The following is a 110729-nucleotide window of genomic DNA, read 5'->3' on the forward strand; positions in this document are numbered from 1 at the left end:
CTGGCCCGAACCTTACCGCCAGCCGAATCTCTCCGTCTGGTAGCCCAACATTCCCGCAGCACCTACACCGTGCAGGTGTAGCCGGTCGTACATGGCAGCGAAGCGCCAACGTAAACCATGTCCATCAAGTGCGACGCAAACGCCCCGACGGGCAGCATACAAGCATGGCGCGTAGCACAAACGCCCACCCATAAGCAGCGTCCATCCGCATCCTAAAAAGCAGGTATTCCGGTATTGTCGAAGCCACATAACGTAGATCGTACTTAATACGATGTATATTATGTAAACAAGCGGTAGCTACAGAATTTATAGCTGCCTGCGCATGAACCGTATGCGCTAGTGGCTTTTTTTACGGTCTATTAATAGTTCTTGACTTTCGGGAAAACGGCAAAAATACGTATATGCCCACTATCCCCACACCTTACGCCCGCGACCTGTTTGGCGAGATTCCCGTGACCACCCACGACATTCGAAAATGGCTGATCTGCGTGCCCCGCATGGACCCCGACAGCCCACGCGCCGAATGGTATGTCAAGGGCTACAACGTGCCCGACAAAATCCGCCATGCCAAGCTGCAAGGCACGTTCCACGACTTGCTCCCACCGGGTAATGAAGGTGCCGAGCGCTGGTTTTTCATGTAGACGCAAAAAAGCCCCGGCAGTCGGGGCTTTTTCTATGGGTCCAGGGCTTGCCAGGATCAGGCCCACGCCTTTTTTACGTAGGCCTTGACGCTGGGTAGCTGGCTCATGATAAACGCCGCCAGCAAGGCCCCGCCGATGACGATCAAGGCCTCCCGGCCAATGGCCTGCGGTCCAGGCACGAATTCTGGTATTTTCATTTGCGGCGTTCCAGCAGGCCTACCCGGTCTTCGAGGTCGGCAATGTCGGAGCGCATCCAGTCCAATTTGGTAGACAGCGTGGCCCATAGCGCCACCGCGTTGATGGCCGCACCGGCTACCGCGATCCAGATGGCATCCGTCATCACGGCTGGCTGGCCTTTTCCGGGGTCAGCACGGCCACCATGCCCGCCACGGCCACCGCCGCCTGCTGCACAAGTCCTAGCGTGCTGGTGTTGATGGGCACACCGGCCAGGGTGGCGATGGCGGCGATACCGGCCCAGGTGGACGGCTCACGGAGGCGGGAAAAAAATGCTTTCATGGGGATTTCCTTGGGTTAAAACTTGCTGCTGTCGATGCTTGTAGGCATGCCCAGCGTGTAGCGCACGAAGGTGGTTGCATCGCAGGCAAACGAGGCATCCCAGGTGCGCCCTTCACTGATGGCCAGAGCGCACGCCGAGGCGTTGGTGCGGGGGATGCCCACCGCCTGCCCTACGGTGGGCACGAAATTCACCGGGTTGATGTAGTCGGTCACCGATCCGAAGGTATTGCCTGCATTGAGTACGGCATTGCTGATAGGCTCCCAGGCGGCAGACGCGGCCCCGCTGACTGCGCTGGTTGCTTTGCTGCCCACATACCAGATGCCGCCCACCGCCGCGGCGATCAGCGTCAGCTTGATCAGCAGATCGGCAGATACCGGCGCGACCTTCATGCTCAGAATCCAAACAGGGTGGTGCCTGGCTCAAGCGTCACATTTGCGGCCGTAAAGTCGGCCGCGAAGGGAACGTTTACCGGCGCATAGTCGGTGTAGCCGTCGCCATAGCCGTATTTGCTGACCGGCGCAGCAGCAATACCGCCCCAGTTTTTAATAAGTTGGCCGATTAGGTTGCTGCCCTGGCTGATCAGTTGGCCGGTGACTGCGCCGCCGTTGGTTTGCGCAGCACCCGCGCCGCGGGGCACGGTGTAGGCGGGGTTTGCGCTGGCGCGCCGGGTCATGAACCAGTACGCGCCGATGCCCAGGGCCAGCAGCATGACTAGGTTTTGGTTACCAGGTGATGGGGATGCAGTCATTGTTTAAGCCTCGGTGTAGCCGCCTGCGCCTTGGTAGGCTGCAAGCAAAGTTTGGATTTTTCGTTCGGGCTGGTTGTAGCCCGCGCCTGGCAGGCTGGCCCAGGTCTTGGCGCACTTGGTTACGGCATCCACGATGCGGCCCGCCTGCACGTCGCCCAGGGCACCGCGCTGGCGCACCAGTTCCAGGGCTGCAGCGTCCTGGCTGTCGGGGCCGAAGTCGGGCAGGCTCAGCTTGGCGCGCAATTCATCCCAGGTACGGGCCAGGAACTGGTAGCGCCCGGCAGCGCTGGTTTTTTGCACGCGGCCCGTGCTGTCGGTGAAGGGGAAATACTGGCGCGGGTGGTCGGCGAAGCTGTCAAAAATGCGGTCAGCACGTGGATAGCCGAACATGGCCCGGTAGCCGTCTGGGCCGCCGGTGCCTTCGCTGAATGCGAGCATGTCCAAAAAGGCGCGGGTGTTGACTGCCTGCGCTTCGGGCGTGGCATCCACCGGGGTATAGGTGCTGGGGGTAAGGTTCACTATGGCTTCATCCAGAAAATCGGTGGTTTGGTTGGGTAGTTCGGCATCTTCATACTGCGCCTGGCCGGGCTGCACCATGCTTGCCGCCGCGTAGGCTGCGAACAGGGTTGCCGCGATCAGGATGAGGGTTTTCATGGTTACACCGGGTCTTCCAGCCACTCGAATGCCACAAGAATGTTGGCATTGGGGCTAGAGTTTTGAACGACTATCCCGAAGCCCGGCGGTATCACCAAGGGCTCTTTGAATTCATAAGGTTGCACCTGCGAGTTAGGCATGTACGAACTTGTCAAATATTTGGTAATTTGGGTGGCCGCACTCGCTTGCCCGCGCATCTGCCCCACCGGGTTAACAGGAGAGCCCAGAAACTTTGCCCCCGAAGTTGTGCCTAAATTTGATAGCGCCACAGCACTGCTACCGATATCTATTGGTGCCGCTGCGGACCCGGAAAATTTGATATTTTCCAGACTTAGATTTTTTCCCGATCCCGCAGGGTTCCATAGCTGCACAGCCGCCGTTTGCGCGGCTACCGGTCCCGCAACACCCGCGCCTAAAAATGCCGTACTTGCGATAGACCGCACTCGCCCCCCGTCGATCACGGATACTTCTCCGCTGATTCGGTCATCAATGAAGCCATCATCTGCGATCAGCACGCGGACCACGTTTACGGACCCGCTTAGGTCGTTGACCATATAGCTTTTTGAGGGCGAATCGCGCAGTCCCTGACCGGCCAAGATAGGCCCCAACGTTCCAAAATCTCCGACGATGGCGACTACGCCGCTACAGGCCAGAATCTTGATAAAGCTGCCCTCTACCAAGATACGCACCGATCCGTTAGCCGGTACGGTGTAGGTATAAATTTGTGCGGGTTTCATTTTTTGATAGCAGCCATTGCAACGAGACCGGCCATTACGACCGACCCGATTAAAATTTTGTCGGTCATTGCGCCGCGCCCTTTGGCATCGGCATAGGCGGCGCTGAGTACGCCAGTGGTTTGGTCCAGCGCTGCGTTTTCTCGTTTCAAGGCATCGCTACCGAAGGAGAACGCCGAGGCCAGCGCATCGCCCGCCAGGTTGTCGGACCGTGCCCCGGCTTTGTCGATAGCCGACAGTGCGCCGCTGTATGCGTCTGCCTGGCTGTTTGCCGAAGTTGTCAGCGCCGTTTTCCCGAAGGAGAAGGCCGAGGCCATGGCATCGCTACCGAAGCCCAGGGCCTCCGCCGTGGACAGGCGGGCCGCATCCACCGCATGGTTTGCAACGGATGCATCCAGCGTGTTGGTTACGGTGTTGGTGGTTTGTAAAACGGTGGAGTTTTCCGCAGACAAAGCGCCCTGCCCCAGCACGCGCCGCTGGTCGGTGGTGCTGGTGTTGGCCTGCTGCTGGCTTTGGCTGTCGCTCATTGCAAAATTTCCTTGAGCATTACGGCCCCGGTAACGGTCCACCCGGCGCGGCCACAGGCCCGCACCACGTGGGGTAATTTGGTGCACAGGGCCATGGTGCTGACCCCGTGCGCTTTGGCTATTTCCATCATGTCTTTATCGAACTCAGCCACCCGCAGCCGGTTACCCGTGGACACAAGGCCCACGATATCCAGCCGCTGGCCCACGGGCCGAGCGGCCAAGAGCGCGCGGTGCCCGTGGCGGTCGAATTCGTACAGGAACGACCCGGCCAGCACCTGGCCCAGGCTGGCCGCGCCGAATGGCGACATAGCCACCGAAGGCGCGAAAGCCGCCACCGCTTCGCGGGTCCATTGCACCGGTTTCATCGGGTCATCACGTAGACGGCCACCAGGGCAGCGGCCACCATCCAGGGTTTGATGCCCCCGGTGGATGCCGCTGCGCCTTGGTAGCTGGTGCCTGACCCGCCCAGGTTCACATTCCAGACCTGGCCGCTACCGAAGTCGTAGCCGTTGGTTTGGGACTGCTGGCCGGAGGCGGCAGAAGATGCGGATGCGCTGTAACCCACGGGCACGGCCTACCGCTTCCAGATGAAGACGGCAGCCGCGCCAAGGAGCATCAGCACAAGGCCAGGGGACACGACCACGGCACCATTGGACATAGTGCTAACGGGAGACCCCTCGACACCTACGCTGTACTGGCCGACCGTTTGGTACTGTCCCGGACGGTTACCCGCCCATCCGTCTTGGTTGGCTAGGCTTTGGTCGTTTCCCATGTAGCCCTGCAACACGCCCACGAAGCCGCGCAGCGTGTTGATCTGGTTGATCTGATCGGCTTGCGCTTGATTCATTTTTAGTAAGCCGCCAGGGGAATCAGTTCCTCGGTCTCGATGGTGATGGTTTCACCAGCCGAGAAGATGCCGTACAACTGGGCCGAGTTGACCGACGAACTGGGGCGGGTATCCCAGGTGCGGCCCGTAAGCTGGCCGTCTTGCACGGGGTCAAAGACCACCAAGCCCGCTTGCGGAAACTTGAAATTGTCCTTTTGAGCAGCCGCGTTTTGCAGCGCAGTGAGTTCGTGCTCGGTCACACCGGCCCGCACGGTTTTGATACCTGTGCAGTTGGCCGAGTAGATGTAGACGCGCCGGTAATTGGAGCCGCCGCCAGCGGGGTCCAGATGGGGCACAGGCAAGGCGAACGTGCCAGCCGCACCGATGACCACGGTAGCGCGGTGGCGACGGGCCAGCAGGCCGCGAATCATGGCCTCCGCAGGGTCGGCACTGGGGGGCGACACATCGGCGAAGCCCACCAGCGTAGGCGCGGTGGCACCGGCAATGGTCACTTCCATGCGCAGGCTGGCAACGCCTGATCCGGCCGACAGGTCGAACGCGCCCACCTGGCGTGCGTTGACCGTGACGGACTTGCGGTCCATCAGGTCGATTTTGAGCACTAGGGGATCACTGGTTCCGCCGTTGTAGGCGTTGGACAGGTCCAGCTTAGAGCCGTCAGACTCCCAGATGATTTTTCCGTTTGCCTTGATGCAGGCGTACGTGATCATGGAGCGGGTGAAGGCACCACCGCCCAGGGTCAGGGTGATTTTTTCCAGCACGGTGCCAAGGAACTTGCTCATGTCGCAGATGGCGACACCGGCAGCAGTCACATTCTGGAACGGGTCCAGGATCATTTGCTTGTTCATGGTGCCGCCTTAGTTCAGTGCGTCTTGCACGTAGGGCACTTGCTTGGCGACGATCACGCCCGCCACGCCCAGGGCGGCAGCTTTGGCAGGTGCGGGGCCGAAGCGGTATGCCGCGTAGCAGATGCCAAGCGCAATGCCCAGCTTGGTCAATTGGGAGGTGGACAGGTTCATAAGGCGGGTGTGTGTGTGTTTGAAAAAAGGGTTGATTGCTCAGAGCCCCGATTTCACTTTTTGCCGCGCCTTTCGGCAAAAACACGCCCTTAGGGAAGGTTCCTAAGGAACCGCCGCCGCCTTGACCTGAGGACCGGTTTTTTTTGGTCCTGAGGCCGTGTTTTTGCGAAAAGACAACACACCACGGGACACGCCGGGGGTGTCTTCCCGCTTTTCCACCCAATGCAGGTTGGGCAGGTTTTGCAGTTCATGGGGCTTTAGGCCGAAGCTGCGGGCCATCTTGGTTGCGTCCGCCGCGTCGGCCAGCCGCCCGGTGTGGATCACGTCGCAGTTGCCTATAAACGACTTGTCGCACTCCGCTGGGCGCTGGCCCGCCGCGATGATGCTGATCCGGCCCATGCCCCCCATGGTGCGATGCTCCCGCCCGACGTTGACGCAGCGCCGCCAGGCGGGCGGGGCGCGGTTGGCCTTGGTCACCTCCGGCAACTCATCCACGAACATCAGCACATCGCCCGGCACGTTCCAGGCCAGCAGACAGAACAACTCAAATTGGGCGTGCACGTCCTTTTCGTGGTTGACTAAGTAGCGGTTTTTGTAGCGCCCCCCGGTGCTGGCCCGGATCATGGCCCCCAGGTCGGTGAAGGGCGTTCCCAAATCATCTAGTTTGGGATCGTGCTTAAAGTCCCAAATCAGCAGCCGGGCCGGGGCCATCCGGGCAATTTGCTGTTTGATCCAGGCAGTTTTTCCGGTACCGGTGGCCCCGAATGCGGCCATCCGCTGGGCTTCACTGGGCAACGGCTTCACCGGCTGGCTGGGCTGGCTTTTCTTCCACGTCCACCGGTGCCCGCGCGGCTAGTTCGGCGCGCGCGCCGCGCATCACCGCCTGGCCGATTACCACGGTGCCCACCACCGCCGCAACTTCTGCGGCGTAGTCGCCCATCATGGAATTCAGGTCGATTCCGCGCTTGTCGGCCACCGCGCCCCACAGGCCACCCAAGTGCTGGCAGTTGGCATCGTGCAGGGTGGCCGCTGGGGTTTTGAGATCCAGCACCATGCAGAGCACGTCCCGCAGCATTTGCAGACCGCCGCTGATGATCTGCGCATTGGTGGGCACCTCAGGGGCCATTTCCTCCGCTGCGCCCTGCCCTGGCGCATCCTGGCCGGTGCCCAGGGTTTCCAAATTGTCAGCCTGCTGGGCCAGGGCTTCTATGCCCGTTGCTACTTCTTTAGCCATTACAAATCCCCCATCGCGAACACGGTGTTAAGTCTTTTTTTCGTCGGTTCCGCTTTGGCCGTGGGGTGCTCCACCGGCTCAGTCTTGGGGGGTGTATCCATGTCCAGGCGCTTCTCTATGGTTGCAAGCCATTCTTGCGCCCTTGATCCGTTCTCAGGTCCAAAGGAATTGTGATCACACCCGTCGCAGCTAAAAGCGATCTGCTTTGATGCAGTTCGATAGAAGCATACGGAGTGATCACACCCTTTGCCAGGACATGGCCCGTGTCCCACTTTGGTACGTGGTACGCGGGCCATTTTTTATAGGCCCACCAGTGCGTCTGGGTGGAAGTGCTCGACTTCGCTGTCGGAGTCCATCCGCACCGCGATTTCGCCCGTATCGCCGTCCTCACCGACCACGGCTCCCGCCTGGCCGTGGTGCTCTAAACCTTCATCCACCACCTTGACACACTGTGCTGGTGTAAATTTCATTTTCTTCATCCTCTTGATCCGGGGTGGCCGACCCCGTGGCGGTTTTGGCGGCCCACATAGCCGCCAATTTTTCATAAAGTAGGTCGTTTTCGTCCGGCTCGATTTCTTCGGCCGTACAGTTATTGATACCAGTCCAAGGGGCCGCTTCGCGTCCCTGAAAATCGGGCGCGGAGTCAAAAACACCGGGGCCAAAGGCCTCCAGGATGCGGGCCGCGCTGGCCCGCACACCCAGGCGCTCGGCTTCAAATTCGTTGGTATCGGCCAGCCCGGCGCGTTGCACCGTCCACTGGTGGAGGCGGGTTTGCAGGCCGTATTCATCCGCGCCTTCGCGGCCCACCACACCCACCACCCGACTGACAAGTTCGCCATATTTGCCGCCGTCTTCTTCGGTGTAGAGCGGTTTCAAGGTCAGGTCTTTTCGTGGCACGTCTGGGCCACCCTGCAGCAGCCAGAACATGGCCCACAGCGAACGCACCGCAGCCGCGCGGGGCAGTTCAAACAAGTCGTTTTGCACCTGGCGCTCTTCTTCCGCACCCAGTCGGCGCAGTTCACGCCACACGGTTACCGATGGTCCCCCGATCTGCTGAAACTGGCGCAGGCCGTGGGTTTTGGCCCAGGCCTGCACCCGTTCGCTGCTAACTTCGGCGTGCGTCCCGGTTTCGTTGTCGATGCCCATGCCTGCGCCGTCCTGGCGCAAGCCGTCCACGTTTTTAGATATGTATTTGGCGATGTATCCGGTGGCGCTTCCCTGTTCCAAGTCGATCAGCTTGGAGTCGTAGCGCTGCTCTACCGCCCCGCGTTCGTTGGGTGATTCCTTGAGGGCGTATTCCCCGACGATGCCTATAACACCCTGGCCGTGCTTGTTCATGCCAGCGGCGCAGCGGGCGGCATTGAACCAGCCGACGATTTCGGCCGGCATGTAGAGCAGGATGTGCCAGTGAACGCACCCGTCGTGGTGTGGCTCTGCCACGCGGAAGCCGTAGGGGAAATAGCCTTTGCGCCGCCACTTGGCCCGGATCTTCTGCCACAGGTCGGACATGTAGGCCTGCGCATCCTTGGGGGTTTCATCCGTCCATTTGCTGTTGACTGTCCCGGCCCCGCTGAATCGGTGAAACCGGCTTGGACACGTCATGGTTAGGAAAACTGCGGTGTGGCCCATGTACTTCGCCATTTCTTCAAAGCCGCGCAGCCGCATCATGAGTTCACCGCGGCGAATGGCCGGGTTGCTGATTGACCGGTCGGCCAGTTCCAGTAGGTTGATGGCCTGGCCGTCCTCGTTGACCACTTCCATGTTTTCCAGCACTTCCCGGCCTGCCTGGCGGCGCATGCGCTTCGCTCTTACGGCATGGTCCGAAACGTAGGCCTGTTTGTGCTTGCAGACGGCACCCGCCGTGCGTTCAATGCTCTCGTTTTGCAGCAGGGTCGCCCGGCGCAGGTTGCGCCGCCACCACATGGGATCAACCATGCGCCCTACCCTGCCCGGCAGTTCTACCTTTGGGTCGATGCAGGCAACGCCGCAGTGTGCGGCCACGGCGTTCAGTTCAAAGGCCAGGGCCTCGGGCTGGTGGGTGGCGCGCACCTCATGCTGTGGGGTAAAAACGAAGTCCCGCACCCGCTTCGCATAGCGGCCAGCAGCGGCGCAGATTTCCGCATCGGTGGCGCGGCCATCCAGGGGGGCGACGTTCAGCACAGGGTCAGACAAACCAGAGTTTCGGGCCGACCCGGTAGGCCATGGTGGCGAAGTGGCTGCGCGTCATTTCCGTGACGCGCTCGGGGGTGCAGTCGTGGGGCATGTCGAAAAACGCCTTTTCCCGTGTCACCACGTCCACCACGGCAAACTCGCCGCCGTCGGGTTCATCGAAATAGTTGGGGTCGCTTTCTGTCACCACCACCACCAAGCAATCCAGCAGCCTCCAGCCGTCGTGCCGGTGGTCCAGCTTGGATTTCTCCAGCAGGTAGCGGCTGTGGAAGTTGCCGCGCTTGCAGCCTGGGTGCGGGTCGCGCAGCACGCCGACGGTCTGGACGCTCACGGCCTGGGGTCCGGCGTAGGTCATAGATACCCCCACGGGAAAGACCACACCTTCAAGCTGTTTCGCTTGCTGCCGCCCATCTTTACGAGTGTGGCGCAGTTGTAGCGCAGCCGGAATTGATACCTGCGGCCATGGGTGTTTGTGATGTCGAACAACACAAAGCCATTCATCCCCAGCACGTAGAAAGCAGCGCGGCCAGCCAGTTCGGCCAACCGTGCGGATATTTGGGGGCGGGTCATGGTGTTGGCCCCGTTACATTAGGTTGCACAGGAGCACCCGAATGGACCATAACCCACCTCTCGCCAGTGGCGAACCAGTGCCACCAACTGGCCCGCCGAAACAAATAGCCGTCGCGCAGCCGCCAGTTATTCCCATTGATAAGCTGCTCGATGCTGCAAATCCCATATTGCATGCGGCAGTCGCTGCAATTGAGCGATCCACCCACCACACCGGTATCGTTACTGGCCTCTTGCTCGGAATCATCATTCTTAGCCTGACCGGCACCGCCGTTTACTCCCTGTATCTTGGGCATGTGGATACGGCAGAGAAAATTATCATTGCCCTTGTCAGCTTTCTTGGGGGGGCCGCTATGTTTAGCGGCACTCCGAAGAAGTAGCTCAGCCCCACCCGGAGCGGATACCACCACCAGGGCTAAGCCTACATACGCCAGAGAGAGCCCGACGCTCAGTGCTGTTGACTCCCTCACAGCACCACCCCCGCCGCCTTGCGCGCCGCTTCGGCGGAATCGGCACAGGCATCCAGCTGGCGGGCAAACTTTCGGGCTTCGCTGGGGTCCATCTTGTCGGGGTAGCCCAAGCCCAATCCGATATGGAGCGTCAAGGCCACGAACTGGCTTCGCGGGGTGTAGCTGGCTTCCAAGACGCGCCCGCCGATGGTTTTTGCTTTGGTGGTCATTCCGCCACCCCTACGCACAAGGCCGCGAACTGTTTCCCAGTCACGGATATGGCCGTTTCGACGTAACCAGTGATCTGCAAGGCGTTGAAACGGCGTGCCGCCTCAAGCTGGGTGGTCAACCGCACACCGTTTTTACCGATGCTGCCCGCGTACACGGGGACTGGCACCTTAGGCGCGTCTTTGACGATCACCCAGTTTTTTGGTTCGGCTTTGTAGCTCATATCGTCTGGTTCCTGCGCCGGTTCTTTGGTGCCTTAGGAAGAGTCCCTAAGGGCCAGCCGAATTGCATCCGGGGGGAACCGACGAAAGCGACCCGGTTCGGCTGACGGGGCGAATATACATCTCAAGTTGCGATTGCGTCAACACTTGAGATGCATCGCATCCCGCAATCGTTGAACGATCACAGGGTTTGATCTATATTCCGCCTTAGGGATACTCCCTAAGGAACCGACGAAATGAAAGCCTACCAATGGATTGACCGTGTAAAAGCGGCACACGGATGGCCGTCCGACTACCGGGCGGCAAAGGAACTCGGCATTGCGCAAAACACGATCTCTACCCTGCGCAAACGAGAGAGCACTTTGGACGAGGAATCATCCATAAAGGTAGCCCAGGCGCTGGGCGAACGCCCCGAAGCGGTCTACCTCGACCAGCTGGCAGAGCGAACAAAATCCCCTGCCCTACGTAGCGCTCTGGCCGCTGCTGCTACCCGACTTTGTATATTATGTTAAGTTGCGGAGCACTCAAGGGCATCCGAAATTAAAAAACCATACCGCTGGGTAACCCACCGGACCGCGCACCCAATCCAGGGGCGCATCGCGAACACGCCCATCTGCTACAAAAAAAGTAGCTGCAGGCGCATACGCAGTATTCGCCTGAGCCCTCTTCTCTTTAAATTTTAGATTTGTAGCCGGGCCGGGCCGGTTTGGCGGGTTTGCCCGAGCCGTTATCGCGCGGCGGCAGGCCGGTGTGCTGGGTCAGCAAGCGGCCCTTAGTGACTGGCGATGACTTGGTGGTCACCGTGGTGGAGTTCTTTTTTCGCGCACTCTCGTAGCCGCCATCGGTCATCGGCTGGTAGGTCGGGATCAGATGGTGTTTGCCATTGCCGATCAGGTCGGCCCGGCCCATGGTCTTTAGCGCTTCACGCAGCAGCGGCCAGTTGTTCGCATCGTGGTAGCGCAAGAAGGCCTTGTGCAGTCGGCGGCGCCGGTCACCACGGACGATGTCCACCGTTTCGCTATCGCGGGTGATCTTGCGCAGCGGGTTCTTGCCGCTGTGGTACATCGTGGTGGCGGTGGCCATCGGCGACGGGTAGAAGGTCTGCACTTGGTCGGCGCGGAAGCCATTTTTCTTCAACCAAAGCGCCAGGTTCATCATGTCTTCGTCGCTGGTACCGGGGTGCGCGGCGATGAAATATGGGATGAGATACTGCTTCTTGCCGGCTTCCAGGCTGAACTTTTCAAACAGCGTTTTGAACTTGTCGTAGCTGCCGATGCCGGGCTTCATCATCTTGGTCAGCGGGCCCTGCTCGGTGTGCTCCGGCGCGATCTTCAGGTAGCCGCCGACATGGTGCGTCACCAGCTCTTTCACGTATTCAGGGCTTTGCACCGCCAGGTCGTAGCGCAGGCCGGAGCCGATCAAAATCTTCTTGATGCCTTTGAGCGCGCGGGCGCGGCGGTAAATCTTGATCAGCGGATCGTGGTTGGTACCCAGGTTCGAGCAGATGCCTGGGTAGACGCAACTCGGCTTGCGGCAGGCGGCCTCGATCTCGGGACTCTTACAGCCGAGTCGGTACATATTCGCCGTCGGGCCGCCCAGGTCCGAGATGGTGCCGGTGAAGCCTTTGACCTTGTCGCGGATGTCTTCGACTTCCTTGATGATCGATTCTTCGGAGCGGCTCTGGATGATGCGGCCCTCGTGCTCGGTGATCGAGCAAAAGGTGCAGCCGCCAAAGCAGCCACGCATGATGTTCACGCTGAAGCGGATCATCTCCCAGGCGGGAATCTTGGTGGTGCCGTCATGGCTACCTTTCTCGTCGGCGTAGTCCGGGTGCGGGCTACGCGCATAGGGCAGGTCGAACACCGTGTCCATCTCGGCCGTCGTCAGCGGAATCGGCGGCGGGTTGATCCACACATCGCGGGCGGTCACGCCCTCGCCATGGGCCTGCACCAGCGCGCGGGCGTTGCCGGGGTTGGTTTCCAGATGCAGCACGCGGTTGGCGTGGGCGTATAGCACCGGATCGGATTTGACCTGCTCGTAAGACGGCAGGCGGATCACCGAGCGCTCGCGTGGCGGCACCTTGATCTTGGCGAGTTCACGGGCTTGCGAGCGGGCTAAGGCATCGCCCAAAGATGGACTCATCTTCACCACTGCTTCTGCCGGCACGCCCTGTGGATTGGCCTCGTCCTTGGAGCAGGTCGCGCCCTGCTCTGCCGCTTGCTCCGACGTAGTCTGGTAGGGGTTGATGTGCGACTCGACACGCCCCGGTGCATCGACCGAGGTGGAATTGATCTCGGTCCAGTCGCGGCCGGTCGGGTCATCGCTGCGGCGGATGAAGGCGGTGCCGCGCACATCGGTGATGCTCTGCACCGGCTCCTTGGCGGCGAGTCGGTGGGCCACTTCAACGATCGCCCGCTCGGCATTGCCATACAGCAGCAGATCGCACTTGGCATCCACCACCACGCTGCGGCGGACCTTGTCGGACCAGTAGTCATAGTGGGCGATGCGGCGCAGCGAGCCTTCAATGCCGCCGAGCACGATGGGCACGTCTTTATAGGCTTCGCGGCAGCGCTGGCTGTAAACGATGGCCGCGCGGTCGGGGCGCTTGCCGCCGATATCACCGGCGGTATAGGCATCGTCACTGCGAATCTTGCGGTCGGCGGTGTAGCGGTTGATCATCGAATCCATGTTGCCCGACGTAACGCCGAAGAACAGGTTTGGCTTGCCCAGCGCCTTGAACGGGTCGGCGCTTTGCCAGTCCGGCTGGGCGATGATGCCGACGCGAAAGCCCTGCATCTCCAGCATGCGACCGATCACTGACATGCCGAAGCTGGGGTGGTCCACATAGGCGTCGCCGGTGACGATGATCACGTCGCAGCTGTCCCAGCCCAGTTTGTCCATCTCGGCGCGGCTCATCGGCAGGAATTTGGATGTGCCAAAACGCGCCGCCCAGTACTTGCGGTAGCTGGTCAGCGGCTTGGCGGCGCGCGCGAAAAAGGAAACGTCAACCGGGGCGTTCATTAGGGAGCTTTGTTGGGAGTAACCCGCGATTTTAAGGGCTGGGGCGCTTTTGCGTACCTTGTCATGCTGAACGGCCCCAAAACATGCAAATGTGGCATATCTGTATAGACAATCGTGTATGTTGGGCCAGGTTGATGGCTTTCATACTTACAAGGGTCTACAAAATTGGCTGTGTTACAAACAAGGCTATGTTTGATGCTGCGACTGATTCCCAATATTTTGCCAAAGCGGTGTCACAGTTAGGTAGTGAACGGGGCATGCGGACCAACCGGGCCGTTGTGGGTGCGCAAGGCATCAAAATCCTGGACAAAGGTGCCAAAGTGACGCCGAGGCTGTACGAACGGCTGGTACAGCACCACCCGACCACGCCGCTCGAAGATGCCATCGACATCGATGCTGCGGTGAACGGCAAAAATCTGCGGGCCATGGGCGAAGAACTGTTGGAGAGCAATCTGTGTTCTCGCGCATGGCGGAAAAGCCCGCGGACCGCAAGCTGATGCTGGACAGCCTGGAGGCCGTGCCGCTACCGACCGCCATCGTCTTTCAACTCACCGTAGTGCGCGATGTACACCCCGAGCAATTTCGCTACTTTATAGCCACCGCCCTCACCGCCGTGTGGCTGGGCAACCGCCCGCTGGCGCTGCGCAGTGATCTGGTCATGCTGGCCGCAGCCGGACTGCTGCATGACCTGGGAATGATGCACATCGACCCGGTGCTGCTGGAGCCCAGCACCGAGATCAGCCCCGAGCAACGCCGCCAACTGTATTCACACCCCCTGGTGTCGGTGCTGCTTCTGGAACGCCATGCAGAGTACCGCAATGAGATGCTGCGCGCCGTACGCGAACACCACGAGGTGCTGGACGGCTCGGGCTACCCCGCCGGGCTGGCGGCCACGGCCATCGGGGCTTGGGGTCGGATTGTGTCGCTGGCGCAGGTGGTAGCCACCCTGGTGCGCCCCGGCCGTAGTCATGCGTTGCTGCGTTTGTCGGTGCTACTGCGAACCAACCGGCACCGCTACGACACCGTGCTGATCAACCGCATGCTGCCACTGTTGCAGCACTCTGGCGTTGCAACCACCCAGACGGAGCGCATCGACAACCCGGTCGCGGACCCGGTGCGCCACCTCAAGGCGATCTACCATGCGCTGCTGGGCTGGCCCGCCGCCCTGGCGCAGGACATGCGCTGGTCGGAGGCGCGGCGCGGTGGTCTGGTATTCATCGGCGAACGCTGCGCGCGCATCCACCGCACCATCATCGAATCGGGCATGGCACCTGACCAATTGCAAAGCCTAGATGCCGATGCCATCACCGGGCTGCTGGCCGATGAGCTGTCGCTGATTACCCGCGAATTGGCCTGGCAACTGCGCGCCGTGGAGCGCGAGGCCCGCAGGCGCTGGGCGGCTAACGCTGATGAAAAATTGCCACACAGCCTGGCCGCGTGGGCGGACGAGGTGGAAGCCGTCTGCGCCGACCTGGTCGACCGCAGCACAATAGCGGCGGTGCAGACAGAGAAAATATGAGTCAAATAGGCATCTAGCGCATATTAAACATAGGCTATATGCTATTTTTATAATAGCAATTAGCTACCCAGCCCCATGGCCCGGGTAATCACCTCTTTCATGATTTCGTTGGTGCCGCCGTAGATGCGCTGTACCCGGGCATCGGCGTAGGCGCGGGTGATGGGGTATTCCCACATGTAGCCGTAGCCGCCGAAAAGCTGCACGCATTCGTCCATCACTTTGCACTGCAGGTCGGTGGTCCAGTACTTGGCCATGCTGGCGGTGGCGGTGTCCAGCCGGTCTTGCAGCAGCAGCTCCGTACAGCGGTCGATGAACACCTGGGCCACCTGCACCTCGGTTTGCAGCTCGGCCAGGGTGAAGCGTGTGTTTTGGAAGCTGGACACCGGCTGGCCAAACACCTTGCGCTCTTTCACATAGGCCACGGTCCAGTCGATGGCCGCTTGGGCCGCCGCCACGGCCGTGATGGCGATTTGCAGGCGCTCCCAGGGGAGTTGCTCCATCAGGCAAATGAAGCCCTTGTTTTCATGCAGGCCGCCGCCCAACAACTGCTCCGGGCCCAGCTGTACGTTGTCAAAAAACAGCTCGGCCGTGTCCTGCGCCTTCATGCCCAGCTTTTTAAGGCGCTTGCCCACGGTAAAGCCAGGCATACCGCGCTCGACCAGGAACAGACTGGTGCCCTTGGCCCCGGCCGCGGGGTTGGTCTTGGCCACCACCACCACCAGGTCGGCATGCCAGCCGTTGGTGATGAAGGTCTTGCTGCCGTTGAGGCGGTAGCTGCCGTCAGGCTGTTGGATCGCGGTGGACTGGATGCCCTGCAGGTCCGAGCCGGCGGCCGGTTCGCTCATGGCAATTGCGCCCACCATGGCTCCACTGGCCATCTGCGGCAGGTACTTGGCTTTTTGGGCGGGCGTGGCGTAGTGCAATAGGTAGGGGGCCACGATTTCGCTGTGCAGGCTGTAGCCGATGCCGGTGATGCCGGCCTGGGCCAACTCCTCCATCTGCACCACCGAATACAGCTTGTCGGCCCCTGAGCCGCCAAACTCTTCGGGCATGGAGGTGCATAAAAACCCGTTGGCCCCGGCCTTGTGCCATATGGCCCGGTCCACATAGCCCTGCTCTTCCCAGGCGGCGTGGAAGGGGACGATTTCTTTGTCGATAAAACGGCGAAAGCTGTCGCGAAATGCAGCGTGGTCGGGGTTGAAAAGGGTGCGTTCAATCATGCGGAGGGGGTTGGATGTAAGACCGAATCAATGTACCGCAGCACCCCACAGGGCTGCCACCACGTTTCCCCCATCGCCCGCCTCCATCCTCCTTTTAGAGGATAAATACGGCCGCTTAATGGTGCTGTTCCCGTGCTGCCCGCACGCCCCGCGCCACTACCACCGCCGCCAGCAGCATGCCGTACACGCTCAGTATCTGCATCCGCAAGTTCTGCAAGGACTCCACCCGTACAACATCGGAAGCATTGTTGCCAAGCTGGGGCACGGAGGCCTGCGGCAGCAAGGCACTTACCTCCTGCGCCATGTGTAAAAACCCGGCAGCAGCCAGGCATGGCAACAACAGCGCCGCGGCCGCCCAGGTCCAACGCCAGCGGTGGTAACCCGGCCGTTTGCGCAAGGCCATGTGCAAACCCATACAGCCATGCAACCAGCCGGGTGCCAGCAGCGCCAGTTGGCGGCCCTCGGAGCCGGTGCGCAGCAGGGCTGTAACCACCCGCTGGTAATGCGGCACCAGGCCATACCACTCAAAAGCCATGCGGGTCGCCACCGCGTGGCCCACCAGCAGCATGGGAATGGCCAGGCCCGCGCCAATCCGCAGCAGCTCCACCGCAGGCAAACGCAGCGTGGGCCGCTGGTACAGTCCCAACAGGGCCAGCACCAGGTGCACCGCAAACGCGCTGTACAGCAACAAGGTTCCCAGCGCGCTGTGCCACACCACCAGCGCCACCCGCAGACCCTGCTCTGCTGCATCCAGCGACACCAGGCCCAAGGCATGGTTGAGCAGGTGCGAAGCTATATACACCCACAGCACTACACCCGAGCCCAGTCGCAGGGCACGTGAAGTCGGCATGGGCAGGGTAGGCGTGCGCATAAATAACGAATAGATAGAAGATGGTATCGGCAAGCAGCGCAATCTGCAGGGCGGGCCGTGGCGATAATCCAGGCATGAGCTCTTTGCCTTCTACGCCCCCCTCCTCTGCACCCGCATCTGCGCTGCACCAGCCCCAGTCGCCTACCGACTTGTTCATGTCCTTTACCTGGCTGGCTTTGCAGGGCTTTGGCGGCGTGCTGGGCGTGGTGCAACGCGAGTTGGTCGAGAAAAAACGCTGGCTGACCAACGAGGAATTCCTCGAAGACTGGGCCGTGGCGCAGATCATGCCCGGCCCCAACGTGCTCAACCTGGGGGTAATGATTGGTGACCGCTATTTCGGCCTGCGCGGGGCCCTGGCGGCATCGATCGGCTTGCTGGCCGTGCCGCTGCTGGTGGTGTTGGCACTGGCGCTGGTCTACGCGCAGTACGCCGGCCACCCGGCCGTGGCCGGTGCCTTGCGCGGCATGGGTGCAGTGGCGGCGGGCCTGATTTGCGCTACCGGCCTGCGCCTGCTGCGGGCCGTGCGCCGCCATGTGATGGGTATCGCGCTATGCACCGTGCTGGGGGTGCTGACCTTTGTGCCGATTGCCCTGTTGCACTGGCCGCTGATCTACGTGCTGCTGACCATCGGCGGCGCGGCCTGCGTGCAAACCTACCGCAAGCTGGCACCATGAACGCCTTGCACCAGATCACCATGCAGGCGCTGGACTGGCTGAGCCTGTGGTGGCACTTCAGTGCGCTATCGCTGCTGGCCGTGGGCGGCGCGATCACTGCGGCACCAGACATGCATCGCTTTCTGGTCGAGCAGCAGCATTGGCTGACTAACGAGCAGTTCAACGCGTCCATCGCTATTGCCCAGGCCGCGCCGGGGCCCAATATTCTGTTTGTCGCCCTGATGGGCTGGAATGTGGGGCTGAATGCCGGTGGCTACGCCGCCGCCCTGCTGGGCATGGCCTGCACCATGCTGGGCCTCTTGCTGCCCAGTACCACACTGATGTGGTTCTCGGCCCGCTGGGGCCACCGCAACCGCGAGCTGCGCGCCGTGCGGGCCTTCAAACAGGGCATGGCGCCGATCGTGATTGCGCTGATGCTGGCCACCGGCTGGCTGCTGTCCAGCGCCCAGCACGGACCAGACCGCGACTGGCCCCTGTGGCTGATGACCGCCCTCAGCGCCCTGATCGTGTGGCGCACCAAGATCCACATACTGTGGCTGCTAGGGATTGGGGCTGCTTTGGGGGCAATGGGCTGGGTGTGAAGGATGCTATGCTTTTTTGGTAAAAAAGCCTAGCACCATGTGCAGGTTGAATCTACGCTAGAAGGTGATTAGAGGCCTGAAAAAGGCCTCTAAATTACTTACTTTCTGCTTTGGTGTCTGTGAACCGGCCGTAGCTTTGCAGGCGGTCATAGCGGCGGTCCAACAGTTCCTTGACCTTCAGGTCGCTGACCTGGCGGTAAGCATCGCCCAGGGCGCGCTTCAGGAAAGCCGCCATTTGCTTGTGGTCGCGGTGCGCGCCACCCACGGGCTCGTTGACGATCTTGTCGATCACGCCCAGGGCTTTGAGGCGGTGGGCGGTGATGCCCAGGGCCTCGGCGGCGTCAGAGGCTTTGTCAGAAGTCTTCCACAGAATCGATGCACAGCCTTCGGGGCTGATCACCGAATAGATGGAATATTGCAGCATCACCACCTGGTCGGCCACCGAAATCGCCAGCGCGCCGCCGGAGCCGCCTTCGCCGATGATGGTGGTGATGATGGGCACTTCCAGCTGCGCCATCTCAAAAATGTTGCGGCCAATGGCCTCGGACTGGCCGCGCTCTTCTGCGTCGATGCCAGGGTAGGCACCGGGCGTATCCACAAAGGTAAACACCGGTAGCTTGAACTTTTCGGCGGTTTTCATCAGGCGCAGGGCTTTGCGGTAGCCCTCGGGTTTGGTCATGCCGAAATTGCGCAGGCCACGTTCCTTGGTGTCGCGGCCTTTTTGGTGGCCCAGCACCATGCAGGCGGTGCCGTTGAACCTAGCCAGGCCGCCGACGATGCTCAGGTCATCCGAGAAGTGGCGGTCGCCGTGCAGTTCGACGAAATCGGTAAAGATTTCTTTCACGTAGTCCAGCGTGTAGGGGCGCTCGGCGTGGCGGGCAATCTTGGTGATCTGCCAGGGCGTGAGCACGCTGTAGATATCCTTGGTGAGTTGCTGGCTTTTTTTGCTGAGCTGGTCGATTTCTTCCGAGATATCGACGGCCGACTCAGTCTGCACGTAGCGCAGCTCTTCGATTTTGGTTTCCAGGTCCGAGATGGGCTGCTCGAAGTCGAGGAAGGTTCTTTTAGCCAAAATTTTTACTCCTTATTGAAAGGATTTTTGCCCGCTTTCTGAGCGCCCGTTGGGCGGTCAGAAACACAGCAAAAATCCTATTTTTTTACATCCGGCGCAGGCACAGGTGCCAAAGAGCGCCAAATATACCAAGTTGCCACACTGCAAAACGGTGCCCAGGCGGCGGCCACTTCACGGGCCTCGCTGCGGCTCACCGGGTCGCCGGAAAAGTAGTTCTGGCTGATGCCATTGATCAGGCCCACATCGTCCAGCGGCAGCACGTTGGGCCGCATCATGTGGAAGATAAGAAACATCTCGGCCGTCCAGCGGCCAATGCCGCGGATGGCCACTAACTCAGCAATGATGGCCTCGTCGTCCATGGCATCCCAGGCTTGTACATGCAGCTTGCCCGCGTCGAAATGCAGGGCCAGATCAACCAGGTATTCGACCTTGCGGGCGCTCAGCCCGGCGGCGCGCATGTCATCTACCTTGAGCTTGAGCACGTTTTGCGGAGCCATCTGCTCCGGCAACCTGACGAACTTGCCCCACACGGTTTGCGCGGCCTTGACCGAGATCTGCTGGCCCACCACGCTGCGCGCCAGGGTGGTAAAAGCGTCGCCGCGGGTTTCCAGGCAAACATCGCCAAACTGCGGGATCAGGCGCTTCATCACACGGTCTTTTTTGATGAGGTGCTTGCGCGCTTCGGTCCAGTAGGCGGGGGTAAAAACCACCCCACTCTCCATGGGCGGATTCGCTACATTTTTAAGAGCTACCACCGCATATTCCACCTGGGCTGCAAGCCTAAAACCTTTAAATTTCTCATCATGCAGCTTCCCAGGTCGTGCCGCTGGCTGCGTCCTTGAGGGCGATGCCGTTGGCCAGCAGGTGCTGGCGGATGCGGTCGGCCTCGGCGAAGTTGCGGGCGGCCTTGGCCTCGGCGCGCTGGGCGATCAGCAGTTGGATGGCTGCATCGTCCAACACCGTACCGGCTTGCAAAAACGCCTTGGCACTGCCCTGCAGCAAGCCCAAGGTGCCGCCCAGGGCTTGCAACAGCCCGGCGAGTTCGGCCGATTGGGTGCGGTTGACCTCGCTGGCCAGGTCAAACAGCACGGCCAGGGCTTCAGGGGTGCCAAAGTCTTCATCCATCGCGGCTTGGAAGCGGGCGGCGAAAGTCTGGCTCCAGTCGATGGCGGCGGGCACCACCGGAACCACCAGGCTTAGCGCGGTGTACAGGCGTTTGAGGGCGGTACGGGCGTCAATCAGATGCGCATCGCTGTAGTTCAGCGGGCTGCGGTAATGGGTGCGCACCAGGAAGAAGCGCAGGGTTTCCGCGTCAAACTTCTGCAGCACGTCGCGGATAGTGAAAAAGTTACCCAGGCTCTTGGACATCTTTTCGTTGTCTACGCGCACAAAGCCGTTGTGCACCCAGAAGCGCGCCAGCCGCTTGCCGGACGCGCCTTCGCTCTGGGCGATTTCGTTATCGTGGTGCGGGAACTGCAAATCGGCACCGCCGCCGTGGATGTCGAAGCTTTCGCCCAGGGTCTGGCAGGACATGGCCGAGCATTCGATGTGCCAGCCGGGGCGGCCAGGGCCAAAGTCACTGGGCCAGATGGCGTCGGCGGGTTCGGTGGGTTTAGCGGCTTTCCACAGCACAAAGTCCAGCGGGTCGTCCTTGCCGTCCAGCACCGCCACGCGTTCACCGGCGTGCAGCTCGTCCAGTGATTTGCCCGACAACTGGCCGTAGCCGGGGAATTTGCGCACCGCAAAATTCACATCGCCTTGCGGCGTGCGGTAGGCCAGGCCTTTGTGCTCCAGCGTGCCAATCAGGTTCAGCATCTGCGCCACGTAATCGGTGGCACGCGGCTCCAGCGTGGGCGGCTGGATGCCGAGCAAGGCTATGTCCTGGTGCATGGCCAGGGTCATCTCGTCGGTCAGGGCGCGGATGGTGATGCCACGCTGCACGGCGCGGGCAATGATCTTGTCTTCTATGTCGGTGATGTTGCGCACATAGGTGACGCGCAGGCCGCTGACCTTGAGCCAGCGCTGCACCACGTCGAAGGCCATCATCATGCGGGCATGGCCGATGTGGCACAAATCGTAAATCGTCATGCCGCACACGTACATGCGCACATGGCCGGGCTCGATGGGGGAAAACTCTTCGGTGGTACGCGATAGCGTGTTGTAAATGCGCAAACTCATGGAATCTAATAATGCCGCAGAACGCAAAAGCGCTCAACGGGGATGGTCAGGGGGTGGTCAAGGGGTAGTGGGATCGGGTAGCGGCACAAGCAACAAGGGTGACAACAGGTGTGGAAACAGCGGCATCAGACCCCTCGGCTACAATCTTGGGCAGTATATCGCCCCGCGTTTGGGCATGGGATCCACCCTGTTTGCACCTTGTTGTAGAGGCTTTATGTCACATTCCTTGCCACGTTTGTCGGTTGTTTTGCGCCTTCTTGCGGCATCAGTGCTTGTCGCCTCGGCGGCGGCCCACGCCGATGACTATGGCGATGTCAGCCAGTTGCTGAAGACGGGCAAGTTGGCCGAAGCCCAGGCCAAAGCCGACCTGTATCTGGCCGTCAAGCCCAAAGACCCGCAAATGCGCTTCCTGAAATCGGCCGTGCAGTCGGCCGCAGGCCAGCCCCTGGAGGCTATCACCACGCTGACCGCGCTGACCCAGGAATTTCCCGAGTTGCCCGAGCCGTACAACAACCTGGCTGTGCTCTATGCCAGCCAGAACCAGTACGACAAGGCCCGCACCGCGCTGGAAATGGCCGTGCGCATCAACCCGACCTACGCCACCGCCTACGAAAACCTGGGCGACGTGTATGCCAAGCTGGCCAGCCAGTCGTACAGCAAATCGCTACAGCTCAATGCCACCAACCCCCAGGCCTCGCAAAAAGTGGCTTTGCTGAAGACGGTGCTGGCACCCGCCACGCCAGCGGCACCCACCAAGACCAAGTAAGCCTGCGCAGACCATCCACAGGGCAGCGCAACGGCTGCCCTTTTTGCCTTTTTAATTCCCTCTTTAGCGCTTTCTGCCATGACCTTCTCCCCCTCTAAACGCGCCTTGGTGCTCGCCTGCGCCCTGTGGGCATCTCACGGTGCTTTTGCCGCCGATGCACCGCAACTCAAGTTCACCACCTCGCTGGGCGATTTTGTGGTCGAGGTCTACCCCGACAAAGCGCCCAAGACAGTAGAAAACTTTTTGCAGTACGCCAAAGACAAGCACTACGAAGGGACAGTGTTCCACCGCGTGATGGACGGCTTCATGGTGCAAGGCGGCGGCTTCACCGCCGACATGAAAGAAAAGCCCACCCGGCCTCCCGTGCCTTTGGAAGCCAACAACGGCCTGAAAAACGACCGGGGTACCATCGCCATGGCGCGCACCAGCAACCCGAATTCGGCCACTGCGCAGTTTTTCATCAACGTGCAAAACAACGCCAGCCTGAACGCGCCCTCCCCTGACGGCTACGGCTACACCGTGTTTGGCAAAGTTGTCAGCGGCATGGACGTGGTGGACAAAATCCGCACCGTGCCAACCGGCAACAAAGGCCCGTTCCAAAACGTCCCGCTGACCCCGGTCAGCATCCAATCCGTCACCCTCGTTAAATAAAAAAGGAATCCTTGCCATGAGCAACCCTAAAGTCGAACTCCACATTGCCAATCGCGGCGTGATCACCCTGGAACTGGACGCTGAAAAGGCCCCCAAGTCGGTCGCCAACTTTCTGGCCTACGTGGCCAAGGGCCATTACGACAACACCGTGTTCCACCGCGTGATTCCTGGCTTCATGGTCCAGGGCGGCGGTTTCGAGCCCGGTATGAAGCAAAAAGACAGCGACAAGCCGATCGACAACGAAGCCAACAACGGCTTGAAGAACGACAACTACACCGTGGCCATGGCCCGCACGAATGATCCGCACTCGGCCACCGCCCAGTTCTTCATCAACGTGGCCAACAACGGCTTCCTGAACCACACCGCCATTTCGGCATCGGGCTGGGGCTATGCAGTGTTCGGCAAGGTCGTGTCAGGCACCGAAGTGGTCGATGGCATCAAAGCCGTCAAGACCGGCAACAAGGGTGGCCACGGTGACGTGCCCGTCGAAGACGTGGTCATCGAAAAAGCCGTAGCCATCTAAACGGACTTCACCGTGACCCCGACCGTGCCCCCGGTGGCGGAGCTCATCGCTCCCTCCCACTGGCGCACGGTCGCATGCATTTCAGACCTGCATTTGCAGGCCAGCGAGCCCGCCACCTTTGATGCCTGGCAGCGCAGCATGGCCAACATGACGGCCGATGCGGTGTTCATCTTGGGCGATCTGTTTGAGGTTTGGGTCGGCGACGATGCGCTGGATGCCGACCCCGGCGGCTTCGATGCCGCCTGCGTGCAGGTGCTGCGCGCCAGCGCCCGCCAGCGCCCGGTGTTCTTCATGCACGGCAACCGCGACTTTCTGGTGGGGCGCGCCTGCCTGGATGCCTGTGGTGTCACCCTGCTCGACGACCCCACCGTGCTGCAATTTGCCGGGCAGCGCTGGCTGCTGAGCCACGGCGACGCGCTGTGCCTGGACGATGTGGCATACCTGCAATTCCGCGCCATGGTGCGCAGCCCGCAGTGGCAGCAGGATTTTTTGGCCAAACCCTTGGCTGAGCGCCAGCACATCGCCCGAGCCATCCGCAGCCAGAGCGAAGACCGCAAACGCAGCGGTGTGGCCTATGCCGATGTCGACGCGGCCGCCGCCGTAGCCTGGCTCCATGCCGCCCAAGCCACGGTGCTGGTCCATGGCCACACGCACCGTCCGGCACGGCACGACCTGGGAAACGGTCTCCACCAGGGTTTGCAACGCTGGGTGCTCAGCGACTGGGATGCCGCCGCCCATCCGCCGCGTGGCGAACTGTTGTGTCTGTCGGCCACAGGTGTGCAGCGCGTGCCACTGAATGGACACGAATTTTAGGTATCTAATCGGTGCCTGGCATATATAGTGCCTTCACATTTTGCTATATTTTAGATAGCATATTTTCAGGTGGGCTCATGGCACCTGTCCAAAGGCTCACTCCGCGTAATGTAAAACTCCCATGCAACCGGGGTCTATTCGCCGCTGACTTTGCCGCGCATAGCCTTGGTGCTGGCGCGCTGGCTTTTGCCCTCTAGCCGGCGCTGCTTTGAGCCGTAGGTAGGCTTGGTGGCGCGGCGCACCAGCGGGGCCTGGGCGACGCTGTTGACCAGCGCCTCCAGCCGGTACAGGGCATCGGCCCGGTTCTGGTCCTGGCTGCGGTGCTGCTGGGCTTTGAGCACCACCACACCGAGCTGGGTGATGCGGCTGTCACGCAAGGCCAGCAGCCGTTCTTTCACATCTGTTGGCAGGCTGGACGCAGCGATGTCAAAGCGCAGATGCACCGCGCTGGACACCTTGTTAACGTTTTGCCCGCCCGCGCCCTGCGCCCGGATGGCGGTCATTTCGACCTCCTCCGGGTCAATGTGCAGCGGGCGAAAGTAGATCACTTGAGTTGCACGGCACCAGACACCGTCACCTGCACCGTGCTTTTACCGGCCTCTACCGGTGCGGCCATGTCGCTGGAGGCCATTTTGGCTTCCATGGCCATCATGCGCGGACGCGGTATGCCGCCCGAGTCAGAGGCATTTACCGAGACTTCGCGCAGGCTGTAGCTGTTAAAACCAAAGCCCTTTGCGACCTCCATGGCCTTGGCCTTGAACTGCTCGATCGCCATGGCCTGGGCCTGGCCTTCCACCTGGGCCCGCTGGCTGCGGCTCAGGCCAAAGCTGACATTGCCCATGGTCAGCGTGCCGATCTTGCCTGCGGTGCTGGCGATACGGGCGAAGTCACGGCCTTCCAGGACCAGCTCGGTGCTGCCCTGCCAGCCCATGATCTTGCTGTCTTTGCCATAGCGCGGAAACAGGCTGAAGTTACCCGTACGGACATCCAGCTGGCCAGGTTGTGCGGCTTTTTTGGCCTCGTTCAGCGCCGCGTCCAGCGCAAGCTTTAGCTGGGTTTGCACCACGCCAGCGTCGCTGCCATCGCGGCTGGTAGAGAGCACCACGGTCAGTAGGTCTTGCTGTACCTCGACCGTACCGCTGGCCGACAACTGCACCACGTTCTGCAGTACGTTTTGGGGCATTTGGCCAGCCCCTATTTCTTGAGAAAAAACACTTCCAGCGCATACAAGCAATGCACTAATAGCTATACATTTAGGAGCAAATTTCAAAACCATGGACATACGGTACTTTCAAAAATAATGGACACACCCTGTTAACGATTGCCGCAGGGATTGCGCGGACCCGGGTCCGTCACACGAACGGTATTTACCGTTAAAAATCATGGCGTAAAGCACACTGGACCGTATGCAAAATTTGTAACATACTGTCAATGAGAGGTGTTCTCATCGGTTTTTGGCAGTTACACACTGCAAAATCGCCCTGTTACATATTACCGGTACACAGACTATGAACCAGACTGCCAACCGCCCCGACAAGATTTTGGTGGTCGATGATGACTCCCGTATCCGTGATCTGCTGCGCCGCTATTTGATGCAAGAAGGCTTTGAAGTCATGCTGGCCGAAGACGGCAAAGCACTCAGCCGCATCATGCTGCGCGACACCGCGGACCTGATCGTGCTGGACCTGATGATGCCAGGCGAAGACGGCCTGAGCATTTGCCGCCGCCTGCGCGCCGCCAACGACCGCACCCCCATCATCATGCTCACCGCCAAGGGTGAAGACATCGACCGCATCGTCGGTCTGGAAGTGGGGGCCGACGATTACCTGGGCAAGCCCTTCAACCCGCGGGAGCTGCTGGCCCGCATCCATGCCGTGCTGCGCCGCCGCCCGGTCAAAGAGGCCCCCGGCGCGCCGTCTATCGACAACGAAATCATCACCTTCGGGCCGTTCTCGTTCGACCTGGGCTCCCGCACCCTGAACCGCAACGGCGAAGAACTGCCGCTGACCACCGGTGAATTCGCCATGCTCAAGGCCCTGGTGCGCCACCCGCGCCAGCCGCTGTCGCGTGAAAAACTGGCCCTGCTGGCCCGCGGCCGCGAGTTCGAGCCGTTTGACCGCAGCCTGGACGTACAGGTATCGCGCCTGCGCAAACTGGTCGAGGTGGATGCCGCCGCACCGCGCTTCATCCAGACCGTGTGGGGCGTGGGCTACGTGTTTGTACCGGACGGCGCAGGTTGATGCGCCTTGCGTAAATCTCCCACGCGCCGCCAGTCAGACTCACGGGTGAACGACGCGGCAGACCTCTCCGATGGCACCAGCCCGGCACCGCTGGAGATGCTGCCCAACAAATCGCACCTGTCCCGCCAGATGGTGGTGGTCAGCCTGTTTTGGCGGACCTTCTTTTTGCTGGCAGTGCTGCTCATGGGCAGCATGCTGGCCTGGCTGGCCACCTTACGGGCACTGGACTTTACCCCCCGCGCAGTGCAGATGGCCCAGCAGATAGCCTCGCAGGTGAACCTGAGCCGTGCGGCGCTGATGCATGTAGATGCCATCGCCCGCGTCTCGCTGATCAAAACCATGGCCGACACCGAGGGCGTGCGCATCGTGCCGCGCGAGCCCAAAGACCAGTTTCTGCCCTTCGACAACGATGCGCTGAGCGAACGCGTGGCCGAAGAGCTGAAAGCTATCCTCGGCCCGGCCACTGTGGTGGCGCGCAGCGTGAACGACATCAACGGCCTATGGGTGGGTTTTCAGATCAACGGCGATGCCAACTGGCTGCAGCTGGACCGCGAGCGCTTCAATCCCGGCAGCAACAAAACCTGGTTTATCTGGCTGCTGACCATCGGCGGCCTGTCGCTGGCCGGGGCGGCGCTGATCGCCCGGCTGATCAACCGCCCGCTCAAGCAGCTGTCGTTTGCCACCAGCCGGGTGCGCGAGGGTGATTTTGATGCTAGCCACCTGGACGAACGCGGCGTGACCGGCGAAATCCGCGAGGTCAATATCGGCTTCAACCGCATGGCCCAAAAGCTGGCCAAGATCGAACAGGACCGCGTCGTCATGCTGGCCGGTATTTCACATGATCTGCGCACACCGTTGGCCCGGCTGCGGCTGGAAACCGAGATGAGCGTGACCGACGACGATGCCCGTGACCACATGGTGGCGGACATCGAACAGCTTGATGCCATCATCGACAAGTTTCTGGACTACGCCCGCCCCGGCGGCCATGCCAAGCTCAGCCCGGTATCGCTCAACGAGGTGCTGCAATCCAGCCTGTACGCCGTGCTGGAGTATGAAGACATGCGCATCCAGCTCAATGTCGAAGAGTCGCTGATGGTGCTGGCCGACGAGGTAGAGCTGGGCCGCGTCATCTCCAACCTGCTGGAGAACGCCCGCCGCTACGGCAAGTCGCCCGACACCGGCATCGCCGTGGTGGACATTGCCGCCAAAGCCCGCGACGACTGGGTGCTGCTGAAAGTGCGCGACCACGGCCAAGGCGTGGACCCGGAGCAGCTCAGCAGCCTGCACAAACCCTTTTTTCGGGGCGACACCGCCCGCACTGAAGCTACGGGCGCGGGCCTGGGCTTGTCGATTGTGGACAAAGCCATCCAGCGCATGGGCGGTGAGTTCGAGCTGGCCAACACCTCTTCGGGTGGCTTGGCCGCGCACATCAAGCTGCAACGGGCGAAGTAGGTACACCCCCAGGCTACAGCGCAAGCGCTTTTCGCCACCCCCCTTGCAGGGGGCAACACCAGCAGCCTGGCGGAGCCAGCTCTGCGGTGTTTCTGGAAGGCTTGCTTTTTAGCATGTGCGGTGGACTGACGATGGTGAGTATTTATATAAAAAATGCCTGCAGCCTATATTTTTTATAGGCTTTTTGCTATATTTTAAATAGCAGAACAACTGCCCGCGCCTCGATGCTCTGGCCCAGGCCGACCGGGCCCAGCTTTTCTGCTGTCTTGGCTTTGATGTTGATCTGTTCCAACTCCAGCCCCAGGCTGCTGGCAATGCGCGCACGCATGGCGGGGATGTGCGGCATCATTTTGGGGGCCTGGGCGATGATGGTGCTGTCGATGTTGCCGACACGGTAGCCCTTAGCGGCCACCCGGCGCAGGGCTTCGACCAGCAGCAGCATGGAGTCTGCGCCCTTGAACTGCGGGTCGGTGTCGGAGAAATGTGTGCCGATGTCGCCTAGCGCGGCCGCGCCCAGCAGGGCATCGGTGATGGCGTGCAAGAGCGCATCGGCATCCGAATGGCCCAGCAGGCCCATGGTGTGGGGAATCTCCACACCACCCAAAATCAGCTTGCGGCCCGCCACCAGGGCGTGCACATCCCAGCCTTCTCCAATACGAAACGGCATCAATCGGTCCTTGTAGATAAACGGGTTTGCAAAATGGCCTCGGCCAAGGCGAAGTCTTCGGGGTAGGTTACTTTGAAATTTTGGGCGTTTCCGGGCACCAATTTAGGCTGCAAGCCCAGCGCTTCGATAGCGCTGGACTCGTCGGTCACCTCGGCCCCCGCCGATTTCAGGGCCTTGGACAGCATGCCGATGCGGAACATCTGCGGGGTTTGCGCCAGCCATTTGTCGGCCCGCGGCACGGTTACGGTCACACGGCCTTGTGCCTCGCTTTTCAGCGTGTCGGGCAACTGGTGGGCTAACAGGCCGCCAACGGCATCCCACTGGCAGGCATCAATCAGTGCGTTAATCTGCGCCGGTGTGATCAGGCAGCGCGCGGCATCGTGCACCAGCACCCAGTCATCCGACCGCGCACCCTGCTCAAACAGGTCGTGTAGACCGTTGGCCACCGACGCGGCCCGGCTCGTGCCCCCGCAGTCGGACACCACGCACGCGGCGCTTTGCTGCTCAAAAAAATCGTCTCCCACCGCCACCACCACCAGCACATCGGCAATGCGCGGCACGCTGGCAAACGCCGCCAGGGTGTGCATCACCATCGGTAGGCCCGCCACGATCTGGTACTGCTTAGGAACATCCGGGCTGCGGGTAGCGATGGCACGGCTGCCTACACCGGCGCAGGGAATCAGGGCGAAAAAACGGGATATCGGGGACTTGGGTTCAATAGACATTGCCTGCATTCTAAAATCAGACTAACCACACCCCCTGCCGCAGTGCCGGGGGTGTTTTTGCATTCCTGAAATCCCACATTGCAGCTTATGGACCTCCCCAAACTCACCCCCGGTAAACGCTTCACCCTGCCCCGCCCCCAAGGCTCGGCCGATGCGGTGTTGCTGGCGCAACTGGCGCTGCGGGACAAGGCCCGGGGCTCGTTGACGGCCATCGTCACGTCGGACGCCAGCGACGCACAGCGGCTGATGGACGAAATGGTGTTTTTCGCGCCCAGCCTGCGCTGCGCCCTGTTCCCCGACTGGGAAACACTGCCCTACGACACGTTTTCGCCGCACCAGGACCTGATCAGCGAGCGCCTTGCCACGCTATGGAGAATTTCCCAGCGCGACAAGACCACCGGGGCCGACGTGGTCATCGTGCCCGCCACCACCGCGCTGTACCGCCTGGCCCCGCCCAGCTTCATGGCGGGCTACACCTTCCAGTTCAAGACCAAGCAAAAGCTCAACGAGGCCAAGCTCAAGGCCCAGCTCACGCTGGCGGGCTACAGCCATGTGACCCAGGTGGTCAGCCCCGGCGAATATGCCGTGCGCGGCGGCCTGATCGACCTGTTCCCCATGGGCAGCGCCGTGCCGTACCGGGTGGATTTGTTCGACGACGAGATCGACAGCATCCGCACCTTCGACCCCGACACCCAGCGTAGCCTGTACCCCGTGCCCGAAGTGCGCCTGCTGCCCGGCCGCGAATTCCCCATGGACGACGAGGCCCGTGCCAAGTTCCGCAGCCGCTGGCGCGAGCTGCTGGAGGGCGACCCGACCAAGAGCCGTATCTACAAAGACATGGGCAACGGCGTGGCTACCGCCGGTATCGAGTACTACCTGCCGCTGTTCTTTGAAGAAACCGCCACGGTGTTCGACTACATCGGTGCCGATGCCACGGTGGTGCTGCACGGTGACCTGGAGCCGTCGCTGCAGCGCTTTTGGCAAGACACCAGGGAGCGCTACCGGCTGGTGCAGGGCGACCTGGACCGCCCCGCTCTGCCGCCTGAGTCGCTGTTCTTGGGGACCGAGCAGTTTTACGCCTTGACCAACCAGCATGCACAACTGGCTTTGCGTAACGTGGATGTGACCAGCGACACCGGCTTTGAAGCGCTGCCGCTGCTGTCCGTGGCGCGCGGTGCCGAAGACCCGTTGACCCAGCTGAAAATGCACATCCAGCGCACCCCCCACCGGGTGCTGCTGCTGGCCGAAAGCGATGGCCGCCGCGAAAGCCTGTTGGACCTGCTGCGCGCCAGCCAGGTCAGCCCGCCCGCGTTTGACTCGCTGGAGGACTTCCTGACCAGCACCGAGAAGGTTGGCATTGCCACGGCCGCGCTGAACAGCGGTTTCAGCTGGATGGCCGAGGGCATCGACTTTGTGACAGAGACCGAGCTGTTTGCCGCCGGGCCCACCACCCGCCGCCGCAAGAAGCAGGAGCAGGTCAGCGATGTGGAAGCGCTGATCAAGGATTTGAGCGAGTTGACGCTGGGCGACCCGGTAGTCCACTCGGCCCACGGCATTGGCCGCTACAAAGGCCTGGTGCACCTGGACCTGGGCCAGGGCAAAAATGCCGACGGTACACCGGTATTGCAGGAATTTTTATTTCTGGAGTACGCCGACAAGGCCACGCTGTACGTGCCGGTCAGCCAGCTACAGCACATTAGCCGCTACACCGGCGTGAGCGCCGACGAAGCGCCCTTACACCGCCTGGGCTCCGGTCAGTGGGAGAAAGCCAAGCGCCGCGCTGCCGAGCAGGTGCGCGACAGCGCCGCCGAGCTGCTCAACATCTATGCCCGCCGCGCCGCCCGCGAAGGCCATGCCTTCCGCTACTCGCCCAACGACTACGAGGTGTTTGCCAACGACTTCGGCTTTGACGAAACCCCCGACCAGGCCGCCGCCATCCACGCCGTGATCCAGGACATGATCAGCCCGCGCCCCATGGACCGGCTGGTCTGCGGCGACGTGGGCTTTGGCAAGACCGAGGTGGCCCTGCGCGCAGCCTTCATCGCCATCACCGGCGGTAAACAGGTGGCCCTGCTGGCCCCCACCACCTTGCTGGCCGAGCAGCACTACCAAACCCTGGTGGACCGCTTCGCCAAGTGGCCAGTCAAGGTGGCCGAGGTGTCGCGCTTCCGATCCGGCAAGGAAATCACCGCCGCTCTGAAAGGCATCGCAGAAGGTGGCGTGGATATTGTGGTGGGCACGCACAAGTTGCTCAGCGAATCGACCAAGTTCGCCAACCTGGGCCTGCTGATCATTGACGAGGAACACCGCTTTGGCGTGCGGCACAAGGAGCAGATGAAGTCGTTGCGTGCCGAGGTCGATGTGCTGACCCTGACCGCTACGCCCATCCCGCGCACCCTGGGCATGGCGCTGGAGGGCCTGCGGGATTTGAGTGTGATTGCCACCGCGCCCCAGCGCCGCCTGGCCATCAAGACCTTTGTACGCACCGAAGGCAACGGCGTGATCCGCGAAGCCGTGCTGCGTGAGTTGAAACGCGGTGGCCAGGTGTACTTTTTGCACAACGAGGTCGAAACCATCGAGAACCGCCGCCAAAAGCTGGAAGAGCTGCTGCCCGAGGCCCGCATCGCCGTAGCCCACGGCCAGATGCCCGAGCGCCAGCTCGAATCGGTGATGCGCGACTTTGTGGCCCAGCGCTTCAACGTGCTGCTGTGCTCCACCATTATCGAGACCGGCATCGACGTTCCCAGCGCCAATACCATCGTGATGAGCCGCGCCGACAAGTTCGGTCTGGCCCAGTTGCACCAGTTGCGGGGCCGCGTGGGCCGCAGCCACCACCAGGCCTACGCCTATTTGATGGTGCCGGACCTGGAAGGCCTGACCAAGCAGGCCAGCCAGCGCCTGGACGCGATCCAGAAGATGGAAGAGCTGGGCTCCGGCTTTTATCTGGCCATGCACGACCTGGAAATCCGCGGCGCGGGCGAGGTGCTGGGCGAAAACCAGAGCGGCAACATGCTGGAAGTGGGCTTCCAGCTCTATAACGAGATGCTGAACGAGGCGGTCCGCTGCCTGAAGGCGGGCATCGAGCCGGACCTGATGAACCCGATGAACGTGACCACCGAGATCAACCTGCATGCCCCCGCCCTGCTGCCCAACGACTACTGCGGAGATGTGCACCTGCGTCTCAGCTTCTACAAGAAACTGGCCACCGCCAAGACCACCGACCAGATCGACGCGCTGCTGGAAGAGATCGTGGACCGTTTCGGGAAACTGCCCGTCCAGGCGCAAACCCTCATCGATGGCCACCGCCTGCGCGTGCTGGCGCGGCCCTACGGCGTGGTCAAGGTGGATGCCGCGCCGGGCGTGATCAACATCACTTTCAAAGTGAACCCGCCCATAGAGCCGATGCGCATCATCGAGCTGATCCAGAAGAACCGCCACATCAAGCTGGCGGGCAACGAGAAACTGCGGATTGAGCGCGAACTACCAGAGCCTAAAGACCGTGCGCAAATGGTGCGAGATGTACTGCGCAGCCTGGGGCAGCCGATCGTGGAGGCCGTCGCCGCCTAGCCTGTAGCCCAGACCAGCGCACCGTCTTTGTCCACCAAAATGGCGCAGAAGCGGTGTACCGCACCAAAATCCAGCGCTTACGCGGGGTGCGCGCCGTAAACGGGCGGATTTACGGCGATTTTTGGCTGGCACGGGTTTCGCTTTGGTGCATGTGTCTACATAACACCAAGGACATGCACCATGGCGGGATTCCGCAGTTTCCTCAAGAGCGGGCATTCCCCCACGCTCTTCGCTTCGTTTTTGTATTTCGCGTTTTCCTGCTGCATCTGGGTGCTCAACGGTGCCATGGCGCCGTTCATCTCGGAAACTTTTAGCCTGAGTCCCGCGCAAAAAGGCTTGATGCTGTCCATCCCCATCATGGCGGGTGCGCTCATGCGTTTCCCTCTGGGCCTGCTGTCGCAATATATCGGCCGCAAGAAAGCCACGCTGGTCGAGATGGGCATGATCATGGTGGCCATGCTGTTTGGGTTTTTCTTTGTGAAAAGCTTCAACGACCTGCTGGCGATGGGCGTGCTTTTGGGTATTGCCGGTGCCAGCTTCGGCGTAGCTTTGTCATTGGGCTCGGGCTCGTTCCCACCCAAGCACAAGGGCTTGGCTATGGGCATCGTGGGTGCGGGCAACGTCGGTACAGCCGTCTGCGTGCTGGTAGCACCGCCGCTGGCGCAGGCGTTTGGCTGGGTCACGGTGTACGGTTTTGCGGCAGTGGCGATTGCCATCCCAATGGTGGTGATGGTGGTGTTTGCCCAGGAGCCGCCCGATCTGGACCCCCACGCCAGCTTCAAAGAACACATTTCTTGCCTATTTGAAAAAGACGGCTGGGCCTTCAGCCTGATCTACGCCGTGACTTTTGGCGGCTTCATCGGCCTGATCACCTTCCTGCCCACCTACTATTACGACCAGTTTGGCGTGAGCAAGGTGCAGGCCGGGCAACTGACCATGCTGGCGGCTTTCATGGGCGCTGCACTGCGGGTGTTTGGCGGCTGGATTTCGGACCGTTGGGGCGGTGTCAACACGCTGAACATTGTGCTGGTCACCGTGGCCGTGACCTTGGTGGCCTGCGGCCTGTCGGGTGGCTCGCTCGTGTTGACCACGCTGCTGATGATTCTGTGCTTTGCCGCCCTGGGCGCTGGCAACGGTGCGCTATTCCAGCTGGTTCCCCTGCGCTGGCCTCTGGCGACCGCTGTGGCCGGTTCGATGATTGGTGAAATCGGAGCCCTCGGTGGCGGCCTGGTGCCCAATGCCATGGGCCTGTCCAAGCAATATGCGGGCAGCTACATGTGGGGCTTCATTTTGTTCGCCTGTCTGGCGGTGGTGATGCTGTTCATGCTGCGCGTCATGCAAGTCCGCTGGACCCGTACCTGGGCCGAGAAAGGTGGGCGGGCGCGCAGCACCTGAGAGCTGCGCAGCGCTTACCACGCATGCCCCTTCAATGCGTATAAAACGGTAATCTGCCTGTTCCATAATCGAGGCATGTACATTTTTACAATCCATGTTGCGCCAGCGTCGTTTGCGTCCAACAACGGCATACGGTTGCAGACTTTTTGAAATGGCGCGGGCATCCATACCACCCTACCCCGATACCATCCCGCAGCCGCTTGAGCCGGCGGTGAATCTGCCCGACCGCCGCCGCACCACGGTGCTACGGACGTCCCAGAGCAAGGTTTCGGATTTTTTACAGCCAACCTCCCGATTCACCGTCGGCAGCATTCCAGCAGAGCCCGTGCCCCCGCCCGAACCGCTGCCACGGCCTGTATTGTCGGTAGATGCCTTGCGTGCAGGCATTCCGCCCAATGTCCAGTCGGATGCTGTGCCGCCGCACCTCTGCAGCTACACGAGCTATGGCACCCGTGCTTTTATCAGCGCAGGTGTTGGGGGCCCAACGGTGCTTTTTGAAGCGGGCTTGGGCCAAGGCAAAGATACCTGGGGCCGCATCTTCAACCAGATCAGCGCTGTCACCCATGCTGTAGCTTACGACCGGGCTGGCTACGGACACAGCGAACGCTCGGACCAAATCCGCGATGGTCTGCAAATCATGCGTGAGCTGCGGGCTTTGTTGCAGACCGAAGAAATCAAACCGCCTTACATCCTGGTGGGCCATTCGCTGGGCGGCACCATCGTCAAATTGTTTGCGCGAACCTATCCCAAAGAGGTGGCAGGGGTCGTGCTGGTCGATGCGCGCCACGCTGAATTTTCTAAACGTTGCAAGCAAATCGGCCTATCCCGCCTGTGGTACGAACCACCCGCCCTGCTTTTTGCCATGGCCCCCAGCGCCATGCGGGCTGAACTTGCCGCTTCCGCAAGAACCATGCGCCAAGCCCGTCGGGCGGGAAACTTCCCTTCCGTGCCACTGATCGTACTTAGCCAGGACCGTGCAGCCAGCCGCTGGCCCGAACGCTTGGGCAAGGTGTGGGATGCCAGTCAGCGCAACATGGCCAAAATGTCGCGCCTGGGCCGCATGAAGGTGGTCGAGGACAGCGGCCACAACATCCACCAGGACCAGCCTGACATGGTGGCCAACGCCATCCTCAGTGTGATTGCAGCCGCCCGCTACGCACAGGCAAAAAACAAAAGCTGATTGCTACAAGTTTTATAGCTACTTACGTAGGATTAATATGCGCTAGAGCCCTATTTTTCTTACAATTTAGATGTCGCGCCGATGCTGGGACAATAGCGACGTGACCATTCCCCATACCTTCATCCAGGAACTTATCGCCCGCGCTGACGTGGTCGAGATCGTGGGCCGCTATGTGCAGCTCAAAAAGGGCGGGGCCAACTTCATGGGCCTGTGCCCGTTCCACTCGGAGAAGTCGCCCTCTTTCTCCGTCAGCCCGACCAAGCAGTTCTACCACTGCTTTGGCTGCGGCAAGAGCGGCGACGCGCTGCGCTTTTTGATGGACCATGCCGGCATGACCTTCATCGAAGCGGTACAAGACCTGGCCCAGCAGTTCGGCATGCAAGTGCCCGAAGACGATGCCTCGCCCCAGGACCGCGCCCGTGCCGCTGAACAAAAGCAAAAGCAGGCCACCCTGACCGACGTGCTGGAGCAAGCCTGCACCGCTTACAAAAAACACCTGCGCGACTCGCCCCGCGCTATCGACTATTTCAAGGGCCGCGGCCTGTCGGGCGAAATCGCCAAGCAGTTCGACCTGGGTTATGCGCCCGAGGGCTGGCGCAGCCTGGCCGGGGTGTTCCCGCGCTACGACGACCCGCTGCTGGCCGAAAGCGGCCTGGTCATCACCAGCGAAGACGATCCGGAAAAACGCTACGACCGCTTCCGCGACCGGGTGATGTTCCCGATCCGCAACGTCAAGGGCGAGTGCATAGGCTTTGGTGGCCGGGTGTTGGGCGACGACAAACCGAAGTATTTGAACTCCCCCGAAACCCCAGTATTCAGCAAGGGCCGAGAGCTCTACGGCCTGTTTGAAGCCCGCAACGCCCTTCGCGATGCCGGTTACGCCCTGGTCACCGAAGGCTACATGGATGTGGTGGCGTTGGCCCAACTGGGCTTTCCCAACGCCGTGGCTACCCTGGGCACGGCCTGCACGGCCGACCACCTGCAAAAACTGTTTCGTTTCACCGATGCGGTGGTGTTCAGCTTCGACGGAGATGCCGCGGGCCGCCGCGCTGCCCGCAAAGCGCTGGACGGCGCGCTGCCGCTGGCCACCGACGTGCGCAGCTGCAAATTTTTGTTCCTGCCCGCCGAGCACGACCCCGACAGCTTCATCCGCGCCTATGGCCGGGATGCGTTTGCGCGCTACATCTCCGAAGCCACGCCGCTGAGCCGCTTTTTGATCGAATCCATCCGCGAAGGCTGCGAACTGCACACTGCCGAAGGCCGCTCCCTGCTGGCCAGCAACGCCAAACCGCTGTGGAGCCAGTTGCCTGAAGGCGCGCTGAAACGCCAGTTGCTGATTGAGATCGCCGATCTGGTGCAGCTCAGCAGCAGCGAACTCACCGACGTGTGGAGCGGCAAAGCCATCGGCAGCCGCCCCGAGGGCAAAGGCAGCAAAAAATATAGCACGCCCTACACACCCGGCAAGCGCTACGAGCCTAAACCGCCTCCCATTGGCTCCGACAGCGCAGGCCGCCGCAAACCCGCCAGCCGCGCCGACCACGCCGCACGCCTGCTGCTGTCCAATGCCACCGGCTGGGACAGCCTGACCCATGAAGACCACGCCTTGCTGTGCGCGCTGCCCGAGCCGCACGCAGCGCTGTTTGTCTGGCTGGAAGCCCAGCAGCACGCGCACGGCCCGCAAACCTGGGAACTGCTGCGCCCCGGCGTGCGCGGCCAGCCATTTGAAGACCTGGCGCTGCGGTTGATGTCGGGGCCGGTGCCCAGCAACACCCCCGAGCCTGCCGACGCCACCGAGACCGTGATCGACCGCGAGGCCCTGCAAGAGCTGCGCGGCCTTCTCAACCTGATGCTGATCGATCTGCTCAAGCAGCAGGAAACCGAGGCCTTGGAAGCGGCCAAATCAGACCCAACTGCGTTGGCCCGCTACCGCGCCCTGAACCGCCGCCGCTTGGAACTCACCGCTATCAAAATCGGTTAAAAGACCCAAAACAGGGCTTGTAATTCGGCGCGCAGGCTATAATCTAAGGCTAACTGCTCGGCAAGAGCGACAGCAACACCTCCGGATACGGCCAACAGCCGCCACAGCGCGCACCGGCCACCCCACCGCAAGGATTGCCTGCAGAAATTTTCAAAAAAATCTCTGCAAATGATCGCCCTCCCATCTTGCCAACGAGAAACCTTCTCTATCCCTACGCGTCCGCGCCGGTGGTCTGTGGCTTCCGGGTTTATTTCGTTTTTTTGTTGTCCTGAGGTTCTTTGCCCATGCCTGCTCCAAAGTCCAATAAGCCCGCTACACCTGCAGTGCCCGCCACAACCGCTGCCAAAACCAGCGCCAAAGTAGCTGCCTCCGCAGCGACCGACGCCGTGGTCAAGCCCGCTTTGAAAGTCAAATCCGTGTCCGCATCGAAGTCCCCCGCCGCCCCCGAAGTCACCACCGCTGCCGATGATGCCGCGAAGAAAAAGCCCGGCCGTCCTTCCAAGGTCGTGACGCTGCCCTCCGCCACATCCGCCACATCCGCCACCAAGCCTGCCACCAAAGCCGCCGCAACTGCCAAGGCCGCCGCACCAGCCAAAGCAGCCGCTGCCTCTGCTGCTGCTGCACCCGCCAAGGTCAAGCCCGCCGGTGCCAAGCGCGGCCCCAAGCCCAAGGGTTCTATCTCCACCGAAATCAACCTGGATGACCTGATCGAGATCGAGGAAGACCCGGTCGAGGAAGTGCCGGTCCAGCTCAGCCCCACCGGCGAGAAGATCAAGCCGCTGCGCATGAAAATCAGCAAGGCCAAAGAGCGTGCGCTGATGAAGGAATTCGGCCTGGACGAAACGGTCCTAAGCGAAGAAGACCTGGCCAAGCGCCGCCAGCGCCTGAAGGCACTGATCAAGCTGGGCAAGACCCGCGGCTACCTGACGCACGGCGAAATCTCCGACCACCTTCCCGACAAGCTGGTCGATGCGGAAACGCTGGAAGTTGTGGTCAACATGCTCAACGACATGGGCGTGGCGGTGTACGAGCAAACGCCCGATGCCGAAACCCTGCTGCTGAACAACACCGCCCCCACCGCCGCCACCGAAGAAGAAGCCGAAGAAGAAGCCGAAGCAGCGCTGTCTACCGTGGACAGCGAATTCGGCCGTACCACCGACCCGGTGCGCATGTACATGCGTGAAATGGGCACGGTCGAGCTGCTGACCCGCGAAGGCGAAATTGAAATCGCCAAGCGTATCGAAGGCGGCCTGATGCGCATGATGGAAGCCATCAGCGCCAGCCCGGCCACGCTGGCCGAAGTGTTCAACATGGGCGAGCTGATCCGTGACGGAAAGGTGGTCATCTCCACCATCGTCGACGGCTTCTCGAATCCCAACGAAGCCGACGATTACGTGGCCGAAGAAGACTTCGACGAATTTGATGCCGCCGACGACGACGATGGCAAGGGCGGCTCCAAGGCGCTGACCAAGAAGCTGGAAGAGCTGAAAAAAGAAGCCCTGACCCGCTTCGACACCCTGCGCGATTTGTTCGAGAAGGTGCACAAGATCTACGACAAGGAAGGCTACGGCACGCCGCACTACGTCAAAGCCCAGGCGGCTTTGAGCGAAGAGCTGATGACCATCCGCTTTACCGCCAAAACGATTGAGAAGCTGTGCGATTTGTTGCGCAGCCAAGTGGACGACGTGCGCAAGAAAGAGCGCGAATTGCGCCGCATCATTGTGGACAAGTGCGGCTACCCGCAAGAAAACTTCATTGCCGACTTCAGCGGCCGCGACAAGATGGGCAACAAAGTGCCCTCGCATCTGCTGGACCTGAAATGGATTGAGCGCCAAACCGCGGCAGGCAAGCCCTGGAGCTCCATCATGGGCCGCAACATCCCGCCCGTGCAGGATCTGCAGCAAAAGCTGACCGATCTTCAGTCGCGCGTGGTGGTGCCGTTGGACGAGCTCAAAGGCATCAACAAGCGCATGAACGAAGGCGAAGCCTCGTCGCGTAATGCCAAGAAGGAAATGATTGAGGCCAATTTGCGCCTGGTGATTTCCATCGCCAAGAAGTACACCAACCGCGGCCTGCAGTTCCTGGATTTGATCCAGGAAGGCAACATCGGTTTGATGAAAGCCGTGGACAAGTTCGAATACCGCCGTGGCTACAAGTTCTCGACCTACGCCACCTGGTGGATTCGCCAGGCGATCACGCGTTCGATCGCCGACCAGGCACGCACCATCCGGATCCCGGTGCACATGATCGAAACCATCAACAAGATGAACCGCATCAGCCGCCAGCACTTGCAAGAGTTTGGCTTTGAGCCCGATGCGTCCATCCTGGCCGAGAAGATGGAGATCCCGGAAGACAAGATCCGCAAGATCATGAAGATCGCCAAAGAACCCATTTCGATGGAAACCCCGATCGGCGACGACGACGACAGCCACCTGGGCGATTTCATCGAAGACGGTGCCAACACCGCGCCCATCGAGGCCGCCATGCAGGCCGGTCTGCGCGACGTGGTGAAGGACATCCTGGACAGCCTGACCCCGCGCGAAGCCAAGGTGCTGCGCATGCGCTTCGGCATCGAGATGAGCACCGACCACACGCTGGAAGAAGTGGGCAAACAGTTCGACGTGACCCGCGAGCGCATCCGCCAAATAGAAGCCAAGGCGCTGCGCAAGCTCAAGCACCCCAGCCGCAGCGACAAATTGCGCAGCTTTATCGATACGCTGTAAGCAATCTCGCTCCAAGGCCCCCGCTTGCCAACGCAGCCGGGGGCTTTTTTATGCATAAAATTGGCTTCTGCCGCATATTCCACTTACGCAAGTAGCTATGAAAATAGTAGCAAATCCGCTATCCCCTGCCCCTGTACTCTGGGTGGCCTGCCTGTGCGCCGACTGGTGTGGGAGCTGCCGCGACTACCAGGAGCGGTTTGAACAGGTGGGTCGCGCGTTTCCGGGTGCGGAGTTTGTCTGGGTGGATATTGAAGACCAGGCCGATCTGGTGGACCCCATCGAGGTGGACAACTTCCCGACGGTGCTGGTGGTGGTGGACGGCGCGGTGCGCTTCTTTGGCAGCATCACACCGCACATGGAAACGCTGCAACGGCTGGTGCAGGCACAACTGGATGCGCGCCCTGCAAATACCGACTATCCAGCGGGAGAGAACACCGCCGATATGGCAGTGAGGGCCCTGGCGCGCCGTTTAGGGGCCTGAAGCCTTTTTGGGCTTGTCGGGCACCGGCGGTGCCAGCGCTTCGCCGTCCGGCTCTTCCAGGTCTTGCACCAGGTAATGTTGCACCAGGGTGAAAAACCGGTCATAAAACGACTCGGACACAATGGTTTCGCTCCCCACCTTGACCATTGCGTCGCTGCTGGAGCTGAGTGGCACCGAAAACGAGCCCAACGCGCCCACACCTAGGCTGGCCGATGTATTGGTCTTCTTCAGCGCATACCGGTCCTGTAACGCGCTGACGAAGCCCAGGCTGAGTTTGCCGTCTTTGCTGTCGGATGCACAGACCACGCGGATGTCCATTTGCACATGGATTTCATTTTCAGGCTGAAAGCTTTTTTGCCCTTGCACCAATTCTTTGCCAGCCGTGGAAATCACATACCCCTGGCTTAACAAAGCACGCCGTGCCGCCTCGCAGGTTTGCGCCGCAGAGGCATCAAACAGCCGAGAAAACTTGCCTGACGAACTGAAGTCCTCCTGCTGCGGAATAGACTTCATGGGCAGTGAACAGCCCGCAAGCACCCCGGCACACACTGCAGCAGCCAACACTTGGGTATAGCGCAATACTGTTGGCATCAGTCTTCAGGCAGCGCGTAGACCGTGTCGGCACCGGAGAGCACCGACAGGTTCAGCGGCCGCACCGCGCCCATCCACATCGCAAAATCACGGTGGTCGATCAAATCGTTGCCGGTGATGGGGTGGATGAACACCACCAGGCCGCGCCGGTGCATCGCCAGCCAGGGCACCAACTCGGCAAACACCGAGGGCGCAAAGGCCAGCTGGCAGCTGCCGTCCGGGTGCGGGCCGACCGGGCCAGGGTGGACCCGGCCCATGGCAACTTTGAAGTGGCTGGAAGCCTCCAGGCACAGCGCGCGGCCCTGCTCCTGCGTGGCCGCATCAAAGTACACATGGGCGTGGAAGCCCTTGATTCGACCTGCGATGGAAGGGCTGTCGCTCATGGTGCGCGGTGCAGGCGCGGGCTGGCCAGTGCCACCACTTGCTCGTTGATGGCGGTATCCACATTAGGATGCCGCGCCGGGGCGTTGGGCAACTGGAGCAAGGCGCGCAGTTGGGCGACATCCTTGGCGCTGGGTGCGGCCTTGATCTGGGCAATGGCAGCCTGGGCGTTGCCGGTGCGGATCACCGTCAGCATCTTGGTGACCCACTCACTGGGTCCGGATTTGTGTTTGGACATGGTCACTTCTTACACCCCCAGGCTACAGTGCTTCGCATCTTTCGCCAACCTCCCTCGTATTGGCTTGAAAAGCCAATACGACATGCAGGGGGCAACACCAGCAGTCTGGCGGAGCCAGTTCTGCGGTGTTTCTGGGGGGCGTGCGTCCTGGCTGAACGTTGCGTGGTGGGTTGTTGCTAGACGTGTTGAATGGATCTCCGTAAACAACAACGCCGCGTAGGCAGCCCAGTAGGGCCCGCCTACGCGGCGTTGTGGCTTGCAAAGAGGGCTTAGCCTTGGCGCGCGCGCTTGCCAGGGTTCTTCTTGCTGCGCGTAGCAACACCACGCTCCAGGCTGCGCTTTTGACCACGGCTAACGGGGCTTGCGTAACCAGGCATGGGGGTGGGCTTAGGGGAAGCGAGGCGTTCAGCTTCGGTACGGGGTTCTTTTGCCATTGTGTTTACTCCATAGAAAATGTGACAACCCACGATTAGGCCACAACCGCAGACACGATTTGCCAGCAGCTGAGGTTTAACGGGGTTTTAAATTGAATTTAGCCTGCGGCAGCTTCGTCCATGGCCTGGCACGAAGGTGCGCACACGGCTTGCGACTTGCCCAGCACCTTGCGGGTGCCCATCAGGGAACGGGTGCGGTGCTTGCCGCACAAAAAACAGGACATGGTGGCTCCGCCAAACGAAGCCGCAGCAGCGAAGGGGGAACCCGAGGCTTTGGATTTGTAACGCAGACCGTCGGCCAGCATGGCAGTTTTGGAATCAGCTTTCGCCATGGATAGAGCCTTAGTTGGATGCCAATCGCTAAGATTTGCAAGGATTTGGCAAGGAAATAATACAGCGCATGGCCGTATCCGAGGCTGCATTATCCTCTTGATTGGCAAGCTGCCTGGGCGCACAGGTGTATACCGTGCAATTGTCGGGGTTGATTTATCATCAATTTGAATGACGTTTCGCCAAAAAAGTAGTTGACAGTGGCATAAACGTATTTGTTGTTCGCTACTATTTTTATAGCTACTTGCGCAGGAAATATATGCGCCATAGCCTTATTTCACCCCAAACTTCTCCATGACAGCACGCCCGCGCGGCTGGCGTAGCGTACGCAGGCATCCAGGGCCTCGACCTGCACCCGGGCCACTCGACCGCCGTACACCGATGCCGCCAGCCAATCACATTCCAGTTGCAACGCGGCTTCATCGGTGAGCCGGGTGTGCCACACCTTATTGGCAGCATCCCAGCGGTAACCGCGCTCTTTGAGCACGTCTTTGGCATCAAAGGGTGCGCCGGTGGCTTGCAGGCGATAGCGGGTTCCCTCGGCGGCGGCCAGCAGATGCGCCAGGCCAGTATGGCCCGCCACGGGCAATGGGGCTTGCAGTACGGCCAGCAAAGCGTGGCAGTCCATTTCGGCGCGGTGTGCGTCATAAAACAAACCCAGGTCCAGCGCCAGGGCGGTGAGCTTGGCCGAATCGCGGCCTTGGCTCTTCCAGTCGATATCGGCAAACGAGCAGGCCCAGGCCTTGGCGGCAAAGGCGGGCAGGCGGGCTTCGACAAACGGGCGGTCAAACCCGGCGTTGTGCGCCACTACCAGGTCCACGCCCTCCAGCAGCTCCGCAATGCGGGCCTCGTCCAGCTTCAGGCCCGCAACCATGCTGTCGTCAATGCCGGTGATCTTGCGGGCGATGTCGGGGATGGGCTGGCCAGGGTCTTCCAGACCGTCGTAGACCTTCACGCTGCCGCAGGGCAGGCCGGTGGCGATGTCTATGTCCACGCGCAGCAGTGCCAGCTCGATGATCTTGTCGCGGCTGTGCTCCAGACCGGTGGTTTCGGTGTCCAGCACCAGCAGGCGCTTCACGCCCTGGGCGGGTGCGGCGGCAAACTCCCGTTGCGGCACCAAGCGGCGCAGCACGCGGTAGTCAGGGTGCTGCTCGAGCCGCAGCGCCAAGGCTTCGGCATGGTCAGCAGGCTGGGCGACCGCAAGCACGGAGGCGGGAGCCGCCACCGTTTCAGGGATTTCGTTAAACAGCAGGCTGAGTTGTTGCTGCGGGTCGGCCACCGGGGATTGGCGGATGCGGGGCTGCTTGGCCGGAGAAGATGGCATCGAATGGACTATGGGTAGGAAGGGCCGCGAGTGTAAACCTGCTGCCCCGCCCTGCCCCGTTTCAGAACTCCTCGGTATCCACCTCAGATTGCGACTGCGCGTTGTAGCGGCCTGCGGTGATGGCGCGGGGGGCCATGAGCGCGTCCAGCTGGGCCAGCACCTGGGAGGAGAGCTGCACGTCAGCGGCCGCCAGGTCTTCGTCCAGATGCGCCAGGCTGGTGGTGCCGGGGATAGGAATCACGTGCTCGCCCTGGTGCAGCAGCCAGGCCAGTGCCAACTGGGCCTGGCTGCAACCAGCCTCATGGGCGATGGCTTTTAACACTCCCAGCAGACGCAGGTTGGCGGTGTAGTTCTCGGGGGTAAAGCGGGGCATGCTGCGGCGGATGTCGTTGGCATCCAGCGTCGCCACCTCGGTCAGCGTGCCGGTCAAAAATCCGCGCGCCACCGGACTAAAGGCCACGAAGGCGGTGCCGAGCTCTTTGCAGGCCTGCAGCACTGCGATTTCGGGGTTGCGGGTCCACAGCGAATACTCGGTCTGCAGCGCGGTGATGGGGTGCACTGCATGCGCTTTGCGCAGGGTGCTGGCCGACACCTCGGACAGGCCGATAGTCTGGATCTTGCCCTGGCGGACCAGGTCCGACAGCGCGCCCACGCTGTCTTCGATGGGCACGGTTTTGTCCCAACGGTGCAGGTAGTACAGGTCGATCACGTCGGTGCGCAAGCGCTTCAAAGACTCTTCGCAGGTACGTTTAAGCGTAGCCGGGCGGCCGTCGATGACGCGCTTGCCGTCCACGCCGGTCATGCCACATTTGCTGGCCAGGGTGAAGTGGCGGCGGTGCTTGGACAGTACCTTGCCGACCAGGTCTTCGTTGGTGCCAAAGCCGTACAGGGCCGCAGTGTCAAACAGGGTCACGCCGCGGTCCAGGGCGTGCAGCAGCACGGCTTCGCCCTGCTCTGCCGAAACCGGCGCACCGTAGGCGTGGCTAAGGTTCATGCAGCCCAGGCCGATGGCGGAAACGCTAAAGGGGCCGAGTGGTCTGTTTTTCATAGTCAAAAGTCCTTCTGGCGCTTATATTAACTGCGCGAGTAGCTATAAATTAAGTAGCACATCAGACTTCCACCACTTCCGGTGTGGTGACCGGGCCGGTGCCGCTGAAGCGCTCCAGGGTCAAATAAATCACCGGGGTGATGAACAGCGTGATGGCCTGCGAAAACACCAGGCCGCCCACCACGGCCAGGCCCAGCGGCTGGCGCAGCTCGGCTCCGGCACCCAGGCCCAGGGCGATGGGCAGTGCGCCCATCAGCGCGGCCATGGTGGTCATCATGATGGGCCGAAAACGCAAGATGCACGCGGTACGGATAGCTTCGGCTGGGGTCATGCCCTGGTGGCGCTGGGCCTCCAGCGCAAAGTCGATCATCATGATGGCGTTCTTCTTGACGATACCGATCAGCAACACGATGCCGATGGTGGCGATCAGCGTCAGATCCTGGCCAAAAATCATCAGCGTGGCCAGCGCCCCCACCGCTGCCGACGGCAGACCCGCCAAAATGGTCAGGGGGTGAATGTAGCTCTCGTACAGCACACCCAGCAGCACGTAGATCACCAGCAAGGCGGCGATGACCAGGATGGTCTGGCTGCCCTGCGAGCTTTGGAACACTGCCGCGTCACCGCCGTAGCTGGTAATGATGCTGCTGGGCAGGCCAATGGCCAGCCGGGCCGCGTCGATCTTGGCCGTGGCATCACCCAGAGCCGCGCCGGGGGCCAAGTTGAACGACACCGTCACCGCCTGCAGCTGCCCCACATGGTTGATGGCGGTGGCACCCACCGTGCGGGTTACGGTGGTGAAGCTGGTCATGGGTACCAAGGCACCGGTGTTGGAGCGCACATAAATGCCATTCAGGGCGCGCTCGTCCTCTTTGGCATTGGGGGCCACTTCCATGATGACCTGGTAGCTGTCGGTCGGCAGGTAAATGGTGGAAACCTGGCGCTCGCCAAACGCGCTGAACAGCGCGGTGCGGATGGTGTCGATGGACACGCCCAGGGTGTTGGCGGCATCGCGGTCAATCTTCAGCTGGGCGATCAAGCCACGCATCTGCGCATCGCTGGTGACATCGCGGAACAGCGGGTCGCCGCGCAGTTGGTCTTGCAGCTTGGTGGCCCACACATTGAGCTCATCTGCCTTGATGCTTTGCATGATGTACTGGTACTGCGCCTTGCTCTGGCGGCCGCCCAGCTGCAGGTTTTGCACCGGCCGCATGAACACGTTGATGCCCGCCACAGTGCGCAGCTTCTTGCGCAGGCCTTCCACCACCACCTTCATCTTGGGCCGCTCGGCCTGGGGCTTGAGGTTGATGAACATGCGCCCAGTGTTTTGCGAGCCGTTGCCGCCGTTGAACGAGCTGACGGTAAGCACATTCGGGTCGGCACGGACGATGGCCGCCGCCGCCTCTTGCAGCTTGACCATGGTGGGGAAGGAAATGTCCTCCGCGGACTCAGTGGTCACCTGGATCTGACCAATGTCTTCTTCGGGAAAAAAGCCCTTGGGGATGACCATCACCAGCCAGACAGTGGCTACCAGGGTGACTGCCGCCAGCCCGAGCACGATGTTGCGGTGGCGCAGCGCCGCATCCAGCCAGCGGGTGTAGCCGGCCAGAAACTTGTTGAAGCCGACTTCGAACGCATGGACGATGCGGCCTGGTGGCTTTTTGTGGGTTTCGTCGCTCAGGAAGCGGCTGGCCATCATAGGCACCAGGGTCAGCGACACGAAGGCCGACACCACGATGGACAAGCCCACCACCACCGCAAATTCGTGGAACAACAGGCCGATCACGCCGGGCATGAAAAAGATCGGGATGAACACCGCAATCAGCGAGGTGGACATCGAAATAATTGTGAAGCCCACCGCCCGCGAACCGCGCAGGGCCGCCTGGAAGGGGGGCACGCCCTCCTCCACCAGCCGGATGATTTCCTCCAGCACCACGATGGCATCGTCTACCACCAGGCCCACGGCCAGCGTCAGACCCAGCAGGGAGATGTTGTCCAGGCTGTAGTTCATGCCCCACAGCAGCGCCACCGCCCCCACCAACGACACCGGCAACGACAGCGCTGGAATCACCGTAGCCACGAAGCGGCGCAGAAACAAGAAGATCACCAGCACCACCAGCACGATGGTGCCCAGCAGGGTGAGCGACACGTCGTGCAGGGCTTCTCGCACCGACTTGGAGCGGTCGTTTACCGGGGTCATCTTGACCGACTGGGGCATTTGCGCCTGCAAATTGGGCAAGGCGGCCAGCAGCGAATCCACCACCTTGACGGTGTTGGCACCGGGCTGGCGTTGCACGGCCAGGGTGATGGAGGCTTCACCGTTCAGCGTGGCCCAGCTTTTCAGGGTTTCCAAGCTGTCTTCAACGCTGGCCACGTCGCGCAAGCGCACGGTGTTGCCACCCTTGCTGCTGACGATCAGGTTGGAAAAGTCGGCGGCGTTGCGCAATTGCCGGTTGGCCTGCAGCACCAGGGTTTGCTGCGGGCCGTCCAGCGTGCCCACGGGGGTGTTGACATTGGCCGACTTGAGCACGCTGCTCAGGTCGTCCAGGCCCAGGTTGCGCACCGCCAGGGCCTGCGGATTCACCCGCACCCGCACGGCATAGCGCTTGGCACCAAAAATATTTACCTGCGCCACACCGTCGATGGTGGAGAAGGTGGGCGAGATCAGGTGCTCGGCAAAATCCTGCAGGTCCGCCGGGGTGAGGGATGGCGAGGTCATGGCCACCAGCAGGATCGGCGCGTCCGCCGGGTTCACCTTGCGGTACGACGGCGGATTCGTCATGTCGGTGGGCAGTGAGCGCTGGGCCCGCAGCAGAGCGGCCTGCACGTCCACTGCCGCTGCGTCGATATTGCGGCCCTCGTCAAATTCGAGGGTCAGCGAGGTGCTGCCCAGCGTACTGGTAGAGCTGATGGTTTTCAGGCCCGGAACGGTCTGGAACTGCTTCTCCAAAATCAGCGCCACCGAGCTGGCCATGGTCTCCGGGCTGGCACCGGGCAGGCTGGCCGATACGTTGATGACTGGCGTGTCGTAGCTGGGCAGGGCTGCCACCGGGATGCTGCGGTAGCCAATCACCCCGGCCAGCACGATAGCCAGGTTCAGCAGCACCGTCATCACCGGACGGCGGATAAAGAGTTCAGAAAAGTTCATGGTGCGTTCACGGTGCGGTGGGCTTGGAAGCGTCCGTACCCGGGGCGCTGGCGGCCGGTTTGGGGTCGGCAGCCCGTTCCACCAGACGCACACCGGGGCGCACGTTTTGCTTGCCGTCTACTACCACCTTGGCGTTGGCCTGCAGGCCGGTCACCGCCGCGTCCAGCCCTTGGGCGTAAACCAGTTGCACGGGTTTGGACACCGCCTTGCCGTCTTCCAGGGTGTAGACCACGGTGCCGCGTGCGCCTTGGATCAGGGCCGCCTGGGGCACTACCACCGCACCCTTGAGCACGGTGACGGTTTGCGAGACCTCGACAAACGCGCCGGGCCAGAGCTTGCCTTCCTTGTTGTCAAACACCGCCTTGGCTTTGAGCGAGCCCGAGCTGGCATCCACCTGGTTATCCACAAACTGCAGCCGCCCTTTGAACACACCGCCGTTGTCGGTCAGGGTGGCCGTCACCGGAGCGCCCTCGCCCTTCAGGGCCGCCAGGGCATCGCCCAGGTTGCGCTGGGGCAGACTGAACGCCACACCCATCGGGTCAAGCTGGGTGATAGTCACCAGGGTGGTCACATTGGCCTGCACGGCGCTGCCTGCCGACACCGGCACCAGGCCCGCGCGCCCGGCGTGGGGTGCGGTGATGCGATCAAACGACAGCGCCACCTTGGCCGCGTCGATGGCGGCCTGGTCGGCCGCCAGGGTGGCGGTAAGGCCATCCACCCCGGCTTGCGAGGTGTCTAGCGCACCTTGCGAAATAAAGTTTTGCGCCAGCAGGTCCTTGCTGCGGGCCAGTTGGCGCTTGGCATCGGCCAAGGCCGCAGTGTCTTTGGCCAATTGGGCTTTGGCCTTGGCCACATTGGCTTCGTCGGCACGCGAGTCCAGGGTAAACAGCACCTGCCCGGCTTTGACAAACTGGCCCTCTTCAATATGCACCTTGGCCACCACGCTGGTCACCTGGGCCTTCACGTCCACGCTGGTCAGCGCCGTGACTGTGCCGGTGGCTTTGAGCACTACGGGCAGATCACGCCGCTGGGCCAGCGCGGTGGTCACCGTGACGGGAGCACCCGCCGCGGAGGCCGCTCCCGCAGGCGCAGATGCCGTCGCGGCAGCCGAGGCACCGGCCGCCGGTGCCGCCACGTCGGACTTGCCGGAGCAACCCCACAAGCCCAGGGCCACCAGGCCGCAGACGGTATTCAAAACGAGAGGAGCAGTCTTCATGGTGCGTGAGTGGGTTCGGTGGATTCGGAGGACTCGGATGAGGGTCGGAAAATACGCCAAAGTACGGCCAGGCCGGCCTGCAATGTCTGTTGCTCTTGCGCTGAGCAGACTGCCAAAACCGCTTTAAGTTCACCCTGGGCACGGTTCTGTATCAACGCCAGCTGCGCCAGCCCGGCCGGGGTGGTTTCCAACCGGGACCGGCGGCGGTCCCCGGTGGCCGCCTGCGGCTGCACCAGCCCGGCCTGCACCAGGCGTTCTGCCATGGCCGAGGCGGTGGGCATGGTCACTCCCAGAAAACCTGCGACCTCTCCCATGGCACAGCCGGGCCGACGGGAGATGAAATTGAGGCAGCGGAACTGTGGAACAGACAAACTGCCTTCGGCGCCATGGCGCATCGACGTGCGAATCGCATCCATGGCGGCAGGCACCACGTCCATCACCATGGCGGCGGAGTTTTGGGCGGTAAAACAGGTGTTCAAGGAGGTAACAGAAGGTAAATTGAAGAGGTGGGCACCGGCTTTATAAACGCAAAAGAACACAAATACTTAGCCCAACTAACTTAAATGCTAAAACCGACCTTATCTGTTTCTATTGCGGCGCACATGTGGTTTACCAAGCCCGCGTAAAAACAGCTCATTTTTCAAGCATTTCAGGTCTCTGGCGCATACTGCACCTGCACAATCTGCTCCATTATTGATAGTAAACCCAAGGAAGCCATGCTCACCGTCCACCATCTGAACAATTCCCGCTCGCAGCGCGTACTGTGGCTGCTGGAAGAACTGGAACTGCCCTACCAGTTGGAAAAATACCAGCGCGATGCCCAAACCATGCTCGCCCCGCCCAGCCTGCGCAAAGTGCACCCCCTGGGCAAATCGCCGGTGGTGACCGATGGCGACCTGGTGCTGGCCGAATCCGGCGCCATCATCGAGACCGTTATCGAACACTACGGCCAGGGCCGCCTCGCCCCCTCCTTGGGCACGCCCGAGCGCCTGCGTTACCGCTACTGGCTGCACTACGCCGAGGGCTCGGCCATGCCGCCGCTGCTGCTCAGGCTGGTGTTTGACAAGATCGAAGCCACGCCCATGCCCTTCTTTGTGAAGCCCATCGCGAAAGCCATCAGCGGCAAGGTCAAGGCCAGCTTCATCCTGCCGCAAATCACCACCCATCTGGACTTCATGGAAGCCGAGCTGGGCAAAAGCCTGTGGTTTGCGGGTGAAGAATTCAGCGGAGCCGACATCCAGATGAGTTTCCCCCTGGAAGCCGCCGCCGCCCGTGGCGGGCTGGATGCCAGCCGCCCCCGGCTGATGGCCTACCTGGCCCGCATCCACGCCCGGCCTGCGTACCAGCGGGCGCTGGCCAAGGGCGGGCCGTTTACCTTGGATTGATTCGGCGTAAGATTCCAACTTCCGATTCCAACTGAACGAGGATCTACCATGCAAGTTACCGACAAAGGCCAGGTCACCATCCCCAAGGACGTGCGCACCGCTTCGGGCGTATTACCCGGTAGTGAGGTCAGCGTGACCTACGAAGGCGGCAAGATCATCATCCAAAAAATGGCAAGCAGCACCCCCACCGATCGCCGCGCCCAACTGCGTAAAGCCGCCATGGTGGCGCGCAAGAGCATGGCTCCTGAATTCCAGCAACTCGGTGCAGACGAAATCATGGCATTTTTGCGCGGCTAAATGGCGACGCTGGCGCATTACGATGGTAGTAGTGGCTACCTGGTAGACAGCAATGTGTGGATTGATTGCATGGACAGCTCCAGCCCCTGGCACCACTGGGCCATCGACCAACTGCAAGCCTCTAGCGAACAAGGCCCGCTGCACATCAACGCACTGATTTACGCCGAACTGCTGGTGCCAGGCACGGCCTCCGCTGCGCTAGATGCGATGCTGGACGTGTTTGCCACCTTGCGCAGTGCCCTGCCCTGGTCAAGCGCAGCACTGGCGGCACAGGCTTTCCGGCTGTACCGTGCCCGCGGCGGAACAAAGACCGCGCCGTTGCCCGACTTCTTCATCGGTGCGCACGCCGCCGTCACCAACCTGACCGTGCTCAGCCGCGATGCCAAGCCCTACCGCAGCTATTTCGGCAAGCTGCGGGTGGTTGCGACCTGACGACTGCAAACGATTCAGCCCACCGTGCTCAGCTTCTGCTCCAGCTGGTGCAGCACCCGGTAGCACGGCAGCACCTTGGCAACACTGCTGTTGGGCTCGCGGCCTTCGCGGATGGCGGTGAAGAATTCGCGGTCTTGCAGCTCGATGCCGTTCATCGACACCGCCACATGGCCCACGTCGATTTTTTCATCCTTGCCGGTGTACAGGTCGTCGTACCGGGCCAGGTAGGTGGCCGTGTCGCCGATGTAGCGGAAGAAGGTGCCCAGCGGGCCGTCGTTGTTGAAACTCAAGCTCAGGGTACAGATGGCGCCGTTGGCGGCCTTGAGCTGGATACCCATGTCCATGGCAATGCCCAGAGTCGGGTGGATCGGGCCTTGCACGGCGTGGGCCTGAACGATGGGGCTGCCGCACTGGTAGGCGAACAGGTCCACGGTGTGGGCCGCGTGGTGCCACAGCAGGTGGTCGGTCCAGGACCTGGCCTGGCCCAGCGCGTTGGTGTTGGTACGGCGGAAGAAATAGGTTTGCACATCCATTTGCTGGATATTGAAAGCACCCGCCTTGATTTGCTGGTGCACGTACTGGTGGCTGGGGTTGAAACGGCGGGTGTGGCCCACCATGGCCACCAGGCCCGAAGTAGCGGCAAAGGCGGCCACCTCCTCGGCACCGGCGAGGCTATCGGCCAGTGGAATCTCTACCTGCACATGTTTGCCTGCACGCAGGCACTGCAGGGTTTGCTCTGCGTGGATTTGCGTGGGCGTACACAAAATCACGGCATCCACTTCGGGCAGCGCCAGGCTTTCGGCCAGGTTGTCGGTCACGTGGCCAATGCCGTATTTGGCGGCCACCTCGCGGGTTTTTTCCATGTCGCGGCCAATCACCGACACGGCTTCCACACCGTCGATCAATGCAATCGCGTCCAGGTGTTTGGTGCCGAAAGCGCCTGCGCCTGCCAGGGCGACTTTGATGGTTTTGCTCATGTCAGTTGTTTTCCAAAATTAAGTGGCCCACGGCGGTGTTGGACGCAGGTACGTGGTAAAAGCGGTGTTTCAAAGTGGGGGCCGCGCCAGAGGCGCTACCAGCCTCACCGGCCACATCGGCCATCGCGCCGCGGGCGATCAACCACATCACCAGCTCAATGCCTTCGGAACCGGCTTCGCGCACGTAGTCGATGTGCGACACGCTGGCCAGACCATCGGGGTCGGCAATCAGGCGGTCCAGGAAGGCGTTGTCCCATTCCTTGTTGATCAGCCCGGCACGTGCGCCTTGCAGCTGGTGGCTCATGCCGCCGGTGCCCCAGATTTGCACTCTCAAAGGCTGGTCGAACGACTCGATGGCTTTGCGAATGGCCTTGCCCAGCTCGAAGCAACGGCGGCCCGAGGGCACGGGGTACTGCACCACGTTGACGGCAAACGGAATCACCGGGCAGGGCCAGGCTTCGGGTTGGCCGCACATCAGCGAGAGCGGTACGGTCAAGCCGTGGTCCACGTCCATTTTGTTGACGATGGTCAGGTCAAAGTCCTGCTGGATCACCGACTGCGCAATGTGCGCGGCCAGCTCGGGATGGCCGAAGACCTTCGGGACAGGGCGTGGGCCCCAGCCTTCGTCGGCAGGCTGGTATTCGGCTGCGGTGCCAATGGCGAAGGTGGGAATCATGTCCAGACTGAACGCGGTCGCGTGGTCGTTAAAGACCAGGAAAATCACATCGGGCTGGTTGTCCTTCATCCACTGCTTGGACGGCTCGTAGCCCGCAAACAAGGGCTGCCAGTAGGGCTCAGTGGTCTTGCCCAGGTCGATGGCTGCGCCGATGGCGGGGACGTGGGAGGTGTAAACGCTGGCGGTGATTTTGGCCATGCTAGTGGGCTCCTTTTCCTTGGTTTCCTGCTGAGCCTTGCGGCTGGCGATGGGCCTGGGCATCGCCGCCCTCGCCCAGCACCCTGTTACCTTCGACCGAACGGCCACCAGACACCATCATGTTGCGGTATTCCTCTTCGGTCATGCCGGTCATGCTGCCCGCCATTTGCTGGAAGCTCATGCCGTGGGTGGCACCGATCTTGGCCAAAAAGTAGATGTTGCCGCCCTGGGCGATGCAGCGGTTCAGGTCCATGTCGAGCACGGCCTGTTTCTGGCCTTCGGTCATGGGCCAGGCATCCAGGTAGGCCCGCTGGTCGGCCTTGAACTTTTCGCGGTTCTCGGCTTGCATCAACGACATGCAGAACTGGTTCAGGTGGTAGCCCATGCGGCTTTGCTCGGCATCGAAGATGGTGGTGCCGGGCACGTCCAGGTACGGTTTCTCTAGAGACATTACTGCTCCTCCGGCCAGTACAGGCGGTTAGGGTTGTCGACCAGCAGCTTGCGTTGCAGCTCTGCGGTGGGGGCAATGTGCGGGATGAAGTCCACCAGCAAGCCGTCGTCGGGCATGTGGTCCTTCAGGTTGGGGTGCGGCCAGTCGGTGCCCCAGAGCACGCGGTCGGGGAACTGCTCGACGATGCGCTTGGCAAACGGGATCACGTCCTGGTAGGCGTTTTGTTCGCCGTTCAGGGCCTTGGGGCCGGTCACGCTCAGGCGCTCGGGACATGTGACCTTGCTCCACACATTGCTGTGCTCGCGCATGAACTTCTCGAACAGCGCGAACTGCGGGCCATCGACCGGCAGGGCCACGTCGGGGCGGCCCATGTGGTCCACCACCACGGTGGTGGGCAGTGCGGTGAAGAAGTCCCACAGCTCGGGCAGATCTACCGCTTCAAAGTAGATCACCACATGCCAACCCCAGGCATGGATGCGGGTGGCGATTTCCAGCAGCTCGTCCTTGGGGGTGAAGTCCACCAGCCGCTTGACGAAGTTGAAGCGCACGCCGCGCACACCGGCATCGTGCATGGCCTGGATTTCTGCGTCGCTGATGCTGCGCTTGACGGTGGCCACACCGCGGGCCTTGCCGTTGGATGCCTTGAGTGCATCGACCATGGCGCTGTTGTCCGAGCCGTGGCAGGTAGCTTGCACCACCACGTTCTTGGCAAACCCCAGATGGTCGCGCAGGGCAAACAGCTGGGCTTTGGAGGCATCGCAGGGGGTGTACTTGCGCTCGGGGGCAAACGGGAACTCCGCGCCGGGGCCAAACACGTGGCAGTGCGCATCCACAGCGCCAGCGGGCAGCACAAAGCGGGGTTTGCTGGGGCCGGTGGTCCAGTCCAGCCAGCCAGGGGTTTTGGTGAATTCCATCAAAGTCTCCTCCATCAATTGCTATTAACTTGGTAGCTACTAGCGTAGGTAGAACGTGCGCTAGAGGCCGATTTTCTTTAAATTCAATCTATGTATTTAAGTCCGGCTTTTTCCAGCGGCTCGCGCATCTTGTACATGTCCAGGCCCAGCACACCGGCGGCCAGCTTGGCGCGTTTTTCGCCTTCAAAACTTTCGCGGTGCTCGGCGGCTTCGGCCACCTGCATGGCGATGGCGGCGGGCACCACGACGATGCCGTCCACATCGGCAATCACCACGTCACCAGGGTTGACGACGGCACCAGCGCAGATGATCTGCACGTTGACCGAACCCAGCGTAGCCTTGATCGTGCCCTTGGCGTGGATGGCCTTGCTGAACACCGGGAAGCCCATTTTTTGCAGCTCGTCCACGTCGCGCACGCCGCCGTCGATGACCAGGCCCTTGGCACCGCGGGCCTGGAAGCTGGTGGCCAGCAGGTCGCCGAAGAAGCCGTCCTCGTTCTCGGTGGTGCAGGCGGCCACGGCCACGTCACCGGGCTGCAACTGCTCTGCGGCCACGTGCATCATCCAGTTGTCGCCGGGCTGCAGCAGCACGGTCACTGCCGTACCGCAGATCTTCGCGCCCTGGTAGACCGGGCGCATGTAGGGCTTCATCAGGCCGACACGGCCCATGGCCTCGTGGATGGTGGCCACGCCGAGTTTGGACAGGCGCTCTACGGCGGCCGGGTCGGCGCGGACGATGTTGCGTTTGACGATGCCGAGGTTATTCATGCTCATGGTGTGCTCCTGGAGGTTTAGCGGCCTTGGGCCTTGAGGGCGGCATCGAGGCGGGGGAAGACGCGGCGGGCGTTGCCCTCGTAGATCTGGGCGCGGTCGGCATCGCTCAAAATCTTGCTCGCTTCGATGTAGCGCTTTGTGTCGTCGTAATAGTTGCCGGTTTCGGGGTCGATGCCGCGCACCGCGCCAATCATTTCGCTGGCAAACAGCACGTTCTTCACCGGGATCACGGTGTTGAGCAGGTCGATACCTGGCTGGTGGTACACGCAGGTGTCAAAGTAGATGTTGTTCAGCAGGTGCTCGCTCAACAGCGGCTTTTTCAGCTCTTGCGCCAAGCCGCGGAAACGGCCCCAGTGGTAGGGCACTGCGCCGCCGCCGTGCGGAATCAAAAAGCGCAGCGTGGGGAATTCCTTGAACAAGTCGCTGGTCAGGCACTGCATGAAGGCGGTGGTGTCGGCGTTCAGGTAATGCGCGCCGGTGGTGTGGAAGCAGGCGTTACAGCTGGTGCTCACGTGGATCATGGCGGGGATGTCGTACTCCACCATCTTCTCGTAAATCGGGTACCAGGCCTTGTCGCTGAGCGGGGGCGATGTCCAGTGGCCGCCGCTGGGGTCGGGGTTCAGGTTGATGCCGACATTGCCGTATTCCTTGACGCACTTCTCCAGCTCGGGGATGCAGGTGGCCGGGTCCACGCCGGGGCTTTGCGGCAGCATGGCCGCGCCGATGAAATGCTGGGGGAACAACTGGGCCACGCGGTAGCAGAGTTCGTTGCAGATGGCCGCCCAGGTGCTGGACACATTGAAGTCGCCAATGTGGTGGGCCATGAAGCTGGCGCGCGGGCTGAAGATGGTGAGGTCGGAGCCGCGCTCTCGCATCAGTCGCAGCTGGTTGGACTCGATGGTTTCGATCAGCTCGTCGTCGCTGATCTTCAGGTCGGAAACCTTGGGCACCATCGCCGGGTCTTTGATGCCGGCGATCTGCTGGTTGCGCCAGTTTTCCAGCGATTTGGGGGCCGTGGTGTAGTGGCCGTGGCAGTCGATGATCAGGGGTTTTGTCATGGTGTGCGTCTTCTTGGTTTGAATTGAGTGGGCAGTCAAGGTGTTAAACCGGGTCCATGCCTTGGGCGCGTTTCACGTTGGCCGTTTCGGGGGAAGCCATGTAGTCCAGCAGGGCCCGCACGGCATCGATTTGGGTGCTGGTGGTGGCCACCCCGGCTGAAAAAATGGTGGTGATCTGGATGGCCGGTGGCAGCGGTCCCACGATGGTGATGCCGTCCAGCGGCAGCAGTTCGCTCAGTTGCTGGAACCCCAGAGCCACCTCGCCGCGCGCCACCAGCGCCCCCACGGGCACACCGGGCGGTGCCTGTTTGAGGCGGCTCTGGATATCGGCGGCAATACCCCAGCGCTCGAACAGCTTGGCCAGCGCCACACCGCTGGGGCCGGTGGAATAGCCGATGCTGCGGGCGGCCAGCACGGCGGCGCGCACGGCATCTTCAGATGAAATATCGGGCTGGGCCGCACCCGCTTGCACTGCCACCGCCACGCCGGAGCGGACCAGGTCCACCCGGGAACCCGCGCGCAGATGGCCTGCAGCGGTCAGTTTGTCGATGGCGTCAGACGCCAGCACCACCACGTCGAACGATTCGCCCGCTTGCACGCGCTGGGCCGCATCCACACCGCCCACCGACTCGATATTTACGCGAAACCCAGGACGTTGCTCGAACCCGGCTACCAATTCGGCCAGCAGCAGGCGCGTAGCCATCGAAGAAATACCCTTGATTACCGTCGTCATGGCAGGCCGTTTACGAAAGTGGACATGGCGACCATTGTGGCCACGGCGCAGCGCCAAGCCAAGGCGGAAGACTCTCTATCAGATATTGCAATTCGGCATAATAAAGATAGAGGTATAACCAAAAATGGATCTTAAACAAATCGAGTATTTCGTCAGGGTGGCCGAACTCGGCAGCTTTACCCGCGCCGCGGTGGCGCTGGACATGGCCCAGCCCGCGCTGAGCCGCCAAGTGCGCCTGCTGGAAGTCGAGCTGCGGCAAAACCTGCTGGTGCGCAATGGCCGGGGGGCCACACCCACCGAGGCGGGCAAGCTGTTGCTGGAGCATGGCCGGGGCATCCTGCACCAGGTGGAACGTGCCCGTGAAGAGCTGGGCCGGGTGCGTGGCGCTCTGGCGGGCCAGGTGGCGATTGGCCTGCCCAGCAGCCTGGCGCGGGTGCTGACCTTGCCGTTGACGCGGGCCTTTCGCCAGCAGATGCCGGATGCGTCCTTGTCGATCCGCGAAGGACTGTCGGTGGATCTGCAGCAGTCACTGGTCAGCGGGCGCTTGGATATTGCCGTGCTCTACAACGCCCAAAGCAGCTTGGAGACCGACATCAGCCCGTTGATGGAAGAAGAACTGCTGCTGGTCCAGGCACGCCCGCCCGGCCTGCCCGAAGACCCACCGCCCGCCCCGATTGCACTCAAGGCCATCGCCTTGCTGCCGCTGGTCATCCCCAGCCGCCCCAACGCCATCCGCATGCATGTTGAGACCGAGATGGCCAAAATCGGCTGCCGCCCGCTGGTGGCGCTGGAGATCGACGGCGTAGCCGCCATCCTGGACCTGGTGGCTGACGGTGCGGGCAGCGCCCTGCTGTCGCGCCACGCCGTGGCCAGCTCGATCCGGCCCTCTGCCTTCACCACCCGCGCCATCCAGCAACCGGCCCTGCGCACCAAGGTAGCCCTGGCCACCAGCTCGCTGCGCCCCAGCACCCTGACCCAGCAGGCCACGCTGGAACTGATCCGCAGCACAGTGGCGCAGTGGGCTGGCTAAGCCCAGGCTAGACAGAGCCGCACGCTACTGCCCTTGGCCGGGATTTTGCATAAGCATAGACCTGAACTGCCCACCCAAGCCCCGCATAATCCAGCCCTGTCTCAACCCTAACCGCCGCATTGCGCCGCCATTTCCATGACTTTCAAACGCCAGTTCCTCCAGTCCGTCGCCGCCCTGTCCGTGGGCCTGTTCCTCAGTGGCTGCGGCAAAGCGCCGCCGGCGCCTGTGGCTGCCGAGCCAGCCGCATCGGCACCCGCAGTACCCGCCCCTGCACCGGCGGCCAAGGTGATCACCGTGGGCACCGACCCGACCTACGCACCGTTTGAGTTCCAGAACGAAAAAGGCGAGATCGTCGGCTTCGACATGGACGTGCTGACCGCCGCCGCCCACAAGGCCGGCCTGGAAGTGAAGTTCGTCAGCACGCCGTGGGAAGGCGCCTTTACCGCGCTGGCCCAGGGCGACCGCGATGTGCTGGTGTCGGCCATCACCATCACCGATGAACGCAAGCAGACCATGGACTTCTCCGACCCCTACTTCGAGGCCAGTCAGCTGATCGCCGTGCCCGCCAAATCCACTGTGGCCAAGCTGGACGACCTGAAGAAGAAAAAGATCGGCGTGCAAACCGGCACCACCGGCGAAGAAGTGGTGGTCAAGCTGCAAGGCAAAACCAGCACCAACATCAAGCGCTTTGAATCCACCCCATTGGCTTTGGCCGAGCTGGCTGCAGGTGGCGTGGATGCGGTGGTGGCCGACAACGGCGTGGTTATCCACTACCTGGCCAACAACCCCACGGCAGGCTTCAAATCCATCAGCGATGCAGGCTTTGCCCCCGAGTTCTACGGCGTGGCTGTGAAGAAGGGCAACACCGAGCTGCTAGCCCAGATCAACAAGGGCCTGGCCGACATCAAGGCCGACGGCAGCTACCAGAAGATCCACGACAACTACTTTAAATCCACAAAGTAAGCCTCGGAGCACGCAATGGTCTGGCGTTGGGACATTCTGGCCGGGTACGGCCCCCTGTTTGCGCAGGGATTGTGGATGACGGTGCAGCTGACGGTGATTGCCACCGGCGCGGGCATGCTGCTGGGCGCGGCCGTGGGGCTGGTCAACACCAGCAGCCTGGCACCGCCCTCGCCGCCTTGGCCCGTGGCCTGGGGCCTGAAGCTGCTGCGCGCGCTGGCTACGGCCTACGTCACGTTTTTCCGGGGCACGCCGCTGTTCGTGCAGATCTTGCTAGTCCACTTTGCGCTGATGCCGCTGCTGATCCACCCCGACGGCGGCTGGCTGCTGCAGGGCGATATGGCCCGCGAGTTCCGCCAGGAGCACGGGGCCTTTTTCTCGGGCGCGGTGGCGCTCACGCTCAACGCCGGGGCCTACATCTCGGAAATCTTCCGCGCGGGCATCCAGAGCATCCACTCCGGCCAGAACGCCGCCGCCCAAAGCCTGGGCATGAGCCCCTGGCTAAGCATGCGCTACATCGTGCTGCCGCAGGCATTTCGGCGCATGGTGCCGGCGCTGGTCAATGAAATGGTGGCCCTGGTCAAAGATACCTCGCTGGTCTCGGCCATCGGCCTGCTGGAGCTGGCCATGGCCGCCCGCACCGTGGCCGGGGCCTACTCGCGCTACTGGGAACCCTACCTGGCCATCTCGGCCATGTACCTGGTGCTGACCTGGACCCTGTCGCAATTGGCCAAAAAGCTCGAAGTGCCGGAACACGCGCGCGGGCGCTAATATTTACCTTTTAACATGCCGCTTTCCTCCACTCTTTCCCCTCTGAACGCTTTCTTCGCCCAGCGCCCGCTGGTGATACTGGATGGTGCCCTGGCCACCGAACTGGAGCGACGGGGTGCTGATCTGAACGACCCACTGTGGTCGGCCAAGCTGCTTATCGAGCAGCCCGCGCTGATCTACCAGGTGCACCTGGACTACTTCCGCGCCGGGGCCGACGTGGCCACCACCGCTAGCTACCAGGCCACATTCGAGGGCTTTGCCCAACGCGGCTTCGATGCCGCTACCGCTGCCCAGTTGATGCGCAACGCGGTGCGGCTGGCGGTGGAAGCCCGCGACACCTTTTGGGCCGAGCCTGCACACCGCGTAGGCCGCATCCAGCCGCTGGTGGCCGCGTCGGTGGGTCCGTATGGCGCGATGCTGGCCAACGGCTCGGAGTACACCGGCCACTACGGCCTCAGCGAAGAAGCCCTGATGGACTTCCACCGCCCCCGCCTGGCGGTGCTGGTGGACTCCGGGGCCGACCTGCTGGCCTGCGAGACCATTCCCTGCCTGGCCGAGGCCCGCGCCCTGGCCCGCCTGTTGCCCGAGTTTCCCGGCGCGGCGGCGTGGATCAGCTTTTCGTGCCGCGACGGCTTGCACACCAGCGAAGGTGAGCTGCTGGGCGATTGCGTGGCCGCGCTGGACGGCTTTGCCCAGGTGGTGGCCGTGGGCGTGAACTGCACCGCGCCCGAATTTATTGCTTCGCTGGTGGACCAGATGCATGCGCGCACCACCAAGCCACTGCTGGTCTACCCCAACTCGGGCGAGCATTACGACCCCACCCACAAGCAATGGCACGGCAACCCCAGCGCCTCGCACTTTGCCGACCAGGCCCGGGGCTGGCATGCGCGCGGGGCCCGGCTGATTGGCGGCTGCTGCCGCACCTCGCCCGACGACATTGCCGCCGTACACCAGTGGGCCAGCGCATCGCTGCCACCCCTAACCTCGGCCCACACCCCCGCATGAAGTGGTTCGCCGCCGCGCTGCTCTGGACCTGCCTGGGCGCAGCCCACGCCACCAGTTTTGAAGACATCCAGCGCATCAAGGCCACCGAAGGCATACCCCGCTGGCGGGAAGCCGCCCAGCGCACACGGGCGCTGCGGGCCGAGCCGCCCACAGACGCGGCGGCCGCCGCCTGGACAAGCTTGGACGCGCAAACCGACCCCCAGGTGGGCAAGGCCCCGCTGGACCAAACCACAGGCGCGCTCACCAGCACCGACCTGCTGGTCAACGCCAGCTGGCTGCGCTGGCGCGTGCTGGCGGAAAACGCCGACGCGCGCTACTCTTTTGCCTACGCCATGGACCTGGCCCGCATGCGCAGCGGCACCAACAACATCGACAACTACGACGATGAAGCCATCATCTTTTTCTTCCATGCCAAGCTGGCGCTGACCCTGGACGGCATGCGCTGCACCGACCGCAGCAAGGCCGAGCACCTGCAAACCTGGTACGCCGGGCTGGACCGGTTGCAAGCGCTGGCCAAAAAAGCCGCCCTTATGCCGCAGTCCGATAAATCCGCTGCCATCCTGGAAGCCATCACTATGGAAGAAATGCTGGGCGAGCGCCCCGCCATGGGCTGGCTGTGTCCACGCCGCGATGCCGAGGCCCCCTCCACCACCACGCCACCACGGTTTCTGTCCGATGAGGCCTGGCGCAAATACCGCAAAGATCTGCTGGAACAGCTCACCCGCAACGCCTTAAAAGACCTATAACGCAAAATTTATAAGAAATAGGCCTCTAGCGCATGTTCTATCAACGCTGGTAGCTTCTATTTTTATAGCAAACTCATTTTGGAGCCTACCACCATGCTGCCGTCCACACCACTCCGCCAAACCGCCGCCGGTCTGCTTCTGGCCGTGGCAAGTGTGCAGTCCCAGGCCCAAACCCAGGCAGCGCCCAACATCCAGCCGCATGGCGGCGTGTGGCCGGTGCAGGCCGGGTTCGACTTCGACCTGGGCAAAAAGAAAGCCCTGAAAACCCGCCAGTCGGTCAGCGGCATCGCCTGCAGCCTGGATGCTAAAAATCAGCGCGTATGCCTGCTGGCGTTTGACGAGGGCGTGGAAGCCCGTTGGGCCACGCTGCAAGACGCGGCCTTGGTGGCAGAACCCACCCCGCTGCTGCTGCGCGACAACACTGGTGAACTGGATGCCGAGGGCGCAGCCACCGACGGGCGCCATTTTTACGTGACCGGCTCGCATTCGGCCAAACGCAACAGCTGCGAAAGCAACCCGCACAGCCGCCATGTGATCCGCTTCCAGCGCGACCCGGCCACTGGCCGCGCCCTGCGCAGTGCCGACGGCAAGCTCGTGGGCTATGCCGACACCGGGCGTTTGTGGAGCGTGATGCAGGCCCAGCCCGCGCTGCAAGCCTTTGCCCAGGAGCGCGCCTGCCTGGGTGCCGATGCCGGGGTCAACATCGAAGGTCTGGCCGTGCGCGACGGGCGCTTGTATTTCGGCTTGCGCAGCATGGGGGCCGTGCTGGCGGTGGATGCCGACGCACTCTTCACCCCCGCTGCTGCCGTGCCGGCCACGGTGATCCCGCTGGTCCTGGGCACCGGGCGCGGCATCCGCGACATGGAGGCGGTGGACAAAGGCTTTCTGCTGCTGGCCGGGCCGGACGATGTGGACACCCACCAGGGCGTGGGCTGGACCCTGGCCTGGTGGGACGGCCAACCCAGCCCCATCCCAATCACCCCCAAAGTGTTGGCATCGTTGGATCTGGCCAAAGTCAAGCTGCGCGATTGCGACAAGGAACTCAAGCCCGAGGCGCTGACCGTGCTGAAAGAAACGCCCAGCAGCTACGAAGTGCTGGTGCTGTCCGACGGGATGTGCGACGGCGGACCGCTGGCGTTTACGGTGCCGAAGTAGCCTGTGTAGCCAGCGATAAAGCCTGCGCCGCCTCCAGCAAATAGGCCCGCGCGTCTTCTTCGGTCGGCCCGGCATGCCGGTCGATGCGGCGGATGTACGGGCAAGTCAGCGCCGCCAGAGCGTTGCCGTCCACGCCCAAAATCGGGTACGAAATATCCACCACACCAAAAGACTGCAAGCTATTGCCCTGGCGGTAGCCCAGCCGCCGCACGGTATCCAGCACGGCCACCAGGTCGGCGCTGTCCATGGGCACTTCGCCGTCCAGCGTAGTGTGTTCAGTCAGCATGCGCGCGGTGCGTTCGGCATCGCCGAAGGCCAGCAGCACATGGCCCGAGGCCGAATCCACCAGACCCACACGTGCGCCCAGCCGGGTGGACATGCCCCAAGCGCTAGGGCCATTGACCTGTGCGGTGATCAACACGCTACCCCGGTCGTACACCCCCATGTGGCACGACTGCTCGGCCCGCTGGGCAAACACGTCCATCAGCGGCAGCGCCTGCGACACCAGTCGGTTCAGCGGCGGGTGCATGTGGGCCAGCGCAAACAGTTTTAGGCTGAGCGCATACCGGTCGCCCGAGACCGAGCGCATCACGTACTGGCGCACCACCAGCCGCTCCAGCATGCGGTAGATTTCGCTGGCCCCGCGGTCCATGGCCTTGACGATTTCGGCCCGGGTCAGGCCCTGGGGTTGGCTGGCCAGCAGCTCCAGGATGTCCAGGCCCTTGTCCAGGGCGGGGGCGCGGTAACGGTCGTCGGGTGCCACGTTGTCGGCTTTAGTCATACATGTAGTGGGTTGTTGAGGGAAAGTACCAAGACGCGCGGCCTGCTTCACGCCCTAGTATTGCGCCAATGTTCATCCATGAACACTTTGTTTGCATATAAATACAAACCCTATACCTCCTCTATAGGACCGCATGGCAGCACTTATAAGCATCACCCATCTGAGCAAGTCGTTCCCCGGCGTGAAGGCGCTGAACGACTGCCAGTTTGAACTGGCCCCCGGCGAGGTGCATGCGCTGATGGGGGAAAACGGCGCAGGCAAATCCACGCTGATGAAGGTGCTGGCAGGCGTGTACACCAAGGACGCAGGCGATATCCAGATGGACGGGAAAGCGGTGGACATCCCCACGCCAAGGGCGGCGCAGGCCTTAGGGATCGGCATCATCCACCAGGAGCTGAACCTGATGAACCACCTCAGCGCCGCGCAAAACATCTTCATCGGGCGCGAGCCCATGGGGCGTTTCGGACTGTTTGTGGACCAGCAAAAAATGGTGGATGACACCCAGACCATCTTCGACCGCCTGCACCTGCAACTGGACCCGCGCGTCGAGGTGGGCGAACTCACCGTAGCCAAGCAGCAGATGGTGGAGATTGCCAAAGCGTTGTCATTCGACTCCCGCGTGCTGATCATGGACGAGCCCACCGCCGCGCTGAACAACGCCGAAATCGACGACCTGTTTCGCATCATCCGCCAGCTGAAGAGCCAGGGCGTGGGCATTGTCTACATCTCGCACAAGATGGACGAGCTCAAGATCATCAGCGACCGCGTCACCGTGATGCGCGACGGCGAATACATCGGCACCGTGCCCACCGCCACTACCAGCATGGACACCATCATCGGCATGATGGTGGGCCGCGCGCTGGAAGTGCACCAGCCCGTGGCCTACACCCACAGCGGTGACAGCGATGCCGTGATGCTGGAAGTGAAAGGGTTGAATCGGGGCCGCAGCATCAAGGACGTATCTTTCAGCGTGCGCAAGGGCGAGATTCTGGGGTTTGCCGGGCTGATGGGTGCAGGCCGTACCGAGGTGGCGCGGGCCATCTTTGGGGCTGACGCGCGCGACGCGGGCGAGATCCGGGTCAAGGGCCAGGTGGTGCACATCCAGGCCCCCAGTGATGCGGTTCGCTGCGGCATTGGCTATTTATCCGAAGACCGCAAACGCTACGGCCTAGCCACCGGCATGGACGTGCAGTCCAACATCCTGCTGGCAAACCTGAAGAATTTTGTGTCGATGGGCTTTTGGCTCAAGCGCCATGAGATTGAAGCCGTGGCGCAGAAATACGTGGGGCAACTGGGCATCAAAACCCCGTCCATCTTCCAGCGCGCCGGTCTGCTGTCGGGCGGCAACCAGCAAAAAATTGTGATTGCCAAATGGCTGCTGCGCGACTGCGAGGTGCTGTTTTTTGACGAACCTACGCGCGGTATCGACGTGGGGGCCAAGGCCGAGATCTACAAACTGCTGCACGCCCTGGCCGAGCAGGGGCGCGCCATTGTGATGATCTCCAGCGAGCTGCCCGAGGTGCTGCGCATGAGCCACCGCATCGTGGTGATGTGCGAGGGCCGCATCACCGGCGAGTTGTCGGCGGCCGAGGCCACCCAAGAAAAAATCATGCAACTCGCCACCCAGCGCGAAGTGCTCACCCACTAAAACTCCAAAACCGCCCATGTCCAATTTATCTGCAGCCCAACGCCTCAAAGCCGCCCTGTTCAGCCAAAGCACCCGGCAAAAGCTGCTGGCCTTTACCAGTCTGGTAGGGCTGATGGTGTTTTTCAGCGCCGCCTCGCCCAACTTTTTGCAGACCGACAACCTGGTCGGCATCCTGCAGGCCACGGCGGTAAACGGCGTGCTGGCCATTGCCTGCACCTTCGTCATCATCACCTCGGGCATCGATTTGTCGGTGGGCACGCTGATGACGTTTTGCGCGGTGATGGCGGGCGTGTTCATGACCTACTGGGGTTTGCCCATGTATGTGGGCATTGCGGCGGCGATCGTGTTTGGCGCGCTGGCGGGCTGGGTTTCGGGCTTTTTGATTGCCAAGCTGAAGATCCCGCCTTTTATTGCCACGCTGGGCATGATGATGCTGCTCAAAGGCTTGTCGCTGGTGATATCAGGCACCAAGCCGATTTACTTCAACGATACGCCGGATTTTTCGTATATCTCGCAAGAATCGCTGATCGGCTATTTCTTTCCCAGTTTGCCGATTCCCAACGCGGTGCTAATTTTGTTTGTGGTTGCGGTGGTGTCCAGTCTGATTTTGAATAAAACCATTTTGGGCAGCTATACCTTTGCCCTGGGCAGCAACGAAGAAGCCGTGCGCTTGTCTGGCGTGAATGTAGACCGCTGGAAGATCATTATCTATTCGCTCAACGGTGCCATTTGCGGCATTGCCGGGCTGCTGATTGCATCCCGCCTGAATTCGGCCCAACCTGCATTGGGACAAGGCTATGAGCTGGATGCGATTGCAGCGGTGGTGATTGGCGGCACCTCGCTCAGCGGCGGCGCGGGCACGATATTGGGCACGATTATTGGCGCTTTCATCATGAGCGTATTAACCAATGGGCTGCGTATTATGTCGGTTGCCCAGGAATGGCAAACCGTGATTACCGGAATCATCATTATTTTGGCGGTATACGCTGATATTTTAAGGAGGCGCAAATAACCCACGAGTACTTCATGCACCCACCCGCAATTTCGATACCTATAACATTTGGAGACACGACATGATTTTTAAAAAACAACTGATTTGCCTTGCTGTTGGTTTTAGCTTGACTTCTTTATTCACCGGCAAAAGCTTTGCAGCCGATGAAATTTATATTCCGCTGGTGTCCAAGGGCTTCCAGCACCAGTTTTGGCAGGCTGTGAAACTCGGTGCCGACCAGGCCGGTAAAGACCTGAAGGTCAAAGTCACCTTCGAAGGCCCTGAAACCGAAGCCATGGTGGACAAGCAAATCGACATGCTGTCCTCGGCTCTGGCCAAGAAGCCTGCCGCCATCGGCTTTGCCGCGCTGGACAGCAAGGCCGCCATTCCGCTGCTGAAAAAGGCTCAGGCCGCCAAGATTCCGGTGGTCGCGTTTGACTCGGGCGTGGACAGCGACATCCCCGTGACCACCGCCACCACCGACAACAAGGCCGCTGCCGCCCTGGCTGCCGACAAGATGGCCGGCTTGATCGGCAACGCTGGTGAAGTCGCCCTGGTGGTGCACGACCAGACCAGCCGCACCGGTGTAGACCGGCGCGATGGCTTTGTGGAGCGCATCAAATCGACCTACCCCAACATCAAGATTGTCAGCGTGCAATACGGTGCGGGCGACCAATTGAAATCCACCGAAATCACCAAGTCCATTCTGCAGGCCAACCCCAACATCAAAGGCATTTTTGGTGCCAATGAAGGCTCGGCCATCGGTGTATTGAACGGTGCCAAAGAGATGAAGCGCAGCATCATCATCATCGGCTACGACTCGGGCAAACAGCAAAAAGATGCCGTGCGCAGCGGTGCCATGGCCGGAGCCATCACCCAGAACCCGGTGGGCATTGGCTACAAAACCGTCGAAGCCGCCGTCAAGGCACTCAAGGGCGAGAAACTGCCCAAGATCATCGACACCGGCTTCTACTTTTACGACAAATCCAACATCGACGATCCCAAGATCGCTGCCGTTTTGTACGACTAAAGCCTGACGGTTTTTCGAGGCTCCTGCGGGAGCCTCCTCTTTTTTTCTCCATTCTTAAGAGTCCCCGCATGCCTGTCATCCAATCCCTGCGCGCCATTGATCTGCGCTTCCCCACTTCGCAGCACCTGGACGGCTCGGATGCGATGAACCCCGATCCCGACTATTCCGCCGCCTACGTCATTCTGGAAACCGACCAGCCCGGCCTGAATGGCCATGGCCTGACCTTCACCATTGGCCGCGGCAACGACATCTGTTGCGCCGCCATCCACGCCATGCAGCACCTGGTGGTGGGCCTGGACCTGGACTGGATAGCGGCCGACATGGGCCGCTTCTGGCGGCACATCACCTCCGACAGCCAACTGCGCTGGATCGGCCCCGACAAAGGCGCGATCCACCTGGCAACCGGCGCGGTGGTGAATGCGGTCTGGGACCTGTGGGCCAAATCGGTGGGCAAGCCGGTGTGGCAACTGGTGGGCGAAATGAGCCCCGAAGAACTGGTGCGCTGCATCGACTTTCGCTACATCACCGACTGCATCACCCCCATTGAGGCCCTGGCGCTGCTGACCGAGCGCGCAGTAGGCAAAGCCGAGCGCCTGGCCATCCTGCAGCGCGAAGGCTATCCCTGCTACACCACCTCGGCAGGTTGGTTAGGCTATGGCGATGAGAAGCTACGCCGCCTATGCCAGGAAGCGGTGGACGCGGGCTTCAACCACGTCAAGCTCAAGGTGGGTCGCGACAAAGCCGACGACATCCGCCGCCTGCGCATCGCCCGCGAAGTGCTGGGCCCGGACCGGCATTTGATGATCGATGCCAACCAGGTCTGGGACGTGGGCCAGGCGGTGGACTGGCTGAAAGACCTGGCTTTTGCCAAGCCCTGGTTCATCGAAGAACCCACCAGCCCCGACGACATCGAAGGCCACCGCGTCATCCGCGAGAGCGTGGCCCCGATGCAGGTCGCCACTGGCGAAATGTGCCAAAACCGCATCCTGTTCAAACAGTTCATCATGCGCGGCGCCATTGACGTGGTGCAGATCGACTCCTGCCGCCTGGGCGGTGTGAACGAAATCCTGGCCGTGATGCTGATGGCCGCCAAATATAACTTGCCCGTGTGTCCGCACGCGGGCGGCGTGGGCCTGTGCGAGTACGTGCAGCACCTGTCGATGATCGACTACCTGAGCATCGCCGGCACCCGCGAGGGCCGCGTCATCGAGTACGTAGACCACCTGCACGAGCACTTCATCGACCCCTGTGTCATCCAGAACGCCGCCTACATGCCGCCCTCCGCGGCGGGCTTTTCAATTGAGATGCTGCCCGATACCTTGGTGCAGTACGCATTCAAAAAGTAATGCAAAAAATCGACAGCCACCAGCACTACTGGCGCTTTGAGCCCGCGGCTTTTCCGTGGATCAGCCCCGGCATGGCCGTGCTGGCGCAAGACCGGTCGCCCAGCGATTGCCCGATGCACAGCAGCGGAGTCTCCGGCTCTATCGCCGTGCAGGCCCGTACCGAGGCGACAGAGACCGACTTTCTGCTCGACCTGGCCGCGCACAACCCCAGCATCATGGGCGTAGTAGGCTGGGCCGACCTGGCCAGCCCTGCACTGGAAGCACAGCTCGACGGATGGGCGCAGCAGCCGAAACTGTGCGGTTTTCGCCATATCCTGCAAGACGAACCCGATGTGGCGCAAGTCGTCAACAACCCGCTGTTTCGGCGTGGCGTGGCGCTACTGCAAAGCCAAAAACTGAGCTACGACGTGCTGGTGTTTGCCCACCAGATGCCGCTAGTGGTCGACTTCTGCGCCACGCACGATGCCCACTGGCTGGTGCTGGACCACCTGGGCAAGCCGCCCCTCAAGAACCCCGAACAGATGCCGCAATGGACCCAGTCGCTGAAAGCACTGGCCGCCCTGCCCCACGTGGCGTGCAAACTGTCAGGCCTGGTCACCGAAGCCGCTTGGCCGTTTGCCCATGGCCTACCCACGAGCGTGCAGCAAACCGTCTGGGACTGCTTTGATACCGCACTCGAAGCCTTTGGCCCGTCGCGCCTGCTGTTCGGCTCCGACTGGCCAGTGTGCGAGCTGGCCGCACCCTATCCCGCTGTGCACGAGTTGGCGCAGACCTGGGCGGCCAGACGTTTATCCGAATCCGAACAAACCGATTTCTGGTCCGGCAACGCCATCCGTTGCTACAACCTCAACTCAAAGTAAACCCCATGGATCTGCATCTCAAAGACAAAGTTATCCTCGTCACCGGTGGCGGCAGCGGCATAGGCGGCGCGATTTCGCTAGCGCTGGCGCAAGAGGGGGCGATTCCCGTCATCCTGGGCAAAAGCGCCTTGAACAGCGACTTTGCGGCCCAGCTCAGCGCCCTGCAACCCCACTTCCTTTTCATTCAGCTCAATCTGCAAGACGATGCCGCCTGCGGTGCCGCCGTGGCGCAGACCATGGCCACGTTTCAGCGCATTGAAGGCCTGGTCAACAACGCAGGCATCAACGACAGCGTGGGCCTGGACGCGGGGCGGGACGCATTTGTAGCCTCGCTGGACAAGAACCTCATCCACTATTACGTGATGGCCCACTACTGCGTGCCACACCTGAAGGCGTCACGCGGATCAATAGTCAACATCTCATCCAAAACCGCCCTGACCGGCCAGGGCGACACCAGCGGCTACACGGCCTCCAAGGGCGCGCAACTGTCCCTGACCCGCGAGTGGGCGGCCTCGCTGCTGAAGGACGGCGTACGCGTCAATGCCGTTATTCCCGCCGAAGTGATGACCCCGCTGTACGAGCGCTGGATCAGCAGCTTCCCCGATGCCGAAGAAAAGCTGCGCAGCATCACCAGCAAAATCCCGCTCGGCCAGCGCATGACCACCTTGGAAGAGATCGCCCGCACCACTGTTTTCCTGCTGTCCGATGCCGCCAGCCACACCACCGGGCAGTGGCTGTTTGTGGACGGTGGCTACACGCACCTGGACCGGGCGCTGAGCTGATTGCATGACCAGATGGCCAGGACCGGCCCGCTGTATCAGTTCTGTATTTTTAGGCCTATTTTCAGGTATGAAAATGGCGGCTTGTGCTGACCAGATAAGCACGAGAAGCTCCTATTTTTTACTACCAAAAGAGAAGCAATCTGTTTGGGCTGCACGGGTGGTAGCCAATGGGGGTCGGATCCCAATTGCGCACAGGTTGCTGGCGGGTCGAGACGGCTGTATCCCGCATTTGGGCTCCGACCCCTATTGGCGGATTTGCATTGATGTTTTCTGGCTGCCTGCCAGCATCCTCGGCCGGGTGATGCGTCCGGCGGCGCAGTCTCTTTTACAGAAACCCGCGAAGCGGGTTTTCTTTTGCGCAATGGCGTGCTCTGCACGCGGGGTTCACTCACTTTGCGAGGCAAAGTTACGTGAACACCAAAAGTAACCCAAAGAAAGGCGCCCCAACTGTCTGCGCCCTCCGCTGGCGCTACGGGAACCTGCGGTGCGCGCTTTGGTCGGGGTCTGGCTAAACTCGCTGGCGCTCAAACAACGCCAGCCCTGATCCGCCCAAAGCTGTGCTCCTTGGCGCATACAGATGGGGACCCCGGGTAGCGGGATCGGCCCGGCTACGCCGGGCATCGCGCCTAGGGCGCGAGCTCAGCGTGGCGTTTGGCTTGGTTCACATCGGCAAAACTGCGGCATTGGTGCATTTAAGGTTTTTAGGCCTATTTTTAAGTGCCAAAAAAGCCGCCAGCGCTCATGGAATAGGCGCAAGAAGCTCCTGTTTTTTACTATCAAAAGAGAAGTAATACTTACGGCTGTACGGGCGGTAACCAATGTGGTCGGATCGCGATTGCACGCAGAGAAGTTTGTCACCGTGTCGGGTGTGTGCTTGCCCGCATTCGTGCTCCGACCCCTTTGGCGGATTGGCGGCCCTTGGGCACGCCCCTGGCTGAGATATGTCCCAGGGCTGCGCTATCGCTGCTGCAAGGCTTTGGCAGGCTATAGTGGTGGACCCACTTGGAATGCGGGGTTTGTCTGAATTTTTATACCTGTATAAAAGTCCATTGCCCGCATCAAAAACCAATCAGCAAGCCGTTTCCAGAAAATTTCGGTGAATTATTTAAACCTCAGCAGCCGATTTAAACCTTAGGGTTTGCGGCGTACATCAGTTCGGCGTCACAGGCACCTGCGTACTTGTTGCCACTAATCACATAACGATCGAATTACACGATGGCTAGAACCGACGTCTTCATTAGCCACGCGAGCGAAGACAAGCTTGATGTTGCAAGACCTCTCGCTGCGTTACTCGTCCAAGCTGGTCTCAGTGTCTGGTTAGATGAGGCCGAGCTGGTTTTAGGGGATAGCCTGCGTCGAAAGATCGATCAAGGCTTAGCGTCTGCACGGCATGGCGTGGTCATCTTGAGCAAAGCCTTCTTCGCCAAAGAATGGCCACAAAAAGAACTTGATGCGCTCGTCGCAAGAGAAGACGGCACGCTGTCCGTTATCCTGCCTGTGTGGCACAACATCACCGCACGCGAAATAGCCGCCTTTTCGCCAATGCTCGCTGATCGCCTAGGCACCCGAACAGACAACGGACTGCCCAGCGCAGTAGCTGCAATCCTCAGGGCCGTTCGGCATCACGCAACGGTTGATGATCCAACTTCAGAGCCAAAGCCACGGACAGCGCCGCAGGCATCGCCAAGTTCCATCGGACCAAAGAGAATCGATCAACTCGTAGTTGAATTCATTGATCGCGTTGCAGAGATCAATGAGCAAGATCAAGAAATCTCAGGCATCAGGACCGGATTTCACGACTTAGATCGCCTTGTCAACGGCCTTACGCCTGGAGAACTTTACGTCCTGGCTTCAAGACCTTCCGTTGGAAGCACGACCTTCGCGCTAAATGTTGCGCAGCATGTTGCCTCCGTCGAAGGCATACCTGTCCTTTATTTTTCGCCTCACGCGCGAGGTCAAGAACTCTTAAATCGCTTAGTCGCTGCAACGGGTCGCATCGACCGCTGGCACCTCGCCTCCGGTCGACTCGCCGAAGACGAATGGAAGCGCCTAGCCGACGCGGTCGAGGTGGTTCACAAGGGACCGATGTATCTCGATGACACATCACCTCTAACCATTCCGGATGTCATAGCTCGAAGTGAACAGGTACGAAATGAAGCAGGAGCCATCGCGCTAATCGTTATCGACACATTTGAAATGCTGAGTCAAGCAAACGGACAACAAGTGCCCGAAACTGAAATTCGTCAACTGCGCACGCTAGCTCGCCAAATCAACTGTCCAGTCTTGCTCCTCAGCATGATTCCTCGCAAATCAGAAACAAGAATCGACAAACGACCTTTGCTTTCAGATTTGACGCACCACGAAGCAATCGAACAAAACGCCACAGCAGTCTTTCTTCTCTATCGAGATGACTTCTACAACCGTGACTCAACTGACACCGGCTCCATAGAGGTGATCGTCGCTCAGAACCGTGGCAGGGTCGTTGGAACCGTAAAGCTGGCGTTTACAAAAGCCTCAGGGCGCATGGACAACCTTGCCTATCCAGAGTAGCGAGGTGATGCCGACCCCTTTCATCGAGAAGACGCTGCTCGGCAAGCCGGCCAGAGCCTCTAACGTCAAACGTTGAAGCTGTAAAAAAGATCTTTGGCACGGCGTTTGCGGTCAACCTAGCCATGAAGATCGCGACCATGGCCCGCAACAAATTTCAAGACCACAAAAGCCTGTTGCTGTCGGTAGCCAGCCTTTCCACCCAATCAACGGGCAGGCAACCCGTCAAACCCGCCAATGCTCCAGCCTGCACCCAGTGGTACGCCATCCGAAACAGAAGAGAGCCGCCAAAACGGCAGCCAGCGCTGATGGAACCAGCACAAGCAGCTACTACTTTTATAGCTAGTGCTTTTCTGGCAACGGAATAAATTCCGCATCCCCCGGCACCTGGCCCATGCGATGCGCTTGCCAATCCCCTTCGGCTTGCAAGATGCGCTCTTTGCGGCTGGAAACGAAGTTCCAGCTGATGAAGCGGTGGCCGTCCAGCGCGTCGCCGCCGATCACCAGCAGGCGCACGGCCGCGGTGGCGCGGATCTGCGTGCTCACACCAGGCTGCAGCAGCGCCAGGGTACGGGCGGCCAGCACCGCGCCGTCCACTTCCACATCGCCATCCACCGCGTATACAGCCATTTCCTGCGCCAGCGGCGGCAGGTCCAGCAGGCCACCAGCGGGCAGCATGATGTCGAGATACAGGGTGGGCGCATGAGTAGCCACCGGAGACGTTGTGCCCCAAGCCTGGCCGATCAGCACGCGTACCTGGGCATCGCCCACGGCCAGCTCGGGAATGTCGGCGGCGGGGGTGTGGGTGAAGCTGGGCTCCACCTCTTCAAAGGCCTGCGGCAGCGCGGCCCAGAGCTGGATGCCGTGGTTGGTGTAGGCACTGGCGGCCAGCGCAGGCGGTGGCCGCTCGGAATGGACGATGCCGCGACCGGCGGTCATCCAGTTGATGGCCCCCGGGGCGATCTGTTGTACGCAGCCCAGGCTGTCGCTGTGCAGCATCGCGCCTTCGAATAAGTAGGTGACCGTGGCCAACCCGATGTGCGGGTGCGGACGCACAGCATGGCCCCCGCCGGGATGCACGGTTACCGGACCAAAGTGGTCAAAAAATAAAAAGGGCCCGACCGACTGCCGCGCGGCTGCGGGCAGCACCCGGCGCACCACAAAACCGCCCCCCAAATCTTTGGCATGGCCGGTGAGTTGCAGGGTGATGGGCATGGTCGGGCTCCGGTAGGTTTAGGCGAGGAACTTGGCGGTGATGTCGGCAACGCGCTTGCCGTAGAACTTGGCGGTGTCCAGATCGCCTTGCGACATTTCAGCGGGGCTGGAGTCCGAAGGGGACTGCACCAACACGCCCACCGAACCACCCAGGTTGTTGATGTCGTTGCGGGTTGCGGCCTTGGTGTTGCTGGGCATGTGGCCCAGGCTGACCCAGATGCCACCTTGCTGCGAAGCCAGGGTTTGCAAATAGATCAAGGTGACTTGCTTGTCGCCGCTGAAGCTGGCGCTGTTGGTGAAGCCGCCAAACACTTTGTCTTTCCAGGCGCTGGTGAACCAGGCTTTGCTGGTGGCATCGGCAAATTTCTTGAACTGCCAGCTCGGGCCACCCATGTAGGTGGGCGTGCCGAAAATGATGGCATCGGCCGCGTTGAGCGATGCCCAACCCGCTTCAGACAGATTGCCCTCGGCATCGATGGCGATCAGCTCGGCGCTGGCGCCTTCGGCAACGGCCTGGGCTACGCGCTGGGTGTGGCCGTAGCCAGAGTGGTACACAACAACAGTTTTGGTCATACAGACTTTCAAGTTAGGTAAAAACAACGAACGGGAAACACTTTAAACGAGACGGCTATCCACCAGAAACACCGCAGATCTGGCTTTGCCAGGCTGCTGGTGTTGCCCCCCGCAAGGGGGTTGGCGAAAGATGCGAAGCACTGCAGCCTGGGGTTGTGCCTTATCGTTTGGCATCCAGGCTCCAGGCACCGGCACCCCAGGCGGCCAGGGTCAGCAGGCCACCCACGACGGCGATGTTCTTGATGAACAGCAACTGCGTCACCATCACCGCTTCCGCGGGCACGGCCCAGAAAGCGTGGAAGAAGAAGCTGGCCACCAGGGTGAAACCGGCCAGAATCAGCGCCGCCCAGCGGGTGCCCAAACCGAAAATCAGCGCCAAGCCGCCCAGCACTTCGACCGGAATCGCTGCCAGCGCGCCCAGCATAGGGAACGGCAGACCGACCGAGGCGATATAGCCCACGGTGCCCGCAAAGCCGGTGATCTTGGCGATGCCCGCAGGCAGAAACAGGGCGGCCAGCAGCAAGCGGCCCACGAAGCTCAGGGGGTTCTGGAGAGTTTTAAACATGTGATTTCCTTTTAATTAAAAATTAACAACTTCACTAGGATTTACCACTCGGCTGAAGCTACTGCACTGCCAGGGACACCGTGGAACCGGCTTTGCCGGGCCACTGGTGTCGCCCCCTGCAAGGGGGTTGGCGAAAGACGCGCAGCGCTGTAGCCTGGGGGTGAGCAAATCCTTAAGCGGCCAGGTCAAAGACCAGCACTTCGGCATTCGCCGCCTTGCCCAGGGTGAGCAAGGCTTCGTTTTCAATCAACAGCGCATCGCCGGTGGACAGCGCCGTGCCATTCACTTCCAAGGCGCCGCTGATCAAGTGCACATAGCCCTTGCGTGCCGGATTCAGCGCCAGAGTGGCGGACTCCGTACCGTCCAGCAGCCCGGCGTATAGGTGGGCATCGGCATGGATGGTCACCGAACCCTGGGCACCGTCGGGCGAGGCCACCAGGCGCAGCACGCCGCGCTTTTCGCTTTCGGCAAAGCTCTTTTGCTCGTAGCTGGGCGCGATGCCTTTGACGTTGGGCTCGATCCAGATTTGCAAAAAGTGCGTGGTCTGTTCGTCTGCGTGGTTGAACTCGCTGTGCTGCACGCCCCGGCCAGCACTCATGCGCTGCACGTCGCCGGGTGGGATGCCCTTGACGTTGCCCATGGTGTCGCGGTGCGCCAGCTCGCCTTGCAACACGTAGCTGATGATTTCCATGTCGCGGTGGCCGTGGGTGCCAAAGCCTGCGCCGGGGGTGATGGTGTCTTCGTTGATGACGCGCAAATTGCCCCAGCCCATGTGCTTGGGGTCCATGTAACCGGCAAACGAAAAGCTGTGGTGCGACTTGAGCCAGCCATGGTCGGCGTGGCCACGGTCTTGGGATTTACGGAGAGTGAGCATGTGAACTCCTATTTGGGTTAGAACTTGCGCAAGCCCTCTGTGCTCCCAAAGGGAGCCACAGGTGCGCTGCGCAAGTTCTGTGGTGAAGACCCGCGGTTCGGGTCCATAGCCTGAATTTTGGGCCTGCGCGGGATGCTGGCAGTCCACCGCATTTGATGGCATCATTCTATAAATTTGAATGGAAAAAGGTTGACCATGCAAACTGCCCGCGATGTGCTCACCCCCGATGCCCTGTCCATGCTGGTCACCATCCATGCCCAGGGCAGCTTTGCCGCTGCCGCCCGTAGCCTGGGTATGGTACCCAGCGCCCTGACCTACCGGGTGCGCAATATCGAGGATGCGCTGGACGTGCTGCTGTTTGACCGCAGCTCGCGCCAGGCCAAACTCACCGTGGCCGGGTCCGAACTGCTGCGCGAAGGCCAGCGCCTGCTGGAGGACATTGATGCCGTGGCCAACCGGGTCAAGCGCGTGGCCACGGGCTGGGAGCCGCAGCTCACGATTGCGGTGGACAGCGTGATTTCGCGCTCCACGGTGATGGAGCTGTGCGAGGCGTTTTTTGCGCTGAACCCGCCCACGCGGGTGAAGATCCGCGAAGAGGTGCTGTACGGCACGCTGGACGCGCTGGTCACCGGCCAGGCAGATGTGGCGATTGGCGTAGCAATGGAAAGCATCTCCAACAGCAACATCGTGGGTGCCCCGCTGGGTGAAATGAGTTTCATCTTTGTGGTGGCCCCGCACCACCCGCTGGCCAGCATGCCCGAGCCGCTGAGCGACAGTCTGATCCAGCAGTACCGTGCCGTGGCCGTGGCCGACTCTACCCAGCGCGGCAATGCGCTGACCTTTGGTCTGCTGGGCGGGCAAGACGTGTTTACCGTGCCCAGCATGCGGGCCAAGCTGGAGGCCCAGCTGCGCGGCCTTGGCTGCGGCTTCTTGCCCGAAGGCCTGGCCCGCCCCTACCTGGAAACCGGTCGCCTGGTGAGCCGCAGCGTCGAGCGGCCATCGCGCCTGCTGCACATCAGCTACGCATGGCGTACCGAGTCGGGTGGCGGCACGCACGGGCGGGCGCTGCAATGGTGGCTGCAACAGCTCAAAAGCCCGGCCACCCGCGCCGCATTGCTAGAGCGGCAACAAAGCAATTGAACCCGCGGGGAGTCCCCGAGGAAAGCGGCTGCGCACTGCGTGTAGAGTGTGCTTGGTCGCCATTCCGTAGCCACTCCAAAGAAAACCAACACACATGACAAACAAACCCAGTGCTACAGCCTCCAGCCCAGCCCGCCAGATCGCCGTGATTGGCGCAGGCATGGCGGGCATCGCCTGCGCACGCACGCTGGTGCAGGCCGGCCACAACGTTTCAGTGTTCGACAAGAGCCGCAGCGCGGGCGGGCGCATGTCCACGCGCAGTACCTCGTTTGGCACGTTTGACCACGGCGCACAGTACTTCACCGTGCGCGACCCCCGCTTTGCAAAGGCCCTGGAAACCGCCAAGGGCGTGTGCAAACCCTGGAGCGCCAACTCGGTCCGCGTACTCGACACTTTTGGCCAGGTAGCCCTGGCCGCCCTGCCCTCGCGCGACCCGCACTGGGTGCCGGTGCCCGGCATGAGCGGCCTGGTCAAGCACTGGGCCAAGCCGCTGGCCGACGATGGCCGCCTGGAACTGGAAACCCAGGTCACCCGCATCGAGCGCGACCCGATGAACAAAAAGCAGTGGCAACTGCGCACCACCGGCATGCCCGGCGCCGCCGACGCGCAGCACGTGTTCTCCGGCTTCGATGCGGTGGTGCTGGCCATGCCGAATCCGCAAACCGTGGACCTGCTGCAAAACTCGGCCCAGGCCGCCCGCCTGGTGCGCGACATCCACCCGGTGCAGGTCGCCCCGTGCTGGACGCTGATGCTGGCCTTCCCCCAGGCCATGCAGCCCACCATGGCGCACCTGGGCCCGCAGTGGAACGCCGCCCGCAGCAACCACCACCGCATCGCCTGGCTGGCGCGTGAATCCAGCAAGCCCGGGCGCGGCAGCATCGAGCGCTGGACGGTGCAAGCCAGCGCCGCCTGGTCGCTGGAGCACCTGGAAGACGATGCCCCCCGCATCCAGGCCAAGCTGCTGAAAGCCTTTACCGAGGTCACCGGCATCCGTGCCGAACCCTCCCACGCCGCCGTGCACCGCTGGCGCTACGCCCAGACCGTGCAGCCCCTGGGCCGCAGCCACCTGTGGGACGAAAAATCCGGCATCGGTGCCTGTGGTGACTGGTGCATCGGCCACCGGGTGGAAGATGCCTTCATCTCCGGCCTGGAAATGGCACTGGCGATTGCTTAAAAGTAGCTTGGTACCAGGTTACATCGGACGGTTCGCGCCGTCCCCCACGGGCCCGCTGCATGCGGGCTCTTTGGTTGCCGCCCTGGCCAGTTGGCTCGATGCCCGCGCATCGGGTGGTGCGTTGGGCGGTACCTGGCTGGTGCGCATCGAAGACGTGGACACCCCGCGCTGCCTGCCCGACATGGACGCGGTCATCCTGCAACAGCTCGCCGCCTGCGGCCTGCACCCAGACGCACTACCCACCTACCAATCCCACCGCAGCCCTCTGTACCAGCAAACGCTGGAGCAATTGGTGGCCAGCGGCTGGGCCTACCCCTGCGCCTGTTCACGCAAAGAAATTGAAGTGGCCTGCGCCGCCCTGGGCCAGGTACGCAGCCGCAACGCCGAGCTGGTCTACCCCGGCACCTGCCGCTCTGGTTTGCTCGGCCGCCCTGCACGGGCCTGGCGCTTGCGCACCGATACATTTAAAGAAAATAGGCCTCTAGCGCATATTCCATCTACGCCATTAGCTATCAAATCAATAGCAGAAGGCATTTTGACGTGGAACGACCGCCTGCTCGGCCGCCAGCAGCAAAACCTGGCCGCCACGGTCGGCGACTTCGTGCTGCGCCGCGCTGACGGCTTGTGGGCCTACCAACTCGCCGTGGTAGTGGACGATGCGGCCCAAGGCATCACCCACGTGGTGCGCGGCCAGGACCTCGCCGACAACACCCCGCGCCAGATCTGGCTGCAACAGGCCCTGGGCCTACCCACGCCGCAGTACCTGCACACGCCGCTGGTGCTAGGGCCGAATGGCGAAAAACTCTCCAAGCAAAACGGCGCCCAGGCGCTGGATGTGGCGCAGCCGCTGGCGGCGCTGAACGCGGCGGCAGAGGTGCTGGGCTTGACGACCTGTGCAGGCAACGTCCCCACCGCACTGGCGCAGTGGGTGGTTCAGTGGCAGCGCCACCACAATGGCTAAAATAGCCATTAGATCCGTGTATTTACCCGCGTATTTACCCGTCTATTTTTATAAGGACCGCCATGCAGCTCACCGCGACCGAAGCCAAAAACCGTTTTGGCCATTGCCTATTGCAAGCCAAGATCAGCCCGGTCCGCATCGAGAAAAACGGCCGCCTGGAAGCCCTTATCGTGTCCGCCGAACAATTCGCCGACCTGGAGCGCCGTGCCAATGCCGCCAGCCCCAAGCTGACAGCCGAGCAGTTCGCGCAGACTTACAAGCAATGGATCGGTGCGCAGCAACAGCATATGGACGAGCAAGGCCTGTGGTGCGACGACATCCGCACCTGGTAAATCTCGGTAAGTCTCGGTAAATCTTGGTATGGCCCAATTCGATGTGTACCCCAACCCCAGCCCGCGCTCCAAAACGTCCATGCCCTATGTGGTGGACGTGCAAAGCAACCTGCTCTCCGCCCTGCCCAGCCGTCTGGTAATGCCTTTGTCGCGGGTGGGTATCCATGCCCCGATGTCGCGCCGACTGGTCAAGCAATTCAGCATTGAAGGCGAAAGCTTTTTCTTGCTAGCCCATGCCGCTGCCCCAGTCGATGTCCGCAGCCTCAAAGACGTGGTCACATCCTTACACCACGTCGGCTATGAGGTCCTTGAGGCGATGGACGTGGTGCTAAGCGGTGTTTGACCTCTTCTTTTCAATTGACGTATTCCATGCATACCCAACCCCCTCCTGAAATTGCCCCTGACGGCTCCGCCGCGGTTTCCTCCACCGCATCTACGGTTTCTACCCCCGCCCACCACAAAACCATCAAAAGCTTCGTGCTACGCACGGGCCGCACCACGGTCGGACAGGCCAAGGCATTTGACACCCTGGGGCCGCAGTTTTTGTTGCCCTACCGCAGTGCACCGTTGGACCTGGAAGCCACTTTTGGCCGCAGCGCCCCGACCATCCTGGAAATCGGCTTTGGCATGGGCGAGGCCACGGCCAGCATTGCCGCGCTGCTGCCGGAGCAGAACTTTCTGTGCTGCGAAGTACATACGCCCGGCGTGGGGGCGCTGCTCAAACGCATTGGCGAAGAGGGGCAAACCAATATCCGCATCTGCCAGCACGATGCGGTGGAGGTGCTGGACCACATGCTGCCGCCCGGCTGCCTGGACGGTGTGCACGTGTTCTTCCCCGACCCCTGGCACAAGAAGAAGCACAACAAGCGCCGGCTGCTGCAAGCCCCGCTGGTGGCCAAGCTGGCCGCGCGCCTGAAGCCCGGCGGCTACCTGCACTGCGCCACCGACTGGCAAAACTACGCCGAGCAGATTCTGGAAGTGCTCAGCGCCGAGCCACTGCTGAAAAATACCGCTGCCGACTACGCCCCCAAGCCCGACTACCGCCCGCTCACCAAGTTCGAGAACCGCGGCATCAAGCTGGGCCACGGCGTGTGGGACGTGGTATTCCAAAAGGTGTGAACCTTCCCACCCGTGACGGCGTAGGCCCCAGCACCGTCGGCCTGCCCGGCGGTGATTGGCCCACCGTCATCGACTTCTTTGCCGAGCGCTTTCCCACCGTAGAGCGCGCAGTGTGGCTGCAGCGCATGCGCGACGGACTGGTGCTGGACGAGCAGACACTGCCCGTGCTACCCGATGCAGCCTACCGCCCCCACACCCGGCTGTACTACTACCGCCACCTGCCGGTGGAGCCGCACATTCCGTTCGAGGCGCAGGTGTTGTTCCAGGACGCGCATCTGGTGGTGGTGGATAAACCGCATTTTCTGCCCACCATGCCCGCCGGGCGCTATGTGCAGGAAACGCTGCTGGTTCGGCTCAAGCAAAGCCTGCACATCGACACCCTGGCCCCGCTGCACAGGCTAGACCGTGAAACCGCCGGCGTGACGCTGTTTGCCATCCAGCCCTCTGAACGGGCGGCCTACCACGCACTGTTTGCGCAACGCGCAGTGCACAAGCACTACGAGGCGATTGCCCCTTGGCGTGCTGACCTGCCGAAGGTCTACCGCAGCCAGATCGTGCCTGGCGAGCCCTTCTTTCGCTACTGTGAAGCCGCAGGCGAACCCAATTCTGAAACCCACATCGCCGTGCTGGAGCGTTTAGGCGAATGGGCCCGCTACCAGCTATTGCCCATCACCGGCCGCACCCATCAGTTGCGGGTGCATATGGCCGCACTCGGCGTGCCCATCCGCAACGACCGCTTCTACCCTGAGGTGGTGAATATTGTCGACGACGACTACCGTGCCCCATTGCAGTTGCTGGCCCGGTCCATCGCTTTTACCGACCCGGTGACCGGCCAGGCCCGGTTTTTTGAAAGCGCCAGAAACCTCAGTGCTTAGCCACCACGGCCAGCGTTTCGTTCGGGTACAGCACCGTGGCGGCCATGGGAACCGCGTGCTCGCTGTCGGTGCTGGCCACCGTGGGTGTGCTGGCCTCGTCCGGTATGGTCAAGTCGTCCGATGCGTAGGCCGCGCCAATCCGCGGAGTCAAAAACAAGGCCACCGCCACCATGGCGGCACAAAATAACAACCACACCAGGGCCGACACCCAGGGTTCATGGCTGGCCTTGGAAATAGGCATGGGTTTGGGGCGCGCCGATGTCACTCGCATAAAAACTCCTTTTTTGAAAATTGAAAAATCATGGGGATGGCATGGCCTGGATTCGCCGGTCGCTGGCCGAACCCCGTGCCACGATCTGGATGTCTTGTCCGCTGGCATCGGCCAGGTTGTCGCCCCGCGCATGGGCAGCCAGCTTGCGGTAGATCTTTTTGACGTGCACCAGCACGCCTGGCTGCAGGCTGGAGGCCAGTGCACCGATCTGCTCCAGGCTCATGCCGCGGGCAATCCAGCGCAAGATACCGGCCTCGCAGGCGGTCAGCGGGTGGGTGGATTCGCGCAGCGGAAAAGCCCAGGCCGATCCGGTGCCCGTGCCCAGCCGCAGGCGAAAGCGACCCAGTACCCGGCACGCCATGCCGGGGCTGATGGGGGCGCTGCCCTCACGCCAGAGGTGGATGCTCTGCGCCAGGCATTCGGCAGCGCTGTCTTTAAACAGGTAGGCGGTGGCACCGGCTTCAATGCATTGCAGCACCTGCCCGTCGTTGCCGAACTGGGTCAGCACCACGATGTCGGCCTGCGGAAAATGCCAGGCCGCATGGCGGATCAGCTCGATGGCGGGCATGTCCTGGAGTTGCAGGTCAACCACCACCACGTCGGGGACGCACTGGTCCATCATGGCGATGGCGGCAACGCCGGTAGTCACGGCAGCCGCTAGGCTAAGCTGCCGGTCCGCTTGCACGGCCTCGGCGCAGCGCAACAGGGTGTCGGAATGGCTCTCGGCGATCAACACGCGGGTGACCACACGGTTGGATGATGGGCTCGGCATATTTTTTGTCCTCCACTCCCTTACGGAAGCGCTTAATGGGCCAATAAGCGCTGCAAAGACTGCAGCAAATGGGGTACGAGACCGCAAGAAGGCTCTGGTTGGGACAAAACCCAACGCGGGCGGGCTCGGACGACATCGGCGTGCAGGGGTTTGCGCCCCGTAACACCGAATATCTTAGGAAGGCGGGCCATGCTCCGCATCCTCAAAATTGACGAAGAAGTACCGGCGACAACGGCCTGGCCTCTGGCTTGGCCTGTGTCGGCTGCGGCGGGTTTGCACCCTGTGTGGGCAGGCTGGCCACCGTGGTGGGAGGGTTCGTTTTGGCCATTTCAGCGGTTTTGACTGGGACGGCTCCGATGCCTATGCCCGCCAGGGTATGGCGCAAGCCGTCGGGTTCGGCCAGCGCGGGCAACAGCCGCCCGGCCGTGGTGGCGAACAGCACACACGCCACCATCCACACCAACCCAGCCCGGTCGAAGTAATGGCCTTGCGGCACACCAGATTCGGCGGCAACCGGCGGCACCAGAGGCTCGGCGCGCTCAAAAGGCATAAAAGGTTCAAAGTTCATACAACATGTCCTTGACAATCGGGCAACTTGAATGGTCGCCACCACAGAGACGGACTTTCCTCTGCTTGCTGCGCCGCGTCCTTAGCCCACCTGAAGCGGACCTGAAAACTTCTGAAACCGTGCGAAATTGCACGAAAACGCCAAAATCCAGGGTGTGCGCTACATTTAGACGGGGCTTACGCCACCCTCCGGCTGGTCCACAGGGCGGCGCAGGGCGCGCTGTGTGTAAGTCCGGTTGAAAACCGATACCGATGGGAGCTTTGTTGTTAAACAGTTATCGATTTGGCCGCTTTGAAGTGCGTCCTTCCCAGCGTGTGGTGCTGGTGGACGGAGCCGCGACCAGCCCGGGCGCGCGGGCCTTTGACGTGCTGATGGCCTTGCTGCACCACCGCGACCGTGTGGTGTCCAAAGACGAGCTGCTGGACCTGGCCTGGCCTGGCCTGGTGGTCGAAGAAAACAACCTGCAAGCCCAGGTATCTGCTCTGCGCAAGCTGCTTGGGCCGCAGGCCATCGTGACGATTCCGGGCCGGGGCTACCGGTTTGCACTGGAAGCCAGCGATGCCCTGCCGCCCGTCGCTTCGACCGCAACCCCGCCGCCACCCGCAGCGGCTGCACCCGAACCGCACCCCAATCAGACCCACCTGCCGCTGGTGCTGACCCCGCTGATTGGCCGCACGCTGGACGTGTCCAACCTGGACACCCTGCTAGGCCAGCACCGCCTGTTGACCATCGTGGGTGCTGGCGGCATCGGCAAATCGCTGCTGGCACAGTGGCTGCTGCACGCCCGGCGCAGCGCCCACCAGCACGGGGTGGCCTGGGTGGATCTGGCATCGCAAACCGCGCCCGAATTTGTGGCCAGCACCGTGGCCGGGGCTCTGGGCCTGCAGTCGGGCCACGGCGACCCGCTCAAGGGTTTGATGGAGGCCGTGCGCCCCTTGTCGATGCTGATCGCCATCGACAACGCCGAGCATTTGCTCGACGAAGTCGCCCGTATCCTGCAGGCACTGCACCAGGCGGCACCGCAGTTGCAGGTGCTGGTGACCAGCCAGGCCCCGCTGAAGCTGGCCAACGAATGGGTCTATCGGCTGGATGCACTGGCCCTGCCCGAACACAGCGCCCCGCTGGACGTAGCCCGCCACTTTGGTGCGGTGGCCCTGTTCGCACAGCGCGCCCAGGCGGCCGACCGGCGCTTTGAACTCGGCCCGCAAAACCTGGCCACGGTGGTAGAAATTTGCCGCCGCCTAGACGGCCTGCCGCTGGCCATCGAACTAGCCGCCGCCCGCGTGCCGCTGCTAGGCCTGGTGCCGTTGGCCAGCTCGCTCAACGAAAGGCTGCGCCTGCTCAACGGCGGTGGCCGGGGTGCGCCTGCCCGGCAAAAAACCCTGCGTGCCGCGCTGGAGTGGAGCTACGGCCTGCTGGATGCCACCGAGCAGACTGTGTTCCGCCGCCTGGGCGTGTTTGTGGGCGGCTTCTCGTTAGAGATGGCCCGCCAGGTGGTGGCCGACACCGCCAGTGGTGCAAGCCTGGATGCCTGGGCCGTGGTGGACGTGTTGGGTGCACTGGTAGACCGCTCCCTGGTCATTGCCGATGGGGGTGACATACCGCGCTACCGCCTGCTGGACACCCCCCGCAGCTACGCGCTGGAGCAACTCACCGCCGCGCATGAAGAACCCGCGCTGCGCCAACGCCACGCGCTGGCCATGCGACAGCTGTTCGAGCAAGCCGACACCGCTTTTTTCAGCGGTCAGCAACGCATCGACGACTGGTACAAGGCCCTGGCACCCGACCTGGCCAATGGCCGCGAAGCCCTGGCCTGGGCCATCCAATCTGATCCGCAAACCGCTGTCGCCATCGCCCCCGGCCTAGCCGAGGCCCTGACCAGCGACCGCCGCCGCGAGCGCCGCTATGTCTGGCAGGCCACGGCCTTGCTGGTCACCGACCAACTGCCTGCCGGTCTGCAGGCCCGCTGGTCCAGCCGCGCCGCCTACTTCTGGGCCTACCGGCAACCAGCCCTGGCCTGCCGTCTGGCGCGCCGCGCCGCCAGCCTGTACCGCGCCCAGCCCGGTGAAAAACGCAACCTGTACCACGCCCTGGCCGCCTTGGTCTACGCTCTGACCTACGGGCCCGCCCCCAACCTGGAACAGCGCCAGGAGCAGCGCGAGGTGCAGGCCGAAATGTGGGCCATCGAAGACCCCGCCTGGCCGCCCATCGTACGCAGCTACGGCTTGTTTGCGTCGCTGACCTGCAACTTCGTCGAAGGCGCGTTCGACCAGGCCATCGAGCAACTGCTGCAAAAAGCCTCGTTGGACGCGCTGGCGGGCTATTCCGAAGCCCTGCTGCGCGGCGAAGACATCATTGCCTACATGGAACTGGCCGCGGGCCGGGTGGATGCCTCCATCGCCCGCTACCTCGCCCTGCAGGCCCGGCTGGCCAGCACCCGCCACCTGGCCACCCTGCTGCTGGTGCAGTTGCACCTGACCGGCGCCTGGCTGGTCAAGGGCAACACCGTGCAGGCCCGCGCGCTGATGGAGTCTTGCTGGCCGCAGGTGCTGCACTTCGATGCCCAGGTCTACGCTGTAGACAACCTGGCCCTGCTGGCCGTGCTGGAAAACCGCCCGCACACCGCCGCCCGCTTGCTGGGCTACGCCGACACCGTGCACGCCACCCACGGCAAAGCCCGCGAAGTCAACGAAGCCCGCTGCGCCGAGTGCGCAGAACACCTGGTCCGCGCGGCGCTGGATGCTGCCACATTCGACCACCTGAAAACCCTGGGTACCGGCCTGCGAAACGACGACATCGCGACATTGGCGTTTGGACTGGTCGATACCATCTGAATTCATAAGAAATAAGGCTCTGGCGCATATTCAAGCTAGGCTAAAAGCTATTTATTCTGTAGCACGATCACTTGTTGACAGTTTGCTGTAAGCAGGGTCCGATAGAAGCTTATCGGTGCCCCCCATAACAAGTGAGACAAGCGCATGACTTTCCAAACCGTGTTTTCACCCGGCCTGTGGCTGATGCGGCGCTTGCGCCTGGGCGGCAAGATTCTGCTGCTAGCGGTGGTACTGTTGGCTACGCCGGTGTGCGTACTGCTGCAGTACGCCCTGTCCAGCGCGGCTGGTGTGGGCATGGCCTGGCTCAGCGGCCTCAGTGTGCTGGTGTCCATCTACCTGCTGCTGGCCTTCTACGCCAGCTTCACCCAGGACCTGGCCCAGGTCCGCCAGGCCATGGACCAGTTGGTCAAAGGCGATTTACGGCTGCGCCTGCAGCAGCGCGGCACAGATGAACTGGCCGCACTGGCCACGGCCACCCAGCAAATCGGGGCCACGGTATCGGCCATGGTGGCCAATGTGCGCAGCAACGCGGCCTTTGTGGCGCATTCGGGCAAAAGCCTGGCCACCGGCAACCGCGCCCTGTCGGACCGCACCGAGCAACAAGCCGCCAATCTGGAGCAAACCGCCGCCAGCGTAGAACAACTCTCCAGCACCGTGCAAGACACCGCACAGACCGCCAGCCAGGCCAATGCCCAGGCCGCACGCGTGCGCGATGCCGCCAACCTGGGTGCTACCACCATGGCCGAAGCCATCGCCTCGGTAGAAGCCATCCAGGGCAGCGCCAAGCGCATGGACGAGATCGTTGGCGTAATCGACGGCCTGGCCTTCCAGACCAACATCCTGGCACTGAACGCCGCGGTGGAAGCCGCGCGTGCAGGCGAATCCGGCCGGGGCTTTGCGGTGGTCGCCAGCGAGGTGCGCTCCCTGGCACAGCGCTCGGCCGAGGCATCCAAAGAAATCCGCCAGCTGATCAGCACATCCAGCACCCAGGTGGGCAGCAGTGTGCAAAAGATTCGCACCGCGGGTAGCAGCATCACCGCCATCGTCAGCGGCATCCGCGACGTGGCGGCCAATATGGCGCAAATCTCCACCTCCAGCGCCGAGCAGAGCACCGGCCTGAGCGAGATCACCTCTGCCGTGCGCCAGCTGGACGAAATCACCCAGCAAAACGCCCAAATGGTGGAACACGCAGTGACCCAGGCCTCGACCCTGGAAAACCGCGCTTCCACCCTGGTCGAAGCCGTGGCCCTGTTCAAGCTGCAGCAAGGCTCGGCCGAAGAGGCCATCGCCCTGGTCCAGCGCGCCTTGGCCCACCGCCGCCGTGCGGCCTCGCGCGACAGCTTTCTGCGCGACCTCACCCAGCCCACGCAGGGCTTTTTTGACCGCGACATGTATGTGTTTGTGCTAGACCGCAGCGGCAGCTACCTGGCCTTTGGCGGCAACCCGGCCAAGGTCGGCACCCGCGTGCAAGACATCGCCGGTATCGACGGCGCAGGCATGCTAAACGCCATCTACACCCAAGCCGAGCGCGAGCCCGGCTGGGTGGAATACGACATCACCAACCCCACCACCGGCCGGGTGCAAACCAAAATGTCTTTTGTGGTGCTGGTAGACGACCTAGCGGTAGGCTGTGGGGTGTATAAGAACCTTGTGCAGGTATAGTACGCAACCTGAAATTACAAGAAAAAAGAGCTTCTAGCGCAGGTAGCACCTGCGCTAGAAGCTCTTTTTTTAGGAGCGGTTAGATTTATACCCGCTCGGCTACCCAAGCCTGCACGGAAGCCAGGGCCGCTGGCAGTTTGCCGGGCTCGGTGCCCCCGGCCATGGCCATGTCGGGTTTGCCGCCGCCTTTGCCGCCGAGCTGGCTGGCGACGAAGTTGGCCAGGGCTCCGGCTTGGACCTTGCCCACGCTGTCCTTGGTCACGCCCACCGCGATTTGCACCTTGTCGCCGTCTACGGCGGCCAGCACGATGACGGCGGTTTTCAGCTTGTCTTTGAGCTTGTCCATGGTGTCGCGCAGGGTCTTGGTGTCGGCCCCTTCCAGCTTGGCGGCCAGCAGTTTGATGCCGTTGATGTCGATGGCGTTGTTGACCAGCTCGTCACCCTGGCTGGAGGCCAGCTTGCCCTTGAGCTGGGCGACTTCTTTTTCCAGCGCCTTGATGCTGTCCAGGGCCAGCGTGACGCGGGCCTGCAGCTCGGCGGGCTGGACCTTGAAGCTGCTGGCAGCCTGGGTGACGGTGCGCTCCAAGTCTTGCAGATACTTCAGAACGCCTTCGCCGGTGATGGCTTCGATGCGGCGGATGCCTGCGGCCACGCCGCCCTCGCCCACCACCTTGAACAGGCCGATGTCGCCAGTGCGCTGCACGTGGGTGCCGCCGCAGAGCTCTTGGGTGCTGCCGATGCTGAGCACGCGCACGATCTCGCCGTACTTCTCGCCAAACAGCATCATCGCGCCGGTTTTTTGGGCGGATTCGATGTCCATCAGCTCGGCGTGGGTGGCGGCGTTGGCCAGGATTTCGGTGTTCACCATCGCCTCGATCTGCAGGATTTGTGCGTCGGTGACCGGGGCGTTGTGGGTGAAATCGAAGCGGGTGCGTTCGGCATTCACCAGGCTGCCCTTTTGGTGCACATGCGTACCCAGCACTTCGCGCAAGGCCTTGTGCATCAGGTGTGTGACCGAGTGGTTGCGCTGGGTGGCGGCGCGCAAGGCCGTGTTGACGCTGGCGGTGACGGAGTCGCCCACGTTCAGCGTGCCTTGGGCCAGCGTGCCCTGGTGGCCGAACACGTCGGCCTTGATTTTTTGCGTGTCGCCGACCTCGAAGCGGGCGGTTGCGGACACCAGCGTGCCCTCGTCGCCCACCTGGCCGCCGGACTCGGCGTAGAACGGCGTGGTGTCCAGCACCACGGTGCCGGTTTGACCTTCTTTTAGGCTGCTAGCGCTAGTGCCGTCTACATAGATAGCTACAACTTTCGCAGCAGACTCCAAAGCGGTGTAGCCCACGAACTGGTTGTCCGCACCGGTGTATTCCAGCGCGCGGTCCATCTTGAACTTGCCAGCGGCGCGGCCTTTGGCTTTTTGCGCTTCCATGGCGGCGGTGAAACCGGCTTCGTCCACCGACAGGCCGCGCTCGCGGCACACGTCGGCCGACAAGTCCAGCGGGAAGCCGTAGGTGTCGTGCAGCTTGAAGGCCACGTCGCCAGGCAGCATCTGCACGCCGTCGGCCAGGGCGGCGTTGAGGATTTCCATGCCCATGGCCAGCGTCTCGAAGAAGCGCTCCTCCTCCGCCATCAACACTTCGGCAATGCGCTCTTGCTGCGCCGCCAGCGCCGGGTAGGCCGCGCCCATCAACGCCACCAGATCGGGCACCAGCTTGTGAAAGAACGGCTTGGTCTGGCCCAGCAAATAACCGTGGCGGATGGCGCGGCGGATGATGCGGCGCTGCACGTAGCCACGGCCTTCGTTGCCGGGGATCACGCCGTCGCTGACCAAAAAGGAGGTGGCGCGGATGTGGTCGGCGATGACGCGCAGGCTCTTGTGGCCCAAATCCTGTTCGCCAGTTTCGCGCGATGCGGCCTTGATCAGCGCGTCGAAGATGTCGATTTCGTAGTTGCTGTGCACATGCTGCAAGATGGCGGCCAGGCGCTCCAGGCCCATGCCGGTATCCACGCAGGGGGCGGGCAGCGGGGTGACCGAGCCGTCCTCGGCCATGTTGAACTGCATGAACACGTTGTTCCAGATTTCGATGAAGCGGTCGCCGTCTTCACCGGGGCTGCCCGGGGGGCCGCCTTCGATGTGGTCGCCGTGGTCGTAGAAGATCTCGCTGCAGGGGCCGCAAGGACCTGTATCGGCCATCATCCAGAAATTGTCAGACTTGTAGCGGCCACCTTTGTTGTCGCCGATGCGGATCACGCGCTCGGGCGGCAGTCCAATCTCTTTGGTCCAGATGTCATAGGCTTCGTCGTCTTCTTCGTAGACCGTGGCCAGCAGGCGGTCGGCGGGGAGTTTGTAGACCTGGGTGAGCAGTTCCCAGGCCCACTTCAGCGATTCGCGCTTGAAGTAGTCGCCAAAGCTCCAGTTGCCCATCATCTCGAAGAAGGTGTGGTGGCGCGCGGTGTAGCCCACGTTTTCCAGGTCGTTGTGCTTGCCACCGGCGCGAAGGCAGGCCTGAACCGACGCAGCGCGCACATAGGGGCGCTTGTCGGTGCCCAGGAACACGTCCTTGAACTGCACCATACCGGAGTTGGTGAACATCAGCGTGGGGTCGTTGCCCGGCACCAGCGAACTGCTGGCCACCACGGTGTGGCCCTTGGAGGCAAAGAAGTCGAGAAAGGTCTTGCGGATGTCGGCAACGGTGAAAACGGGTGCCAGTGCGGATGCGGGGGTGCTCATAAGCGTGGAGTCTCGTAGAAAATCGTTACGCCAGCCGGGGCCGTGGCGCTGGTAAAAGGCAGGGGCTGGACCCCAACCAAAGGGCCGGATTTTACCAGCCGGGTGCAGCCAGCTCCGGCGCATGCCGACTCCGCCGAATGCTATTCAAATAAGAGCTACTAGCGTAGGTAGACTATGCACCAACGGCCTTTTTGGCTTAAATTTTCAACAGCGCACCGGCAAGCTGGCGCGACCCCGCGCGGGGCTCCTATAATCCAGCGACTTGAATGTGACCTTAGCGGGTGTAGTTCAATGGCAGAACGCTAGCTTCCCAAGCTCGATACGTGAGTTCGATTCTCATCACCCGCTCCAAGTCTCTCCTTGCATTTCTGGCCCCGCGCCAATGCCTGCGCAGCCTCTTTCAGGAGTTCGCAGCATGTTTTTCACCTCCACCCCCTGCGTGTTGTTGACCGCTGCTTTGGCCCTTGTGGCCTGTGGCGGTGGTGGTAGCAGTGCAGCCACTCCGCCAGCAGCCGTGGTGGCCCCCACCGTCACCACGCTGAACAGCAGCCTGTCCAGCCCCTGGGGCATGGCGGTGTTGCCATCGGGTGAATTGCTCATTACCCAGAAGAGTGGTAGCCTGCTGCGGCTCAGTGCCAACGGCTCCAATAGCACGCCCATCAGCGGCATCTTGCCGGTAAACGACAGCGGCCAGGGCTGCTTGCTGGGCCTAGCGCTGGACCCCGACTTTGCAACGATGCCCTGGGTCTACTGGGCATATGCAGAACCCGGCAGCGGCAGCGAGGCCGGGTTGACGGGCACAACAGTGGCGCGCGGTCGGCTGGTGGGCAATGCGCTACTGGACGTGGCCGTGCTGTTTCGCCAGCAGCCCAAAACCACGGGCTCGGGACACTTCGGGTCGCGGCTGGTGTTTGCCCGCGACAAAACCCTGTTCATCACCCTGGGCGAGCGCCAAAAGTTCAGCCCCGCCCAAGATCTGGCGCAGACCTTGGGCAAGGTGGTGCGGATCGCCCGCGATGGCAGCATCCCTGCGGACAACCCGGCGCTGGGGGCCAGCGCGCTGCCCGGCATCTGGAGCCTGGGCCACCGCAACGTACAGGGTGCCGCCCTGCACCCGGATACCGGGGAACTCTGGATCAGCGAGCACGGGCCGCAAGGCGGGGACGAAATCAATATCGCCCGCGCCGGTGCCAACTACGGTTGGCCGGTCAAAAGCTATGGCTGCAACTATGGCGACCCGGTGGGCGATGCTTGCCGGATTGGCGGCGGCGTGCACGCCCCGGCGTTTGTGGAGCCTTTGACCTATTGGGTGCCTACGTCGGTGGCACCGGCAGGGCTCATGTTCTACACCGGCAATCTGATTCCGCAGTGGAAGGGGAATTTATTCTCGGGCTCGTTGGCGGGCCAGGCGCTATGGCGCATGGCCATCGGCCCCAACGCTGTACTGACCCGCGAAGCGCTTCTCACAGACCGCAAAGAGCGATTTCGCGACGTGGCGCAAGCCCAGGACGGGGCCATTTTGCTGCTGACCGATAGCGGAAAACTGTTGCGTCTGGCGCCTTAACGCCCTGTCTGTCACGTAAAGTTCATCTGGCCTGGATAGGCTAGTGAAGTCACTCCACCCACAAGGACTTCGTGTTGAAAACCCTGCCCCCCTCCCTCGATTTCAAAACACGCCACGCTGCATGGGCCCTGTGGGGTGGCATGGTGCTCGGCACCCTGGTGCTGGCAGCTTGTGCTGGCGACGGCGACAGCAACGGTGTCAACATCCAGGGCGTTGCCGCCACCGGTGCAGCGATGGCCAACGCTAGCGTGGTCGCCAAATGCACTGCGGGAACGGCATCGGGCAAGACATCGGCCAATGGCAGCTACGCGCTGTTTGTGGCCAACGGGGCTTTCCCGTGTGCCATCGAAGTGTCAGATGGCAGCCGCAAGCTGCATTCGGTGGCAAACAGCAGTACGCTGGGTGCGGTAGCCAACGTCACACCGCTGACCGAACAACTGGTGGGCCAACTGTCCGCCGACACGGCGGCATTTTTTGACGGCTACAGCGCCACCACCGCTGCCAGCCTGAGCCCCAGCACACTCAAGGCCGCGCAAGATGCCGTGTTTGCGTCGCTGGCCGCCAATGGGCTGGCAGTGCCCAGCGGCCTGACCAATCTGGTGGAGGGCACTCTGGTCGCCAAAACCAGTACCCAAGCAGGCAACGACTACGACCAGTTTCTGGACACCGTGGCCACCAAGCCGATCAGCGTGAAACTGATTGCGCTGAACGACTTCCACGGCAACATTGAACCCACCTCGGAAACCAATGGTGGTTCGGTGGTACTGCCCAATGGCGGCGCGGGCCAGCGGGTGGCGGTTGGCGGTGCCGCCTACCTGGCCACCGTGGTGAAGAACCTCAAGGCCAAGAACCCCAACAACATCATGGTGGGCGCGGGCGACATGGTGGGTGCATCCCCATTTGCCTCCAGCATCACCCACGATGAAGCCAGCATCGACGTGTTGAACCAGATCGGCCTGGAAGTGACATCCGTGGGCAACCACGAGTTTGACCACGGCATCGCCGAACTCAAGCGCCAGCAAAACGGCGGCTGCTACCCGGCATCGGGCAGCGTGGGCGTGGTCGGCAAAGACACCTGCCTGATCGACGGCAAGTTTCCCGGTGCCAAGTTCAAGTACCTGACGGCCAACGTGGTGGACACCGCCACCGGCAAGCCCGTCTTGGCGGCCACTTACATCAAGCGCTTTGGCACCGTCAGCGTGGGCTTCATTGGTCTGACGCTTCAAGGCACATCGGCCCTGGTGGGCTCCACCGGCGTGGCCGGGCTGCGGTTTGACGAAGAATCGGCCACCATCAACCAGTACGCGGCCCAGCTCAAGGCCAACGGCACCACCGCCGTGGTGGTGCTGATCCACCAGGGCGGCCAAACCACCGCCACCACAGTCAACGACAAGACCTGCCCCGGCCTGAGCGGCGACATTCTTCCCATCATGGACAAACTCAGCAGCAACGTGGACGTGGTGGTCAGCGGCCACACCCACCAGGAATATGTGTGCAACTACGCCGCCAAAGCCGCAGGTAAAAACATTTTGCTCACCTCCACCGGTTTTTACGGCGGTGCCGTGAGCGAAATTGACCTGACCCTGCAGCCCAGCAAGGGCATGGTGGCCTCGGTGGCCAACACGGTGCCGGTGATCCGTGCTGCGGGCAGCTACACGGTGGCAACCTCGAACAACACGGTCATCCCGACCGGGTTTGCCGCAGTGGCCCGTGACACCACCATCGACGCGCTGGTCACCAAGTACGTGGCGATCTCCAAAATTGCCGGTTCGCAGGCCGTGGGCAGCATCACCGCCAGCATTACCCGCGCTTTCTTGCCCAACAGCACCACCCGCGACGAAACCACCGAAGGTGCCATGGGCGACCTGCTGGCCGACACCTATCTGGCCGGCGTGCCCGGCGGCGCAGACTTTGCGCTCATGAACCCGGGCAGCGTTCGGGCCGATCTGGTCTACACCGGCACCGGTACCGTCACCTTCAGCGACCTGGCCACCATCGAACCCTTTGGCAACACGTTGGTCACGCTGAACCTGACCGGCGCACAGATCGTGCGGCTGCTGGAACAGCAATGGGAATCGCCCAACCACACCGCCAAAACCAACACCGCGACCGGCGCGGTAGGCCGCTTGCTGCTGCCGTCCCAGGGGCTGACCTACACCTACGACAACAACCAGCCCGCCGGTGCCGCCTCGGGCCAGGGCAACCGCATCGTAGCGGGCACGCTCAAACTCTTTGGGGTGGCGATCGACCCAGCCAAGACCTACAAGATCGCGACCAACAGCTTTCTAGGCACTGGCAACGGTGGCGACAACTTCACAGTGATGGCCACCCAGGGCAGCAACATCCTGGACACGAAAGTGCTGGACCTGGATGCCTTTATTGCCTACATGGGATCCCACTCGCCCGTAAGCCCGCCTGCCGCACGGATTACCCGGCTCCACTAGCAGGCCCTGCTGAATGCCCCGTCTAAAGCTTCTTGGGTGGGCCCTGCTGTGGGCCCTGCCCTGCCAGGTTCTGTGGGCCCACGCTCTGACCGAAAAAGAGCGCCAAACCGTGGCCGACGGGGCCCAGCAGGCGCAAACCAGTTGCTACAAAACCATCTACCGCGACACCAACGCCTACAGCCAGTGCGTGCGTGACCTGGTGGAGCCGGAAAAACGCAGCTCCTACAAACGCCTGGGCGCGGAGTACTTTGCCTATGTGGGCGCAATGGCCTATGTACGGGTGGGCCAAGCCGGTGCCGAGCAGGCGGCGGTCGAGTTCTTGCAAAAATACCGCAGCACCCAAAAACGCTTGGGCGTAGAAGATGGGGCCTTATGCGCCACCGTGCCGGGCAACTGCCAGGTGCGTATCGCACAAAGCAAGGCGATGGAGGCCGCACCGCCCAAAGCACCGGCCATGGGTGTGCAGTGCCTGGGTGGCGTGTGCCGCATTGCGCCCAAAGAATAAGCGCCATGCTCTTGTTATAAAAAGCATAGCGCTATGCGTAGGCAGAACCTGCGCTAGAGGGCGATTTAATGCCTTAAATCAGCTTGACGCCGGTTTGGGCCTGCAGGTCTTCCAGGGTAACGCCGGGGGCCATTTCCACCACTTTCAGGCCTGCGGGGGTGACATCCATCACGGCCAGGTCGGTGATGATGCGGTCCACTACGCCCACGCCGGTCAGCGGCAAGGTGCAGTTGGGCAGAATTTTCAGGTCGGTGGTGCCATCGCGCTTCTTGGCAACGTGCTCCATCAGCACGATGACGCGCTTCACACCCGCCACCAGGTCCATCGCGCCGCCCATGCCCTTGACCATCTTGCCGGGAATCATCCAGTTGGCCAAATCGCCTTTTTCGCTCACCTGCATGGCACCCAGGATGCTCAGGTTGACCTTGCCGCCACGGATCATGGCAAAGCTGTCGTGGCTGCCAAAAATGGACGAGCCGGGCAGCGTGGTCACGGTTTGCTTGCCCGCGTTGATCAGGTCGGCATCCACCTGGTCTTCGGTAGGGAACGGGCCAATGCCGAGCATGCCGTTTTCGCTTTGCAGCCACACTTCCTTGTGGGCGGGCACATGGTTGGCCACCAGGGTGGGGATGCCGATGCCCAGGTTCACATAAAAGCCATCTTCCAGCTCCTGAGCCGCGCGGGCCGCCATTTGGTCTTGGTTCCAGGCCATGTCAGGCTCCTTGTACGGGGTTGGTTTGGGAGGTGGCAGGCACATCCACTTTCGGCGTAGCCAACTCTTCGGTGCTGACCACGGCGGCAAGTGCGATCACGGCCTGCGCTTCCACCTTGGCGGCGATCGGATCCACTGCAGCCGAGGCCGACAGGGTGCGTTTTTCAATCCGCTTTTCAGGGTTGGCGTTGAGCACGATGCGGTGCACGTAAATGCCGGGCAAGTGCACCTGGTCGGGCACCATGCTGCCGGTCTCGACGATTTCCTCCACTTCCACAATACAGATCTTGCCCGCCATGGCAACGGCGGGGTTAAAGTTGCGGGCAGTCAGGCGGAACTGCAGGTTGCCGGACTTGTCGGCGCGGAAGGCCTTGACCAGCGACACCTCGGGCACCAGAGAGCGTTCCATCACATAGGTTTGGCCGTCGAACTCGCGCAGTTCCTTGCCTTCGGCCACCAGAGTGCCCACACCGGTTTTGGTGAAAAAGGCCGGAATGCCTGCGCCACCGGCGCGCAGCTTTTCGGCCAGCGTGCCCTGGGGGGTGAATTCGAGTTGCAGTTCACCGGCCAGGTACTGGCGCTCGAACTCTTTGTTTTCACCGACGTAACTGGAGATCATTTTTCGGATCTGCCGCGTCTCCAGCAGCTTGCCCAGGCCAAAGCCATCGACACCTGCATTGTTGGAGATCACCGTCAGGTCTTTGACACCGGAATCGCGCAGAGCGTCAATCAGCGCTTCAGGGATGCCGCACAGGCCGAAACCGCCCACGGCCATGAGTTGGCCGTCTTGCACAACGCCTGCTAGCGCCTCGGCGGCAGAGGGGAAAATTTTGTTCACACAGTTCTCCGGTTAAAAGATCAAGCGCAACGATACTACCTATTCAGCTACGTAGTTTTTCGTAAAGGGTTTATCCGATGGCAACCACCACCACAACTACAACCGGGGTGGATTACGCACTGGCATTTGCATTGGCACCCGTGGGTCTGGTGGTGTCGCGCAACCGCGCCATTGTGGACTGCAACCAGCATCTGTGCGAGATGTTTGGGGCCGACCGCGACCAGCTCATCGGCCAGTCATTCCAGGTGCTGTACCCCACCGCCGTGGAGTTCGAGCGCACCGGTGCCCGCATCGTGCTGACCATGGATGCCAAGGGCCATTACGCCGACGACCGCATCATGCAGCGACTGGGTGGACGGCTCCAGGACGAGGCCTTCTGGTGCCACGTAGTGGGCCGGGCTTTTGACCGCAATGCGCCCCATGCGGCCGGTATCTGGAGCTTTGAAGACCTGTCGTCGCGCCGCCCGGTGCAGGCATCCCTGACCCCGCGCGAACGTGAGGTAGCCGCCCACGTGATGACCGGGCTCACGTCCAAGGAAATCGCCAAGCTGCTGGGCATCAGCCACCGCACGGTGGAGATTTACCGCGCCACCTTGATGCGCAAATACAAAGCATCCACCACCGCCGATCTGACGCAAAAACTGATGGGTGGATGAATTTACAAGAAATAAGCCTCTAGCGCACATAGCGCCTACGCCAGTAGCTACTATATTTATAGCATACGGATGGCAAGCCCCAAACGCACTTCGGGCCTGCTAACCGAAGCTAGCAGGCCCGAATTAGTTACCAGCGGCTAGTGCTTAGTTGCGCGTCTGGTCGACCAGCTTGTTCTTGGCGATCCAAGGCATCATGGCGCGCAGCTGGGCACCGACGACTTCGATCTGGTGCTCGGAGGTCAGGCGGCGGCGGCTGATCAGCGTAGGAGCGCCAGCCTTGTTTTCCAGGATGAAGCTCTTGGCGTATTCGCCGGTCTGGATGTCGTTCAGCACTTGCTTCATGACCTTCTTTGTCTCTGCGGTCACGATGCGCGGGCCGGTGACGTATTCGCCGTATTCAGCGTTGTTCGAGATCGAGTAGTTCATGTTGGCGATGCCGCCTTCATAGATCATGTCAACGATCAGCTTCAGCTCGTGCAGGCATTCGAAGTAGGCCATTTCAGGCGCGTAACCGGCTTCCACCAGGGTTTCGAAACCGGCCTTGATCAGCTCGACGGCACCGCCGCACAGCACGGCTTGTTCGCCGAACAAATCGGTTTCGGTTTCTTCGCGGAAGTTGGTTTCAATGATGCCGGACTTGCCGCCACCGTTGGCCATGGAGTAGGACAGCGCCATTTGCAGCGACTTGCCGGACTTGTCCTGGTACACCGCCACCAAATGGGGCACGCCGCCGCCTTGGGCGTAGGTACCGCGCACGGTGTGGCCGGGCGCCTTGGGGGCAACCATCCACACGTCCAGATCGGCGCGGGGGCTGACCAGACCATAGTGCACGTTGAAGCCGTGGGCGAACACCAGGGCCGCGCCTTGCTTGATGTTGGGGTGCACTTCAGCAGCGTAGACCGAAGCGATTTGCTCGTCGGGCAACAAGATCATGACCACGTCAGCGGACTTGACGGCTTCTGCCACTTCGGCGACCTTCAGGCCGGCCTTGGCAACCTTGTCCCACGAAGCGCCACCCTTGCGCAGACCGACCACGACGTTCACGCCGCTGTCGTTCAGATTTTGCGCGTGCGCATGGCCTTGGCTGCCGTAGCCAATGATGGCAACCGTCTTACCCTTGATCAGGCTGAGGTCGCAGTCTTTGTCGTAATAAACTTTCATGGTCTTCTTTCAGAGTAAATATGTAGGACTTGCGCAGTTCCCGAGTGAATGGCTAAAAGCCCTTCACGCGGGAGCCGCGCAAGTCGTGAAGGTCTAGTTAAATGCCCATCGACAGGCCCAGGGCGAACGTTTACCGCAATCGCCAAAAATAGTCCGTTCACGTTGAGCCCGTCAAAACGCGCGTACGGACAACTCAAAACTAGACCCGCAAAATGCGCTCACCCCGGCCAATGCCGCTGGCACCGGTACGAACGGTCTCCAGGATCGCGCTGCGGTCCATGGCTTCCAGGAAAGCGTCGTTCTTGCCCTGGTCGCCAGTCAGCTCAATGGTGTAGCTCTTTTCGGTCACGTCGATGATGCGGCCGCGGAAGATATCGGCCATGCGCTTCATTTCTTCGCGCTCTTTGCCGACCGCCCGCACCTTGACCATCATCAGCTCGCGCTCGGTGTAGGCACCTTCGGTCAGATCGACCACCTTGACCACCTCGATGAGGCGGTTCAGGTGCTTGGTGATCTGTTCGATCACGTCGTCCGAGCCGGAGGTCTGGATGGTCATGCGCGACAGGGTGGCGTCTTCGGTCGGGGCGACCGTCAGCGACTCGATGTTGTAACCACGGGCGGAAAACAAGCCGACCACGCGCGACAGCGCACCGGGTTCGTTTTCCAGCAATACAGCAATGATGTGTTTCATAAGACTAGATTCCTCTTTTCGCCGCCCTCCCCCGTGCACGGTAATGCACGGGCTTGGCAAGCAATAGATTCGTCAGAAAGTTAATACTATCGAATTGATAGCTGCAAGCGCAGGCAGTACCTGCGCCAGAGCCCGATTTTGCTTAAAGGTCTGGTTACAGATCCTCGCTACCCAGCAGCATCTCGGTGATGCCCTTGCCGGCCTGCACCATCGGGAACACGTTCTCGGTGGGGTCGGTACGGAAGTCCATGAACACTGTGCGGTCTTTGAGGCGGCGGGCTTCGCGCAGGGCGGGCTCCACATCTTCGGGACGCTCAATCAGCATGCCGACGTGGCCATAGGCCTCGGCTAGCTTGACGAAGTTGGGCAGTGCATCCATGTAGCTGCTGCTGTAGCGGCCGGCATATTCCACCTCTTGCCATTGGCGCACCATGCCCAGGTAACGGTTGTTCAGCGAGACGATCTTGATCGGCGTGTTGTACTGCAGGCAGGTGGACAGCTCCTGGATACACATCTGTACCGAGCCTTCGCCGGTAATGCAGAACACTTCGCTGTCGGGCTTGGCCAGCTTGACACCCATGGCGTAAGGAATGCCCACACCCATGGTGCCCAGACCACCAGAGTTGATCCAGCGACGGGGTTCGTCAAAGCGGTAGTACTGCGCAGCCCACATTTGGTGCTGACCCACGTCCGACGTGATGTAGGTGTCGGCATCCTTGGTCATGTCCCACAGGGTTTGCACCACGTACTGGGGCTTGATCACGTCTGGGGAGCCCATGCTGAACTTCAGGCAGTTGCGGCTGCGCCAGCCTTCAATCGTGTCCCACCAGCTACCCAAAGCATCTGCGTCGGGTTTGGTTGTAGATTCTTTGATCATCGCGATCAACTCGGTCAGCACTTCTTTCACGTCGCCAACAATCGGTACATCGACCTTGACGCGCTTGGAAATGCTCGACGGATCGATGTCGATATGGATGATCTTGCGCTCGTTTTGCGCGAAATGCTTGGTGTTGCCGATCACGCGGTCGTCGAAGCGGGCACCCACAGCCAGCAGCACATCGCAATGCTGCATGGCGTTATTGGCCTCGATGGTGCCGTGCATGCCCAGCATACCCAAAAACTTTTTGTCGCTGGCGGGGTAGGCACCCAGGCCCATCAAGGTGTTGGTGCAGGGGTAGCCCAGCATGTCCACCAGGGTGCGCAGCTCTTGCGAGGCATTGCTCAGCAAAACACCGCCGCCGGTATAAATATAGGGGCGTTTGGCGGCCAACAGCAGTTGCAAAGCCTTGCGGATCTGACCGCCGTGGCCTTTGCGCACCGGGTTGTACGAGCGCATGCTGACGGTTTCAGGGTAGCCGTCGTACGGCGTCTTCTTGAAAGAAACGTCTTTCGGAATGTCCACCACCACCGGGCCGGGGCGACCGGTTCGGGCAATATGGAAGGCCTTCTTCATGGTTTCCGCCAAGTCGCGCACGTCTTTCACCAGAAAGTTGTGCTTAACGATGGGGCGTGTAATGCCGACGGTGTCGCATTCCTGGAATGCATCCAGACCAATCGCGTGGGTCGGCACCTGGCCGCTGATGATCACCATCGGAATGCTATCCATGTACGCCGTGGCAATACCGGTCACTGCATTCGTCAGGCCGGGGCCGGAGGTGACCAGCGCCACACCCACATCACCGGTAGCGCGGGCATAGCCGTCAGCCGCGTGCACGGCAGCCTGCTCGTGGCGCACCAGCACGTGTTGGATGGTGTCTTGTTTGTAGAACGCGTCATAGATATACAGAACGGCGCCGCCGGGGTAACCCCAGATGTGCTTGACGTTCTCGGCCTGGAGACATTTCACCAGAACCTCCGCACCCATGAGTTCTGGGGCGGTACTACGCGGGGTATTTTGTGCGGCGGTAGACGCTGCGGCCGCCGAAGCGATTTCGGCTTTTGACATTTCCATGATGAACCTTTGTGAATTTCTCTAACGAAATACCTTGGGTGCCCCTTCACGCACTCTTTTGGAGTTGTGTTGGAACTTAAGACCAAAGCCATGGGCGAGCTGCTTGCATCGCCGAACCATGATCCGTTTGCTTTTTGACTAGCAATGCGGATTATGTCATCTCCCTACGCGAAAATTGGCCGCCGCACCAAGAAATTCCCCGGTCAGTGCCATAATCCGCCCGCAAGCGCCCCAGACCGGGGCATCCCGTTTTACAAAAAAAAACGCATTCCACTGATTCGCCCCACAGGCACCACCCCTTTTGGCCACTGAACGCGAACTTTCCGATTTCCTCAAGAGCGTCGAAAACCGGGCCTTTAAACGCTCGGTCTACCACGTGCGCAACGAAGAATCGGCTCTGGACATCGTGCAAGACAGCATGATGAAACTGGCTGAGCACTATGGCGACAAGCCTGTGGCCGAGTTGCCCATGCTGTTCCAGCGGATTTTGTCGAACTGCACGCTGGACTGGTTTCGCCGCCAAAAAACCCGCAACGCCTTGTTTTCGAACATGAGCGACTTTGAAGCAGCCGACGGCGATGGAGATTTCGACCTGCTGGAGACCTTCCAGTCGTCAGATAACGCCGAGCGCACCGAGAGCGCCGAGGACACCACGCGCCGGGCACAGGTATTGCGTGAGATTGACACCCAGATACAAGAGTTACCGGCGCGTCAACGAGAAGCGTTCTTGATGCGTTACTGGGAAGAGATGGACGTTGCCGAAACCGCCAGCGCCATGGGCTGCTCGGAAGGCAGCGTCAAAACCCACTGCTCCCGTGCAGTCCAGTCGCTCAGCAAGGCGCTCAAGGCCAGAGGAATACATTTATGACACAGCTGCAAACCAACCCCATGCTGTCGGCGCAAGACCGCTTTGCGCGCAACGTCACGGCGCGCCTGACAGAAGGCTCTGCGGCGCTGTCGCACGACATTTCTGAACGCCTGCGCATTGCCCGCATGCAGGCAATGGCCCACCGCAAACAGGTCGTCATGCGCAGCGCCACCGTGGTGGCCAGCCAGGGTGGCGGCACGGCCGCGCTGACATTTGGCGGCCAAGGCGGCAACGATAGCCCTAATTGGTGGACCCGTTTTGCTGCGGCCTTGCCTTTGGTCGCACTGGTGGCAGGTTTGCTGACGATTTACGTGGTGCAAAACGACCTGCGTGCCGACGAACTGGCTGAAGTCGATACCGCCCTGCTGACCGATGACTTGCCCACCGTGGCCTACACCGACCCTGGTTTTGTGGAATTCCTCAAGGCCAACCGAGACACCACCACCCCTTAATTGGAACGGATACGGATGCTGCTATCGCTTAGGAACTTGCTGTCTGCCTCCTTTATGGGGGTGGTGTTGTCCCTTGGCGCGGCATCCACCGTATGTGCGGAGATCGCTCCCGATTTTGGTCCGGCCTCCATCCCCTTGGCTTCAGCCAGCAAGCCTGAGCAAAAACCGCTCTGGAAAGAGCTCACACCAGCGCAGCAGCAGGCGCTCAAGCCTCTGGCTACGCACTGGAACAACATCAGCGAGGCACAAAAGCGCAAATGGCTGGCCTTGTCGGTCAACTTCGAGAAAATGTCTCCTACCACGCAAGCGGTTTTGCAAGAGCGCATGCTGGACTGGGGTACCCTGAGCGGTGTACAGCGCAGTCTGGCACGGCTGAACTTTGCCGAGGCCAAGCGCCTGTCGCCCACTGAAAAGCAGGCCAAATGGGAGGCCTACCAAACGCTGGACCCGGAAGAAAAAGCCAAGCTGGCCAAGCAGGTACAGAAAAAGCTGGCTGGTGCCGCCACGGGCGTAAAGCTCACCCCGTCGCAAAAGCTGGCCAGTGTGCCGCCCCCGCGCACAAACGAACCCAAAGGCCCCTCCATTGCCACGGGTGACAACCAGATTGACCCACACACTCTGCTCCCGCTGCCCGCTTACCGGTTCAGCCGTGGTAGCTCGGTTGTACCGCAGCCGGCCAAGCCCGCCGGACAATGAGCGGATTGGCGGCACCAGCCCTCACCCCCACTCCCTTGACCGCACCCAGCCTGCGCCGCCGAATGGCCTGCTGGCTGTACGAAGGCATGCTGATGTTTGGTGTGGTATTCATTTCGGGCTACCTGTTTGGCACCCTGAGCCAAACGCGCAACGCCATGGACAACCGGCCCGGCTTGCAGGCCTTTTTGTTTGTGATTTTCGGCATCTACTTCACCTGGTTCTGGTCCAAAGGGCAAACCTTGGCAATGAAGACCTGGAACATCCGCGTGGTAGGCCGCGACAGCCAGGCCATCAGCCAGCCGCGCGCCCTGCTGCGCTATGTGTGGAGCTGGGTGTGGTTTCTGCCGCCTCTGGCCGCCATGGCTCCGTTTGGCTTGCCGGTTGGCGAAACCCTTGTCATTTTGCTGGGCTGGGTGGCGTTTTGGGCGCTGCTGAGCCGTTTCCACCCACAACGCCAGTTTTGGCATGACGCGCTGGCGGGCACCCGGCTGGTAGGCTCACTTCCTCTGAGCCGCTGAGCCCTCCATGGAATCACCCACCGCCCAAAAATCCCGCAAAGGGCTCACCCGCCTCTGGCACGCCGCTGGCTATTCACTTGCGGGCCTGCGGTCTGGCTGGCATGAAACCGCCTTTCGCCAGGAAGCCATCGCCGCCATCGTGCTGGTGCCACTGGCCGCCTGGATGGCCCGGACCTGGGTTGAGTTTGCCCTGCTGGCGGGCTCGGTGGTGCTGTTGATGGTGGTGGAGCTGCTCAACACCGGGATCGAGGCTGCCATCGACCGCGTCGGCCCCGAATGGCACCCGCTGTCCAAGCGCGCCAAAGATATGGGCAGCGCCGCCGTGTTGCTGACCGTGCTGATCACGGCCACCATTTGGATTTTGGCGCTGGTGCAGCGCTTCGGCGCTTAAAAGGCTTAAACCGCCGCCTCGTCCTGCTCGCCGGTGCGGATGCGCACGACGCGCTCAACACTGGTCACAAAAATCTTGCCGTCACCAATCTTGCCGGTGCGAGCGGCGCGGATGATGGCTTCCACGCAGCGGTCCACCTCTTCGGTTTTCACCACCACCTCGATCTTCACCTTGGGCAGGAAGTCCACCACGTATTCGGCACCGCGGTACAGCTCGGTATGGCCTTTTTGGCGGCCAAAACCCTTAACTTCGGTGACGGTCAGGCCGGTCACGCCGCATTCGGCCAAGGCCTCGCGCACTTCTTCCACTTTGAACGGTTTCAGGATGGCGGTAATTTGTTTCATAGAACTGGTGTCTCGTTGGTATAACTTGAAAGTCAAGCGCGGAATTTACTCGTAATAGGATAGCGCCAATCCTTGCCAAAGCTGCGGTGGGTAACCCGGATTCCGACGGGCGACTGGCGGCGTTTGTATTCGTTGATTTTAATCAGCCGGGTGACGCGCTCCACGTCGGCGGGTGCAAACCCGGCAGCGATGATGGTCTCCAGGCTTTGGTCGTTTTCCATGTAGCGCTCTAAAATCGCGTCCAGCACCTCGTAGGGCGGCAGGCTGTCCTGGTCGGTCTGGTCGGCGCGCAGCTCGGCGCTGGGTGGGCGGGTGATGATGCGCTCGGGGATGGGGTTGCTGACGGTACCGTATGGGTCGTTGTCGTTGCGCCAACGGGCCAGCGCAAATACCAGGGTTTTGGCCACGTCCTTGATGACGGCGAAGCCGCCTGCCATGTCGCCGTACAGCGTGCAGTAGCCGGTAGCCATCTCGCTTTTATTACCGGTGGTTACAACAATGCTGCCGAATTTGTTGCTCAAGGCCATCAGCAGCGTGCCGCGGATGCGGGCCTGGATGTTTTCTTCGGTGGTGTCCTCGTCGCGGCCAATAAAGTGCACGGCCAGCGAGGCCTTGAAGGCTTCAAACTCGGGCAGGATGGAGATTTCGTCGTACTGCACGCCGACCCGGGCCGCCATGTCGCGCGCGTCGATCCAGGAAATGTCGGCCGTATAGGGCGAGGGCATCATCACCGTGCGCACGCGTTTCTTGCCCAGCGCGTCCACCGCAATCGCCAGCACCAGGGCCGAGTCGATACCGCCCGACAGGCCCAGCAGCACGCCGGGGAAGTTGTTTTTGCCCACGTAGTCGCGCAGGCCCAGCACCAAGGCATCCCACAGCTCGGCATGCAGGCTGCGCTCGGGTTCTATGGTTGCTACCAATTCAATAGCTTCCTGCGCAGGTGCTGCCTGCACAAAGAACAGATTTTCTTTAAAACTGGGCGCACGGCCACTCAGGGCACCGTCGGCATTGACGCAGAACGAGCCGCCGTCAAACACCACCTCGTCCTGCCCGCCCACGATGTGCGCGTACACCAGCGGCAGCGCCACGCTGCGGGCGCGATCGGCCATGCGCAGCACCCGTTCACCGCCCTTGCCCATGTGGAAAGGCGAGGCGTTGATGACGGCCAGCAGCTCGGCCCCGGCCTCCTTGGCGGCACGCGCGGGTGCTTCGAACCAGGCATCTTCACAGATCAGCAAGCCAACCTGCACGCCTTCCACCGCAAACACGCACACGCCCTGCCCCGGCGTGAAGTAGCGGCGCTCGTCGAACACCTGGTAATTGGGCAGCTCGCGCTTGATGTGCTCGGCCACCAGTTGGCCTTCGCAGAACACGCTGGCGGCGTTGAAACGGTGCTGCACCGCCACCGATTTAGTGCGGTCGTCGCCACCTTGCGGGTGGCCGACCACCACGTGCAGGCCTTTTAACCCAGCGAGTTCGCGGGCCACTGTTTTCACGGCATCATCACAGGCAGCGGTGAAGGCCGGGCGCAGGAACAAATCTTCTGCCGCGTAGCCGCAAATCGACAGCTCGGGTGTCAGCACCAGTCGGGCACCGTCGGCATAGGCCGTGCGAGCGGCATCGATGATTTTTTGCGCATTACCGGCCAGGTCGCCGACGACAAAGTTAAGCTGGGCAACACAGAGTTTGAGAGTCATGGAAACAAAAAATACGGTGGTGGCCGCAGGCCAGCAGGGGTTGGAAGACAGTGCGACTGATTATGTCATTCGGGTGTTGGATTCGCCCTCGCAGCTTTCCGCCGAGGTGTGGAATCCCCTCCTGGCCCTGCAGCCCGATGCCAGCCCCTTCATGCGCTACGAATACCTGGCCGCCTTGCACCAGAGCGGCAGCGCCACGCCCGCCACCGGTTGGAAGCTGCGGCTGGTCACCGTGTGGCAGGGTGAGGTGCTGCAAGCCGCCTGCGCGCTGTACATCAAAGGCCATTCCTACGGCGAATACGTCTTCGACTGGGCCTGGGCCAATGCCTACCAGCAGCACGGCGTGCCCTACTACCCCAAGGCGGTGGTGGCCGCGCCCTTCACCCCCGTACCCGGCGCGCGGCTGCTGGCGCGGGATGCGGAGTCCCGTGCGGTGCTGGTGCAGGCGCTGGTAGCCTGGTGCGAACAAGAAGAACTGTCGTCCCTGCACGTTTTGTTTGCCAACCCGGTAGATGTGGCCGCCTGCGCCGACGCGGGCCTGATGCTGCGCCACACCGTTCAATTCCATTGGACAAATAAAGTGGGTGGCTACCGCGACTTCGACGACTTCCTGGCCTCCATGGCGCAAGACAAACGCAAAAAAATTCGCCAGGAGCGCCGCAAGGTGGCCGATGCGGGCGTGACGTTCCGCTCGGCCCAGGGCCGCGCCATCACGCCGCAAGACTGGGATTTCTTCTACCGCTGCTACGAGCGCACCTACCTGGAGCACGGCAACGCGCCTTACCTGAGCCGCGACTTCTTCCAGCGTATGGCAGACACCATGCCAGAGCACTGGCTGCTGTTCGTGGCCGAGCGCGAGGCGCAGGGTGTCAAAATTCCCATTGCTGCTAGTTTGATAGCTATCAGCGCAGACGATACCTGCGCTAGCGGCCTAAAAGATACTAAAGATCAGCCTCTGGTCGCCTATGGACGCTACTGGGGCGCGCTGGAGCGGGTGGACTGCCTGCACTTCGAAGCCTGCTACTACCAGCCGCTGGCGTGGTGCATCCATCACGGCGTGGCCCGCTTCGAAGGCGGCGCGCAAGGTGAACACAAAATGGCCCGCGCCCTGCTCCCCGTCAAAACCACCAGTGCCCACTGGCTGGCGCACCCGGCGTTTGCCGATGCGGTGGAGCGGTTTCTGGAGCGCGAGGGGGCGGGGATTGCGGGGTATATGGAGGATTTGGCCCAACGTAGCCCGCTGAAAATCACTAGCCCCGCACAAACATAGTCACTAAGGGCACATCTCCCACCAACCGGCTGCGGTGCCCGTGCACCGTGGCATCAAACGTCGCCCCGGCGGGCAGCACATCAGCCGAATAGAAATGGTCGCCGGGTTGGAACACCCGGGCTGTGCCGTCCTGCAAGCCAATTTCCATCTGTCCGGCCAGAATCACCACCCACTGTGGGTCGCTGGTGCAGTGGAAGCTGCTAGCAAAACCCACCGGACTGTGGCGCAGCTGGAAGCCGCCGCTGGTTTGCAGGGCGCTGAGCTGGGAGGTGGGTTTGCCTTCGGTCAACGGAATCAGCTCGTCGCGGAATTTGGCAACGCCATCGGTGTCGGTAAAAAGGACTACTTTGGTGAAATCGGTCATGGCAGGTTTTAACAATAGTGTGGTGGGGATGATAAGTGGCTGCAACGATAATCAGGCCCCATGAATCCCTTGCTCTCCACCCTCCAGCCCTACCCTTTCGAGCGGCTCAAGCAACTTTTCGCCAGCGTCACCCCCAACCCGGCCTACCGCGCCATCAGCCTCGGCATTGGCGAGCCCAAGCACGCCACGCCTGCGTTCATCGAGCAGGCGATGCTGGGCGGGATCAAGGGCCTGTCGGGCTACCCAGCGACTGGAGGCGAACCGGCCCTGCGCACGGCGATAGCGCAGTGGATCCAGCGCCGCTACGGCTTGGAGCTGAACCCCGCCACCCAGGTGCTGCCGGTGAATGGCTCGCGCGAGGCGCTGTTTGCGTTTGCCCAGACCGTCATCGACCCCACCCAGCCGGGGGCCCTCCCGGCGCAGGGCCGCCCCAAGGCGGGTGGCACCCCCTCGGGGGGCAGCGATGCACTTGCGTTCTCGGCTGCCGCCGATTCCGGGGAAGTGGCAAGCGTGGGGGCTCCGGTGGTGGTCTGCCCGAATCCGTTCTACCAAATCTACGAAGGCGCGGCCCTGCTGGCCGGGGCCACGCCCTACTACGCCCCCAGCGACCCGGCGCGCAACTTCGCGGTGGATTGGGACAGCGTGCCTGCCGACGTGTGGGCGCGCACCCAACTGCTGTTCGTCTGCTCGCCTGGCAACCCCACCGGCGCGGTGATGCCTTTGAGCGAATGGCAAAAGCTGTTCGAGTTGAGCGACACATACGGCTTTGTGATCGCCTCCGACGAGTGCTACAGCGAGATCTACTTCCGCGACGAACCGCCACTGGGCGGGCTGGAAGCCGCTGCCCAACTGGGCCGTAACGATTTCAAGAACCTGATCGCCTTCACCAGCCTGTCCAAGCGCAGCAATGTGCCCGGCCTGCGCAGCGGCTTTGTGGCGGGCGACGCGGCGCTGATCAAACCGTTTTTGCTCTACCGCACCTACCACGGCAGCGCCATGGGGCCGGTGGTGCAGTCGGCCAGCCTGGCAGCCTGGAACGACGAAGCCCACGTGGTCGACAACCGCGCGCTGTACCGGAGCAAATTTGCCCAGGTCACCCCCATCCTGGCCGAGGTGATGGATGTGGCCCTGCCAGACGCGGGTTTTTACTTGTGGGCGCAGGTGCCCAGCCCGGCGGTAGTGGATGGGCTGGACAGCGATGTCGCCTTCGCCCGCGACCTGCTGGCTGCCTACAATGTGACGGTGCTGCCCGGCAGCTATTTGGCGCGCGAAGCCCATGGTCAGAACCCGGGCCGCCAGCGCATCCGCATGGCCCTGGTGGCCGAAACCGCAGAGTGTGCCGAAGCCGCCCAACGAATTCGCCAATTTATCCAATCCAAAACCTGAACCAAAGAAAAACATGACACAACAACTCCAAGCCACCATCGAAGCCGCCTGGGAAGACCGCGCCAACCTGTCGCCCACCGCCTCTACTGCCGAAGTGCGCGATGCTGTGGAACACGTGCTGAATGAGCTGAACAACGGCCACCTGCGCGTGGCGACTCGCGAAGCCGTCGGCCAGTGGACGGTGCACCAGTGGATCAAAAAGGCTGTGCTGCTGTCGTTCCGCCTGAAAGACAACGAAGTCATGCAAGCCGGATCGCTGGGCTTCTACGACAAGGTGCCCACCAAGTTTGCCCACCTCAGCGCTGAGGAAATGAAGGCCACCGGCGTGCGCGTGGTGCCGCCCGCTGTGGCCCGCCGTGGCAGCTTCATCGCCAAGGGCGCGGTGCTGATGCCGTCTTACGTGAACATCGGTGCTTACGTGGGCGAGAACACCATGGTCGACACCTGGGCCACCGTGGGCTCGTGCGCGCAGATCGGCAAGAACGTGCATTTGAGCGGCGGCGTGGGCATTGGCGGCGTGCTGGAACCCCTGCAGGCGGGGCCTACCATCATCGAAGACAACTGCTTTGTGGGCGCGCGCTCCGAAGTGGTGGAAGGCGTGATCGTCGAAGAAAACTCGGTCATTTCCATGGGCGTGTACATCGGCCAGAGCACCCCTATTTACGACCGTGCCACCGACACCGTGACCTATGGCCGCATTCCCTCGGGTTCGGTCGTCATCAGCGGCACCCTGCCCAAAGACGGCGGCAAGTACAGCCTGTACGCGGCCATCATCGTCAAGCGCGTGGATGCGCAAACGCGCTCGAAAACCAGCCTGAACGATCTCCTGCGCGACTGACCCCACCACCCCCATCGGAGGTAAGCCATGAGCACTATGGAACGCATTCTGCGACTGATGCAGGAGAAGAAAGCCTCCGATGTTTACTTGTCGGCCAATGCGCCCGCGCTGATCCGTATCAACGGCATGTGCGTGCCGGTGAACAGCCAGCTGCTGCAGTTTGACGCTCCGCGCAGCCTGCTTTCTGAGATTGTGCCGGCCGAAAAACTCACCGAGCTGGAGGCCACTGGCGAGCTGAACATGGCCATCTCGGTGCCTGGCGTGGGGCGGTTCCGGGTCAGCGCCATGCGCCAGCGCGGCAGCTATTCGGTGGTGGTGCGCTACATCAACGTGGAAGTGCCGTTGCTCAGCAGCCTCAAGGTGCCCGCCATCTTGGGCGATCTGGTGATGCGAAAGCGCGGCCTGCTGCTGATGGTGGGCTCTACCGGTGCTGGTAAAACCACCACCCAGGCGGCGATGATTGACCACCGTAACCAGCGCGCGGGCGGCCACATCCTGACCATCGAAGACCCGATCGAATACCTGTACAAAAACAAGCGCTCCATTGTCAACCAGCGCGAGATCGGCACCGACACCGCCTCGCTGGAGGTGGCGCTAAAAAACGCGCTGCGCCAGGCC

At 61.7% G+C, this 110729-nt stretch carries 123 protein-coding genes and 1 tRNA gene (1 of these 124 running past the window's edge); 59 read left to right on the plus strand and 65 right to left on the minus strand.

Going from position 1 to position 110729, the window contains the following annotated elements:
* Positions 1-401: 401 nt before the first annotated feature.
* Positions 402-641, plus strand: coding sequence for a hypothetical protein (locus AC097L_RS13700; protein WP_479586984.1), 240 nt, complete (start codon positions 402-404; stop codon positions 639-641).
* Between the two features lie 56 nt (positions 642-697).
* Here the strand turns inward: AC097L_RS13700 and AC097L_RS13705 are convergent, their stop codons facing one another.
* The 19 genes from AC097L_RS13705 to AC097L_RS13795 all read right to left on the minus strand — a co-directional run bounded on the left by AC097L_RS13705 (position 698) and on the right by AC097L_RS13795 (position 9657).
* Positions 698-838, minus strand: a complete 141-nt coding sequence (locus AC097L_RS13705) for a hypothetical protein (RefSeq protein ID WP_479586985.1) — start codon at positions 836-838, stop codon at positions 698-700.
* Positions 835-981 carry a hypothetical protein gene (locus tag AC097L_RS13710; protein WP_479586986.1) on the minus strand — a complete coding sequence of 49 codons (147 nt, stop codon included), beginning with the start codon at positions 979-981 and terminating at the stop codon, positions 835-837. Before AC097L_RS13710 ends, AC097L_RS13705 begins: the two co-directional genes overlap by 4 nt.
* Positions 981-1157 (minus strand): hypothetical protein, encoded by a 177-nt coding sequence (locus AC097L_RS13715; RefSeq protein ID WP_479586987.1) that lies wholly within the window; start codon positions 1155-1157, stop codon positions 981-983. The genes AC097L_RS13710 and AC097L_RS13715 overlap by 1 nt, the downstream gene beginning before the upstream one ends.
* A gap of 15 nt (positions 1158-1172) precedes the next feature.
* Entirely contained in the window at positions 1173-1547 is a 375-nt protein-coding gene (locus AC097L_RS13720; protein ID WP_479586988.1) for a hypothetical protein, read from the minus strand.
* Positions 1548-1549: 2 nt separating this feature from the next.
* Positions 1550-1906, minus strand: a complete 357-nt coding sequence (locus AC097L_RS13725; protein WP_479586989.1) for a hypothetical protein — start codon at positions 1904-1906, stop codon at positions 1550-1552.
* Positions 1907-1909: 3 nt separating this feature from the next.
* A complete protein-coding gene (locus tag AC097L_RS13730; RefSeq protein ID WP_479586990.1) occupies positions 1910-2560 on the minus strand; it encodes a glycoside hydrolase family 24 protein in 651 nt (216 codons plus the stop codon).
* A gap of 2 nt (positions 2561-2562) precedes the next feature.
* A complete protein-coding gene (locus tag AC097L_RS13735; RefSeq protein ID WP_479586991.1) occupies positions 2563-3297 on the minus strand; it encodes a hypothetical protein in 735 nt (244 codons plus the stop codon).
* On the minus strand, positions 3294-3821 hold the full coding sequence (locus AC097L_RS13740; RefSeq protein ID WP_479586992.1) for a hypothetical protein: 528 nt from the start codon (positions 3819-3821) through the stop codon (positions 3294-3296). Before AC097L_RS13740 ends, AC097L_RS13735 begins: the two co-directional genes overlap by 4 nt.
* Positions 3818-4186 (minus strand): hypothetical protein, encoded by a 369-nt coding sequence (locus tag AC097L_RS13745; protein ID WP_479586993.1) that lies wholly within the window; start codon positions 4184-4186, stop codon positions 3818-3820. The genes AC097L_RS13740 and AC097L_RS13745 overlap by 4 nt, the downstream gene beginning before the upstream one ends.
* Positions 4183-4392: a hypothetical protein gene (locus tag AC097L_RS13750; protein ID WP_479586994.1), complete on the minus strand. Its 210-nt coding sequence runs from the start codon at positions 4390-4392 to the stop codon at positions 4183-4185. The genes AC097L_RS13745 and AC097L_RS13750 overlap by 4 nt, the downstream gene beginning before the upstream one ends.
* A 3-nt stretch (positions 4393-4395) precedes the next feature.
* Entirely contained in the window at positions 4396-4668 is a 273-nt protein-coding gene (locus AC097L_RS13755; RefSeq protein ID WP_479586995.1) for a hypothetical protein, read from the minus strand.
* A gap of 2 nt (positions 4669-4670) precedes the next feature.
* Positions 4671-5513, minus strand: a complete 843-nt coding sequence (locus AC097L_RS13760) for a major capsid protein P2 (RefSeq protein WP_479586996.1) — start codon at positions 5511-5513, stop codon at positions 4671-4673.
* 9 nt (positions 5514-5522) lie between these two features.
* Positions 5523-5684 carry a hypothetical protein gene (locus AC097L_RS13765; protein ID WP_479586997.1) on the minus strand — a complete coding sequence of 54 codons (162 nt, stop codon included), beginning with the start codon at positions 5682-5684 and terminating at the stop codon, positions 5523-5525.
* 102 nt (positions 5685-5786) lie between these two features.
* Positions 5787-6458, minus strand: a complete 672-nt coding sequence (locus AC097L_RS13770; RefSeq protein ID WP_479586998.1) for a hypothetical protein — start codon at positions 6456-6458, stop codon at positions 5787-5789.
* Between the two features lie 10 nt (positions 6459-6468).
* Complete coding sequence (locus AC097L_RS13775; protein WP_479586999.1) at positions 6469-6918, minus strand: hypothetical protein; 450 nt, start codon at positions 6916-6918, stop codon at positions 6469-6471.
* 299 nt (positions 6919-7217) lie between these two features.
* Positions 7218-7388: a hypothetical protein gene (locus AC097L_RS13780; RefSeq protein ID WP_479587000.1), complete on the minus strand. Its 171-nt coding sequence runs from the start codon at positions 7386-7388 to the stop codon at positions 7218-7220.
* Positions 7348-9090 (minus strand): replication endonuclease, encoded by a 1743-nt coding sequence (locus AC097L_RS13785; RefSeq protein WP_479587001.1) that lies wholly within the window; start codon positions 9088-9090, stop codon positions 7348-7350. Before AC097L_RS13785 ends, AC097L_RS13780 begins: the two co-directional genes overlap by 41 nt.
* Positions 9083-9442, minus strand: a complete 360-nt coding sequence (locus AC097L_RS13790) for a hypothetical protein (RefSeq protein WP_479587002.1) — start codon at positions 9440-9442, stop codon at positions 9083-9085. The genes AC097L_RS13785 and AC097L_RS13790 overlap by 8 nt, the downstream gene beginning before the upstream one ends.
* Positions 9439-9657: a hypothetical protein gene (locus tag AC097L_RS13795; RefSeq protein WP_479587003.1), complete on the minus strand. Its 219-nt coding sequence runs from the start codon at positions 9655-9657 to the stop codon at positions 9439-9441. The genes AC097L_RS13790 and AC097L_RS13795 overlap by 4 nt, the downstream gene beginning before the upstream one ends.
* 41 nt (positions 9658-9698) lie before the next feature.
* Here AC097L_RS13795 and AC097L_RS13800 point away from each other — a divergent pair, with 41 nt between their 5' ends.
* A complete protein-coding gene (locus tag AC097L_RS13800; protein ID WP_479587004.1) occupies positions 9699-10034 on the plus strand; it encodes a hypothetical protein in 336 nt (111 codons plus the stop codon).
* 86 nt (positions 10035-10120) lie between these two features.
* Here AC097L_RS13800 and AC097L_RS13805 read toward each other — a convergent pair whose 3' ends face one another.
* Positions 10121-10333 (minus strand): hypothetical protein, encoded by a 213-nt coding sequence (locus AC097L_RS13805; RefSeq protein ID WP_479587005.1) that lies wholly within the window; start codon positions 10331-10333, stop codon positions 10121-10123.
* Entirely contained in the window at positions 10330-10554 is a 225-nt protein-coding gene (locus AC097L_RS13810; protein ID WP_479587006.1) for a hypothetical protein, read from the minus strand. Before AC097L_RS13810 ends, AC097L_RS13805 begins: the two co-directional genes overlap by 4 nt.
* Before the next feature lie 234 nt (positions 10555-10788).
* On the opposite strand from AC097L_RS13810, the gene AC097L_RS13815 reads away from it, so the two are divergent.
* Positions 10789-11064, plus strand: a complete 276-nt coding sequence (locus tag AC097L_RS13815) for a hypothetical protein (protein WP_479587007.1) — start codon at positions 10789-10791, stop codon at positions 11062-11064.
* 160 nt (positions 11065-11224) lie between these two features.
* Here the strand turns inward: AC097L_RS13815 and AC097L_RS13820 are convergent, their stop codons facing one another.
* Positions 11225-13573, minus strand: coding sequence for a YgiQ family radical SAM protein (locus tag AC097L_RS13820; RefSeq protein ID WP_479587008.1), 2349 nt, complete (start codon positions 13571-13573; stop codon positions 11225-11227).
* A gap of 188 nt (positions 13574-13761) precedes the next feature.
* Here AC097L_RS13820 and AC097L_RS13825 point away from each other — a divergent pair, with 188 nt between their 5' ends.
* Together AC097L_RS13825 and AC097L_RS13830 are read left to right on the plus strand one after the other, a co-directional pair.
* Positions 13762-14070, plus strand: coding sequence for a hypothetical protein (locus tag AC097L_RS13825; protein ID WP_479587009.1), 309 nt, complete (start codon positions 13762-13764; stop codon positions 14068-14070).
* Positions 14040-15092, plus strand: coding sequence for an HD-GYP domain-containing protein (locus AC097L_RS13830; protein WP_479587010.1), 1053 nt, complete (start codon positions 14040-14042; stop codon positions 15090-15092). The genes AC097L_RS13825 and AC097L_RS13830 overlap by 31 nt, the downstream gene beginning before the upstream one ends.
* A gap of 59 nt (positions 15093-15151) precedes the next feature.
* Here the strand turns inward: AC097L_RS13830 and AC097L_RS13835 are convergent, their stop codons facing one another.
* The gene (locus tag AC097L_RS13835) at positions 15152-16312 is read right to left on the minus strand and encodes an acyl-CoA dehydrogenase family protein (protein ID WP_479587011.1); all 1161 of its coding nucleotides are present in this window, start codon (positions 16310-16312) and stop codon (positions 15152-15154) included.
* A 115-nt stretch (positions 16313-16427) separates the two neighbouring features.
* Positions 16428-17162, minus strand: a complete 735-nt coding sequence (locus AC097L_RS13840) for a hypothetical protein (protein ID WP_479587012.1) — start codon at positions 17160-17162, stop codon at positions 16428-16430.
* Positions 17163-17257: 95 nt separating this feature from the next.
* On the opposite strand from AC097L_RS13840, the gene AC097L_RS13845 reads away from it, so the two are divergent.
* Together AC097L_RS13845 and AC097L_RS13850 are read left to right on the plus strand one after the other, a co-directional pair.
* Entirely contained in the window at positions 17258-17857 is a 600-nt protein-coding gene (locus AC097L_RS13845) for a chromate transporter (protein WP_479587013.1), read from the plus strand.
* Complete coding sequence (locus AC097L_RS13850) at positions 17854-18438, plus strand: chromate transporter (protein ID WP_479587014.1); 585 nt, start codon at positions 17854-17856, stop codon at positions 18436-18438. The genes AC097L_RS13845 and AC097L_RS13850 overlap by 4 nt, the downstream gene beginning before the upstream one ends.
* Positions 18439-18532: 94 nt before the next feature.
* Here the strand turns inward: AC097L_RS13850 and AC097L_RS13855 are convergent, their stop codons facing one another.
* From AC097L_RS13855 to cysS, 3 genes are all read right to left on the minus strand, one after another.
* On the minus strand, positions 18533-19510 hold the full coding sequence (locus AC097L_RS13855) for an acetyl-CoA carboxylase carboxyltransferase subunit alpha (protein WP_479587015.1): 978 nt from the start codon (positions 19508-19510) through the stop codon (positions 18533-18535).
* Between the two features lie 77 nt (positions 19511-19587).
* Positions 19588-20232, minus strand: a complete 645-nt coding sequence (locus tag AC097L_RS13860; protein ID WP_479587318.1) for a DNA-3-methyladenine glycosylase family protein — start codon at positions 20230-20232, stop codon at positions 19588-19590.
* Between the two features lie 79 nt (positions 20233-20311).
* Positions 20312-21688, minus strand: a complete 1377-nt coding sequence (gene cysS / locus AC097L_RS13865; protein WP_479587016.1) for a cysteine--tRNA ligase — start codon at positions 21686-21688, stop codon at positions 20312-20314.
* Between the two features lie 214 nt (positions 21689-21902).
* Here cysS and AC097L_RS13870 point away from each other — a divergent pair, with 214 nt between their 5' ends.
* The 4 genes from AC097L_RS13870 to AC097L_RS13885 all read left to right on the plus strand — a co-directional run bounded on the left by AC097L_RS13870 (position 21903) and on the right by AC097L_RS13885 (position 24441).
* Positions 21903-22454, plus strand: coding sequence for a tetratricopeptide repeat protein (locus tag AC097L_RS13870; RefSeq protein WP_479587017.1), 552 nt, complete (start codon positions 21903-21905; stop codon positions 22452-22454).
* 78 nt (positions 22455-22532) lie between these two features.
* Positions 22533-23105, plus strand: coding sequence for a peptidylprolyl isomerase (locus AC097L_RS13875; protein WP_479587018.1), 573 nt, complete (start codon positions 22533-22535; stop codon positions 23103-23105).
* Between the two features lie 16 nt (positions 23106-23121).
* Positions 23122-23628 (plus strand): peptidylprolyl isomerase, encoded by a 507-nt coding sequence (locus AC097L_RS13880; protein ID WP_479587019.1) that lies wholly within the window; start codon positions 23122-23124, stop codon positions 23626-23628.
* A gap of 12 nt (positions 23629-23640) precedes the next feature.
* Complete coding sequence (locus AC097L_RS13885; RefSeq protein ID WP_479587020.1) at positions 23641-24441, plus strand: UDP-2,3-diacylglucosamine diphosphatase; 801 nt, start codon at positions 23641-23643, stop codon at positions 24439-24441.
* A gap of 134 nt (positions 24442-24575) precedes the next feature.
* Here AC097L_RS13885 and arfB read toward each other — a convergent pair whose 3' ends face one another.
* Complete coding sequence (gene arfB, locus AC097L_RS13890; protein WP_479587321.1) at positions 24576-24986, minus strand: alternative ribosome rescue aminoacyl-tRNA hydrolase ArfB; 411 nt, start codon at positions 24984-24986, stop codon at positions 24576-24578.
* Positions 24986-25717 carry an SIMPL domain-containing protein gene (locus AC097L_RS13895; protein ID WP_479587323.1) on the minus strand — a complete coding sequence of 244 codons (732 nt, stop codon included), beginning with the start codon at positions 25715-25717 and terminating at the stop codon, positions 24986-24988. The genes arfB and AC097L_RS13895 overlap by 1 nt, the downstream gene beginning before the upstream one ends.
* Positions 25718-25949: 232 nt before the next feature.
* On the opposite strand from AC097L_RS13895, the gene ompR reads away from it, so the two are divergent.
* On the plus strand, positions 25950-26681 hold the full coding sequence (gene ompR / locus AC097L_RS13900) for an osmolarity response regulator transcription factor OmpR (RefSeq protein ID WP_295954921.1): 732 nt from the start codon (positions 25950-25952) through the stop codon (positions 26679-26681).
* 96 nt (positions 26682-26777) lie between these two features.
* On the plus strand, positions 26778-28133 hold the full coding sequence (locus AC097L_RS13905) for an ATP-binding protein (protein WP_479587325.1): 1356 nt from the start codon (positions 26778-26780) through the stop codon (positions 28131-28133).
* Between the two features lie 187 nt (positions 28134-28320).
* Here the strand turns inward: AC097L_RS13905 and ispF are convergent, their stop codons facing one another.
* Both ispF and ispD read right to left on the minus strand, forming a co-directional pair.
* Positions 28321-28800: a 2-C-methyl-D-erythritol 2,4-cyclodiphosphate synthase gene (ispF, locus tag AC097L_RS13910; RefSeq protein ID WP_479587021.1), complete on the minus strand. Its 480-nt coding sequence runs from the start codon at positions 28798-28800 to the stop codon at positions 28321-28323.
* On the minus strand, positions 28800-29525 hold the full coding sequence (gene ispD, locus AC097L_RS13915) for a 2-C-methyl-D-erythritol 4-phosphate cytidylyltransferase (RefSeq protein WP_479587022.1): 726 nt from the start codon (positions 29523-29525) through the stop codon (positions 28800-28802). Before ispD ends, ispF begins: the two co-directional genes overlap by 1 nt.
* Before the next feature lie 87 nt (positions 29526-29612).
* Between ispD and mfd the strand changes: the two genes are divergently transcribed.
* From mfd to AC097L_RS13945, 6 genes are all read left to right on the plus strand, one after another.
* Positions 29613-33092, plus strand: a complete 3480-nt coding sequence (gene mfd, locus AC097L_RS13920) for a transcription-repair coupling factor (protein ID WP_479587023.1) — start codon at positions 29613-29615, stop codon at positions 33090-33092.
* A gap of 180 nt (positions 33093-33272) precedes the next feature.
* On the plus strand, positions 33273-34487 hold the full coding sequence (locus AC097L_RS13925; protein ID WP_479587024.1) for an MFS transporter: 1215 nt from the start codon (positions 33273-33275) through the stop codon (positions 34485-34487).
* Between the two features lie 325 nt (positions 34488-34812).
* Entirely contained in the window at positions 34813-35667 is an 855-nt protein-coding gene (locus tag AC097L_RS13930; protein ID WP_479587025.1) for an alpha/beta fold hydrolase, read from the plus strand.
* Positions 35668-35767: 100 nt separating this feature from the next.
* The gene (gene dnaG / locus AC097L_RS13935; RefSeq protein WP_479587026.1) at positions 35768-37645 is read left to right on the plus strand and encodes a DNA primase; all 1878 of its coding nucleotides are present in this window, start codon (positions 35768-35770) and stop codon (positions 37643-37645) included.
* 284 nt (positions 37646-37929) lie between these two features.
* Positions 37930-40368: an RNA polymerase sigma factor RpoD gene (rpoD, locus tag AC097L_RS13940; protein ID WP_479587027.1), complete on the plus strand. Its 2439-nt coding sequence runs from the start codon at positions 37930-37932 to the stop codon at positions 40366-40368.
* 97 nt (positions 40369-40465) lie between these two features.
* Complete coding sequence (locus AC097L_RS13945; protein ID WP_479587028.1) at positions 40466-40849, plus strand: thioredoxin family protein; 384 nt, start codon at positions 40466-40468, stop codon at positions 40847-40849.
* Here the strand turns inward: AC097L_RS13945 and AC097L_RS13950 are convergent.
* From AC097L_RS13950 to AC097L_RS13995, 10 genes are all read right to left on the minus strand, one after another.
* Positions 40838-41440, minus strand: coding sequence for a DUF2242 domain-containing protein (locus AC097L_RS13950; protein WP_479587029.1), 603 nt, complete (start codon positions 41438-41440; stop codon positions 40838-40840). The two genes, AC097L_RS13945 and AC097L_RS13950, sit on opposite strands and share 12 nt — an antisense overlap.
* Positions 41440-41823, minus strand: coding sequence for a DOPA 4,5-dioxygenase family protein (locus tag AC097L_RS13955; protein WP_479587030.1), 384 nt, complete (start codon positions 41821-41823; stop codon positions 41440-41442). Before AC097L_RS13955 ends, AC097L_RS13950 begins: the two co-directional genes overlap by 1 nt.
* Positions 41820-42059, minus strand: coding sequence for a hypothetical protein (locus AC097L_RS13960; protein ID WP_479587031.1), 240 nt, complete (start codon positions 42057-42059; stop codon positions 41820-41822). The genes AC097L_RS13955 and AC097L_RS13960 overlap by 4 nt, the downstream gene beginning before the upstream one ends.
* 269 nt (positions 42060-42328) lie before the next feature.
* Positions 42329-42493, minus strand: coding sequence for a hypothetical protein (locus AC097L_RS13965; RefSeq protein WP_479587032.1), 165 nt, complete (start codon positions 42491-42493; stop codon positions 42329-42331).
* A 98-nt stretch (positions 42494-42591) separates the two neighbouring features.
* On the minus strand, positions 42592-42825 hold the full coding sequence (locus AC097L_RS13970; RefSeq protein ID WP_295954953.1) for a hypothetical protein: 234 nt from the start codon (positions 42823-42825) through the stop codon (positions 42592-42594).
* 275 nt (positions 42826-43100) lie between these two features.
* Positions 43101-44147 carry a 3'-5' exonuclease gene (locus tag AC097L_RS13975; protein WP_479587033.1) on the minus strand — a complete coding sequence of 349 codons (1047 nt, stop codon included), beginning with the start codon at positions 44145-44147 and terminating at the stop codon, positions 43101-43103.
* A 61-nt stretch (positions 44148-44208) separates the two neighbouring features.
* Positions 44209-45195, minus strand: a complete 987-nt coding sequence (locus tag AC097L_RS13980; RefSeq protein ID WP_479587034.1) for an aldo/keto reductase — start codon at positions 45193-45195, stop codon at positions 44209-44211.
* A 61-nt stretch (positions 45196-45256) separates the two neighbouring features.
* Positions 45257-48340: an efflux RND transporter permease subunit gene (locus AC097L_RS13985; RefSeq protein WP_479587035.1), complete on the minus strand. Its 3084-nt coding sequence runs from the start codon at positions 48338-48340 to the stop codon at positions 45257-45259.
* 7 nt (positions 48341-48347) lie between these two features.
* The gene (locus AC097L_RS13990; protein ID WP_479587036.1) at positions 48348-49556 is read right to left on the minus strand and encodes an efflux RND transporter periplasmic adaptor subunit; all 1209 of its coding nucleotides are present in this window, start codon (positions 49554-49556) and stop codon (positions 48348-48350) included.
* On the minus strand, positions 49553-50035 hold the full coding sequence (locus AC097L_RS13995) for a MarR family winged helix-turn-helix transcriptional regulator (RefSeq protein ID WP_479587037.1): 483 nt from the start codon (positions 50033-50035) through the stop codon (positions 49553-49555). Before AC097L_RS13995 ends, AC097L_RS13990 begins: the two co-directional genes overlap by 4 nt.
* 237 nt (positions 50036-50272) lie before the next feature.
* Here AC097L_RS13995 and AC097L_RS14000 point away from each other — a divergent pair, with 237 nt between their 5' ends.
* From AC097L_RS14000 to AC097L_RS14010, 3 genes are read left to right on the plus strand one after another with little or no spacing between them, the layout of a single operon-like run.
* Positions 50273-50941: a glutathione S-transferase gene (locus AC097L_RS14000; RefSeq protein WP_479587038.1), complete on the plus strand. Its 669-nt coding sequence runs from the start codon at positions 50273-50275 to the stop codon at positions 50939-50941.
* Between the two features lie 48 nt (positions 50942-50989).
* On the plus strand, positions 50990-51238 hold the full coding sequence (locus AC097L_RS14005) for an AbrB/MazE/SpoVT family DNA-binding domain-containing protein (RefSeq protein ID WP_479587039.1): 249 nt from the start codon (positions 50990-50992) through the stop codon (positions 51236-51238).
* Positions 51239-51670 carry a type II toxin-antitoxin system VapC family toxin gene (locus tag AC097L_RS14010; protein WP_479587040.1) on the plus strand — a complete coding sequence of 144 codons (432 nt, stop codon included), beginning with the start codon at positions 51239-51241 and terminating at the stop codon, positions 51668-51670.
* Positions 51671-51684: 14 nt separating this feature from the next.
* Here AC097L_RS14010 and AC097L_RS14015 read toward each other — a convergent pair whose 3' ends face one another.
* From AC097L_RS14015 to AC097L_RS14045, 7 genes are all read right to left on the minus strand, one after another.
* Positions 51685-52647 (minus strand): Gfo/Idh/MocA family oxidoreductase, encoded by a 963-nt coding sequence (locus tag AC097L_RS14015; RefSeq protein ID WP_479587041.1) that lies wholly within the window; start codon positions 52645-52647, stop codon positions 51685-51687.
* 1 nt (position 52648) lies between these two features.
* Positions 52649-53521, minus strand: a complete 873-nt coding sequence (locus tag AC097L_RS14020; protein WP_479587042.1) for a class III extradiol dioxygenase subunit beta — start codon at positions 53519-53521, stop codon at positions 52649-52651.
* Between the two features lies 1 nt (position 53522).
* A complete protein-coding gene (gene ligA / locus AC097L_RS14025; RefSeq protein WP_479587043.1) occupies positions 53523-53972 on the minus strand; it encodes a protocatechuate 4,5-dioxygenase subunit alpha in 450 nt (149 codons plus the stop codon).
* Positions 53972-54889 carry an amidohydrolase family protein gene (locus tag AC097L_RS14030; RefSeq protein ID WP_479587044.1) on the minus strand — a complete coding sequence of 306 codons (918 nt, stop codon included), beginning with the start codon at positions 54887-54889 and terminating at the stop codon, positions 53972-53974. Before AC097L_RS14030 ends, ligA begins: the two co-directional genes overlap by 1 nt.
* 80 nt (positions 54890-54969) lie before the next feature.
* A complete protein-coding gene (ligK, locus tag AC097L_RS14035; protein ID WP_479587327.1) occupies positions 54970-55653 on the minus strand; it encodes a 4-carboxy-4-hydroxy-2-oxoadipate aldolase/oxaloacetate decarboxylase in 684 nt (227 codons plus the stop codon).
* Positions 55654-55676: 23 nt separating this feature from the next.
* On the minus strand, positions 55677-56705 hold the full coding sequence (locus tag AC097L_RS14040) for an amidohydrolase family protein (RefSeq protein WP_479587329.1): 1029 nt from the start codon (positions 56703-56705) through the stop codon (positions 55677-55679).
* Between the two features lie 55 nt (positions 56706-56760).
* Entirely contained in the window at positions 56761-57450 is a 690-nt protein-coding gene (locus AC097L_RS14045; protein WP_479587045.1) for a substrate-binding domain-containing protein, read from the minus strand.
* A gap of 124 nt (positions 57451-57574) precedes the next feature.
* On the opposite strand from AC097L_RS14045, the gene AC097L_RS14050 reads away from it, so the two are divergent.
* The 6 genes from AC097L_RS14050 (at position 57575) to AC097L_RS14075 (ending at position 63117) form a co-directional block, all read left to right on the plus strand.
* Positions 57575-58480 (plus strand): LysR substrate-binding domain-containing protein, encoded by a 906-nt coding sequence (locus tag AC097L_RS14050; protein ID WP_479587046.1) that lies wholly within the window; start codon positions 57575-57577, stop codon positions 58478-58480.
* A gap of 135 nt (positions 58481-58615) precedes the next feature.
* A complete protein-coding gene (locus AC097L_RS14055; RefSeq protein WP_479587047.1) occupies positions 58616-59443 on the plus strand; it encodes a basic amino acid ABC transporter substrate-binding protein in 828 nt (275 codons plus the stop codon).
* A gap of 15 nt (positions 59444-59458) precedes the next feature.
* The gene (locus AC097L_RS14060) at positions 59459-60211 is read left to right on the plus strand and encodes an amino acid ABC transporter permease (RefSeq protein WP_295954992.1); all 753 of its coding nucleotides are present in this window, start codon (positions 59459-59461) and stop codon (positions 60209-60211) included.
* Positions 60212-60226: 15 nt separating this feature from the next.
* The gene (gene mmuM / locus AC097L_RS14065) at positions 60227-61216 is read left to right on the plus strand and encodes a homocysteine S-methyltransferase (protein WP_479587048.1); all 990 of its coding nucleotides are present in this window, start codon (positions 60227-60229) and stop codon (positions 61214-61216) included.
* Positions 61213-61962 carry a hypothetical protein gene (locus AC097L_RS14070; RefSeq protein ID WP_479587049.1) on the plus strand — a complete coding sequence of 250 codons (750 nt, stop codon included), beginning with the start codon at positions 61213-61215 and terminating at the stop codon, positions 61960-61962. Before mmuM ends, AC097L_RS14070 begins: the two co-directional genes overlap by 4 nt.
* A 93-nt stretch (positions 61963-62055) precedes the next feature.
* Positions 62056-63117 carry a DUF3616 domain-containing protein gene (locus AC097L_RS14075; RefSeq protein WP_479587050.1) on the plus strand — a complete coding sequence of 354 codons (1062 nt, stop codon included), beginning with the start codon at positions 62056-62058 and terminating at the stop codon, positions 63115-63117.
* Here the strand turns inward: AC097L_RS14075 and AC097L_RS14080 are convergent.
* Positions 63101-63898, minus strand: a complete 798-nt coding sequence (locus tag AC097L_RS14080) for an IclR family transcriptional regulator (protein ID WP_479587051.1) — start codon at positions 63896-63898, stop codon at positions 63101-63103. The two genes, AC097L_RS14075 and AC097L_RS14080, sit on opposite strands and share 17 nt — an antisense overlap.
* Positions 63899-64031: 133 nt before the next feature.
* Between AC097L_RS14080 and AC097L_RS14085 the strand changes: the two genes are divergently transcribed.
* From AC097L_RS14085 to AC097L_RS14120, 8 genes are all read left to right on the plus strand, one after another.
* The gene (locus AC097L_RS14085; protein WP_479587052.1) at positions 64032-65546 is read left to right on the plus strand and encodes a sugar ABC transporter ATP-binding protein; all 1515 of its coding nucleotides are present in this window, start codon (positions 64032-64034) and stop codon (positions 65544-65546) included.
* 16 nt (positions 65547-65562) lie between these two features.
* Entirely contained in the window at positions 65563-66558 is a 996-nt protein-coding gene (locus tag AC097L_RS14090; RefSeq protein ID WP_479587053.1) for an ABC transporter permease, read from the plus strand.
* Positions 66559-66622: 64 nt separating this feature from the next.
* Positions 66623-67567 carry a substrate-binding domain-containing protein gene (locus tag AC097L_RS14095; RefSeq protein WP_479587331.1) on the plus strand — a complete coding sequence of 315 codons (945 nt, stop codon included), beginning with the start codon at positions 66623-66625 and terminating at the stop codon, positions 67565-67567.
* A gap of 68 nt (positions 67568-67635) precedes the next feature.
* Positions 67636-68913, plus strand: coding sequence for an L-fuconate dehydratase (locus AC097L_RS14100; RefSeq protein ID WP_479587054.1), 1278 nt, complete (start codon positions 67636-67638; stop codon positions 68911-68913).
* Positions 68913-69773 carry an L-fucono-1,5-lactonase gene (locus AC097L_RS14105; protein ID WP_479587055.1) on the plus strand — a complete coding sequence of 287 codons (861 nt, stop codon included), beginning with the start codon at positions 68913-68915 and terminating at the stop codon, positions 69771-69773. Before AC097L_RS14100 ends, AC097L_RS14105 begins: the two co-directional genes overlap by 1 nt.
* A gap of 5 nt (positions 69774-69778) precedes the next feature.
* The gene (locus AC097L_RS14110; RefSeq protein ID WP_479587056.1) at positions 69779-70555 is read left to right on the plus strand and encodes an L-fucose dehydrogenase; all 777 of its coding nucleotides are present in this window, start codon (positions 69779-69781) and stop codon (positions 70553-70555) included.
* A 1215-nt stretch (positions 70556-71770) separates the two neighbouring features.
* Positions 71771-73105, plus strand: a complete 1335-nt coding sequence (locus tag AC097L_RS14115; RefSeq protein WP_479587057.1) for a DnaB-like helicase C-terminal domain-containing protein — start codon at positions 71771-71773, stop codon at positions 73103-73105.
* A 122-nt stretch (positions 73106-73227) separates the two neighbouring features.
* Positions 73228-73470, plus strand: a complete 243-nt coding sequence (locus AC097L_RS14120; protein WP_479587058.1) for a hypothetical protein — start codon at positions 73228-73230, stop codon at positions 73468-73470.
* Here AC097L_RS14120 and AC097L_RS14125 read toward each other — a convergent pair.
* From AC097L_RS14125 to AC097L_RS14140, 4 genes are all read right to left on the minus strand, one after another.
* Positions 73445-74317 (minus strand): pirin family protein, encoded by an 873-nt coding sequence (locus AC097L_RS14125; RefSeq protein ID WP_479587059.1) that lies wholly within the window; start codon positions 74315-74317, stop codon positions 73445-73447. The two genes, AC097L_RS14120 and AC097L_RS14125, sit on opposite strands and share 26 nt — an antisense overlap.
* A gap of 18 nt (positions 74318-74335) precedes the next feature.
* Positions 74336-74890: a flavodoxin family protein gene (locus AC097L_RS14130; RefSeq protein ID WP_479587060.1), complete on the minus strand. Its 555-nt coding sequence runs from the start codon at positions 74888-74890 to the stop codon at positions 74336-74338.
* A 160-nt stretch (positions 74891-75050) separates the two neighbouring features.
* Positions 75051-75455: a DoxX family protein gene (locus AC097L_RS14135; protein ID WP_479587061.1), complete on the minus strand. Its 405-nt coding sequence runs from the start codon at positions 75453-75455 to the stop codon at positions 75051-75053.
* Positions 75456-75627: 172 nt separating this feature from the next.
* A complete protein-coding gene (locus tag AC097L_RS14140) occupies positions 75628-76329 on the minus strand; it encodes a pirin family protein (RefSeq protein ID WP_479587062.1) in 702 nt (233 codons plus the stop codon).
* A gap of 195 nt (positions 76330-76524) precedes the next feature.
* Between AC097L_RS14140 and AC097L_RS14145 the strand changes: the two genes are divergently transcribed.
* The 7 genes from AC097L_RS14145 to AC097L_RS14175 all read left to right on the plus strand — a co-directional run bounded on the left by AC097L_RS14145 (position 76525) and on the right by AC097L_RS14175 (position 81930).
* The gene (locus AC097L_RS14145) at positions 76525-77469 is read left to right on the plus strand and encodes a LysR family transcriptional regulator (protein WP_479587063.1); all 945 of its coding nucleotides are present in this window, start codon (positions 76525-76527) and stop codon (positions 77467-77469) included.
* 94 nt (positions 77470-77563) lie between these two features.
* Entirely contained in the window at positions 77564-78643 is a 1080-nt protein-coding gene (locus tag AC097L_RS14150; RefSeq protein WP_479587064.1) for an NAD(P)/FAD-dependent oxidoreductase, read from the plus strand.
* Positions 78600-79604, plus strand: coding sequence for a tRNA glutamyl-Q(34) synthetase GluQRS (gluQRS, locus tag AC097L_RS14155; protein WP_479587065.1), 1005 nt, complete (start codon positions 78600-78602; stop codon positions 79602-79604). The genes AC097L_RS14150 and gluQRS overlap by 44 nt, the downstream gene beginning before the upstream one ends.
* A 62-nt stretch (positions 79605-79666) precedes the next feature.
* Positions 79667-79936 (plus strand): type II toxin-antitoxin system Phd/YefM family antitoxin, encoded by a 270-nt coding sequence (locus AC097L_RS14160; protein ID WP_479587066.1) that lies wholly within the window; start codon positions 79667-79669, stop codon positions 79934-79936.
* A gap of 28 nt (positions 79937-79964) precedes the next feature.
* Positions 79965-80279: a CcdB family protein gene (locus tag AC097L_RS14165; protein ID WP_479587067.1), complete on the plus strand. Its 315-nt coding sequence runs from the start codon at positions 79965-79967 to the stop codon at positions 80277-80279.
* 26 nt (positions 80280-80305) lie between these two features.
* The gene (trmB, locus tag AC097L_RS14170) at positions 80306-81055 is read left to right on the plus strand and encodes a tRNA (guanosine(46)-N7)-methyltransferase TrmB (RefSeq protein ID WP_479587068.1); all 750 of its coding nucleotides are present in this window, start codon (positions 80306-80308) and stop codon (positions 81053-81055) included.
* Complete coding sequence (locus tag AC097L_RS14175; RefSeq protein WP_479587069.1) at positions 81052-81930, plus strand: pseudouridine synthase; 879 nt, start codon at positions 81052-81054, stop codon at positions 81928-81930. Before trmB ends, AC097L_RS14175 begins: the two co-directional genes overlap by 4 nt.
* Here the strand turns inward: AC097L_RS14175 and AC097L_RS14180 are convergent.
* The 3 genes from AC097L_RS14180 to AC097L_RS14190 all read right to left on the minus strand — a co-directional run bounded on the left by AC097L_RS14180 (position 81920) and on the right by AC097L_RS14190 (position 83541).
* The gene (locus tag AC097L_RS14180) at positions 81920-82201 is read right to left on the minus strand and encodes a hypothetical protein (RefSeq protein ID WP_479587070.1); all 282 of its coding nucleotides are present in this window, start codon (positions 82199-82201) and stop codon (positions 81920-81922) included. The two genes, AC097L_RS14175 and AC097L_RS14180, sit on opposite strands and share 11 nt — an antisense overlap.
* 28 nt (positions 82202-82229) lie before the next feature.
* On the minus strand, positions 82230-82973 hold the full coding sequence (locus AC097L_RS14185) for a response regulator (RefSeq protein WP_479587071.1): 744 nt from the start codon (positions 82971-82973) through the stop codon (positions 82230-82232).
* A gap of 202 nt (positions 82974-83175) precedes the next feature.
* Positions 83176-83541 carry a hypothetical protein gene (locus AC097L_RS14190; protein ID WP_479587072.1) on the minus strand — a complete coding sequence of 122 codons (366 nt, stop codon included), beginning with the start codon at positions 83539-83541 and terminating at the stop codon, positions 83176-83178.
* 296 nt (positions 83542-83837) lie between these two features.
* Here AC097L_RS14190 and AC097L_RS14195 point away from each other — a divergent pair, with 296 nt between their 5' ends.
* Positions 83838-86375, plus strand: a complete 2538-nt coding sequence (locus AC097L_RS14195; RefSeq protein ID WP_479587073.1) for an ATP-binding protein — start codon at positions 83838-83840, stop codon at positions 86373-86375.
* 144 nt (positions 86376-86519) lie between these two features.
* Positions 86520-88037, plus strand: coding sequence for a methyl-accepting chemotaxis protein (locus tag AC097L_RS14200; RefSeq protein WP_479587074.1), 1518 nt, complete (start codon positions 86520-86522; stop codon positions 88035-88037).
* Positions 88038-88122: 85 nt separating this feature from the next.
* Here AC097L_RS14200 and alaS read toward each other — a convergent pair whose 3' ends face one another.
* Entirely contained in the window at positions 88123-90765 is a 2643-nt protein-coding gene (gene alaS / locus AC097L_RS14205) for an alanine--tRNA ligase (protein WP_479587075.1), read from the minus strand.
* 277 nt (positions 90766-91042) lie between these two features.
* On the opposite strand from alaS, the gene AC097L_RS14210 reads away from it, so the two are divergent.
* The 4 genes from AC097L_RS14210 to AC097L_RS14225 all read left to right on the plus strand — a co-directional run bounded on the left by AC097L_RS14210 (position 91043) and on the right by AC097L_RS14225 (position 95278).
* Positions 91043-91116 (plus strand) — tRNA-Gly (locus AC097L_RS14210).
* 64 nt (positions 91117-91180) lie between these two features.
* A complete protein-coding gene (locus AC097L_RS14215; RefSeq protein ID WP_479587076.1) occupies positions 91181-92329 on the plus strand; it encodes a PQQ-dependent sugar dehydrogenase in 1149 nt (382 codons plus the stop codon).
* A 74-nt stretch (positions 92330-92403) separates the two neighbouring features.
* Positions 92404-94773, plus strand: a complete 2370-nt coding sequence (locus AC097L_RS14220; protein ID WP_479587077.1) for a bifunctional metallophosphatase/5'-nucleotidase — start codon at positions 92404-92406, stop codon at positions 94771-94773.
* Between the two features lie 13 nt (positions 94774-94786).
* Complete coding sequence (locus tag AC097L_RS14225) at positions 94787-95278, plus strand: hypothetical protein (RefSeq protein ID WP_479587078.1); 492 nt, start codon at positions 94787-94789, stop codon at positions 95276-95278.
* A gap of 73 nt (positions 95279-95351) precedes the next feature.
* On the opposite strand, the gene AC097L_RS14230 is transcribed toward AC097L_RS14225, so the two are convergent.
* Together AC097L_RS14230 and AC097L_RS14235 are read right to left on the minus strand one after the other, a co-directional pair.
* Positions 95352-95990 (minus strand): CoA transferase subunit B, encoded by a 639-nt coding sequence (locus AC097L_RS14230; protein WP_479587079.1) that lies wholly within the window; start codon positions 95988-95990, stop codon positions 95352-95354.
* A 1-nt stretch (position 95991) separates the two neighbouring features.
* Positions 95992-96828, minus strand: coding sequence for a CoA transferase subunit A (locus tag AC097L_RS14235; protein WP_479587080.1), 837 nt, complete (start codon positions 96826-96828; stop codon positions 95992-95994).
* A gap of 77 nt (positions 96829-96905) precedes the next feature.
* On the opposite strand from AC097L_RS14235, the gene AC097L_RS14240 reads away from it, so the two are divergent.
* Positions 96906-97484, plus strand: coding sequence for a LuxR C-terminal-related transcriptional regulator (locus AC097L_RS14240; protein WP_479587081.1), 579 nt, complete (start codon positions 96906-96908; stop codon positions 97482-97484).
* 144 nt (positions 97485-97628) lie between these two features.
* Here the strand turns inward: AC097L_RS14240 and ilvC are convergent, their stop codons facing one another.
* The 3 genes from ilvC to AC097L_RS14255 form a co-directional block, all read right to left on the minus strand.
* The gene (ilvC, locus tag AC097L_RS14245; RefSeq protein WP_479587082.1) at positions 97629-98645 is read right to left on the minus strand and encodes a ketol-acid reductoisomerase; all 1017 of its coding nucleotides are present in this window, start codon (positions 98643-98645) and stop codon (positions 97629-97631) included.
* A gap of 199 nt (positions 98646-98844) precedes the next feature.
* The gene (gene ilvN / locus AC097L_RS14250) at positions 98845-99336 is read right to left on the minus strand and encodes an acetolactate synthase small subunit (protein WP_315184824.1); all 492 of its coding nucleotides are present in this window, start codon (positions 99334-99336) and stop codon (positions 98845-98847) included.
* 154 nt (positions 99337-99490) lie between these two features.
* Positions 99491-101287, minus strand: coding sequence for an acetolactate synthase 3 catalytic subunit (locus tag AC097L_RS14255; RefSeq protein WP_479587083.1), 1797 nt, complete (start codon positions 101285-101287; stop codon positions 99491-99493).
* A gap of 301 nt (positions 101288-101588) precedes the next feature.
* On the opposite strand from AC097L_RS14255, the gene AC097L_RS14260 reads away from it, so the two are divergent.
* The 5 genes from AC097L_RS14260 to AC097L_RS14280 are packed head-to-tail and all read left to right on the plus strand — an operon-like array spanning position 101589 to position 104212.
* Positions 101589-102155 carry an RNA polymerase sigma factor gene (locus tag AC097L_RS14260; protein ID WP_479587084.1) on the plus strand — a complete coding sequence of 189 codons (567 nt, stop codon included), beginning with the start codon at positions 101589-101591 and terminating at the stop codon, positions 102153-102155.
* A complete protein-coding gene (locus tag AC097L_RS14265; protein WP_479587085.1) occupies positions 102152-102607 on the plus strand; it encodes a DUF3619 family protein in 456 nt (151 codons plus the stop codon). The genes AC097L_RS14260 and AC097L_RS14265 overlap by 4 nt, the downstream gene beginning before the upstream one ends.
* Positions 102608-102643: 36 nt before the next feature.
* Positions 102644-103303, plus strand: coding sequence for a DUF3106 domain-containing protein (locus tag AC097L_RS14270; protein ID WP_479587086.1), 660 nt, complete (start codon positions 102644-102646; stop codon positions 103301-103303).
* The gene (locus AC097L_RS14275) at positions 103300-103821 is read left to right on the plus strand and encodes an RDD family protein (RefSeq protein ID WP_479587087.1); all 522 of its coding nucleotides are present in this window, start codon (positions 103300-103302) and stop codon (positions 103819-103821) included. The genes AC097L_RS14270 and AC097L_RS14275 overlap by 4 nt, the downstream gene beginning before the upstream one ends.
* Positions 103822-103828: 7 nt before the next feature.
* Positions 103829-104212 carry a diacylglycerol kinase gene (locus tag AC097L_RS14280; RefSeq protein ID WP_479587088.1) on the plus strand — a complete coding sequence of 128 codons (384 nt, stop codon included), beginning with the start codon at positions 103829-103831 and terminating at the stop codon, positions 104210-104212.
* A 5-nt stretch (positions 104213-104217) separates the two neighbouring features.
* Here AC097L_RS14280 and AC097L_RS14285 read toward each other — a convergent pair whose 3' ends face one another.
* Both AC097L_RS14285 and AC097L_RS14290 read right to left on the minus strand, forming a co-directional pair.
* Positions 104218-104556, minus strand: a complete 339-nt coding sequence (locus tag AC097L_RS14285; protein ID WP_479587089.1) for a P-II family nitrogen regulator — start codon at positions 104554-104556, stop codon at positions 104218-104220.
* A gap of 32 nt (positions 104557-104588) precedes the next feature.
* Positions 104589-106253 (minus strand): NAD+ synthase, encoded by a 1665-nt coding sequence (locus tag AC097L_RS14290; protein ID WP_479587090.1) that lies wholly within the window; start codon positions 106251-106253, stop codon positions 104589-104591.
* Here AC097L_RS14290 and AC097L_RS14295 point away from each other — a divergent pair.
* On the plus strand, positions 106252-107523 hold the full coding sequence (locus AC097L_RS14295; protein WP_479587091.1) for a GNAT family N-acetyltransferase: 1272 nt from the start codon (positions 106252-106254) through the stop codon (positions 107521-107523). The genes AC097L_RS14290 and AC097L_RS14295 overlap by 2 nt on opposite strands.
* Here AC097L_RS14295 and AC097L_RS14300 read toward each other — a convergent pair.
* Positions 107504-107887, minus strand: coding sequence for a cupin domain-containing protein (locus AC097L_RS14300; protein ID WP_479587092.1), 384 nt, complete (start codon positions 107885-107887; stop codon positions 107504-107506). The two genes, AC097L_RS14295 and AC097L_RS14300, sit on opposite strands and share 20 nt — an antisense overlap.
* Positions 107888-107947: 60 nt before the next feature.
* Between AC097L_RS14300 and dapC the strand changes: the two genes are divergently transcribed.
* The 3 genes in view from dapC to AC097L_RS14315 are tightly spaced (at most 27 nt apart) and all read left to right on the plus strand, a layout consistent with a single transcriptional unit that may run on beyond the window.
* Complete coding sequence (gene dapC, locus AC097L_RS14305; protein WP_479587093.1) at positions 107948-109273, plus strand: succinyldiaminopimelate transaminase; 1326 nt, start codon at positions 107948-107950, stop codon at positions 109271-109273.
* Between the two features lie 13 nt (positions 109274-109286).
* Positions 109287-110111, plus strand: coding sequence for a 2,3,4,5-tetrahydropyridine-2,6-dicarboxylate N-succinyltransferase (gene dapD / locus AC097L_RS14310; RefSeq protein WP_479587094.1), 825 nt, complete (start codon positions 109287-109289; stop codon positions 110109-110111).
* 27 nt (positions 110112-110138) lie between these two features.
* Positions 110139-110729: the 5' portion of a PilT/PilU family type 4a pilus ATPase gene (locus AC097L_RS14315; protein ID WP_479587095.1), read on the plus strand. 564 nt of this gene lie beyond the right edge of the window; the window shows 591 of its 1155 coding nt (coding positions 1-591); its start codon is at positions 110139-110141; its stop codon lies off the right edge, out of view.

It is taken from the genome of Rhodoferax sp. RT5P35 (genome assembly GCF_056521385.1).

Bases quoted from the DNA above. Each gene is read 5' to 3' on its own strand.
- AC097L_RS13705 (WP_479586985.1), bottom strand. From the start codon at position 838: ATGAAAATACCAGAATTCGTGCCTGGACCGCAGGCCATTGGCCGGGAG.
- AC097L_RS14140 (WP_479587062.1), bottom strand. From the start codon at position 76,329: ATGCTCACTCTCCGTAAATCCCAAGACCGTGGCCACGCCGACCATGGC.
- AC097L_RS13975 (WP_479587033.1), bottom strand. From the start codon at position 44,147: ATGCCATCTTCTCCGGCCAAGCAGCCCCGCATCCGCCAATCCCCGGTG.
- AC097L_RS14005 (WP_479587039.1), top strand. From the start codon at position 50,990: ATGCAAGTTACCGACAAAGGCCAGGTCACCATCCCCAAGGACGTGCGC.
- AC097L_RS14275 (WP_479587087.1), top strand. From the start codon at position 103,300: ATGAGCGGATTGGCGGCACCAGCCCTCACCCCCACTCCCTTGACCGCA.
- AC097L_RS13740 (WP_479586992.1), bottom strand. From the start codon at position 3,821: ATGAGCGACAGCCAAAGCCAGCAGCAGGCCAACACCAGCACCACCGAC.
- AC097L_RS14255 (WP_479587083.1), bottom strand. From the start codon at position 101,287: ATGGAAATGTCAAAAGCCGAAATCGCTTCGGCGGCCGCAGCGTCTACC.
- ispD (WP_479587022.1), bottom strand. From the start codon at position 29,525: ATGTCTATTGAACCCAAGTCCCCGATATCCCGTTTTTTCGCCCTGATT.
- AC097L_RS14135 (WP_479587061.1), bottom strand. From the start codon at position 75,455: ATGTTTAAAACTCTCCAGAACCCCCTGAGCTTCGTGGGCCGCTTGCTG.
- AC097L_RS14115 (WP_479587057.1), top strand. From the start codon at position 71,771: ATGGCTAGAACCGACGTCTTCATTAGCCACGCGAGCGAAGACAAGCTT.
- AC097L_RS13845 (WP_479587013.1), top strand. From the start codon at position 17,258: ATGAGCTCTTTGCCTTCTACGCCCCCCTCCTCTGCACCCGCATCTGCG.
- AC097L_RS13710 (WP_479586986.1), bottom strand. From the start codon at position 981: ATGACGGATGCCATCTGGATCGCGGTAGCCGGTGCGGCCATCAACGCG.
- AC097L_RS14120 (WP_479587058.1), top strand. From the start codon at position 73,228: ATGAAGATCGCGACCATGGCCCGCAACAAATTTCAAGACCACAAAAGC.
- AC097L_RS14000 (WP_479587038.1), top strand. From the start codon at position 50,273: ATGCTCACCGTCCACCATCTGAACAATTCCCGCTCGCAGCGCGTACTG.
- AC097L_RS13720 (WP_479586988.1), bottom strand. From the start codon at position 1,547: ATGAAGGTCGCGCCGGTATCTGCCGATCTGCTGATCAAGCTGACGCTG.
- AC097L_RS13815 (WP_479587007.1), top strand. From the start codon at position 10,789: ATGAAAGCCTACCAATGGATTGACCGTGTAAAAGCGGCACACGGATGG.
- AC097L_RS14160 (WP_479587066.1), top strand. From the start codon at position 79,667: ATGCAGCTCACCGCGACCGAAGCCAAAAACCGTTTTGGCCATTGCCTA.
- AC097L_RS13985 (WP_479587035.1), bottom strand. From the start codon at position 48,340: ATGAACTTTTCTGAACTCTTTATCCGCCGTCCGGTGATGACGGTGCTG.
- AC097L_RS14185 (WP_479587071.1), bottom strand. From the start codon at position 82,973: ATGCCGAGCCCATCATCCAACCGTGTGGTCACCCGCGTGTTGATCGCC.
- AC097L_RS14285 (WP_479587089.1), bottom strand. From the start codon at position 104,556: ATGAAACAAATTACCGCCATCCTGAAACCGTTCAAAGTGGAAGAAGTG.
- AC097L_RS13895 (WP_479587323.1), bottom strand. From the start codon at position 25,717: ATGGTTTTGAAATTTGCTCCTAAATGTATAGCTATTAGTGCATTGCTT.
- rpoD (WP_479587027.1), top strand. From the start codon at position 37,930: ATGCCTGCTCCAAAGTCCAATAAGCCCGCTACACCTGCAGTGCCCGCC.
- mmuM (WP_479587048.1), top strand. From the start codon at position 60,227: ATGCCGCTTTCCTCCACTCTTTCCCCTCTGAACGCTTTCTTCGCCCAG.
- gluQRS (WP_479587065.1), top strand. From the start codon at position 78,600: ATGCCTTCATCTCCGGCCTGGAAATGGCACTGGCGATTGCTTAAAAGT.
- ligA (WP_479587043.1), bottom strand. From the start codon at position 53,972: ATGTCTCTAGAGAAACCGTACCTGGACGTGCCCGGCACCACCATCTTC.
- ompR (WP_295954921.1), top strand. From the start codon at position 25,950: ATGAACCAGACTGCCAACCGCCCCGACAAGATTTTGGTGGTCGATGAT.
- AC097L_RS14240 (WP_479587081.1), top strand. From the start codon at position 96,906: ATGGCAACCACCACCACAACTACAACCGGGGTGGATTACGCACTGGCA.
- dapD (WP_479587094.1), top strand. From the start codon at position 109,287: ATGACACAACAACTCCAAGCCACCATCGAAGCCGCCTGGGAAGACCGC.
- AC097L_RS13875 (WP_479587018.1), top strand. From the start codon at position 22,533: ATGACCTTCTCCCCCTCTAAACGCGCCTTGGTGCTCGCCTGCGCCCTG.
- AC097L_RS14180 (WP_479587070.1), bottom strand. From the start codon at position 82,201: ATGCGAGTGACATCGGCGCGCCCCAAACCCATGCCTATTTCCAAGGCC.
- AC097L_RS13730 (WP_479586990.1), bottom strand. From the start codon at position 2,560: ATGAAAACCCTCATCCTGATCGCGGCAACCCTGTTCGCAGCCTACGCG.
- mfd (WP_479587023.1), top strand. From the start codon at position 29,613: ATGGACCTCCCCAAACTCACCCCCGGTAAACGCTTCACCCTGCCCCGC.
- AC097L_RS14300 (WP_479587092.1), bottom strand. From the start codon at position 107,887: ATGACCGATTTCACCAAAGTAGTCCTTTTTACCGACACCGATGGCGTT.
- AC097L_RS13725 (WP_479586989.1), bottom strand. From the start codon at position 1,906: ATGACTGCATCCCCATCACCTGGTAACCAAAACCTAGTCATGCTGCTG.
- ispF (WP_479587021.1), bottom strand. From the start codon at position 28,800: ATGCCGTTTCGTATTGGAGAAGGCTGGGATGTGCACGCCCTGGTGGCG.
- AC097L_RS14150 (WP_479587064.1), top strand. From the start codon at position 77,564: ATGACAAACAAACCCAGTGCTACAGCCTCCAGCCCAGCCCGCCAGATC.
- AC097L_RS14230 (WP_479587079.1), bottom strand. From the start codon at position 95,990: ATGGCCTGGAACCAAGACCAAATGGCGGCCCGCGCGGCTCAGGAGCTG.
- AC097L_RS13880 (WP_479587019.1), top strand. From the start codon at position 23,122: ATGAGCAACCCTAAAGTCGAACTCCACATTGCCAATCGCGGCGTGATC.
- AC097L_RS13825 (WP_479587009.1), top strand. From the start codon at position 13,762: ATGTTTGATGCTGCGACTGATTCCCAATATTTTGCCAAAGCGGTGTCA.
- AC097L_RS14215 (WP_479587076.1), top strand. From the start codon at position 91,181: ATGTTTTTCACCTCCACCCCCTGCGTGTTGTTGACCGCTGCTTTGGCC.
- AC097L_RS13965 (WP_479587032.1), bottom strand. From the start codon at position 42,493: ATGGCAAAAGAACCCCGTACCGAAGCTGAACGCCTCGCTTCCCCTAAG.
- dapC (WP_479587093.1), top strand. From the start codon at position 107,948: ATGAATCCCTTGCTCTCCACCCTCCAGCCCTACCCTTTCGAGCGGCTC.
- AC097L_RS13835 (WP_479587011.1), bottom strand. From the start codon at position 16,312: ATGATTGAACGCACCCTTTTCAACCCCGACCACGCTGCATTTCGCGAC.
- AC097L_RS14015 (WP_479587041.1), bottom strand. From the start codon at position 52,647: ATGAGCAAAACCATCAAAGTCGCCCTGGCAGGCGCAGGCGCTTTCGGC.
- AC097L_RS14290 (WP_479587090.1), bottom strand. From the start codon at position 106,253: ATGACTCTCAAACTCTGTGTTGCCCAGCTTAACTTTGTCGTCGGCGAC.
- AC097L_RS13805 (WP_479587005.1), bottom strand. From the start codon at position 10,333: ATGACCACCAAAGCAAAAACCATCGGCGGGCGCGTCTTGGAAGCCAGC.
- AC097L_RS14280 (WP_479587088.1), top strand. From the start codon at position 103,829: ATGGAATCACCCACCGCCCAAAAATCCCGCAAAGGGCTCACCCGCCTC.
- AC097L_RS13780 (WP_479587000.1), bottom strand. From the start codon at position 7,388: ATGAAATTTACACCAGCACAGTGTGTCAAGGTGGTGGATGAAGGTTTA.
- AC097L_RS13960 (WP_479587031.1), bottom strand. From the start codon at position 42,059: ATGTCCAAACACAAATCCGGACCCAGTGAGTGGGTCACCAAGATGCTG.
- AC097L_RS13760 (WP_479586996.1), bottom strand. From the start codon at position 5,513: ATGAACAAGCAAATGATCCTGGACCCGTTCCAGAATGTGACTGCTGCC.
- AC097L_RS14125 (WP_479587059.1), bottom strand. From the start codon at position 74,317: ATGCCCATCACCCTGCAACTCACCGGCCATGCCAAAGATTTGGGGGGC.
- AC097L_RS13990 (WP_479587036.1), bottom strand. From the start codon at position 49,556: ATGAAGACTGCTCCTCTCGTTTTGAATACCGTCTGCGGCCTGGTGGCC.
- trmB (WP_479587068.1), top strand. From the start codon at position 80,306: ATGCATACCCAACCCCCTCCTGAAATTGCCCCTGACGGCTCCGCCGCG.
- AC097L_RS14055 (WP_479587047.1), top strand. From the start codon at position 58,616: ATGACTTTCAAACGCCAGTTCCTCCAGTCCGTCGCCGCCCTGTCCGTG.
- AC097L_RS13765 (WP_479586997.1), bottom strand. From the start codon at position 5,684: ATGAACCTGTCCACCTCCCAATTGACCAAGCTGGGCATTGCGCTTGGC.
- AC097L_RS13870 (WP_479587017.1), top strand. From the start codon at position 21,903: ATGTCACATTCCTTGCCACGTTTGTCGGTTGTTTTGCGCCTTCTTGCG.
- AC097L_RS14100 (WP_479587054.1), top strand. From the start codon at position 67,636: ATGCCTGTCATCCAATCCCTGCGCGCCATTGATCTGCGCTTCCCCACT.
- AC097L_RS13795 (WP_479587003.1), bottom strand. From the start codon at position 9,657: ATGACCCGCCCCCAAATATCCGCACGGTTGGCCGAACTGGCTGGCCGC.
- AC097L_RS14080 (WP_479587051.1), bottom strand. From the start codon at position 63,898: ATGACTAAAGCCGACAACGTGGCACCCGACGACCGTTACCGCGCCCCC.
- AC097L_RS13850 (WP_479587014.1), top strand. From the start codon at position 17,854: ATGAACGCCTTGCACCAGATCACCATGCAGGCGCTGGACTGGCTGAGC.
- AC097L_RS14045 (WP_479587045.1), bottom strand. From the start codon at position 57,450: ATGACGACGGTAATCAAGGGTATTTCTTCGATGGCTACGCGCCTGCTG.
- AC097L_RS13955 (WP_479587030.1), bottom strand. From the start codon at position 41,823: ATGAGCGACAGCCCTTCCATCGCAGGTCGAATCAAGGGCTTCCACGCC.
- AC097L_RS13945 (WP_479587028.1), top strand. From the start codon at position 40,466: ATGAAAATAGTAGCAAATCCGCTATCCCCTGCCCCTGTACTCTGGGTG.
- ilvC (WP_479587082.1), bottom strand. From the start codon at position 98,645: ATGAAAGTTTATTACGACAAAGACTGCGACCTCAGCCTGATCAAGGGT.
- AC097L_RS13700 (WP_479586984.1), top strand. From the start codon at position 402: ATGCCCACTATCCCCACACCTTACGCCCGCGACCTGTTTGGCGAGATT.
- AC097L_RS13980 (WP_479587034.1), bottom strand. From the start codon at position 45,195: ATGAAAAACAGACCACTCGGCCCCTTTAGCGTTTCCGCCATCGGCCTG.
- AC097L_RS13800 (WP_479587004.1), top strand. From the start codon at position 9,699: ATGGACCATAACCCACCTCTCGCCAGTGGCGAACCAGTGCCACCAACT.
- AC097L_RS14110 (WP_479587056.1), top strand. From the start codon at position 69,779: ATGGATCTGCATCTCAAAGACAAAGTTATCCTCGTCACCGGTGGCGGC.
- AC097L_RS13820 (WP_479587008.1), bottom strand. From the start codon at position 13,573: ATGAACGCCCCGGTTGACGTTTCCTTTTTCGCGCGCGCCGCCAAGCCG.
- AC097L_RS13860 (WP_479587318.1), bottom strand. From the start codon at position 20,232: ATGGAGAGTGGGGTGGTTTTTACCCCCGCCTACTGGACCGAAGCGCGC.
- AC097L_RS13830 (WP_479587010.1), top strand. From the start codon at position 14,040: ATGGCGGAAAAGCCCGCGGACCGCAAGCTGATGCTGGACAGCCTGGAG.
- AC097L_RS14130 (WP_479587060.1), bottom strand. From the start codon at position 74,890: ATGACCAAAACTGTTGTTGTGTACCACTCTGGCTACGGCCACACCCAG.
- AC097L_RS14265 (WP_479587085.1), top strand. From the start codon at position 102,152: ATGACACAGCTGCAAACCAACCCCATGCTGTCGGCGCAAGACCGCTTT.
- AC097L_RS13905 (WP_479587325.1), top strand. From the start codon at position 26,778: ATGCTGCCCAACAAATCGCACCTGTCCCGCCAGATGGTGGTGGTCAGC.
- alaS (WP_479587075.1), bottom strand. From the start codon at position 90,765: ATGAGCACCCCCGCATCCGCACTGGCACCCGTTTTCACCGTTGCCGAC.
- AC097L_RS13790 (WP_479587002.1), bottom strand. From the start codon at position 9,442: ATGACCTACGCCGGACCCCAGGCCGTGAGCGTCCAGACCGTCGGCGTG.
- AC097L_RS14105 (WP_479587055.1), top strand. From the start codon at position 68,913: ATGCAAAAAATCGACAGCCACCAGCACTACTGGCGCTTTGAGCCCGCG.
- AC097L_RS14295 (WP_479587091.1), top strand. From the start codon at position 106,252: ATGGAAACAAAAAATACGGTGGTGGCCGCAGGCCAGCAGGGGTTGGAA.
- AC097L_RS14145 (WP_479587063.1), top strand. From the start codon at position 76,525: ATGCAAACTGCCCGCGATGTGCTCACCCCCGATGCCCTGTCCATGCTG.
- AC097L_RS13735 (WP_479586991.1), bottom strand. From the start codon at position 3,297: ATGAAACCCGCACAAATTTATACCTACACCGTACCGGCTAACGGATCG.
- AC097L_RS14050 (WP_479587046.1), top strand. From the start codon at position 57,575: ATGGATCTTAAACAAATCGAGTATTTCGTCAGGGTGGCCGAACTCGGC.
- AC097L_RS13775 (WP_479586999.1), bottom strand. From the start codon at position 6,918: ATGGCTAAAGAAGTAGCAACGGGCATAGAAGCCCTGGCCCAGCAGGCT.
- AC097L_RS14225 (WP_479587078.1), top strand. From the start codon at position 94,787: ATGCCCCGTCTAAAGCTTCTTGGGTGGGCCCTGCTGTGGGCCCTGCCC.
- AC097L_RS14070 (WP_479587049.1), top strand. From the start codon at position 61,213: ATGAAGTGGTTCGCCGCCGCGCTGCTCTGGACCTGCCTGGGCGCAGCC.
- AC097L_RS14020 (WP_479587042.1), bottom strand. From the start codon at position 53,521: ATGGCCAAAATCACCGCCAGCGTTTACACCTCCCACGTCCCCGCCATC.
- AC097L_RS14200 (WP_479587074.1), top strand. From the start codon at position 86,520: ATGACTTTCCAAACCGTGTTTTCACCCGGCCTGTGGCTGATGCGGCGC.
- AC097L_RS13950 (WP_479587029.1), bottom strand. From the start codon at position 41,440: ATGCCAACAGTATTGCGCTATACCCAAGTGTTGGCTGCTGCAGTGTGT.
- ilvN (WP_315184824.1), bottom strand. From the start codon at position 99,336: ATGAAACACATCATTGCTGTATTGCTGGAAAACGAACCCGGTGCGCTG.
- AC097L_RS13745 (WP_479586993.1), bottom strand. From the start codon at position 4,186: ATGAAACCGGTGCAATGGACCCGCGAAGCGGTGGCGGCTTTCGCGCCT.
- AC097L_RS13770 (WP_479586998.1), bottom strand. From the start codon at position 6,458: ATGGCCGCATTCGGGGCCACCGGTACCGGAAAAACTGCCTGGATCAAA.
- AC097L_RS13715 (WP_479586987.1), bottom strand. From the start codon at position 1,157: ATGAAAGCATTTTTTTCCCGCCTCCGTGAGCCGTCCACCTGGGCCGGT.
- AC097L_RS14085 (WP_479587052.1), top strand. From the start codon at position 64,032: ATGGCAGCACTTATAAGCATCACCCATCTGAGCAAGTCGTTCCCCGGC.
- AC097L_RS14010 (WP_479587040.1), top strand. From the start codon at position 51,239: ATGGCGACGCTGGCGCATTACGATGGTAGTAGTGGCTACCTGGTAGAC.
- AC097L_RS13755 (WP_479586995.1), bottom strand. From the start codon at position 4,668: ATGAATCAAGCGCAAGCCGATCAGATCAACCAGATCAACACGCTGCGC.
- cysS (WP_479587016.1), bottom strand. From the start codon at position 21,688: ATGAGTTTGCGCATTTACAACACGCTATCGCGTACCACCGAAGAGTTT.
- AC097L_RS14060 (WP_295954992.1), top strand. From the start codon at position 59,459: ATGGTCTGGCGTTGGGACATTCTGGCCGGGTACGGCCCCCTGTTTGCG.
- ligK (WP_479587327.1), bottom strand. From the start codon at position 55,653: ATGAATAACCTCGGCATCGTCAAACGCAACATCGTCCGCGCCGACCCG.
- AC097L_RS13810 (WP_479587006.1), bottom strand. From the start codon at position 10,554: ATGAGCTACAAAGCCGAACCAAAAAACTGGGTGATCGTCAAAGACGCG.
- AC097L_RS14165 (WP_479587067.1), top strand. From the start codon at position 79,965: ATGGCCCAATTCGATGTGTACCCCAACCCCAGCCCGCGCTCCAAAACG.
- AC097L_RS14190 (WP_479587072.1), bottom strand. From the start codon at position 83,541: ATGAACTTTGAACCTTTTATGCCTTTTGAGCGCGCCGAGCCTCTGGTG.
- AC097L_RS13970 (WP_295954953.1), bottom strand. From the start codon at position 42,825: ATGGCGAAAGCTGATTCCAAAACTGCCATGCTGGCCGACGGTCTGCGT.
- AC097L_RS14090 (WP_479587053.1), top strand. From the start codon at position 65,563: ATGTCCAATTTATCTGCAGCCCAACGCCTCAAAGCCGCCCTGTTCAGC.
- AC097L_RS13840 (WP_479587012.1), bottom strand. From the start codon at position 17,162: ATGCCGACTTCACGTGCCCTGCGACTGGGCTCGGGTGTAGTGCTGTGG.
- AC097L_RS13925 (WP_479587024.1), top strand. From the start codon at position 33,273: ATGGCGGGATTCCGCAGTTTCCTCAAGAGCGGGCATTCCCCCACGCTC.
- AC097L_RS14075 (WP_479587050.1), top strand. From the start codon at position 62,056: ATGCTGCCGTCCACACCACTCCGCCAAACCGCCGCCGGTCTGCTTCTG.